General features: G+C 36.2%; 108 protein-coding genes and 15 tRNA genes (1 of these 123 running past the window's edge). 61 read left to right on the top strand and 62 right to left on the bottom strand.

The features are described from left to right. The 25 genes from AC59HC_RS02560 to AC59HC_RS02440 form a co-directional block, all read right to left on the bottom strand. Positions 1–403: the 5' portion of a ribonuclease H-like YkuK family protein gene (locus tag AC59HC_RS02560; RefSeq protein ID WP_062675669.1), read on the bottom strand. 83 nt of this gene lie to the left of the window's left edge; 403 of the gene's 486 nt are visible here — the first part of the coding sequence; the start codon lies at positions 401–403; the stop codon falls past the left edge of the window. A gap of 125 nt (positions 404–528) precedes the next feature. Then, a tRNA-Trp gene (locus AC59HC_RS02555) sits at positions 529–599 on the bottom strand. Between the two features lie 6 nt (positions 600–605). Next, positions 606–676 (bottom strand) — tRNA-Gln (locus AC59HC_RS02550). Positions 677–761: 85 nt separating this feature from the next. Next, positions 762–834: transfer RNA gene (locus tag AC59HC_RS02545), tRNA-Leu, on the bottom strand. 76 nt (positions 835–910) lie between these two features. Further along, positions 911–984 (bottom strand) — tRNA-Leu (locus AC59HC_RS02540). A 359-nt stretch (positions 985–1,343) separates the two neighbouring features. Continuing rightward, positions 1,344–1,415: transfer RNA gene (locus tag AC59HC_RS02535), tRNA-Glu, on the bottom strand. A gap of 77 nt (positions 1,416–1,492) precedes the next feature. After that, positions 1,493–1,579, bottom strand: a tRNA-Tyr gene (locus AC59HC_RS02530). Positions 1,580–1,785: 206 nt separating this feature from the next. Beyond that, a tRNA-Cys gene (locus AC59HC_RS02525) sits at positions 1,786–1,867 on the bottom strand. A gap of 217 nt (positions 1,868–2,084) precedes the next feature. Beyond that, positions 2,085–2,158: transfer RNA gene (locus tag AC59HC_RS02520), tRNA-Ile, on the bottom strand. 5 nt (positions 2,159–2,163) lie between these two features. Next, positions 2,164–2,235 (bottom strand) — tRNA-Glu (locus AC59HC_RS02515). Positions 2,236–2,241: 6 nt separating this feature from the next. Then, a tRNA-Pro gene (locus AC59HC_RS02510) sits at positions 2,242–2,313 on the bottom strand. A gap of 67 nt (positions 2,314–2,380) precedes the next feature. Further along, positions 2,381–2,454 (bottom strand) — tRNA-Arg (locus AC59HC_RS02505). Between the two features lie 7 nt (positions 2,455–2,461). Then, positions 2,462–2,535, bottom strand: a tRNA-Lys gene (locus AC59HC_RS02500). Positions 2,536–2,603: 68 nt separating this feature from the next. Then, positions 2,604–2,677, bottom strand: a tRNA-Arg gene (locus tag AC59HC_RS02495). An 8-nt stretch (positions 2,678–2,685) separates the two neighbouring features. After that, positions 2,686–2,753, bottom strand: a tRNA-His gene (locus tag AC59HC_RS02490). Positions 2,754–2,815: 62 nt separating this feature from the next. Continuing rightward, positions 2,816–2,941: a hypothetical protein gene (locus AC59HC_RS02485; protein ID WP_343643233.1), complete on the bottom strand. Its 126-nt coding sequence runs from the start codon at positions 2,939–2,941 to the stop codon at positions 2,816–2,818. Positions 2,942–3,328: 387 nt separating this feature from the next. Next, positions 3,329–3,457, bottom strand: a complete 129-nt coding sequence (locus AC59HC_RS02480) for a penicillin-binding protein (protein WP_120233400.1) — start codon at positions 3,455–3,457, stop codon at positions 3,329–3,331. Between the two features lie 160 nt (positions 3,458–3,617). Next, the gene (locus AC59HC_RS02475; protein WP_343643234.1) at positions 3,618–4,640 is read right to left on the bottom strand and encodes a soluble NSF attachment family protein; all 1,023 of its coding nucleotides are present in this window, start codon (positions 4,638–4,640) and stop codon (positions 3,618–3,620) included. Next, a complete protein-coding gene (locus tag AC59HC_RS02470; protein ID WP_343643235.1) occupies positions 4,633–6,330 on the bottom strand; it encodes an APC family permease in 1,698 nt (565 codons plus the stop codon). The genes AC59HC_RS02475 and AC59HC_RS02470 overlap by 8 nt, the downstream gene beginning before the upstream one ends. Next, positions 6,320–8,698 carry a hypothetical protein gene (locus tag AC59HC_RS02465; protein ID WP_496557945.1) on the bottom strand — a complete coding sequence of 793 codons (2,379 nt, stop codon included), beginning with the start codon at positions 8,696–8,698 and terminating at the stop codon, positions 6,320–6,322. Before AC59HC_RS02465 ends, AC59HC_RS02470 begins: the two co-directional genes overlap by 11 nt. Then, positions 8,689–9,432: a hypothetical protein gene (locus tag AC59HC_RS02460; protein ID WP_496557944.1), complete on the bottom strand. Its 744-nt coding sequence runs from the start codon at positions 9,430–9,432 to the stop codon at positions 8,689–8,691. The genes AC59HC_RS02465 and AC59HC_RS02460 overlap by 10 nt, the downstream gene beginning before the upstream one ends. Continuing rightward, positions 9,405–10,538 carry an AAA family ATPase gene (locus AC59HC_RS02455; RefSeq protein ID WP_496557943.1) on the bottom strand — a complete coding sequence of 378 codons (1,134 nt, stop codon included), beginning with the start codon at positions 10,536–10,538 and terminating at the stop codon, positions 9,405–9,407. Before AC59HC_RS02455 ends, AC59HC_RS02460 begins: the two co-directional genes overlap by 28 nt. Before the next feature lie 12 nt (positions 10,539–10,550). Beyond that, the gene (locus AC59HC_RS02450; protein ID WP_343643239.1) at positions 10,551–11,132 is read right to left on the bottom strand and encodes a DUF4919 domain-containing protein; all 582 of its coding nucleotides are present in this window, start codon (positions 11,130–11,132) and stop codon (positions 10,551–10,553) included. Next, positions 11,119–11,778 (bottom strand): conflict system bpX4 domain-containing protein, encoded by a 660-nt coding sequence (locus tag AC59HC_RS02445; protein ID WP_496558029.1) that lies wholly within the window; start codon positions 11,776–11,778, stop codon positions 11,119–11,121. Before AC59HC_RS02445 ends, AC59HC_RS02450 begins: the two co-directional genes overlap by 14 nt. Positions 11,779–12,017: 239 nt before the next feature. After that, positions 12,018–12,410, bottom strand: coding sequence for a VOC family protein (locus AC59HC_RS02440; protein WP_343643241.1), 393 nt, complete (start codon positions 12,408–12,410; stop codon positions 12,018–12,020). A gap of 262 nt (positions 12,411–12,672) precedes the next feature. Here AC59HC_RS02440 and deoD point away from each other — a divergent pair, with 262 nt between their 5' ends. Next, positions 12,673–13,383, top strand: coding sequence for a purine-nucleoside phosphorylase (gene deoD, locus AC59HC_RS02435; RefSeq protein WP_343643242.1), 711 nt, complete (start codon positions 12,673–12,675; stop codon positions 13,381–13,383). 51 nt (positions 13,384–13,434) lie between these two features. Here deoD and AC59HC_RS02430 read toward each other — a convergent pair whose 3' ends face one another. The 3 genes from AC59HC_RS02430 to AC59HC_RS02420 form a co-directional block, all read right to left on the bottom strand. Beyond that, positions 13,435–14,220, bottom strand: coding sequence for a TatD family hydrolase (locus AC59HC_RS02430; RefSeq protein ID WP_496557942.1), 786 nt, complete (start codon positions 14,218–14,220; stop codon positions 13,435–13,437). Positions 14,221–14,484: 264 nt separating this feature from the next. Then, positions 14,485–15,132 carry a tRNase toxin domain-containing protein gene (locus tag AC59HC_RS02425; RefSeq protein ID WP_202843639.1) on the bottom strand — a complete coding sequence of 216 codons (648 nt, stop codon included), beginning with the start codon at positions 15,130–15,132 and terminating at the stop codon, positions 14,485–14,487. A gap of 2 nt (positions 15,133–15,134) precedes the next feature. Beyond that, complete coding sequence (locus tag AC59HC_RS02420; protein WP_343643245.1) at positions 15,135–15,848, bottom strand: DUF434 domain-containing protein; 714 nt, start codon at positions 15,846–15,848, stop codon at positions 15,135–15,137. A 237-nt stretch (positions 15,849–16,085) separates the two neighbouring features. Here AC59HC_RS02420 and AC59HC_RS02415 point away from each other — a divergent pair, with 237 nt between their 5' ends. After that, on the top strand, positions 16,086–16,925 hold the full coding sequence (locus AC59HC_RS02415; protein WP_496557941.1) for a DUF4822 domain-containing protein: 840 nt from the start codon (positions 16,086–16,088) through the stop codon (positions 16,923–16,925). A gap of 91 nt (positions 16,926–17,016) precedes the next feature. Here AC59HC_RS02415 and AC59HC_RS02410 read toward each other — a convergent pair whose 3' ends face one another. From AC59HC_RS02410 to AC59HC_RS02365, 10 genes are all read right to left on the bottom strand, one after another. Next, on the bottom strand, positions 17,017–18,066 hold the full coding sequence (locus AC59HC_RS02410; RefSeq protein WP_496557940.1) for an MBL fold metallo-hydrolase: 1,050 nt from the start codon (positions 18,064–18,066) through the stop codon (positions 17,017–17,019). A 157-nt stretch (positions 18,067–18,223) separates the two neighbouring features. Next, positions 18,224–18,862 carry a hypothetical protein gene (locus AC59HC_RS02405; protein WP_343643248.1) on the bottom strand — a complete coding sequence of 213 codons (639 nt, stop codon included), beginning with the start codon at positions 18,860–18,862 and terminating at the stop codon, positions 18,224–18,226. Positions 18,863–19,014: 152 nt separating this feature from the next. Next, positions 19,015–20,766: an alkaline phosphatase D family protein gene (locus AC59HC_RS02400; RefSeq protein ID WP_496557939.1), complete on the bottom strand. Its 1,752-nt coding sequence runs from the start codon at positions 20,764–20,766 to the stop codon at positions 19,015–19,017. 227 nt (positions 20,767–20,993) lie between these two features. After that, positions 20,994–23,180, bottom strand: coding sequence for a peptidase domain-containing ABC transporter (locus AC59HC_RS02395; RefSeq protein WP_411414461.1), 2,187 nt, complete (start codon positions 23,178–23,180; stop codon positions 20,994–20,996). 9 nt (positions 23,181–23,189) lie between these two features. Next, on the bottom strand, positions 23,190–24,107 hold the full coding sequence (locus tag AC59HC_RS02390; RefSeq protein ID WP_482399737.1) for a hypothetical protein: 918 nt from the start codon (positions 24,105–24,107) through the stop codon (positions 23,190–23,192). A 10-nt stretch (positions 24,108–24,117) separates the two neighbouring features. Continuing rightward, positions 24,118–25,473: a radical SAM/SPASM domain-containing protein gene (locus AC59HC_RS02385; protein WP_002983497.1), complete on the bottom strand. Its 1,356-nt coding sequence runs from the start codon at positions 25,471–25,473 to the stop codon at positions 24,118–24,120. Between the two features lie 348 nt (positions 25,474–25,821). Further along, positions 25,822–26,022 carry a hypothetical protein gene (locus AC59HC_RS02380; RefSeq protein WP_002983500.1) on the bottom strand — a complete coding sequence of 67 codons (201 nt, stop codon included), beginning with the start codon at positions 26,020–26,022 and terminating at the stop codon, positions 25,822–25,824. Between the two features lie 329 nt (positions 26,023–26,351). Next, positions 26,352–26,558 carry an ecotin gene (locus tag AC59HC_RS02375; RefSeq protein WP_330745285.1) on the bottom strand — a complete coding sequence of 69 codons (207 nt, stop codon included), beginning with the start codon at positions 26,556–26,558 and terminating at the stop codon, positions 26,352–26,354. A gap of 56 nt (positions 26,559–26,614) precedes the next feature. Further along, a complete protein-coding gene (locus AC59HC_RS02370; protein WP_343643252.1) occupies positions 26,615–26,752 on the bottom strand; it encodes a hypothetical protein in 138 nt (45 codons plus the stop codon). A 121-nt stretch (positions 26,753–26,873) separates the two neighbouring features. Then, positions 26,874–29,000 (bottom strand): outer membrane beta-barrel family protein, encoded by a 2,127-nt coding sequence (locus AC59HC_RS02365; RefSeq protein ID WP_343643253.1) that lies wholly within the window; start codon positions 28,998–29,000, stop codon positions 26,874–26,876. Between the two features lie 210 nt (positions 29,001–29,210). Here AC59HC_RS02365 and AC59HC_RS02360 point away from each other — a divergent pair, with 210 nt between their 5' ends. The 6 genes from AC59HC_RS02360 to AC59HC_RS02335 all read left to right on the top strand — a co-directional run bounded on the left by AC59HC_RS02360 (position 29,211) and on the right by AC59HC_RS02335 (position 37,491). Next, a complete protein-coding gene (locus tag AC59HC_RS02360; protein WP_202843661.1) occupies positions 29,211–30,941 on the top strand; it encodes a helix-turn-helix domain-containing protein in 1,731 nt (576 codons plus the stop codon). Positions 30,942–31,089: 148 nt separating this feature from the next. Further along, positions 31,090–31,260, top strand: coding sequence for a hypothetical protein (locus AC59HC_RS02355; protein ID WP_171006273.1), 171 nt, complete (start codon positions 31,090–31,092; stop codon positions 31,258–31,260). Positions 31,261–31,317: 57 nt separating this feature from the next. Then, the gene (locus AC59HC_RS02350; protein WP_496557938.1) at positions 31,318–33,543 is read left to right on the top strand and encodes a CocE/NonD family hydrolase; all 2,226 of its coding nucleotides are present in this window, start codon (positions 31,318–31,320) and stop codon (positions 33,541–33,543) included. Further along, positions 33,543–35,738, top strand: a complete 2,196-nt coding sequence (locus tag AC59HC_RS02345) for a lantibiotic dehydratase family protein (RefSeq protein WP_496557937.1) — start codon at positions 33,543–33,545, stop codon at positions 35,736–35,738. The genes AC59HC_RS02350 and AC59HC_RS02345 overlap by 1 nt, the downstream gene beginning before the upstream one ends. A gap of 5 nt (positions 35,739–35,743) precedes the next feature. Then, on the top strand, positions 35,744–36,595 hold the full coding sequence (locus tag AC59HC_RS02340) for a thiopeptide-type bacteriocin biosynthesis protein (RefSeq protein WP_429816611.1): 852 nt from the start codon (positions 35,744–35,746) through the stop codon (positions 36,593–36,595). A 389-nt stretch (positions 36,596–36,984) separates the two neighbouring features. Further along, entirely contained in the window at positions 36,985–37,491 is a 507-nt protein-coding gene (locus tag AC59HC_RS02335; protein ID WP_343643257.1) for a hypothetical protein, read from the top strand. A 48-nt stretch (positions 37,492–37,539) separates the two neighbouring features. Here AC59HC_RS02335 and AC59HC_RS02330 read toward each other — a convergent pair. After that, positions 37,540–37,613, bottom strand: a tRNA-Ile gene (locus AC59HC_RS02330). 62 nt (positions 37,614–37,675) lie between these two features. After that, the gene (gene mce, locus AC59HC_RS02325) at positions 37,676–38,074 is read right to left on the bottom strand and encodes a methylmalonyl-CoA epimerase (protein WP_110009625.1); all 399 of its coding nucleotides are present in this window, start codon (positions 38,072–38,074) and stop codon (positions 37,676–37,678) included. A gap of 93 nt (positions 38,075–38,167) precedes the next feature. On the opposite strand from mce, the gene rbfA reads away from it, so the two are divergent. The 7 genes from rbfA (at position 38,168) to AC59HC_RS02290 (ending at position 46,075) form a co-directional block, all read left to right on the top strand. After that, entirely contained in the window at positions 38,168–38,527 is a 360-nt protein-coding gene (rbfA, locus tag AC59HC_RS02320; protein WP_002983518.1) for a 30S ribosome-binding factor RbfA, read from the top strand. 3 nt (positions 38,528–38,530) lie between these two features. Further along, entirely contained in the window at positions 38,531–39,736 is a 1,206-nt protein-coding gene (locus AC59HC_RS02315) for an ABC transporter permease (RefSeq protein WP_496557936.1), read from the top strand. Between the two features lie 79 nt (positions 39,737–39,815). Beyond that, positions 39,816–41,609: an endonuclease gene (locus AC59HC_RS02310; RefSeq protein ID WP_496557935.1), complete on the top strand. Its 1,794-nt coding sequence runs from the start codon at positions 39,816–39,818 to the stop codon at positions 41,607–41,609. A gap of 63 nt (positions 41,610–41,672) precedes the next feature. Next, positions 41,673–42,410, top strand: a complete 738-nt coding sequence (locus AC59HC_RS02305) for a shikimate dehydrogenase family protein (protein WP_496557934.1) — start codon at positions 41,673–41,675, stop codon at positions 42,408–42,410. Positions 42,411–42,484: 74 nt separating this feature from the next. After that, positions 42,485–44,284, top strand: coding sequence for a DUF349 domain-containing protein (locus tag AC59HC_RS02300; protein ID WP_227942368.1), 1,800 nt, complete (start codon positions 42,485–42,487; stop codon positions 44,282–44,284). A 64-nt stretch (positions 44,285–44,348) separates the two neighbouring features. Continuing rightward, complete coding sequence (gene ribD / locus AC59HC_RS02295) at positions 44,349–45,374, top strand: bifunctional diaminohydroxyphosphoribosylaminopyrimidine deaminase/5-amino-6-(5-phosphoribosylamino)uracil reductase RibD (protein ID WP_496557933.1); 1,026 nt, start codon at positions 44,349–44,351, stop codon at positions 45,372–45,374. A gap of 95 nt (positions 45,375–45,469) precedes the next feature. Then, complete coding sequence (locus AC59HC_RS02290) at positions 45,470–46,075, top strand: IMPACT family protein (protein WP_110009658.1); 606 nt, start codon at positions 45,470–45,472, stop codon at positions 46,073–46,075. On the opposite strand, the gene AC59HC_RS02285 is transcribed toward AC59HC_RS02290, so the two are convergent. Beyond that, positions 46,072–46,782 (bottom strand): zinc metallopeptidase, encoded by a 711-nt coding sequence (locus AC59HC_RS02285; protein WP_171006330.1) that lies wholly within the window; start codon positions 46,780–46,782, stop codon positions 46,072–46,074. The two genes, AC59HC_RS02290 and AC59HC_RS02285, sit on opposite strands and share 4 nt — an antisense overlap. Positions 46,783–46,886: 104 nt before the next feature. On the opposite strand from AC59HC_RS02285, the gene AC59HC_RS02280 reads away from it, so the two are divergent. From AC59HC_RS02280 to AC59HC_RS02175, 22 genes are all read left to right on the top strand, one after another. Beyond that, on the top strand, positions 46,887–48,014 hold the full coding sequence (locus AC59HC_RS02280) for a GNAT family N-acetyltransferase (RefSeq protein ID WP_496557932.1): 1,128 nt from the start codon (positions 46,887–46,889) through the stop codon (positions 48,012–48,014). A gap of 51 nt (positions 48,015–48,065) precedes the next feature. Further along, positions 48,066–48,242, top strand: a complete 177-nt coding sequence (locus AC59HC_RS02275; RefSeq protein WP_496557931.1) for a hypothetical protein — start codon at positions 48,066–48,068, stop codon at positions 48,240–48,242. 273 nt (positions 48,243–48,515) lie between these two features. After that, positions 48,516–48,887, top strand: a complete 372-nt coding sequence (locus AC59HC_RS02270) for an NADH-quinone oxidoreductase subunit A (RefSeq protein ID WP_034693436.1) — start codon at positions 48,516–48,518, stop codon at positions 48,885–48,887. Between the two features lie 94 nt (positions 48,888–48,981). Next, positions 48,982–49,542 (top strand): NADH-quinone oxidoreductase subunit B, encoded by a 561-nt coding sequence (locus tag AC59HC_RS02265; RefSeq protein ID WP_002983540.1) that lies wholly within the window; start codon positions 48,982–48,984, stop codon positions 49,540–49,542. Between the two features lie 6 nt (positions 49,543–49,548). Next, on the top strand, positions 49,549–50,043 hold the full coding sequence (locus AC59HC_RS02260; RefSeq protein ID WP_062675584.1) for an NADH-quinone oxidoreductase subunit C: 495 nt from the start codon (positions 49,549–49,551) through the stop codon (positions 50,041–50,043). A gap of 62 nt (positions 50,044–50,105) precedes the next feature. Further along, the gene (gene nuoD / locus AC59HC_RS02255) at positions 50,106–51,329 is read left to right on the top strand and encodes an NADH dehydrogenase (quinone) subunit D (RefSeq protein WP_002983543.1); all 1,224 of its coding nucleotides are present in this window, start codon (positions 50,106–50,108) and stop codon (positions 51,327–51,329) included. Positions 51,330–51,433: 104 nt separating this feature from the next. Next, positions 51,434–51,943 (top strand): NADH-quinone oxidoreductase subunit NuoE family protein, encoded by a 510-nt coding sequence (locus tag AC59HC_RS02250; protein ID WP_062675585.1) that lies wholly within the window; start codon positions 51,434–51,436, stop codon positions 51,941–51,943. A gap of 107 nt (positions 51,944–52,050) precedes the next feature. Beyond that, positions 52,051–53,409, top strand: coding sequence for an NADH-quinone oxidoreductase subunit NuoF (nuoF, locus tag AC59HC_RS02245; protein ID WP_089697000.1), 1,359 nt, complete (start codon positions 52,051–52,053; stop codon positions 53,407–53,409). A 7-nt stretch (positions 53,410–53,416) separates the two neighbouring features. Continuing rightward, complete coding sequence (locus AC59HC_RS02240; protein WP_117753116.1) at positions 53,417–54,328, top strand: hypothetical protein; 912 nt, start codon at positions 53,417–53,419, stop codon at positions 54,326–54,328. A gap of 41 nt (positions 54,329–54,369) precedes the next feature. Further along, positions 54,370–55,368, top strand: coding sequence for an NADH-quinone oxidoreductase subunit G (locus tag AC59HC_RS02235; protein WP_062675587.1), 999 nt, complete (start codon positions 54,370–54,372; stop codon positions 55,366–55,368). Positions 55,369–55,457: 89 nt separating this feature from the next. After that, entirely contained in the window at positions 55,458–56,522 is a 1,065-nt protein-coding gene (gene nuoH / locus AC59HC_RS02230; RefSeq protein WP_202843681.1) for an NADH-quinone oxidoreductase subunit NuoH, read from the top strand. 131 nt (positions 56,523–56,653) lie between these two features. Beyond that, positions 56,654–57,211: a NuoI/complex I 23 kDa subunit family protein gene (locus AC59HC_RS02225; RefSeq protein ID WP_002983553.1), complete on the top strand. Its 558-nt coding sequence runs from the start codon at positions 56,654–56,656 to the stop codon at positions 57,209–57,211. After that, positions 57,211–57,708 carry an NADH-quinone oxidoreductase subunit J family protein gene (locus tag AC59HC_RS02220; protein ID WP_202843683.1) on the top strand — a complete coding sequence of 166 codons (498 nt, stop codon included), beginning with the start codon at positions 57,211–57,213 and terminating at the stop codon, positions 57,706–57,708. The genes AC59HC_RS02225 and AC59HC_RS02220 overlap by 1 nt, the downstream gene beginning before the upstream one ends. Before the next feature lie 4 nt (positions 57,709–57,712). After that, positions 57,713–58,042 (top strand): NADH-quinone oxidoreductase subunit NuoK, encoded by a 330-nt coding sequence (nuoK, locus tag AC59HC_RS02215; protein WP_002983557.1) that lies wholly within the window; start codon positions 57,713–57,715, stop codon positions 58,040–58,042. 2 nt (positions 58,043–58,044) lie between these two features. Next, a complete protein-coding gene (nuoL, locus tag AC59HC_RS02210) occupies positions 58,045–59,958 on the top strand; it encodes an NADH-quinone oxidoreductase subunit L (protein WP_120233372.1) in 1,914 nt (637 codons plus the stop codon). Between the two features lie 2 nt (positions 59,959–59,960). Then, positions 59,961–61,454, top strand: a complete 1,494-nt coding sequence (locus AC59HC_RS02205; protein WP_062675590.1) for a complex I subunit 4 family protein — start codon at positions 59,961–59,963, stop codon at positions 61,452–61,454. A gap of 16 nt (positions 61,455–61,470) precedes the next feature. After that, positions 61,471–62,850 carry an NADH-quinone oxidoreductase subunit N gene (locus tag AC59HC_RS02200; RefSeq protein WP_105684347.1) on the top strand — a complete coding sequence of 460 codons (1,380 nt, stop codon included), beginning with the start codon at positions 61,471–61,473 and terminating at the stop codon, positions 62,848–62,850. A gap of 154 nt (positions 62,851–63,004) precedes the next feature. Further along, complete coding sequence (locus AC59HC_RS02195; RefSeq protein ID WP_496557930.1) at positions 63,005–64,033, top strand: LysM peptidoglycan-binding domain-containing protein; 1,029 nt, start codon at positions 63,005–63,007, stop codon at positions 64,031–64,033. Then, entirely contained in the window at positions 64,030–64,881 is an 852-nt protein-coding gene (locus tag AC59HC_RS02190; protein WP_496557929.1) for a DUF4280 and LysM peptidoglycan-binding domain-containing protein, read from the top strand. Before AC59HC_RS02195 ends, AC59HC_RS02190 begins: the two co-directional genes overlap by 4 nt. A gap of 12 nt (positions 64,882–64,893) precedes the next feature. Next, a complete protein-coding gene (locus AC59HC_RS02185) occupies positions 64,894–67,146 on the top strand; it encodes a hypothetical protein (protein WP_496557928.1) in 2,253 nt (750 codons plus the stop codon). An 87-nt stretch (positions 67,147–67,233) separates the two neighbouring features. Then, on the top strand, positions 67,234–68,292 hold the full coding sequence (locus AC59HC_RS02180) for an SH3 domain-containing protein (RefSeq protein WP_183037459.1): 1,059 nt from the start codon (positions 67,234–67,236) through the stop codon (positions 68,290–68,292). A 310-nt stretch (positions 68,293–68,602) separates the two neighbouring features. After that, positions 68,603–70,915, top strand: a complete 2,313-nt coding sequence (locus AC59HC_RS02175) for a GAF domain-containing protein (RefSeq protein WP_496557927.1) — start codon at positions 68,603–68,605, stop codon at positions 70,913–70,915. Positions 70,916–70,928: 13 nt separating this feature from the next. Here the strand turns inward: AC59HC_RS02175 and AC59HC_RS02170 are convergent, their stop codons facing one another. Together AC59HC_RS02170 and AC59HC_RS02165 are read right to left on the bottom strand one after the other, a co-directional pair. Then, a complete protein-coding gene (locus AC59HC_RS02170; RefSeq protein WP_496557926.1) occupies positions 70,929–71,852 on the bottom strand; it encodes a bestrophin family protein in 924 nt (307 codons plus the stop codon). A 19-nt stretch (positions 71,853–71,871) separates the two neighbouring features. Continuing rightward, positions 71,872–73,047, bottom strand: coding sequence for a Pycsar system effector family protein (locus tag AC59HC_RS02165; protein WP_343643554.1), 1,176 nt, complete (start codon positions 73,045–73,047; stop codon positions 71,872–71,874). 26 nt (positions 73,048–73,073) lie between these two features. Here AC59HC_RS02165 and AC59HC_RS02160 point away from each other — a divergent pair, with 26 nt between their 5' ends. The 3 genes from AC59HC_RS02160 (at position 73,074) to AC59HC_RS02150 (ending at position 78,751) form a co-directional block, all read left to right on the top strand. After that, on the top strand, positions 73,074–76,790 hold the full coding sequence (locus tag AC59HC_RS02160) for a metallophosphoesterase (RefSeq protein WP_411414445.1): 3,717 nt from the start codon (positions 73,074–73,076) through the stop codon (positions 76,788–76,790). 484 nt (positions 76,791–77,274) lie between these two features. Continuing rightward, positions 77,275–77,988, top strand: coding sequence for a hypothetical protein (locus tag AC59HC_RS02155; protein ID WP_202843695.1), 714 nt, complete (start codon positions 77,275–77,277; stop codon positions 77,986–77,988). Between the two features lie 49 nt (positions 77,989–78,037). After that, complete coding sequence (locus AC59HC_RS02150) at positions 78,038–78,751, top strand: hypothetical protein (protein WP_496557925.1); 714 nt, start codon at positions 78,038–78,040, stop codon at positions 78,749–78,751. 82 nt (positions 78,752–78,833) lie between these two features. Here the strand turns inward: AC59HC_RS02150 and AC59HC_RS02145 are convergent, their stop codons facing one another. The 6 genes from AC59HC_RS02145 to ruvX all read right to left on the bottom strand — a co-directional run bounded on the left by AC59HC_RS02145 (position 78,834) and on the right by ruvX (position 83,226). Then, the gene (locus AC59HC_RS02145) at positions 78,834–79,646 is read right to left on the bottom strand and encodes a hypothetical protein (protein WP_202843699.1); all 813 of its coding nucleotides are present in this window, start codon (positions 79,644–79,646) and stop codon (positions 78,834–78,836) included. A 29-nt stretch (positions 79,647–79,675) separates the two neighbouring features. After that, positions 79,676–80,548: an SdiA-regulated domain-containing protein gene (locus AC59HC_RS02140; RefSeq protein ID WP_343643544.1), complete on the bottom strand. Its 873-nt coding sequence runs from the start codon at positions 80,546–80,548 to the stop codon at positions 79,676–79,678. 57 nt (positions 80,549–80,605) lie between these two features. Then, positions 80,606–81,373, bottom strand: a complete 768-nt coding sequence (mazG, locus tag AC59HC_RS02135) for a nucleoside triphosphate pyrophosphohydrolase (RefSeq protein WP_343643542.1) — start codon at positions 81,371–81,373, stop codon at positions 80,606–80,608. A gap of 237 nt (positions 81,374–81,610) precedes the next feature. After that, positions 81,611–82,165 (bottom strand): DUF5606 family protein, encoded by a 555-nt coding sequence (locus tag AC59HC_RS02130; RefSeq protein ID WP_202843709.1) that lies wholly within the window; start codon positions 82,163–82,165, stop codon positions 81,611–81,613. Positions 82,166–82,240: 75 nt separating this feature from the next. Continuing rightward, positions 82,241–82,813 carry a peptide deformylase gene (gene def / locus AC59HC_RS02125; RefSeq protein ID WP_110009647.1) on the bottom strand — a complete coding sequence of 191 codons (573 nt, stop codon included), beginning with the start codon at positions 82,811–82,813 and terminating at the stop codon, positions 82,241–82,243. Beyond that, positions 82,810–83,226 (bottom strand): Holliday junction resolvase RuvX, encoded by a 417-nt coding sequence (gene ruvX, locus AC59HC_RS02120; RefSeq protein WP_202843711.1) that lies wholly within the window; start codon positions 83,224–83,226, stop codon positions 82,810–82,812. The genes def and ruvX overlap by 4 nt, the downstream gene beginning before the upstream one ends. Before the next feature lie 115 nt (positions 83,227–83,341). Here ruvX and AC59HC_RS02115 point away from each other — a divergent pair, with 115 nt between their 5' ends. Together AC59HC_RS02115 and AC59HC_RS02110 are read left to right on the top strand one after the other, a co-directional pair. Next, positions 83,342–83,818 (top strand): SixA phosphatase family protein, encoded by a 477-nt coding sequence (locus tag AC59HC_RS02115; RefSeq protein ID WP_110009649.1) that lies wholly within the window; start codon positions 83,342–83,344, stop codon positions 83,816–83,818. Then, positions 83,799–84,692: a Zn-dependent protease gene (locus AC59HC_RS02110; RefSeq protein WP_496557924.1), complete on the top strand. Its 894-nt coding sequence runs from the start codon at positions 83,799–83,801 to the stop codon at positions 84,690–84,692. Before AC59HC_RS02115 ends, AC59HC_RS02110 begins: the two co-directional genes overlap by 20 nt. A gap of 324 nt (positions 84,693–85,016) precedes the next feature. Here the strand turns inward: AC59HC_RS02110 and AC59HC_RS02105 are convergent, their stop codons facing one another. Continuing rightward, a complete protein-coding gene (locus tag AC59HC_RS02105) occupies positions 85,017–86,561 on the bottom strand; it encodes a serine hydrolase (RefSeq protein ID WP_496557923.1) in 1,545 nt (514 codons plus the stop codon). 88 nt (positions 86,562–86,649) lie between these two features. Between AC59HC_RS02105 and AC59HC_RS02100 the strand changes: the two genes are divergently transcribed. From AC59HC_RS02100 to AC59HC_RS02080, 5 genes are all read left to right on the top strand, one after another. Beyond that, positions 86,650–87,117, top strand: coding sequence for a hypothetical protein (locus AC59HC_RS02100; protein ID WP_496557922.1), 468 nt, complete (start codon positions 86,650–86,652; stop codon positions 87,115–87,117). Between the two features lie 58 nt (positions 87,118–87,175). After that, positions 87,176–87,673, top strand: coding sequence for a metallophosphoesterase family protein (locus AC59HC_RS02095; protein WP_429816655.1), 498 nt, complete (start codon positions 87,176–87,178; stop codon positions 87,671–87,673). 110 nt (positions 87,674–87,783) lie between these two features. Further along, positions 87,784–88,278 (top strand): DUF8465 domain-containing protein, encoded by a 495-nt coding sequence (locus AC59HC_RS02090; RefSeq protein WP_114820933.1) that lies wholly within the window; start codon positions 87,784–87,786, stop codon positions 88,276–88,278. Positions 88,279–88,296: 18 nt separating this feature from the next. Next, the gene (locus tag AC59HC_RS02085) at positions 88,297–89,013 is read left to right on the top strand and encodes a DUF3822 family protein (protein WP_110011729.1); all 717 of its coding nucleotides are present in this window, start codon (positions 88,297–88,299) and stop codon (positions 89,011–89,013) included. Between the two features lie 78 nt (positions 89,014–89,091). Then, positions 89,092–89,664, top strand: coding sequence for an RsmD family RNA methyltransferase (locus AC59HC_RS02080; RefSeq protein WP_496557921.1), 573 nt, complete (start codon positions 89,092–89,094; stop codon positions 89,662–89,664). On the opposite strand, the gene AC59HC_RS02075 is transcribed toward AC59HC_RS02080, so the two are convergent. Continuing rightward, on the bottom strand, positions 89,661–90,008 hold the full coding sequence (locus tag AC59HC_RS02075; protein WP_496557920.1) for a winged helix-turn-helix transcriptional regulator: 348 nt from the start codon (positions 90,006–90,008) through the stop codon (positions 89,661–89,663). The two genes, AC59HC_RS02080 and AC59HC_RS02075, sit on opposite strands and share 4 nt — an antisense overlap. 84 nt (positions 90,009–90,092) lie before the next feature. On the opposite strand from AC59HC_RS02075, the gene AC59HC_RS02070 reads away from it, so the two are divergent. Further along, positions 90,093–90,692: a nitroreductase family protein gene (locus tag AC59HC_RS02070; RefSeq protein WP_496557919.1), complete on the top strand. Its 600-nt coding sequence runs from the start codon at positions 90,093–90,095 to the stop codon at positions 90,690–90,692. 77 nt (positions 90,693–90,769) lie between these two features. On the opposite strand, the gene murI is transcribed toward AC59HC_RS02070, so the two are convergent. The 5 genes from murI to AC59HC_RS02045 form a co-directional block, all read right to left on the bottom strand. After that, positions 90,770–91,600, bottom strand: coding sequence for a glutamate racemase (gene murI, locus AC59HC_RS02065; RefSeq protein WP_137905466.1), 831 nt, complete (start codon positions 91,598–91,600; stop codon positions 90,770–90,772). A 60-nt stretch (positions 91,601–91,660) separates the two neighbouring features. Beyond that, positions 91,661–92,785 carry a radical SAM family heme chaperone HemW gene (gene hemW, locus AC59HC_RS02060; protein ID WP_202843729.1) on the bottom strand — a complete coding sequence of 375 codons (1,125 nt, stop codon included), beginning with the start codon at positions 92,783–92,785 and terminating at the stop codon, positions 91,661–91,663. A 51-nt stretch (positions 92,786–92,836) separates the two neighbouring features. Then, complete coding sequence (locus AC59HC_RS02055; protein ID WP_110011724.1) at positions 92,837–93,787, bottom strand: PorP/SprF family type IX secretion system membrane protein; 951 nt, start codon at positions 93,785–93,787, stop codon at positions 92,837–92,839. Between the two features lie 51 nt (positions 93,788–93,838). After that, positions 93,839–94,912: an RluA family pseudouridine synthase gene (locus AC59HC_RS02050; protein WP_171006329.1), complete on the bottom strand. Its 1,074-nt coding sequence runs from the start codon at positions 94,910–94,912 to the stop codon at positions 93,839–93,841. Positions 94,913–94,985: 73 nt separating this feature from the next. Then, positions 94,986–96,068 (bottom strand): PASTA domain-containing protein, encoded by a 1,083-nt coding sequence (locus tag AC59HC_RS02045; RefSeq protein WP_202843731.1) that lies wholly within the window; start codon positions 96,066–96,068, stop codon positions 94,986–94,988. Between the two features lie 156 nt (positions 96,069–96,224). On the opposite strand from AC59HC_RS02045, the gene AC59HC_RS02040 reads away from it, so the two are divergent. The 3 genes from AC59HC_RS02040 to AC59HC_RS02030 all read left to right on the top strand — a co-directional run bounded on the left by AC59HC_RS02040 (position 96,225) and on the right by AC59HC_RS02030 (position 98,506). Then, on the top strand, positions 96,225–97,208 hold the full coding sequence (locus AC59HC_RS02040) for a D-alanine--D-alanine ligase (RefSeq protein ID WP_496557918.1): 984 nt from the start codon (positions 96,225–96,227) through the stop codon (positions 97,206–97,208). 87 nt (positions 97,209–97,295) lie between these two features. Further along, the gene (gene coaD, locus AC59HC_RS02035; protein ID WP_047428484.1) at positions 97,296–97,760 is read left to right on the top strand and encodes a pantetheine-phosphate adenylyltransferase; all 465 of its coding nucleotides are present in this window, start codon (positions 97,296–97,298) and stop codon (positions 97,758–97,760) included. A gap of 110 nt (positions 97,761–97,870) precedes the next feature. After that, entirely contained in the window at positions 97,871–98,506 is a 636-nt protein-coding gene (locus AC59HC_RS02030; protein ID WP_047428487.1) for a trimeric intracellular cation channel family protein, read from the top strand. Positions 98,507–98,589: 83 nt separating this feature from the next. Here AC59HC_RS02030 and AC59HC_RS02025 read toward each other — a convergent pair whose 3' ends face one another. Together AC59HC_RS02025 and AC59HC_RS02020 are read right to left on the bottom strand one after the other, a co-directional pair. Beyond that, positions 98,590–99,159 (bottom strand): hypothetical protein, encoded by a 570-nt coding sequence (locus tag AC59HC_RS02025; protein WP_110011721.1) that lies wholly within the window; start codon positions 99,157–99,159, stop codon positions 98,590–98,592. A gap of 148 nt (positions 99,160–99,307) precedes the next feature. After that, on the bottom strand, positions 99,308–99,805 hold the full coding sequence (locus tag AC59HC_RS02020) for a dihydrofolate reductase (RefSeq protein ID WP_496557917.1): 498 nt from the start codon (positions 99,803–99,805) through the stop codon (positions 99,308–99,310). A gap of 73 nt (positions 99,806–99,878) precedes the next feature. Between AC59HC_RS02020 and AC59HC_RS02015 the strand changes: the two genes are divergently transcribed. The 5 genes from AC59HC_RS02015 (at position 99,879) to AC59HC_RS01995 (ending at position 104,317) form a co-directional block, all read left to right on the top strand. After that, on the top strand, positions 99,879–100,484 hold the full coding sequence (locus tag AC59HC_RS02015; protein WP_034693337.1) for a LemA family protein: 606 nt from the start codon (positions 99,879–99,881) through the stop codon (positions 100,482–100,484). Positions 100,485–100,486: 2 nt separating this feature from the next. Beyond that, on the top strand, positions 100,487–100,915 hold the full coding sequence (locus tag AC59HC_RS02010; RefSeq protein WP_227942397.1) for a TPM domain-containing protein: 429 nt from the start codon (positions 100,487–100,489) through the stop codon (positions 100,913–100,915). Further along, on the top strand, positions 100,896–101,708 hold the full coding sequence (locus AC59HC_RS02005) for a TPM domain-containing protein (RefSeq protein WP_062675618.1): 813 nt from the start codon (positions 100,896–100,898) through the stop codon (positions 101,706–101,708). Before AC59HC_RS02010 ends, AC59HC_RS02005 begins: the two co-directional genes overlap by 20 nt. Positions 101,709–101,902: 194 nt before the next feature. Further along, positions 101,903–102,424: an NAD(P)H-dependent oxidoreductase gene (locus tag AC59HC_RS02000; RefSeq protein WP_110011719.1), complete on the top strand. Its 522-nt coding sequence runs from the start codon at positions 101,903–101,905 to the stop codon at positions 102,422–102,424. Positions 102,425–102,427: 3 nt separating this feature from the next. Next, positions 102,428–104,317, top strand: a complete 1,890-nt coding sequence (locus AC59HC_RS01995) for a monovalent cation:proton antiporter-2 (CPA2) family protein (RefSeq protein WP_496557916.1) — start codon at positions 102,428–102,430, stop codon at positions 104,315–104,317. 1 nt (position 104,318) lies between these two features. Here AC59HC_RS01995 and AC59HC_RS01990 read toward each other — a convergent pair whose 3' ends face one another. Beyond that, on the bottom strand, positions 104,319–105,146 hold the full coding sequence (locus AC59HC_RS01990) for a GIN domain-containing protein (protein WP_343643041.1): 828 nt from the start codon (positions 105,144–105,146) through the stop codon (positions 104,319–104,321). A 185-nt stretch (positions 105,147–105,331) separates the two neighbouring features. On the opposite strand from AC59HC_RS01990, the gene AC59HC_RS01985 reads away from it, so the two are divergent. Then, complete coding sequence (locus tag AC59HC_RS01985; protein WP_496557915.1) at positions 105,332–107,473, top strand: M3 family metallopeptidase; 2,142 nt, start codon at positions 105,332–105,334, stop codon at positions 107,471–107,473. 243 nt (positions 107,474–107,716) lie between these two features. After that, positions 107,717–108,106, top strand: coding sequence for a YchJ family protein (locus tag AC59HC_RS01980; protein WP_482398759.1), 390 nt, complete (start codon positions 107,717–107,719; stop codon positions 108,104–108,106). Between the two features lie 200 nt (positions 108,107–108,306). Here the strand turns inward: AC59HC_RS01980 and AC59HC_RS01975 are convergent, their stop codons facing one another. Continuing rightward, positions 108,307–108,807 carry an FKBP-type peptidyl-prolyl cis-trans isomerase gene (locus tag AC59HC_RS01975; protein ID WP_062675624.1) on the bottom strand — a complete coding sequence of 167 codons (501 nt, stop codon included), beginning with the start codon at positions 108,805–108,807 and terminating at the stop codon, positions 108,307–108,309. 146 nt (positions 108,808–108,953) lie between these two features. Continuing rightward, positions 108,954–109,202 (bottom strand): VF530 family protein, encoded by a 249-nt coding sequence (locus AC59HC_RS01970; protein ID WP_114820949.1) that lies wholly within the window; start codon positions 109,200–109,202, stop codon positions 108,954–108,956. A 107-nt stretch (positions 109,203–109,309) separates the two neighbouring features. Between AC59HC_RS01970 and AC59HC_RS01965 the strand changes: the two genes are divergently transcribed. From AC59HC_RS01965 to AC59HC_RS01955, 3 genes are all read left to right on the top strand, one after another. Continuing rightward, positions 109,310–109,462: a hypothetical protein gene (locus AC59HC_RS01965; RefSeq protein WP_171006328.1), complete on the top strand. Its 153-nt coding sequence runs from the start codon at positions 109,310–109,312 to the stop codon at positions 109,460–109,462. Between the two features lie 145 nt (positions 109,463–109,607). After that, positions 109,608–110,813 carry a metallophosphoesterase family protein gene (locus AC59HC_RS01960; RefSeq protein ID WP_496557914.1) on the top strand — a complete coding sequence of 402 codons (1,206 nt, stop codon included), beginning with the start codon at positions 109,608–109,610 and terminating at the stop codon, positions 110,811–110,813. A 3-nt stretch (positions 110,814–110,816) separates the two neighbouring features. Further along, positions 110,817–113,852, top strand: a complete 3,036-nt coding sequence (locus AC59HC_RS01955) for an SbcC/MukB-like Walker B domain-containing protein (protein ID WP_496557913.1) — start codon at positions 110,817–110,819, stop codon at positions 113,850–113,852. Positions 113,853–113,926: 74 nt separating this feature from the next. Here the strand turns inward: AC59HC_RS01955 and AC59HC_RS01950 are convergent, their stop codons facing one another. Further along, a complete protein-coding gene (locus tag AC59HC_RS01950) occupies positions 113,927–114,952 on the bottom strand; it encodes an LLM class flavin-dependent oxidoreductase (protein WP_496557912.1) in 1,026 nt (341 codons plus the stop codon). Positions 114,953–115,343 lie beyond the last annotated feature (391 nt).

The raw sequence follows: 115,343 nt of genomic DNA, 5'->3' as shown, positions 1-115,343 counted from the left end.
CCATAGCATCTTTTAATGCTACATTGGATTTAAAATCCGGGTCTGTATTAATGTCTGCGTGTACCTCCATTTCCACACCATAAGCATCCAGCACAGAACAGATCGCGTATGCAATTTCAACGGATTTGTTGACTTCATTCAGCATTCGCTCCTTGATACTGATACTCTGTATTTCTCTTTCTTTTCTGATAAAGGTAAACGCTCCTTTTCCCTCACGAATAAACACTACTGCCGTAGCATAGTTGATGGCATCTCCGTATACATGAGAGTCTGATCCCACACATACTTTCAAACGGTGTCCGTTGGCCTGTTCGCGAATGATGGCTTCTTCTACCAGCTGTGTGATAGAGTGCTGGAAAATTTTTCCACTCATATTCTGCCATGTTTGTTGTTGCGTTTCCATTTTTTCTACATGTTTTAAATTTTGTTTTAAATTAATTTGTGAATTGTGAATCGTCAATTAGTTTTCACTGTCAATATTTTTAAATTCATTTGCAAAGCAAAATTCACTATTAACTATTCACTTTGCACTCCGAACCGGACTTGAACCGATACCATCAGTTTTGGAGACTGAGATGCTATCATTACACCATCAGAGTAAATTGTTGATTCATTAGGACTCGAACCTAAACTCCAAGAATCAAAATCTCGTGTGCTGCCATTACACTATGAATCAATTTTATAATTGATAAATGTTGATTGATAATTGATGAAGTGCTCAGCAATCATTGATCATTAATCTCTTATCATTTATGTTTTTGTACGGGAAGAGGGATTCGAACCCTCAAAAGCTTGATCCTAAATCAAGAGTGTCTGCCATTCCACCATTCCCGCAGGTTTTTATAAGTAATGAGTAATATTTTCTATTTTTATTATTACTCATTGCTCATTACTTATTATTCATATCCTGTACCTCTCCCCAGATTCGAACTGGGACTTTACGGGGTTTAAAGCCGTTTTCTCTGCCAATTGGAATAGAGAGGCGTTATTTTTATGAGTAATGAGTAATTGGTAATACTTTCTATTTTCATTATTACTCATTGCTCATTACTTATTACTCATATTATGTCTAGGTTTGAGAAAGCTCTGTCTGTTTATAAATTATGCCTGCTAGTATTTGTAAAGATCTTCTGCTCTCGACAAACCTTTCTCATTTCCTAATGTATTTTGTTTAAAAAAGTAAAAGGCTGTCTGTTTTTATTGACTAAAGATCTTCTGCGCTCGACAGTCCTTTTTTCTCTTTTCTTCTTTTTTGTGTGAATGATAACTGGCCAATTTTTAAAAACAATCTGAACTTTCATGGTATTAAATCAATTCAATATTGACCAGTTATTCACATCCAGTACTCTATAAGGGAATCGAACCCTTGTTTTCTGCTCGAAAGGCAGGCGTCCTCACCGTTAGACGAATAGAGCGTTAATCCACAAACCAGGAATCGAACCTGGACAACAAGAGTACATTTCCTGCATGCTGCCATTACATTATCTGTGGTTGGTGGAAGTAGTAGGATTCGAACCTACTCAGCAATGAAGCAACAGATTTACAGTCTGCCCCGACTCTCCAACTTCGGCGTACTTCCCTGTTTTATGAGCAATTAGTAATTCATAAGTAATTCCTCATTTTTCCTTTTTGAAAAGAAAAGGTCTGTCTTTATATTGAATGTTTGGTTAAAGATCTTCTGCGCTCGACAGCCTTTTTCTTTTATTAATAAAGGATATTCTTTGTTATAGATGATAAAAGATCATTGATAAATGATTCTTTATATCTCCTATAATTTTTACATTGAGATGGCTATGGGATTCAAACCCACTCAGTTGACACAACGGTTTTGCAGACCGCCCCGACTCTTCTACTTCGGCGAACCATCAGATTAAAAAATAAAGTCTGTCTTCATTTATTTGATAAAGAACTTCTGCGCCTGACAAACTTTATTTTACCTAAAAATTTATAAATGATATTCTTTAACTTTTAATTCATCCGGAGAGAAGAAAAGCCTGTCTGTATTTTTCGTGTTTGGCGTAAAGATCTTCTGCTCTCGACAAACTTTTACTTTTTCTCCTGAAACAATTAACAATTAGTTACTGTAATTCCGGAAGGACTCGAACCTTCAACCTCCGGTGTATCAGACCGACACTCTAACCACTTGAGCTACGAAATCATTTGTATTCCATAAGGGGATCGAACCCTTGTCGTCCGGTAGAAAGCCGGATGCACTTGCCACTATGCTAATGGAACAAATTGTCTGGAAAGCAAGATTCGAACTTGCGACCTCCCGCGTCCAAGACGGGTAAACAACCACCGTTATCTTTCCAGCTTTGGGGTTCACTTCTGTTTCTTTTCCGGGAGACAGCCGGATAGGAAATTTTCCATGAACCTTTTGTGATTCCGAGAGGACTCGAACCTCTAACCCTGGGTTTAGAAAACCCATGCTCTGTCCAGTTGAGCTACGGAACCATTTTTGTAACCCCAGAAAGATTTGAACTTTCAACCCCCGGTTTAAAAGACCGGTGCTCTAACCATTTGAGCTATGAGATTGTTTTAAAGTCGTGAATAGTCAATAATCAATTCGCTTCGCTTGTCAATTTTAAAATTCACATTCTTTGTAATCTCAGAAGGACTCGAACCTTCAACCTTCGGTGCCGTAAACCGACGCTCTATCCAATTGAGCCATGAGATTTTCTCCTTTGGGTATCTCCGGGGATCGAACCCTGTTCTCCGGTTCCACAGACCGGCGCTTTACCAAATAAGCTAAAGAAACCATAAAAAAAGCGCCTCTTTTCGGGAGGCGCTTCATATATTTAAACGTAAGAGATCATTAGCTGACCCACGTATATAAGCACCTTTTATCCACAATTCCACTATCAAGAATACATGCAACACCTGTCGGTTCCTGTCCGAATAGTCTTGAATATTGATTGAATATGTTGTGTAACTGTTTCATTTTATTTTTGTTTGTTTCTAAATTATTTTTAACTGAATCCTGAAAACCTGTTGCTTTCAATTTTCGGTTGCAAAGTAAATATGAATTTTTGGAATCCGCAAATAAATTTTCAAATTAAAATACTGATAATCAATTTATTACGTATTGTTTTTAGCATAGAGAATTTCTGTCCGCAATATTTTGCAGATATCTTAATTACCTAAATGACTGTCTCTCACCGGGTTGCTTATCACTCTATTTTATCGTATTAAAGTTTCATTGTTAATTAAAAATTTTACATGTTTATGGTTATTTTTTTTCATTCTAAATAATTTCTGACCTAAAAAACAAAAAACGCCTCGGTTTTCCGAGGCGTTTCTGTTGTATTTTGATTAATTTTTTACGGGTTTACAGTAAATAATTTCCAAAGTCAGCACATTTCGCCTCATTCCATATCACCTCATCATATCCGAATAATCCTTTGTTAGAAGGACTTTCGCATAGTTCTGCATTGATATGTGCTCTTTGTATTGTCATAATTTTCTGGTGCAAAGATAAATCTTTTTTAATATTATTTTATAATATTCACAACTTTGGGAAAGTTTTAGATACGCAAAGGGGTGTAAAGGAATCAATTAAAATTGATTTGATAAAGCTGAATTTTTCTTTAATTTTTAAATTCCTGAATCTTTAAAATTTAATTCCTGAACATTTTATTTCTTGCTGTTTTGAATCTCGAAATATCCTTTAGAATCACGTCATCACCGGGATTAAAATATTTCAGTTCATTGACAATTTCTGAGCGGGTATCTACTTTTTCCGCGATGATTTCATAGGCTATATTTCTGATTGCGGCCTGTAATTCCGGATCTTTCTTGAATTCATACTTCATGGCTTCCAGGTAAGTGATCTTTTTATGACCCGGAGTTTTCTCATACAAATTCTTTATTTCTGATTCCAGCTTTTTAACATCAAAAATATTGGCAAAATAGTTATTCAGACAGTTGAAGGCATCTTTATCCTCTTCCCAACCCTTCAATAATATTTTCTGCGCTTCCTCCGGCTTTTCCATTTTCTTACGGTATACCAAAGAAGCTTTCACCATCTGACTATTTCCTGTATAATCATCTGCAACGATCTGATAATAATAATGGGCATTTTTAAGATCATTTATTTCTTTGTAAAGATCGCCCACTTTTTCTTTCTGCTCCATTTCTTTATAAAGCTCAATAGCTTTTTTATGCTGTTTTGCTTTTTCATAGCAAACCGCAGCATCGGATTTATTATTCAGTTTTTTAAGATATACTACCGCTGCTTCATTATAAAGCCCTCCATTTTCAAGTGTTTTTGCACCTCTGTAATTATCCTGCAGCAGGTTCATATAGACTCTTGCTGCCTTTTTGTAATCTTTTTCGGCAATGTATTTTTCGGCAAGCTCCTCATATTTACTGCGAATCCTGTCGAAAAGTGAATTTTCCAGATAGAAACTGCCGCTTCTGCTTCCTTTTCTTCCTGCGGAATTTCTGTTGTTCTGCTCTTTATCTTTTAAAGAAGTGATCACCAGAAGAATGATGAAAGCAACCACCAGGAAAATGGCTAATGTACCCATCACACTCCAGAAGCTTTCATGGAATAACTGGGCAACAATTCCGACAACCTTAAACATCGCCAGCAGCACGAATGCTGCCATGAATTTGTCTATAAATTTCTGTCTATTCATAATCATCGGATTTTAAAATGGTTTTATCTTCCCTGAAAAGACGATAAAGGAGCAACAGCACACAAATTACCAGAACCCACACAAACCAGTTGTATCCAAACATCTTGACCAGCGGATAAAATAAGTACACAAGCATGGCTAAAAGGATAGCAATTAAAATAACCTTCACCCAGACAGGGACATTATCACCACCCACATTCAAAGATTTATTTTTAAACAGGAAAGAATACAATCCTACTCCCGCAATCATCAGAATCACCATATACAGGATGTCCGAGACAGGAGCCTTTTTTTCCAATGGTGTACCTTCCGTACCTATTGCCTTTACTTTAGCTTTGTCAATGGACGCCGAAGACGGATCCATCATATCTAACGTCCCGTAAAGTTTCCCTAATGAATCAGCCATTAACGCCTTTCTCTTTTTCAGAAGATATTTTACAACATCACCATTCACAGGCTTTCCTTTGGTGTATTGCTTTAAAGAATCTGAAATTTTACGTTTCAGGTTTTCTGTTTTCTGTTCTAAGTGTTTTGTAATTTTTTTGGTGTAAATGATTTTAAGAGAATCTCTGCTCTGTTTTTCTTTATTGACAAGCTTTTCAATATCCTTTCCTATTTCGCCGACCTCTCTGCCGCCAGCTTTTTTATAATTCTCCTTGTCTTTTTTTGTTTTGGATTCTATGATTCCGGCGTGAATAAGTTCCTGGGATAATCCTTTTCTCTCCCGATGATACATAGAATCTATCTTCAGATCAATCTCAGAGGTTCCGGACTGGAAAGCGATCATATCTGAAGGAGCTCTTACCGCATTGTTTTCAATAGTTCCTGATGAAGGACCTGTTTCTTCCTGTACTGAATCACTTTTATCAGAGGGCAAGGCAACCCTTAACACGATCGCTGCAATAATGAGTGCCCAGAATACCCTGCGGAAATTTTTTGTTCCTGCACTTTCATTTTTTCCATTGGCGCCCCGACCAAATAATACTTCCAGCCATGTAAATTTAGCAAAACCATCTCCCCGGGAAGTTCCCATAACATCAAGAGAAACGCCTAGTTCTACTGCGCGTTCGGGATACTTTTCAATATACTGTAAATATTTTTCTATTTCTTTTTTGTTCCCTGCCATTACTTTTTTAAGGTCAAACGGCAGATTGTTCATCCATTCTTCTTCGGTTTGTTTGGGCTGTAATGTTTCCATAACCTGTTCATCATCCACTTCAACCGTATAGCTTTCTATTTTTTGAGGAATTGAAACACCATTCAATGGTTTTCTAATGGTTTCTTTGATCATTTCCGGTTGTTGAATCAGAGAAAGCCAGTCAATTTCTTCAGACAGTTTTACCAGTCCGAATTCAGGATGCATAATCAGAAACCGGGAATCAAGCTGAGCCCAGTCTTCGGTGTTTATTTTAGGATAAAAGATGGTATTTTCCGGGAGGAAAAGTCTGTCGTCCACACTTTGAAAGTACGCGTTTCTGCCTATTTCCTGTGGAGCATGATCTTTAAAAACAAGAAAACACCCATACAGCACATTGGGACGATCAGCCGGAATCGCAAAAGACTGTACCTGATTTAAATGAATTCCCAGCGTTTCCATTTCCTGAAGCCACACCACAGGCGAAGAGCCTCTGATCAAAAGTCCTTTTTTAGGATAGCTGTTTTTCGGGAAAGGTTTTATTCTAAGCTCCATAATCCACAATCTGTTCTATAAACGGTTTTAAAAACCTGTCACACATATCATCCATTGTTCTTACTTTCAACAGGGCATGTTCCGGAAGATAATATTCTGATCCTCCAAATTCTGTATAGGTAGCCAGCGAGAGAAATCCTCCCAATGTAGAAGGAATGAAGAATTCTTCAATACTCTTGTTACTGCTTCGGAAAGTCAGCATTCCCCGTGAATCGGTAATAATTTCGCTTCCATCAGGAAATGTAAATTTATTTTTATTCTGCTCTGCAAAGATTCTGATGTCATATTTATTTTTGGAAAAGTTCAGTGTATTTTCAGAAGCACTGTATAATTCATTTCCGGAAACGACCAGATTTTCATGCTGATTAATTCCGATTTTATTGAAATTATTGATGATCTTCAATCCGCTTCCTTTAAGCTTGGCGACTTCGGCTTCGGCTTTTATATTATTTTTTTCAAATTCTTTCTCCTTTCCGGTAATAGGTTCTACGGAAATATTTCCATCAATATTAATTTTGTAATGGGTAACATTATCAGGATGATGGAGATAAAAATTCCGTCCGAAATAAATCAGCTGAAAATATTCCGGAATATTCAGTCCTGTAAGGTTTTGGTCGGAATACTCTCCTGTATTAAGATTTAGCTTTGAAATCAGTTTCTGATCAGACTGATACTGACATAAAATAAAGTGCTGCTGCCTGTTTTTTGACAAGGCAAACTGTCCTTTGGGTTTTATGGAAATTTTATCAAACAACACTTCACAGCCATGATGGGTTTTATAATAATCATAGGAATGTCTGTCATAATAGTTATCGGAAAGATAAGTCTTCAGCAATTGTTTTTTTGAACTCAGAATGAAAAACTCTCCATCATACAGAAACTTAGCAATTTTATTAACAGGTGTAGGGAACAAGATCGGATAGTTTTGCGGAAGATCTGTTTTCTTTCCGTTAAAGTTTTGAACGGATTGTTTTTGCTGTGGCGGATTGGCCCACAGTTCCTGCAATGGAAGTTTTATTTTCTGGATATGCTTTCTTGCTCCTTTGTGATGTTTGTAAAAATTGATTTCACCATCCGAGGCTGTCGTTACCAAAAACTTCAGCTGGTCCCTGTTCTGATGTACAACCCGCTGAATCTTCTCATCAGCCATGTTATCCTGATGCGTAATGAAGAAAACTTCAATATCCTTTTCTGAGTGGTTTTCATTAAAAAACTTCTCCAGTGCTTCTGAAACTTCCAGAACAGCACTTACCTGATTGAGGTTTTCCACTACTTCTTCCACTTTGTTCAGCGCAATGGGAGTAGCTGCCTGTCCTAAAGCGAAGATTTTACATTCAGAATGGGCTTTTGGGTGTTTGATAACCGCTATTGCCGAGGCATACGCCAATACTTTTGGAGTTCCCCAGTTTCTGAGAGAAGTGTCAATAAGGATAATTCTTTCAAAAATATTTTCTTCAGGCGGAATTTCTCTTTGCATATACAATGCCTCGTTATTCGCAACACGATTCATAAAGACATCATCTTCGTTGGCAAATTCGGAAAGAAGCATCCGGTGGAAATCACCTTTGTTGGTCATATCAGAAATTCCTCCGATAGGCTGTTCACCGGGAGAAAGATGGCGCATGGGAATTTTCAGCCCGCTCCATATTCTTTTGATCAGGCTTCCTATCTGAAAAGTCTTTGGTTCATCAGTTAATTCTTTGATAAAATCTTTATCCGTATCTGCTGTTGTCTCTTCTTGTACTACCTCATCATCCAGTTCCGGCTCATCAACCAAGCCTTTCATGGCATCAATGACAGACTGTACTGTAGGAAATTTTTCATTCAGATTCAAAGCACTCAGATCTTTGTTTAAAGCTATTGAACCTTCGTCTTGTTTTTCCGCACTGATCGCTAGTTCCTGAGGTCGTTTATAATAGATCTTTAAATAAATATCCGCATGAAGAGAGGCCACCCTGTTATGGCTATTGCTGAACAAAGTCTGGAGCAATACAATTCTGTTCTGTTTCTCTTTATAAACTTTGGGAAGTGATTTTATTTTTTCAAGGAATTCAATTTGCTTTTCCGCGTTGAACTCAAAATCTTCACCGCTATAAAACTCAGCTGTACGTCTTAACGGGCCAGCAAAGTCCGTATATCCATCCTGCATCGCATACAAAACCATAAGCAATGCCCCGAACGGAGGCCATCCCTGCGGCTGAAGCTCTTTCAGGATCTCCATTAGATAAGGCCTGTATGCAATGGCTCCTACTCCGGGAATGGAGAGGAGATTGTTTTCATGATAACCGGAATCACCGGGAACATCTTCATCTGTTTTCCATTCCCAGAAGTAATTTTCACAGGACTGGAAATAGGTCTTTAATTGCATTCTCTTGATTTTTCAGTAAGACGGAATGAGCTTAGGGACAACTGACGGAAATCTGTATCCTGTATGAAGAGATCATTTCCATCTTCATCCCACAGCAGCCATCCCTCCTGTTCTTCATTATATTTATGCTGTAACAGCGTACTCAAATTTTTAAATTCAAAATCCAGACCTGCAGGCAGTAAATGTCTGTCCTTTGTCCAGTATGTCTTTCCGGGAAAGCTCAATAATGGGGTTCCCATAAACAGGACTTTATCGCCCAGAACTGTCCATTTTATTTTTTCAAGCTTAAACTTCGGTAATGCAGCGATACTGTTTCTAATATCGGCAATATTACTCAGCAGAGCGATAACCGACTGTTCTTCATTGCTTTCTTTTAAGTTCACCTTAACCTGTTCGTGAATTCCAAAATAGTTTTGGTTTGAAGGTGGAAAACTAAGCTGCAATGCTTTGTCTATGGGAATCCAGAGCAAAGCTGTCCGCATTTTTTTGCTTGGAACCAAAGCATCTTTTCTGAATAAAAGCCCATCACGAAGTTCATACAGAATAAAGTCCGGCAATTGTTGTATTTCCGGAGCTGCCGCCTGTTCCTCGGTAAAGCCTTTCAGCCAGACCGTATCTCCATCCATGGCAATCAGAATATTTTTCCAGTCTCTGATCGAGCCCAGAAAATCTTCATCTGCCCGGGGAATTTCTGCCCGGAATTCTTTTAAACGCTTTGAAGAATCTTCTGCCATAAGCTTTCAATTTCCTGCTGAATATATTGTTTCTGTTCCGGATTTCTGATCCAGTCGCAACGGGTCTGCAGATATCTCAGTTTATCTTTAATCACATTTTGCTCTTCAAAGCTCAGCATTCCGCCATCCCATTTCTCCACCAGAATTTTTACGTCTTTCATGACTTCTTCAGCGTTGGGAGTTTTGTTCTGCATAGCCTGAGGATGAGAATCCGGATGATTATCTTTCTCAATCGTCCTGTTGATAATTCCCTCCAGAATTTCAATCTGTTCTTCTGTATCCCAGATATGTTTCAAAACCCATAGATCGGAAAGTACAGCTTCTTTTCTTCCGCAGATCAGTGCACTTGCAGCAATCAGATTCTGAAGTTTCACCGCTCTACGGTCGGAAATGGCAATACCTGTATTTCTAAGGTTCATAATGGTATTCAGATAGACTTCATAGATGGGTTTCAGATCTATTGTTTTGCACAGCTTCTGAAGTTGTCCGATCTCATCAGCATGAATTTCCGGAATTTCCGTTTCTTCTTCATTTTCCAGCTTTCTCCCTGCCAGAAGAACTTGCTGCAAAAGTTCAGGATTCACATAGTCTACACTGATTCTTACCAGAAAACGGTCAAATAATGCATTCAATGCTTCATCTTCCGGAAGAACGTTACTTGCTCCCACAAACATCAGTGCAGGTAAGTGCTTTGTTTCTTTTCCTCTTTTAAAAATCTTCTCATTGAGTGCCATCAAAAGGGAGTTCAGAATAGCAGAATTGGCATTGAAGATCTCATCCAGGAAAACCATGGAAGCCTCGGGCATCATTCCTTCCGTATTGGTAAGAAGTTCCCCTTCTTTCAGTTTTCTGATATCAAAAGGTCCGAAAATCTCGTTGGGTTCTGTAAAACGGGTTAATAAATATTCAAAGTTTTTCCCGTCTTTCACGGTTTTTGCCAGGGTTCTGACAATGGCTGATTTTGCAGTACCCGGAGGACCGTATAAAAAGGCATTTTCTCTTGCTAAAAGGCAGATCCCCAACAGATCTACGACATCATTTTTGCCTACAAAAGTTTCTTTTACGTAGTTTAGAACTGTATTAAGCTGATTTATATTCTGGTTCATTGACTTAAAAAATTAAAATTTCCACCATTTTTTCTTTTGGGGTTTCTGTTCTTCTTTGCTTTCTGCCTGTTCATTTCTTTTGCTGAATGAAAAGGCCATTCTCTGATAAGGATCTTTGATATCAAAGTACAATTGAGATCCATCATCAAGAGTAAGTGCATCCATGATCTTATTTCCATCCCTGACCAGACTTTGTGAAACATCCTGTTTATTGAAATGATGTCTGATCAGATCTCTTTCATCGGAAATTCTTGTAATAATATAGGGTGAATCCCTGGTTCCATCTCCTGTTTTTTCAAGGCATTCAAAAATAAGCTGTGCTATTGTCATTTCAATACTTCGTCCTTTATCTTCGCCCAGTTCTTTGTACGCAAAATATTTATAAATATGGGCTCTCGGACTCAGCAAAATATTGACGTTTACATATTGTATAACCTCTTCAAACTTTCCTTCATTGAGTAGATCCTGCATGTTTTCAATATCTTCCGAATAGGGATCATATTCAGGATCATTGATTACCAGCTCACGGCATTTCAGGAACGTTTCTTTGGTGGGGTCCGCTAAAAATTCAAATACTTTCTCATACGTTTTCATTATTATCTTCGGTTATAGTTTTTAATTCTCGCCAGAATGCGTCTTTGTGCATTCCGAATTCGGCAATCAGTTGTTTATTGATAAACGGAATTTCTGCCAGTTTATCATCTTTTTTTTCAACAATTCTTTCCAGATATAGCTTTCTGTAGGTACTGTCTTTCAGTTCTTCAGGCCAATTTACGTTTTTCAGATCAAGATCATATCCTATTCCGGAATAGTGAAACTGTGTCAGAATATTTTCCAGCATGGGGATTAAAGCATCTTCGGGATCCACAGTATGTAAAGCAGTCATTACCTGTGGCAAAAATCTGAGTGACATATCTGCGGATAAGATGGAAGGAATATCCCGTGTTCCTTTGAATCCGGGAATAAGATTTTCAATATCCTTTTCGGTATTTTCTCTGATGAGATAAAGCTGTGCGCTGTGATAGAGAATCTTGGCGGCCCATACGGCTGTCTGTTTGTTACAGATTAAACGGTCTGATAAAAATTCAAGTCTTTCTTTTTCGAATTCTGTTTCAAAATAATCTCCTGCTTCCGCCTCTTCCTGAGGGGAGATTTGCTGTAAGCTTGAAAAAAGAGTGATACATTCTTCCTTACGAAGCAAAAAGATCGTGTCTAAAAACGGTGACTTGGTTTCCATGATCTAACAAAAATAAAATTATTTCGTTGAGAATAAAATTTTTGTGGGAAAGATTCTTGTTAAATATGGAATTAAAGTGTTGGAAAACGCAAAGATGCAAAGGTTATAAGCATTATGCCGTTTTTAAGGTGCAAGAAAATCTTACAATCTAAACCTTATAGGTTTTAAAAACCTATAAGGTTTGAAATTACGTATTCATTACTACTAAAGATTGCTTCGGCGCTAAAGCTCCTCGCAATGACTTACTGTGATACAATTTCAATGATATTATTTTCCGGATCAAGGATCACGCTTTCGTAATATCCGTCTCCAGTGGTACGTGGTTCTCCGGCAACGGTGTATCCGTCTTTTCTCAGCATTTCTGTAAGCTCGTCTACTTTATCTTTGCTACCAACAGAAAATGCAAGATGGATAATCCCATACTGTTGAGATTCGTAAGAGTTTTCAGTTTCTCTGATATCCGGTCTGGTCATAATTTCAAGGCGACAGCCGTTCTCAAAACTTAAAAAATAGGATTGAAAATTTTTAACAGGATTGTGATACTTTTCATTGGAAACGGCTCCGAAATATTTCTGATAAAACGCTCTGGATATTTCCAGATCTTTCACCCAAACAGCGATATGTTCAATTGTCATAGTTTCAATTTTTACGGTTTGACTGTTGCAAAAGTAGCCGCTGGCCTTTAACGATACCCGCTCCACATTATTCTTTTATTGTTCTGTATTTACCAGGTGACATTTTGAATTATACAAAAGACTTTAATTAAAATCTTATTTAAAGCATTTATTGATAAGATCTTATACTGTCTGTAAATGAGAGAAGGCTTCATTGTTTCCATTTTCGTAATGGCTGAAACAAACTAAAAGTTATTATCTTTGTCCCATTCAAAATAACATTATGAGTATTCACATCAGTGCAAAAAAAGGAGAAATTGCCAAAGTAGTATTGCAGCCGGGGGATCCGCTTCGTGCACAGTATATTGCTGAAAATTATTTAGAAAATGCTAAACTGGTAAGCAAAACCAGAGGAATTTTTTATTATACAGGTCTTTATAAAGGGAAGGAAATCACTGTAGGAGCAAGTGGAATGGGTTTTCCAAGTATCGGAATCTATTCTTTTGAACTGTTCACAGAGTATGAAGTAGACACGATCATTAGAATCGGGACTTGTGGTGCTTACAATACAGATCTTCAACTTTTTGATATTTTAAATATTGACAAAGCTGCCAGCGAAAGTACGTACGCCAAATATGCATGGGGAATTGAAGATGAAATCCTTTCTCACCAGGGGAATATCTTTAATACCATCAACGAAACGGCTAAAGATTTATCATTGAATGCTAAAGCCATCAATATCCACAGTAGTGATATTTTCTACAGAAAAGATCCTGCTACTCCTGAAATTGCTACCAAATATAACTGCCCTGCAGTAGAAATGGAAGCTTTCGGTTTGTTTGCCAATGCTCAGTACTTAGGAAAAAATGCTGCGACTATTCTTACGGTAACGGATATTATTCCTACCCACGAAAAAATCTCTGCTGATGAAAGAGAAACAGCTTTGAATCCAATGATGGAGCTGGCTTTGGAATCGGCGATAAAGAGTTTATAAGAGCCAATACATTATAAGAAAAGAGCTTTACTTCATCAGTAGAGCTCTTTTTTATAGTCTGAAAAAATTTCTGGCCGTTTCTGTGATCTCGTCTGCGACTTCGGAAATGCTGATCTTCTTCAGGTGGGCAATCGTTTGTGCTACATAAGGTAAAAACGAAGGTTCATTTCTTCTGTTCTGCATTCCGGGCATATTTTTCGGAAGCATAAAGGGAGCATCGGTTTCAATCATCATTCTATCAAGAGGTACATATTTTATGACGTCTTCCAGATGTTTAAATCTTTTGTCATCACTTATGGCTCCGGTAAATCCTAAATAAAATCCTTTATCCAGATATGTTTTTGCTTCCTCCAATGTTCCGGTAAAGCAATGTACAACGGCTTCGGGTAATCGGGTAAGGTATTCATCCGTGATGTCATTAAACTTTTTAAATGCAGCTCTTTCATGAAGGAAAAGTGGTTTATTAACTTCTATCGCAAGCTCCAGCTGTGCTTTATAACATTTTTCCTGGATCGTTCTCGGAGAGAAATCACGGTCAAAATCCAGCCCGCATTCGCCTACTGAAACCACATGATCCTGCTTTAATAGTTTTCTGAGCTCATCAATACTTTGTCCATTAAAAGATTTGGCATCATGGGGATGAATTCCGGCTGTTGAAAATAAAATTTCGGGATATTCTTCGGCAATTTCAGAAGATTCTTTACTTCCTCTTACGCTGGTTCCGGTGAGAATCATATGCTCAACTCCGTGATCCAAGGCACGGTTAATAATTTCTTCGTGTTCATTATAGAACTGTTTATTGGTCAGATTAATGCCAATATCAATATAAGTGTTCATATATTTTTTACTTTTTATTCGATGTTAATTTCTAAATATAAAATGGAAACTGGTAGAATTCTGTTAGAAAAACTTTTGTTCTCATTGATTCGTAGCTTATGTTTTATATCTACAAAACTAGAAGTATGGTACGCAATGTTTTTACGCAGTTAAAAAGAAGAAAAGTAAAAAGACAAAATACTTTACGATTAAAAAATCTGCTTGTCTGCGGGAGTTTTTATTTTCCCACCGATTTCACAGATGGTGCAGATGTTTGTGGATACTCTATTCGTTGATAAATTTTTCGAGAAAGCCGATCAGTTTTATTCCGCCGTGGCTCCAGCGGATTCCGTGACCTTCTTTTTCCCGGACTTCAAAGACCAGCTCATGTTTATAATGAAAGAAGACATTCCACCAGGTTTTATTGTCAAGAATTTCATAGATTTTTGCCATGACCTTCTCCTGTTTCTGCTGATTGTTCCCTTTTATTTCGCCCCAGAAATCATCCATTCTTCCAATGTGTTTTTCCCAGGCTCTTTGTGCAATGGTAATTTCGTTATTGAAAGGTTCCTGACAGGCATTGAGCAGCATGGTTTTCAACGGTGGAATGCCATTTTCATCGCGGATGCTTGCAGAGGTTAATCTTTGTCCTAAAATATTCAGCCAGTGTTCAAAAGGAATTGCTTCCAGCGATGCTGCTTTTACCTCATCAGAATCGTTACTTTCCAGAATGGGAATGAATTTTCCAAAGCTTTCCTGCCTGTCAATAATTATTTCTTCATTAAAATAAGGCAGCTGCAATTCTAAAGTATTCTGCTTAAACCTATGAATATTTTCCTCCAGAGTTTCCAGGTGTTCTTCTGCTAAAAGGGCTTTGTATTTACCCTTCCATACTTCTGAAAACAGTGGAATATAAGGTTCAAACATATTCATACTTACTTTGTTTTGATAAGATTAACAGAAAGATTTTCTTCACTGATCAGATAACCAATAAGATTGAACCATTCTTTGCAGTGATCGAGAATCCAGGCATCAGAAGAAATAATGATTCCCGAACTTTCTGCCAGAAATTTATCAGGATTAAACTGAAGATCAGCTTCCCAGTTGAGTCGATTCTGCTCAGCATATTCAAGAACAAGCTGTTTGATTCTTCCACTGTTGGAAACCGGTTGATCAAAAATCCATACAAGTTTCTGAATATGATTTTTCCGGTAAAAAGAAGCAATCAATTCAACTGCTCTTAAGGTTTGATTAACTCTTTTATAAGTTCCATGCACTCCTGAAAGGTCACGGATACAGCCATCCAATCCTTCAAAAACATAAGCTTCAGAAAGCAGACTTTCCAATAAAATAATAACATTGAAACCATCAAGATATATTGTTTTCTCTTTTAAATCTGAAATATCAACATGCTTCAACTGTCTGTTATGAAGCTGTACATCGGATGCCGACATTCCTCTCAAAGCTTGTATCTGACGGGTTTTCAGACGGTACCTGTTACCAACGAGATCCGAAGCCGCTTTTTCCGGGTAATCTCTGCTCAGAAGGTACTGCATGTCTTCAACGGCCAGTTTTAGCTTACTGACCTGTTTCTCTGAACCGAATAAAGTATCATCGCCGGTATTTTTTCCACGGTTTCTGTTATTCATATTCAAAAATAAAGTTTTTGGTGGATGTTAGAAACCACCCCGTCAAAAATTCTTTGAATTTTTGACACCCCTCCAAAGGATGGGAATTTCACACCTTTGATTGTTAAATTTGTCAATGATATCATTTTTCTCATTTTGAATTGGGATCTGTTATGTTTTTTACAACAAAAGAGATATTTTGTACAACGCCGTGATATTTATTAGAAATAAGTTTGCAAAGACTTAAAAAATACTTTTATGAATACACTGAAAAAATTATGTTATCTGTCTGCAGCGGTGCTGTTATCAGCGTCTTTCGTTTCATGCTCGAGTGATGACAATGAAATCATTATTGAACAGCAGACTCCCTCACAAGTACTGTCTTCTACGCCATGGGAAACTACCGGAGCTAAAGATAAAAACGGAAATAATGTTGCCCTTACTGATGCCAGTGTAGCCGGATATGTAGGGTTTGCTTATTTCAAGACAGACGGAATGTTTGCAATCTACAGCCTTACAGATGTATTGAGATCTATGGGAACATGGTCTGTAGATGCTCAGGGTAAAACAAGAACTATTGCTGCCTTAAACCCGGACGGAACCACTATTTTCACCCGCGATGTTGAAATTCTTGTGTTGAACAGAAATGAATTCACCTACAGAATCCGTCCTAATTCCAGTGATCCGTCTGTGTATTATGACATTATCCATACGAAAACTTCTCACGCTGAGCCAGCTAACGGGCAGCTTACTTTGGCTTCTACTCCATGGGAAACAACAGGTGCCAGAGATAAAAGCGGAAATAATGTTGCTCTTACTGATGCCAGTGTAGCCGGATATGTAGGATATTCTTACTTCAAAGCTAACGGAACTTTTAAAATTTTCGGTTTAAATGATATACTGCGATCTGAAGGAACATGGTCTATTTCTCCTGATGGAAAGAAGAGAACGCTTACGACTCCAACTTTTACGCGTGTTGTGGATATTCTACTTTTGAACGAAACAACATTTACTTACAGAATTACCCCAGATGCGGCTAACCCAGCTGTATTTTACGATATTATCCATACAAAGGTCAACCATAAGGAACCTTTGTAATGATTATTTTTTTTATAATAAGGAAGAACCTGCTCAGTAACGGGCAGGTTTTTATATGTTTTAATTAAAGGAATGTTCCGTTAGTAACTTATCATTTGTATTCTTCCCACCATTTTTTCCAGTTTACTTTTCCCAGCTGATCCAGATTTACTTTTTCCCCGATCATCGGAAGGGTAACCGGGATATTGTTTTCTTCAGCATGTTTTGAAGCCAGCTCTAAAGGTTCGTACCAGATATGCTGTGCAAGCTTGAATTTGGAATTGTGTACCGGGATAAAGTTTTGGGCTTTTAATTCTTTTATTTCTTTCATCAGCTGGTCCGGCAATGTATGGATATAAGGCCACTTTTCGTTATACTGCCCATTTTCCATTACTGCCAGATCAAATGGCCCGAATTTCTCTCCGATTTCTGTAAAATGATTCCCATAGCCGCTGTCACCGCCTAAAAACAGATTTTTGGAAGGCGTTTTTAAAACGAAGGAGGTCCAGAGCGAGATATTACGGTTCAGTAATCTTCCTGAAAAGTGTCTTGCCGGAGTAAGCGTGATTCTGAAGCCTTCTGCAATATCTATACTTTCCCACCAGTTCTTTTCAATGATTGTATCAAATGTCCAGCCCCAATATTCAAAATGCTGTCCGGTTCCCAGTCCGCAAATGACTTTTCCTACTTTATCCTTTAATTGCTGAACGGTTTTATAATCCAGATGATCCCAATGATCATGCGAAATAAGAAGGAAGTCAATCTCAGGCATATGTTCCGGTTTGTAATAATCGGATCCCTGAAAAGCTTTTATTGAACCCGGCATGGGAGAAGCATTTCCACTGAAAACTGGATCTATTAAGAATGTCTTTCCATCAACTTGTATGAAATAAGAACTATGCCCAAACCATATCAGCACATTTTCATCCGGTTGAAGATTTTTAAGATCAGTCTCTACAAAAGGGAGCGCTGTTTTGGGTGATGTGTTTTCTATTTTGCATAGGCTTTGAAGGAGTAATTTAGTCATACTCTCTCCTTCTAACAATGCCGGGGTTGTCAATATATTCTGAAACCGGCCGTTCAGATAATTGGGCAGTGTACTGAAATATTCTTTTCTTTTTTCATCGGGAAACTGTCCCAGCTGCTTTTTTAAACTTTTCATTTATTTTATTTTAAATCCATCCCGGTTTCTAAAGGTATGCTCTTTATCTTATTGGGTGTGAAATTTTACTATAAAATAAATATAAGCATAAGATTTTGAGATGTGAAAATAAAGGATGTTGAAATTTTAATTCTTTATGATTTAATGAAAACTATTCTTAAAAAATCCATTTAACCAGTCCAAGTACAAAGATTCCTAACACTATGCAACCTATTATCATTAAAGCAAAAGTCTGCGCAAATTCTGTCCAATACTTTTTTTTATCGAAAGTAAAATCACTGGGGTTGATATAATAGACGTCATATACCAAAGGATCTATGCGCAAATCCGGCCGAAAATGTACAATTCCCTGGATATATCTTCTTCGTAGAGCTTTTAAATTTCCGATATAGTAGCTGTAACCGGCATCAGTTCCGTCAAAATCTACATCTGCTGCCGAACCATTGTGCTTTACATTCAATACATAAATCTTGTTTCGTGGGCTGATACTTACATCATATACATCCGGAAGGTTATATTTTTCCAGATCATGATAAAGAATTTGATCTATTGTTCCATCGGCTCTTTCGTAATGAATTCCTTTATCATCAACCTGTATCTTTCGGACTACTCTTTTTCTGATTCTCTTCTGATACCTGAAGAAACGGTATAAACCGAAAGCAAGAGCCGGATAGTATAATATTGCCACAATAATAAATATGAACAATTTATCACTCACCACAACGGGTAATCCCAATACCAGCAGAAATGCCGTCAACAATAAAAGCACTCCAAAAGTCCTGGTTATCCAGGTCATGAAGCACCATGTTTCGGATGTTAATGGCAAAAAATCTTTTCTTGAATCCTCTTGCATCTGTTTAATATACGAAAAAAGTAAATAATACAAAAGAGCCACAGCAGCACCATGACTCTTTTTACCAAATTGAAAATAAGATATGATTATTGAAACTATGAAATCGTATAGGTCTTTTCTGTAGTGGTATTGTAGGTATCGGAAATCACATTGTCTACAAACCTCCACTCTGCAGTAGAACTTCCGGTGGTAAATTTCACATGCAGATATCCTCTTTTATAAAGATTGGCATATTCCAGGTCATCAATCAATAATGAAAATGCCTGAGCCAGTTCTATTGCTTTTGCAGGATCCGAAGTGATTCCCAGATATCCTTCAAGACCGGGAGAAGAAACGGAACTGCAGGCAAGCTCTGTCCCGATAAATTTACCCTGTGCATCGGTAAGCTTTCCTAACCATGCATTGTGGGTGTCTCCGGCCAGTACCACTACATTTTTTCCTGCAAGAACAGAGTAAAGCTGTTCTCTTTCCATGAAATATCCATCCCATGCATCCAGATTGTATGGTAAAGTCGTTGTGATTCTTGCAATTTCCTGCGGTGTCAATGTAGGATCCTGTTGTTGATGTCTTGTTTTAAGAATAATCAACTGAGTGATGGTATTCTGAAACACCTGCATAGTAGCCGGCTGTGCACTTCCATACTGTTTAATTTCCGCAAGAATCTGATTCAGCAGCATCAAAAGCTCTGCAGGAACCATCATTTTCGTCATTAAAATCTGTTGTCCAAGCACTTTCCATTTGGCTGTATCACCATTGATCTGGGCATTCAGCCATGACATCTGCTCGTTTCCGATCAGTTTTCTGCTGGTGCTTAAGAAATCTGTTTTAAACTGTGTCTGATTAAAACTTCCTGTATTATCAAGATAATCCGAATATTCCATTTGTTTATCCCTTGCAATCACCCTTGTATCCATCATGTAAAGGGAAACGATATTCCCGAAGCTGAAACTTCTGTAAATTCTCATATCTTTCCCTGTTTTAAGAGGAATGTATTCGCTGTATGCCTGAAATGCAGCCATTTTTCTTGCCTGAAAATCTCCTTCGTTCGGCTGATGGTTTTCTGCTCCTGCTTTATAGGTATCATTGGCAAACTCATGATCGTCCCAGACGCAGATGAAAGGCTTTTTCTGGTGAAGAAGCTGAAGGTTTTTATCTCCTCTGTACTGCCTGTATCGTTCCCTGTAATCATTGAGGGTAAGGATTTCCTTTGCCGGCTGATGCGCTCTTCCCAACTGATTGGTGTAAGGGTTTGTTCCGTATTGTCCGGGAGCATATTCATAAATATAGTCTCCAAGGTGTACGACAACATCTGCTTCAGATTTTGCAATCGCACCATACACATTGAAAAGTCCTGCAGGAAAGTTGGAACAAGATACGACAGCCATTTTTACTTCACTTACAGCATCAGATTTTGAAGGTAAAGTAAGGGTTTCTCCTGTTACGCTGACTTCCTTAGTTGTATTGTTATAGAATCTGTAATAATATTTTGTATTGGAAGAGATATTCTGTACATCTACCGCTATAGTAAAATCATTTACCAGTGCAGCATTTGCCTGACCTCTTCTTACTACTTCTGAAAAATTGCTGTTTTTACTGATTTCCCATGTAATCTCTGCATCTGTTCCTTTTGAATACCGGGTCCAGATAATAATTCCTGTTGCGCTGGGATCAAAACTTGCTACCCCGGATTCAAAACCTCCGTTTTGGAGATTATCGGGGGCATTTCCATTTTCAGTAAAATCGTCGCTACAGCTTTCAATTAAAGGAGCTAAGAAAATTCCTCCGGCTGCCAATAGTGAATTTTTAAGAAACCTTCTTCTGTTGAGTGGATTGTTGTTTTCCATCATTACTTTTTTTGCAAAGCAACGGTATCCGGAGAAGACGGCTGTTAACTGTGTTTTAAATATATTTTATGATTTTTTAAACAAATGTTTAATGTTATGCATAAGAAATTAAATCATGACACATATTGCTGTAATGGGCAAACACAAAAGGAAACCTCTCCGGCTTCCTTTTTTAACAAGTTCCATAGAAGAAGCTTGTTTTCATCAAATATATTATTTAAGGTCTTCTTTTATTCTCCTAATTCCAGCTGGTTTCTGACCAAATTAAAATATTCTCCTTTTTTGGATACTAATTCCTGGTGGTTACCCTGCTCTACAACTTCGCCCTTTTTCAAAACAATAATATTGTCTGCACTTTTTACTGTGGATAAACGGTGTGCAATGATAACAACAGTTCTTCCCTTAAAAAACTCCTGTAAATTATCATGTATAATTTTTTCATTTTCTGCATCCAGTGCAGAAGTAGCTTCATCAAAGAAAATAAAATCCGGATTTTTATATACAGCCCTTGCAATAAGAATACGTTGTTTCTGTCCTCCGCTTAAATCATCTCCTGCGGCTCCTATTTTGGTATCAAATCCTAAAGGAAGACTTTGAATCATTTCGTATATATTGGCTAATTTACAGGCACTGATCAATAATTTTTCATCTGCGTCTTCCTGCATGGCAATATTCTCCCTTATGGTTCCGCTGAATATGTATGAGTCCTGAAGAACAACTCCACAATTGCTTCTCCACCAATCATGATTGATCTGAAACAGCTCTTCCTGCCCGATGTTCAGATCTCCTTCTGAAGAAGGATAAAATCCCAGAAGAAGTTTGGATAATGTGGTTTTCCCACTTCCACTTTCTCCAACAATGGCAAGAACTTTCCCGTTAGGAATTTTAAAATTGATATTTTTTAAAACATAGGGCTGATGTCCCCCCGGATATTTGAACCATACATTATTTAAACTAATATCCTTACTCAGCAGAGCCTGATTTCCCTCTTTTAAATTAAGGTTTTCATCGGTTTGCTGTAGAATTTCCTGAACTCTTTTATACACTAAACTTGAATCCTGAAATGAGCGGAAAAACGCGACCAGATTTTCTATGGGTGCGGAAGCAATACCTATAATATATCCTATACTCAGCATCTCACCAACCGTCATTTTCCCAAGTGATACCCAATACACGCAAAAAAAGGTAGTTGAAAATATAAATAACTGTTTAATAATGCTGGTAACATTGGTTTGATAAATATCCAGGATAAGACTTTTTACTTTGGTCTTATATATCTTTTTCTGCAGCTCTTCCCACTTTGATATTCTTGAAATATGAGCATTACTAATTTTAACGGAAACCATCCCGGTAATCATCTCAACAAGATGATTTTTGCTTTCTGAATTTAATTTAAAGGCATAATAATCTATAATCCTTCTTTTATTATGAAACAAGTAAATCCATACAGTGGAAAAAACGGCAATTCCCAGAAACCCTAATGCTATATACCGGTTATATATTAAAAGCCTTATTACTAGTACAATCAGTAAAAAAACTGATAAAATATTCGATAGCAATTGCCTGGTTAATAACTGTTCTATTTTTGACTGTTCTTCTATTTTCTGTAATAGGTCTGTATATAATCTGTTTTCAAAAAAAGAGACGGGAAGTCTGACTGTTTTCTGCAGCAAGTCATTCAGCATTTTAATGCTTACCTGTGAGCTAAAGTGTACTCCTACAAAATTCTGAAGGATATTGATGAGTATCTGCCCTCCATACAAAAGCATCTGAAATCCAAAAATTCCAATGATCACTTTTCCTTCTTTCGACTTCATTCCTTCGTCAAACATCTTCTGAATCAGCTGAGGAAAGATATAGGAAATAACGGAACTTATCGTAATTAAAAAAATCAGCAGTCCAATTTTGAAATTTTGTTTTTCTAAAACTGAACGAATATAGCTTTTGAAAATTTTTAAATCCTGCTGTTCAAAAGGAGGTTTAAACTCAACAAACTCTTCTTTCGGGATTAATTGTAATCCAATCCCTTCGTTATCTGCGGACGAAATCCAAAGCTTTACAAACTGCTCTTTTTTAAGCTTTAGCCTGCCATATTTGGGATCTGAGATATAATAAAAATTATTTTTGATTTTATAGAGTACAACAAAATGCTCCTGCTCCCAATGTAAAATGCAGGGTAAATGAACATCCTCGTTCAGTGTAGACAAAGGAACCTTAAAGGGAGTTGTATGAAAATACAGCTTTTTACCGGCATCATTAATATCTGCCAGAGTAACCCCGGATCGGGTAACTTCAGTAAGGTTTCTCAGATATACCAGATCACAATCTTTGCCGTAATATTTTAGAATAATCTTAAGGCAAACCGGACCGCAATCCATCTGTTCTATTTGGGAATAAAAGGGAAATTTGTTGAACACAATAATAAGTTAAATTGTTATGCCTAGTGTTTTTAGCTTTTTAGTAAATTCTTCATCGTTTACTAATTGCTGGTTATTGGATATTTTATCTAAATAATTTTCTATTATAATTTTCACTAATTTTTGCGGAGAACTTTTGATATGAGAAAAATTCTCGTTCAGATAATCTAAAAAATCTTCATCTTCAATTTTGTCGATACAGCGCATGGCTATCAGTAAATTTTCCTGATCGCCTGAAAATTCATTTTGCTTTAGCAGAGCATTAAAGATCTGCTGAAATATCAGTCTTGTTTTTTTCTCATCCTGCGAAGATTTAAGAATGGCGATATAAGAGTTGTTAATAATATGTTTTAACATCCCCTGCTTATCAATAAGGGGAAGGTCTTCAGCCAGATTTTTGCAGCTCTCATTTTCATGTTGGTTAAACATGAAAAAAGCCAATATCTTCATGACTTCTGTCTTGTACCGCTCTTCATTTTGAGTACGTGCAAAAATTCTGATTTTATTAAGTGATTGTTCTCCAATAATTATGGCAAAATAAGGAAACGTGTTACTCTGAACTAAAGCACTTTCAATAGCCCTGTCAATATTTTCCTCTGCCAGTACAAAATCATTTTCCACGTAATTTTTATATGCAAGCAAAGCATAGTCTAAGCTTATCATCCCCTGATGAATAGGTTCTATGAAATAGGTATTCATACTTTGCATTTTTGAATAAAGGTAATTTCCTAAGGTAGTATTCCCTGTACGAAAAGCAGAAAGTGATTTTTCAGACAGGTTCATATAGTAAAACAATCCTGCCTGGATATCTTCCGGAATATCTTTTCTAAATTCTTCAATCAGATTTTCGAAAATATGTCTTGGTTTTTTCACCTCATATTCCCTGAATTCTACTGTTTTTATTTTGTCTAAAATTATTGTTTCCATACATCATCTATTAAGAAAGCACAGCTTGTTCATTAATATATCTTTGAAGAAGAATTCTGTCGTCAATATTAAATTTGAAGGAAGGACACGCCGGGATATTATCATACCAGTTTTTCGGACATGCTCCACCACACAGAGGAAGGAATTTACAGCTTTTGCACCATGAGTTGTTGTCCGGTATTTCATTAAACCAGTTTCTCATGACAACATTTTTGCTGTCTACATCTTTATCTTTCACAATGTTTCCGGCATAAAACTCAGAGTTATCATATTTTGGAGTGTACGGAATTTCCCAACATGTGGAGACATTTCCAAAAGCGTCAAATACTTCTGAGGTCTGGCTTACTACCATACAAGGTTTAGTAACTCTTTCAGGAATAATCTGTGTTTTAAATTTCGCTTTTGATTGCAGAAGCTTCATATAAACTTCTATTTCAAGCTCAGCAAATTCTTCTTTTGACACGCCTTTAATAGTAGCTTTGTTATCACCCCAGTCGTGGATAGGAGCAAGATAGAAACTTACGTGCTGAAGGATTCCTTCTGCTTCCAGATAATCAATAAAATCTATCACATTGTAACTGTTCTCTTTATCCACATTACATCTGATATTGAAACTTGCTTCTTTTTGATATAATTCTGAATTAACAATTTCTTTGATATTTTTAATGATAATATCAAAACTGTTAGAACCATTTTTCAGATATCTTCTCTTATCATGGAATTCCTGAGTTCCGTCAATGGTGATCTGATATTCTGTAACCCTGTAATTTTTTACCAGTTTTTCAAAAAGAGAATATTTAAGGCTTAAAGCATTTGTAATAATTCTTGAAGAATATTTTAAATTTTTCTCTTCACAAAGGCTGATTAAACGGGTAGATAAATTAGAGATAGCCGAAAGACCTGTTAACGGCTCTCCTCCATACCATGTAATACTCAAGTGTTCCAGATCGTTTGACAGACTTTCCATTTTAGTAATGATTCTGTCGTATGTAAGATCTAAAACTTCTTTTGACATACTTTTGTTAGTATGCAGCTGGCCACAATAGTGACATCCCAGCTGGCAGTTTCCTGAAGGCTGAATCACATAAGAAAGTGTTTTCAGATCCTGATGATCTACCGACATGATGTTGTCTGAAAGGATTTCTCTTAACTCATCTTCAAACTCAGGTACATAAAATTCATTTTTTATCAGGTTGATAAAAATTTCTTCGGGAATCTGAGTGGTTTCAAGATTACATATTTTTTCATATAACCCTTTTTTCACTTCAATGGATGTTCCGGAACGGGTAGAAAAAAGAATGACATGATCATCTAAAATTTCCTCGTTTTCTATGGTATGGATATATCTTGATAATTTGTATTTCATAATTATTTTATTTTAATATTAAATAGAGTAGCACGAATGCTACTCTACTTTTTACTTTAGTTGTAACTCCAACATTCGTTACCACTGCAAGTTTGTGTACCTCCGAATCCCCAGCAGTCATTCTGACTTGTGCACGTTGCCGCTAGTTCTAAAGGTAACTTACCTCCTTTGATTGTCTTTACTGAACTTTCGCTCATTCCCTGTAGCTTATTTTCAGTGATTTTTTTAGACAGTTCAAACAATTTTTTGTTTTTCATCACAATAAATCTTAGGTTAATTTTTTCTCTTGTAAAGTTTTAATTCCACACAAGACCCTGCAGAACATAAATTTGTGGAATCAGAGTTCTATTAGTTATAACTCCAGCAGCTGTTACCACTGCAAGTAGCTGTACCTCCGAATCCCCAGCAGCTGTTCTGACTTGTACAGTCTGCTGCTAATTCCAAAGGAAGTCTACCTCCTTTGATTGTCTTTACTGAATTTTCGCTCATTCCCTGTAGCTTGTTTTCAGTAATTTTCTTAGACAATTCAAACAATTTTTTGTTTTTCATGACAATAAATTTTCATGGTTAATAATTCCCCTGAACAGTTTTAATTCCACACAGGGCTATACAGAACACAAATTTCTTTATGAAAAGCTCCAGCAATTAGGATCTACGTGCAGATCCGGCCTGCACCAACTACAGGTACATTGGCTACAATGGTAAGCGAGTAAGCCACCGGTAATAAATACAAGGCCCTCTTTTTGCAGTTTTTTCATTTTGACATTTGTGATTTCCTGAGAAATCGTTTTAAGCTTTTTGTTTTTCATAGAAGTAAGTTTTTTATGTTTATTACGAATCTTAACTCTATAAAAATTAATCAAGCCTATGTAGACGAATTATTGGTCAAAATAAGCCCAACAACTGTTTAATGCACATGGGCTGGTTCCATAACCCCAACATGCATTTGCACCGAAACATGCACAGTCTGATATAATCTCTTTTTGTATTCCCCCCTTAATAACTTCAACTGATTCTCTTTTCATTCCTGGGATTTTGTTCTCAGTAATTTTTTTAGACAATTCAAACAGTTTTTTGTTTTTCATCACAATAAATTTTCATGGTTAATAGTTTGCTGAAAAGTTCAGGCTTCAGAGAAGGCTCAATAAAAGTCTTTATGAAAAGCTCCAGCAATTGGGGGTATTCGTTGAGCAGATTCCGCAATAGGAATTACAATCGGGATGTCTAATGCAATCATCGACAGTAAAGTCTTTCCCTGCGTAGATAGTGAGAACTTCATGTTTGTGTAGTTTTTTGAGCTTACCCTGAGTTATCTTTTTGGATAACTCTTCAAGTTTTTTGTTTTTCATGGTTATTAGTTTTATCCTTTAGTGTATTAGTTTTGTAGTAAAAGAACAGGATTACAGCCGGGGGTTTTCATTTTGAGTTCTCCCCTTGTCTATATCTCCGGTATTCACCTTTTTTACTTTGTTGTTTCCAAATGTTTTGGATATGCTGAGTGATATGGATCTTAAATTTGATTGCGAAAGAGTTTCAATATATCCGTCATTATTATATAGTGTATTACGGGAGTTTGAAAGATTCAGCATATCTTTTACAGAAAGCTTGAATTTAAAATCTTTATAACTCTTTGAAACCTCAAGCTGATTATTGATAAAATAACCGTTTTTCTTATTAACTAATGTATATGGAGAGGTGTAACCAAAGTTATAGCTTATGTTCCAGCCTTTATTCCAAAGATTATTTCCACTAATTGTAACGGAAGAGTTATTATACCAAGAACTAGGATGAACATCATAGATATCTGCATTATTGATGTAATACATTCCTGTTGAAAGATTAAACATCCATTTGTTTTCAAACAATGGTTTGTTATAGTTCAATCCCACATAAAGACGCTTTACATTACCTTCAAAGTTTTTGGGCCTTGTAACAGAAACATTATCTACAACCTCTGTATAAGGAAGAATAGGATTTTTTACAATACCGAAATTACTTACAAACACCCAGGTTCTTTTTATGCTGTAGCTCGCATTAAATAAATACATCTTTGCCACATTAAGATCAGGATTTCCGGTTTCCCACCAGGTTTCATTATTCTTATAAATAAATGGGTTCAAATCATCTACATAAGGTCTCCATAATGCAGTTCTATATCCCAGAGAAACTCTGTTGTTCTTATTGATCATATAAGAAAGGTTGATGCTGGGTACAATATTGTTGTAACTTCTGGAAAAGTTCTCGCTAACCGTATTTTGTTTTGCGTTGATGTTTGTGTTTTCATAACGAAGCCCCAGGTTTACATCCAATGCCGAAAACAGTTTTTTCTTAACATTGGTATATAAGGCGTTGATATTTTCATGATACGTAAAATTATTAGAAAATAGGGTATTTAATGTACCGTCTGCATTATAATAGGTATAAGGATTATCCGTAGAAAGCCAATTAAGTTTTCCTCCTGCTTCGAAACTAAGTTTTAATTTTTCGAAAGTCTTGGAATAATCTACTCTTACCGTATAATTGTCCTTCTTATAATCATTATATATTAAGTTTGAATATGGGCTGGTCAAATTGAAAAACTCTGTCGTATTATCTCTGTGATGGGTGTAATAATCAAAGTTGATATCCAATCGCTTGGATTTTTTATCATCATTAAAGCTGTAATAAACATTTCCTCCGAAAAGGTTCAGCTTATCATTTTGTGTATTTACCGTTCTGTTTTCAAAAATTCCTCCTGTAGTATCATAGTATATATTCCTGTTTTCAAGTGAAGATTCAGGTGTTTTGTGATAATATTCCAGAATACCTCCTATGCTGCTTCTTTCATTAAGCTCGTAATCAAAACCTGTATTTCCTCCAAAGTTGGTTTCTTTAATCAGCGTACTTCCTATAATCTGATTTCTGCTGAATTTTGAGCTATAGTTATCAATACTGTTTCTTTGCAGGTCATTATTATTTTCAAAAAACAGCATGGTATTATTTGAAAATCTGTTTTTATGATAATTTAAAGCAATATTCGCCTGCTGGCTGTTTTTTCTGTTTTGTTTATCTGTAATGGTAAAACTTCCTTTCAGTCCATCTGTTTCCAGTTTCTTCAGCTTCAGATTAATAATCATTGCATCCTCCAGATCATATTTTGAGGAAGGATTGGTAATCAGCTCTATCTTTACCAGATTAGAAGCCGGCATAGCATTAAGATATTGTATTAAATCTTTGCCTTTAAGAATTGATTTTCTGTCATTGATGTAAACAGAGGCGTTTGTTCCCAGAAGAGTTATTTTATTATCATCTACTTTTAACAATGGTGTTTGAGAGAGAACTTCGGATATGTGATTTCCTACAACCAAATCGCTATTTTCAACATTAAAAACAAAACGGTCATCCTTTTGTTCAAAAAAAGGTTTTTTACCATTCACTTTTATTTCTGCAATTTGTTTTTCTATAACTGTTTTAATGGAATCTTTCTTCTCTTGAGAGAAACCCAACAAGGGAAGCACAACACTTACACATATTAATATTTTCCTCATTTACTTTCAATATTTCTGATGCAAACATCATGATTATACTCAAAGTCTACAAGATTAGTAATCCAAAATTGATCAATACCGGTATATCCTTTTCCAAAAATTTACAAATTCCCGACTCATAGAGACCAATATATGACTGATAAACAAATACTTATATTTCATTGATAAAAATCCGATGATAATTCATAAATTTGCAGTGTATTTAGAAATATGAAGAAGTTTCATTTAATTATTTTAACTGTTTTCCCTGTTTTTTTCTTTTCTCAAAGCATAAAGGGACTAAAAATTCCAGACTCGTTAAAGAATAAAAGTTATAAGTATATTAATGATGCTTACAATAAAGTATTCCAGGTTGACAACGATAAAGCTGAGCTTTTAGCCAATTACATTCTATTAAAAGGAAAGAAAGAAAATAATAGGGACATCCTGTTTGATGGATATTATAATATAGCACGGGTAAAAAATCTGAAGAATGAAAACGGGCATCCCTTTGCAGATTCACTCATCTCTGCCTCAAAAAACGTTAATAACTACGATTACCCGGCAAAATCTTATATATTAAAGGGTATTTTATTCAACAATGAAGGGAAATACAAAGAGGCTTTAGATGAATATACTATAGCTATTAATCACAACAAAGCTGAAAATAAAGAACAGTTTTTTTATATAAACAAGCTCATTGCTATCCTAAAAACAGCCACAGAAGAATATCAGGAAGCACTTCCTCTCTTTTTGAAATACTATAAGTATGAAAAAGATAAAATAAAAGACAACAATGTAGATGCTAAAAACTATATTGCTTCTATTTTTTCTTTAGCTAATATTTATACCAAATGTAAGGACTATAAAAAAGGTATTGAATTTGCAGATCTGGGGCTTACAGAATGTAAGAAATACAATAATTATTCTTATTACAGCTATCTGCTTATGATAAAAGGGATTAGCCTCTTTTATGTAAAAGATTATTCGCTGTCTTATAAAATCCTGCTGGAAGTACAAAAAGGATTGATAACAAATAAAGATTATAGTAATCTAGGAGTTTTATATTACTATCTGGGAAAAATAAAATATGCAACCCGCAGTGAAAACGAAGCTATAGAATTTTTTAAAAAGGCAGATTCAATTTCTTTTACTTTCAACAGTTTTGAACCTATAAAAAGAGAGGGATATGAAATTCTGATAGACTTTTATAAAAAGAAAGGCGATTTAAAAAAACAACTAAAATACATTGACAACCTGATGTATAGTGACAGTATAATAGCTGTGAACCGAAAAAATCTTTCAAAAGAAATTCTGAAAAAATATGACACCCCTTTGCTTATGAAAGAAAAGGTAAGTGTAATTGAAAGACTGAACCATCAGAATGCCTGGCTGATAGCGTGTTTGCTTATGATTACTTTAGCTTTCATATTCGTAATCAGGAAAAACAGGAAGAAAATAAAAGAATACGAAAAGCAGGCAAAAGTATTATCAGAAAAACCTTTGAGCACCCCTGTGCTGGAAAAAGAGCAAAAGAATGAAACTCCCATTACAAATGATCCTTCCATTATCATTGAAAGAAAGGAAAAAGCTACGAAAAGTGACCTTTCTTCTAATCCAAAATTTAAAATACTCATTGATAAAATAGAACAGTTTGAAAAGACTAATAGTTTTCTCAATAAAAATATTACTTTAGATTCTCTGTCAAAAGAATTTGATACAAACAGAGATTATCTCTCAAAGCTAGTCAATGAATTAAAGGGTAAAAACTTTTCCCAATATCTGAACGAGCTTAGGATCAACTATATTGTTGAAGAATTAAAATCTAACGAAAAAATAAGAAAGCATACCATTGCTGCTATTGCTGATGATATTGGCTACAACAATGCTGAGTCTTTCACGAATGCCTTCAAAAAAATAACAGGAACACTTCCTTCTTATTATATAAAAGCTCTCAATTAAAACAAAATTATAAACTGCTAAAAATTAATATTTTACATGTAAATCTCACCGAAATTTATCAATTTCGGTATATATAAATTCTTTATTTACAGGAATAGAATTTCCTTTGTACTTCAATTTATTTAAAAATCTTAAAATTACTTCAGCAGTGAAAAAAATTAAAAAAACAGAAAAAAGATTATCCCTAAACAAAGTTCAAATGTCTAAAATAAAAGGAGGGATTAGCTCCGGAGGAGGTGATCAAATGCTTTTGAATGGTGGTAATGATACGGTCTTAGACAAAACATTAGATACTCTAGATGTGACAGTAAAAAATTAATGACAATTTTAACATTTTATCAGTAATTTTGAGAAAAATTACTGATTTTTTATTTTTATGAAGTACCTGTTAGCCCTATCTTTTTTCATTACATTCAATATTTCTTTTTCTCAGAAAATAAGTATTAAACATTTTAATGAATACAATATTGAAAAACTGCAGCCTTTAATTTCTTATTTAAATTCTGAAATACAAAAGAATTATAAAGAAAAAGACAAGGCGGTAAAGTATGATAATCTTTTCAGAGTAAGTATGGCAGCACAAAACTATGATACTGCTTTAAGTCAGCTAGATTCAGTACGCAGTGTTTACAGAAAAAGTAATCCCATTATTTCTTACGCCATGGGAACACAGTATGAAATTTACATAAATGCTCAAAAAAATAAAAATTCGAACAAAAATTTTCAGGAAAAATATAAAGAAGAATTTCTCAAAAAATATGAAAGTCTGCCTATAAAAACACAGATCATACTTCCCCGCTATTTCAATGGTGATACCGAGAAAACAAAAAAGGAAATTCTGGCTACTCTTAAAAATGATTTTGAGAACAAAGACAGCGTAGATCTGAAAAAAGCTTTACAACTATGCAGAAGTTATAACTCATATATAACAGGACCTACATTTGATATTGCTAAAAATTATTTAAAAGAACTCGACTCCAGGAACTTTGAGGTAAAAGACAGTTTATTAATCAATAATGAAATTAGTATAAGGGTTGTTTTAAATAAAAAAATAGCTAGTCCGGAATCTACCATCCTGGTCAATTCCATCTATCCTGATGCAGAAGATGCGAATGATCAAAAAGTACAGGCAAGCTATGGTTATCATTCTGTTTACATATATCCCAGAGGAAAATATACGAGTAACGCTGCCATAGAACCTTTTGAGCATGAGCAGGAAGATATTAATAAGGTCATTGACTGGATTACAAAACAGCCCTGGAGCAATGGCAAAGTAGGAATGATCGGAGGCAGTTATCTGGGATTCAGCCAATGGGCAGCAGCTAAAAATGTTCATCCGGCTCTAAAAACTATTATTCCACAGGCCTCTGTAGGAATTGGCGTAGTAGATTTCCCCATGAATAATAACATCTTTGCCTCTTATTCTCTTCGTTGGATTAACTATGTTACCAATAATAAAATGCTTGATGCGGGATTCAAAGATGAAGATCATTGGAATTCTGTTTTTAAAAAATGGTATGAAGGTGGTGAGGCATTTAAAAAGTTAGATTCTATTGCCGGTAAAAAAAATATCATATTTCAGCGCTGGTTAAAGCATCCGGCATTCGACAGCTATTGGCAGAAAATGATTCCTTACAAAAAGGAATATTCTAATATCAGCATCCCGGTTTTAACCATTACGGGATATTATGATTCTGATCAGCTGGGAGCGTTATACTATTTCAGAAATCACTATAAATACAACAAAAACGCTAATCATTATTTGATTATCGGGCCCTATGATCATTCGGGAGCTCAGGGTTATATCAAAAATAATCTAAAAGGATATACTATTGATTCTGAAGCCAATATGGATATTGCAAATATAACAATGGAATGGTTTGATTATATTCTGAAGGGTAAATTAAAACCAGCTTTCTTAAAAGATAAAATTAATTATCAGGTAATGGGAACCAATGAATGGAGAAGTACCTCAAGCATTGATAATTTTGATAAAAATAAATTAAAATTCTATATCACAAGCCAACATCAGCTTTCTTCAGCAAAAGATAGAGATAAAGACTTCACACCGCTTACGGTAGATTTAAAAGATCGTACCAATGCAGATGAGCTTTTTAAGCAAAAAGATAACGTGCTGGATAGTAAAATTTACAGTCCAGACGCCGTTGTATTTTCATCAGAGCCATTTGAAAAACCGGTGGAATTTACAGGAAATTTTGTGGGTAATCTGAAATTATCTGTTAATAAAAAGGATGTTGATGTATATATGAAACTTTATGAAAAGACCAAAGAAGGTAAATATTTTCTGTTATCCACCTATTATGGAAGAGCAAGCTATGCTAAAAGCTCAGAGAAAAGAAAATTGCTGCGTGAGAACAAAGAAACAAGTATAACTGTTACCAACAATGAATTTGTAAGTAAAAAAATGGAAAAAGGAAGTAAACTGGTTTTAGTATTAGGAGCTATAAAAAATCCGCTTATGCAGATAAATTATGGAACAGGAAAAGATGTAAGCGAAGAAACCATCAAGGATGCTGCAGTTCCTATGGAAATAAAATTTTACAATAACAGCTTTATAGAAATCCCTATTTCACTTAATTAATGCCACGTTTTCCATTTCAGTTTTTTGATACATTTGTTGTCAGATCACCTCTTTTTTCATACAAAGAATTTCAGGATAATTTCTCTGGTGAAAACATAGCCAAGGGATCTTTAGAAAAATATTGCAACCATACAATTTTTAGAGAAGCTATTTATTTAGCTTCTCTTTCCTTATATGATGAGATAGAGAAATTGATGGATCGTGAACATACAACGTCTAATTTTCCAAATGAAAAAACAAAGACTTCATTATTAAAATATTATAACCGCTCAAGTACCCGCTGTACCCCATTTGGTTTATTTTCAGGAGTAAGTACTGGAAAATTTGAAAAAGAGACTCTATTTCCGATATTCTCAGAGCCTACAAAAGTAAGAGATACAAAGCTGGATATGCATTTTTTAGTAGCGCTATCAGAGCAGCTTCTTTTAATTCCGTCCATTAAAAATAGTATCTCTTTTTTTCCTAACAACAGTATTCATAGGGTTGGAAATAAAATTCGCTTTGTAGAATATGAAAATACAGGAGGAAAAAGAGATTACATCATTTCTTCCGCTCCCATTTCCAAAGAGTTAGAACTTATACTACAGTTTTCAGAAACGGGTAAAACAATTGACCAGCTTGCCACCTCTCTTGTTCATGAAGATATATCCTTTGAAGAAGCCCGGGAATTTATTGATGAGCTTATCGGAAATCAGGTTTTAATAAGTGAAATTAATCCAACAGTTTCGGGAGGAGATTTTCTGGAACGATTAATTTATATGCTAAACAAAATTGGCAGGCATCAGGAAAAAGATATTTTGGTGGCTATTAAAAACAAGATCAGTGAACTTGATTTACATTTTGGAAATACGGCAGAAGCATATTCTGAAATTGAGGAACTCATCAAAAAGCTGAATGTACAATATGAAAAGAAATATCTTTTTCAGACAGATCTTTATTTTGAAGATGAAACAAATTTATCCTATCAATGGAAAAAAGAACTGAAGAAAGGAATCTCTTTTCTGAATAAAATTGCTATTCCTTACAAAGAATCTGCCTTAGAAAAATTCAAAAAAGCCTTTTATGAAAGATTTGATAATGAAGAAGTTCCATTATCTTATGCTTTAGATCCGGAAATAGGAATTGGCTATTTACAAGATATTCCGGCCAAAGGAGTTCATCCTTATATTGAAGATTTAATCCTGCCCTATTCTAATCAGAAACAAGAAATTCAGGTAAATCTTAATCCAGTACAAATTATTCTCAATCGTAAATTACAAAAAGCTTATTGGAATAAAGATCATGTAATACATTTAACTGATGATGATTTTAATGGTTTTGAGGAACAGTGGAATCAACTGCCAGATACATTGTCCGTTATGGCCGAAATCATTTCAGAAAATCAGCAGGAAAAATTATTTTTAAAATCTGCCGGTGGAAATGCCGGAAAATTATTGGGCAGATTCTGTTCAGAAAAATCATCTATAAAAGATTTGGTGAAAGCCATTGCTGAAAAAGAACAGGAACTTAATCCGGACAAAATTTTAGCAGAAATTGTACACTTACCCGAATCCAGAATTGGAAATGTGATCAGAAGACCTTCTATAAGGGAATATGAAATTCCTTATCTGGCGAGCTCTGCATTAGAAAAAGACAATCAAATTTTTGTGGAAGACTTGTACCTGTCCATAAAGAATAACCAGTTATTCCTAAGGTCAAAGAGGCACAATAAAGAAATTATTCCTCATCTTACGAATGCCCATAATTATTTAAACAACTCTTTACCTGTTTACCATTTTTTATGCGATTATAATAATCAGAATGTAAAACCTTATTTATCATTTAGTTGGGGTGGTTTATCACAAATCTATGATTTCCTGCCAAGAGTTGAATATCAAAATATCATTTTGTCTAAAGCACAGTGGAAAATTGATCCTGAACAAATTCATTATTTTGATTCCATTCTTCAATCTGGTAAAAGAGAGCTTCTGTTTCAAAATATTGAAGAGTGGAGAAAATTAAAACAAATTCCACAATGGATACAGTGGGTAAAAGGAGATAATACACTGGCGGTCAATATGAAAAATTATGATTTAATTCAAATGTTCTTATCATCAGTAAAAAATGAGAAACTAATTTTTATTGAGGAGTTCCTGTATAATGATCAGTCAGATTATGTTCATCAATTCGCTTTCTCTCTTTATAAAGATCTATAAATAAGATGATAACCAGAAAATTTCATCCGGGAAGTGAATGGCTTTATTTTAAAGTTTACACCGGCATCAAAACTTCAGATACTATTTTACAGGAAGTTATAGAACCATTAGTTGAACAATTACAAATTCAAAACCTTATTGATCAGTGGTTTTTTATACGATATAACGATCCTAAACCCCACCTGAGAATAAGATTAAACCTTAAAAATATAACTGCCTATAGTATTATCCTGGGCATGATCAATTCCTTATTTAAGGACTATCTGGAATCGGGAGAAGTCGCTTCTATCATTATGGATACCTACTCAAGAGAACTTGAACGTTACGGTGAAAACACGATAGAATACGCGGAAGACTTCTTTTTTAAAAGCAGTCAATTGATTTTAAACTTTCTGGAATACAGTGATGAAGAAAAGATCATTACTTCTTTATTTTATATAGATCAAATTTTATCAGCATTCAACCTACCTCCTGAAAAGAAAATAGAGTTTGCGAAGCGTTCTGAAAATGCTTTCAAATCAGAATTCAATGCAGATAAGAACTTAAATAATCAGTTAAAGAAAAAGTATAATGAGTTTTATCCTCATTACTTTGAATTTATTACCTCTGAGGAATATGAAGAAATCAGAAATTTAATAAAAAGTAATATCACTGAAATTGCATTAAAGCCTGAAGAACTTTCAAAATTAGAAAATGACAATGTATTAAAAATAAAACCAAAAGATTTCTTCAAAAGTATTTTTCATATGCATATTAACCGATTGTTTATTTCCCATCAAAGATTATTTGAGATGGTGGTTTATGATCACTTATTCCGTCTTTATAAAACAAACAGAACCCATTCTCTGAAAAAATAAATTTGAATTTATGAAAAATAAAAAACCGCTTACATGATGTAAGCGGTTGATTTTCTGTGGTCCCACCTGGGCTCGAACCAGATTATTGATATGTAATATCTTACATATTTTTCTTAATAAGGGTATGCCGAAAAGTATACCTTTCACTCTATAAGTATACTCAAATATGAAAATGTATTAGAGAAGTAAATCAGCCTAATTTCTCTACTAGCAGGAAAATAGATGTTCTGCTAAATTACCTTTCTACTAGTAAACTTGTTCTCGGATCTATTTTCTCAGCTGCCTGTTTTTATTGTATAAATATAGTTTACGCAATCCTCTTCAATAACTAAGAAAAAATATTCTGTTTTTTTATTATATTCACAAGACTGATAATTATGGTAAACTACATGACTAAAAAAATTATTCTTTCGCTATTACTTTTAATTCTGGGATACTTTATTTATACCCCACTAATACTATCACCGGCAACTATAGAAGATCCTAAACCCATTAACTTTAAACCTGATCAAATATTTAAATTAAAAGATATTCCGGAACTAAAGAGTTCTCAAAATATGGTTGTATATATTACTTTGACTCCGGAAGACCGAAAAAATTTAAGTCCAACAATCCCCAAATGGAAAGTTTTAAAGTCTGACAATACAGCTCTGATACATGATCTTCTTAATTGTGACTTCAGATATAACAATTCAGATGTTTCAACAATACAGAGTATGATGTATATATATTCAAACAATACATTAGTTTTTGAAAGCGAAATTTCCTTAGATAAAAATAGTTTGGGACTTCAAAACAGATTAACAAGCTGGGCAACCCCGTTAGATAATAATCGTTTACTTACTATTATAAGCCAGTTTGACAGGTATAAACTACCAGTTTTGATTCTTAAATGAATATTTAATAAAAAACCGCTCACGGTAACGTAAGCGGTTGTTTTTCTGTGGTCCCACCTGGGCTCGAACCAGGGACCACCTGATTATGAGTCAGGTGCTCTAACCAACTGAGCTATAGGACCTCAAAACTTGGTTAAATTTTGTGTTTGCAAAAATAGTAAAATTTCTTTCACTACAAAATTTTTTATTGCTTTTCTTGGCAAAGTTCTACCAGCACGCCGTTGGTAGACTTCGGATGAAGGAATACAACTAATTTGTTATCAGCACCTTCTTTCGGTTCTTCGGAGATAAACTGAAATCCTTCTTTTTTTAACCTTTTTACTTCCTCAAGAATATTTTCAACCCCAAATGCGAGATGATGGATGCCTTCTCCCTTTTTATCAATAAATTTAGAGATCGGACTTTCAGGATTACTGGCTTCCAGAAGTTCAATTTTACTTTCTCCTGTTTCGTAAAAAGAAGTCACCACACCTTCTCTTTCCACCGTTTCTTTTTTATAGGATTCTTTTCCTAATAGTTTTGCAAAAAGTTCATCAGAAACGCCTAAAGATTTTACGGCAATACCAATATGTTCTAGCTTCATAAATAGTAATCAATATAATTAAATCGTAAATTTGACACTACAGTTGAATTTCAAAGTATCAATTCAAACAAAAGTACTAAATTTGCAGAAATTATGGAAAGTAACAGACAAAGAAAAGTAGCACAGATCATTCAGGAAGACTTCGCGGAGCTTTTCCGCAAACAGGCTGCAGAAAGCAAACAGAGCATATTGGTATCTGTTTCAGATGTAAAAGTAACTGCCGACTTAGGAATTGCCAAAATTTATTTAAGCATTTTTCCACAGGAGTTCCGTACCGCTGTGATGAAGGAGATTGAAGAAAACAAACCTCAATACAGAAATTTCATTGGCCAGAAAATGGCAAAGCAGGTGCGTATTATTCCACAACTTAACTTTTACCTGGATACCGCTCTTGATGATGTTGAAAGACTGGAAAGAGAATTAAGAGGCGAAGGCGACAATCCTGTTTTATAGATCTTGAAGAATATTGCATTTTACATAGCATCCAGATACCTTTTGGCTAAAAAAGGAAGTACTGCCGTTACGTTCATTACGTGGCTGGCCGTAGGTGCCATGACGGTTGCTGTGGCTGCAATGTTCGTCATTATTTCAGTATTTTCAGGACTTGAAGACCTGAATAAAGACCTTATTTCCAATCTTCATGCTGATCTTACTTTAAAAAGCACTTCCGGAAAAACAATTAAAAATCTGGATAATGTAACAAAAACTCTCACCAGTAATAAAGAAATCAGCAGTTTCTCCCGTGTTATTGAAGAAAAAGTATACATCAGCTTCAACGGAAAGGGTGACATTGCTTATTTAAGGGGTGTAGATTCTGCCTATGTGAAGGTAAATCCTATCAATAAAGAAGTATTCTACGGAACGTATCCAAGTTTCAGATACTCGAATGAGGTATTGATGGAGAACAGTCTGGATAACAGACTATCAATTCCTGTAGATTCTTCCAATCATTATGCAACAGTCTTCATGCCCAAACCGGGAACAGGGATTATCACCAAGGAAGAAGACATCTATAATAAAAGAGATATTCTGGTAACGGGTGTTTTCCCCGGAAAAGACCAGCTGGACAATTATATCGTTTCTCCAATTGAGCTTACGGAAGAATTACTTAGTCTTCCTAAAAATTCGGCTTACCAGATTGTTATTAAATTGAAAAATCCGGAAAATGCAGATGCAGTAAAACAAAGTCTGCTTTCTTCACTCGGAAAAAATATTGAGATCAAAACCAAGGAAGAAGAAAATGCTGCTTTCTGGAAAATGATCAACACTGAAAAGCTTTTTATTTACCTGATCTTTGCATTGGTTATCTTTATTACCACCTTTAATCTTGCCGGAGCAATTATTATCCTTCAGCTTGATAAAAAAGAGCAGGCAAAATCATTGATATCACTCGGCTTCCCTTTAAGCCATTTAAGAATGACCTATTTCTACACCGGACTACTGATTGTTATTTCCGGAGTAATTACCGGATTAATTTTTGGAACAGCACTTTGCTATTTCCAGCTTTACACAGAATTCTTCAGAGCCAATGAGGTTCTGCCATTCCCGGTAAAAATTGTTGGAAAGAACTATCTTATTGTAGCCCTTACGGCTTCCTTATTTGGAATCACTATTTCATGGTTCTTTTCAAAAATCAGCAAAGAATATATTACTAAAAGCTAATATTTTAAGTTTATATATTACACACAATTAATATACTTGGGTTCCATTTTTTCGTACCTTTACGCCCCAATTTTAAAAAATGAAACAACTTTTATCTTTTTTTCTTTTAAGCGTTGCATTTATGAGCGCTTTGGCACAGGCTCCGGCAGGATATTATAACCAATCGCCAACCTTAACAGGTGCAGCTCTGAAAACAGCTCTGAAAACCATTATCAGCAACGGACATATAGACAATGGCTATGGAGGTTTATGGACTGGCTATGCCACTACTGACCGTGATTATTTTTATGAAAATGACGGAACAATTCTGGATATTTATTCTGAAAACCCCAATGGAGCGGATCAGTATAATTTCACCCTGGGAACCAGTCAGTGCGGATCTGCCGGATATTCTAATGAAGGTGACTGCTACAACAGAGAGCACGTTGTTCCTCAAAGTTTGTTCAACAATGCTTCCCCAATGGTCGCTGACATTCATTTTATCCGAGCTACCGATGGAAAAGTAAACGGAATGAGATCCAACTATCCTTTCGGAATTGTAGGAACCCCTTCTTTCACCTCTAAAAACGGATCAAAACTAGGCACATCTGTATCTGCAGGATATGCAGGTACCGTATTTGAACCCATTGATGCTTTCAAAGGAGATATCGCAAGAATGATTCTTTATTTTGTAACAAGATATGAGGATAAACTTCCTAACTTCACTTCCGGTGATATGCTTGGCAACACAGCATTTCCGGGATTACAGCCATGGGCACTTAATCAGTATTTAGCGTGGAATGCAATGGATCCGGTATCGCCGGAAGAAATTGCCAGAAATAATGCTTCTTATACTTACCAGGGAAACAGAAACCCTTTCATTGATCACCCTGAATATGTTACCCAGATCTGGGGAGCTCCGGTTATTGACAGCCAGGCCCCTACAGCAGCAACCAACCTTGTTGCCAGCAATCCAACTTCAAACTCTATTGCTTTAAGCTGGACAGCTGCAACAGATAATGTGGGAGTAACATCTTACCAGATTTACGCCAACGGAACATTAAAAGCTACTGTTTCAGGGACAACTACATCTACTATTGTTTCAGGATTATCTCCGCTTACTCAATATACATTCTATATCATTGCTAAAGATGCTTTCTCAAACTCTTCTCCACAAAGCACAACCGCTACAGAAACCACTCTTGACACACCTGCCGGAGGAGGAAGCTGCGGAACTGAAAATTTTGAAATGATCACCGGCCCTGTAAATACATACATGACAGTAAACTGGACCAACAATGGAATTTCATGGACTGCTACAGACGCAAGAGTTGACCAGACCATCAATAATAAAGCTATTACCATAAAAAATGGAACTTTAACAAGTTCAACTTTCTCAGGTGGAGTTCAGAGTTTAACATTAACAACTCAATTGAAATTCTCCGGAAGCGCAGGATACTTCAATGTTCTTGTAAACGACGTCAATGTAGGAACTATTCCTTACAGTAATGTTGTTACTACAACTACCATTAATAATATAAATGTAAGCGGAAATGCTGTCATTAAACTGACCAATTCTTCTCTTACCAACAGAGTGGCTCTGGATGATCTTAGCTGGACATGTTTCGGAACTACGTTAGCTACCACTGAAAACCAAAAGGACAAATCAGACTTCACTATCTACCCTAACCCGGTAAGAAATAATGAATTATTTGTAAAAGGAGAAAACCTTAGCAAAATTTCAAAAGCTGATATCTATGATCTTTCCGGAAAATTAATTGAAACGATCGCCAACCCTTTCAGACATTCAAATAAGATCAACCTTAAAGGTTTGCTTAAAGGAACTTACATTCTGAAAACAGAAAATTTCTCTACTAAATTTATCGTAGATTAATTATTAAAAAATATTTCAAATTAAAAGACTGGATTTATCCGGTCTTTTTTTTACTTTTGATAGATGGATTCCAATAAAAAATTAGGATTGATAGGACGAAACATTTCCTATTCTTTTTCTAAAAAATTCTTCGAAAACAAGTTCCAAAAGCTCATGCTGAAGAACTTCTCCTATGATATTTTTGATCTGAACGAAATTAATGAAGTAGAAAAACTTTTTGCTTCTCCGGACCTTTTAGGTTTCAATGTAACGATTCCTTACAAAGAAAAAATAATGAATTATCTGGATGAATTAAGTGATGAAGCGGAGAAAATAGGCGCCGTAAACTGCGTTCTTATTCAGGATGGTAAAAAAACCGGCTATAATACAGATGCATTCGGTTTTGAAAAAACGCTTCTTTTGCACAGAAAACCTTCACAGGATAAAGCCTTGATTTTAGGAAACGGAGGAGCTGCAAAAGCCGTCAAATATGCTTTGGACAAGCATAATATTCCTTCAGCCACCATTTCCAGAAGTACGGAAATCAATTTTGACAATCTTGATCAGGAAACTGTTGCCGACCATAAAATTATCATTCAGTGTACGCCGGTAGGTACTTTCCCGAACGTGAAAGACTGTCTTAATTTTCCTTTTGACGGGCTTTCTTCAGATCATCTGGTTATCGACCTGATTTACAATCCCAACTACACCCAATTCATCATCAATGCCTCTGAAAAAGGAGCAAAAACCGTGAATGGCTACTATATGCTTGAACAGCAAGCAGAAAAAGCCTGGGAAATTTGGAATTTTCAAAAAAAATAACATAAATTAGTACTTTAATTGGCCTTACAGCTATATTTAAAGGATATTAACGCCACTCACATAAAAGATTTGCTATGACTACAGAAAACAATCTTTCTGAAAACGAAGAAAAGAAAAATCCTAACGAAGTATCTCAGGACACATCAGAAAACACGGTTTCTCATGATGCAAACCACCATGACGATGATACAGAACACCTGGATGAACATGAAGAAGAAATTTCCCTTGCCGATGCTTTAAAGGAAATGGAAAAAATCATCAACACTCCCAACGCCGGTGAGAATTTCAAAAGATTCAATCAGCTGAAGGAAAAAGCAAGTCATTATATCCATGATGAAGTGGAAGATAAAAAGCATGAATATGTAGAAGCCGGAAATCCTGCTGAAAACTTCAGCTATGAACATCCATCTCAGGCAAAATATTCTGCATTGGTTAATATCTTCAAGGAAAAACATGATGACTACCAGAAAGGACAGGAAGAAGAACAAAAGAAGAATCTGGACCACCGCCAAAGTATTATCGAAAGACTTAAAAATCTATACACAAGCTCTGAACCGGGAATCAATCTTTTCAAATCTATTCGCGAGATTAAAGAAGACTGGTCAAAAGCCGGACAGGTTGCCAAGTCTGAATTCAAAATTCTTAATAATAATTATTTCCACCATCTGAATCAGTTTTATCAGATGCTGGATCTGAATAAAGAATTTCTGGAACAGGAATACAGCCACAACCTGGAAAAGAGAGAGCATATCATTGCCCGTGCCAAAGAGCTTGAAAATGAGCCTGTAATTCAGAAAGCGTTAAACGAGCTTCAATATCTTCATAAACTTTGGAAAGAAGAAGCAGAGCCTGTTGCAGAAGAATTCCGTGAAAAAACATGGGAGGAATTCAAAGAAATTTCCAACAAAATTCACGAAAGGAAGTCTGAACTTTCCGCATCCATTGAAAAAGAACAGACTGTAAACCTTGAAAAGAAGAATGAGATCATCGCTGAGATCAAGAAACTGTCTGAACCTTCGGAAACGCCCAACCACAACTACTGGCAGAATGCCATCAAAAGAGTGGAAGATCTGCGTTCTGAATTCTTAAAAACAGGAAGCGTTCCAAGAAAACTTTCCAATCAAAACTGGAATGATTTCAAAACGACACTAAGAGGCTTTAATACAACGAAAAATAATTACTACAAATCGTTGAAAGGTTCTCAACAGGCGAATCTTGAAGAAAAATTAAAACTGATCCAGACTGCACAGGACAATATGAATAACGAGGAATGGGATATCGCCGTTCCGTTATTCAAAAAACTTCAGGAAGACTGGAAAAAAATCGGCCACGTTCCAAAGAGCATGACCAATAAGATATGGGATGAATTCCGTGACGCCTGTAATGCATTCTTCAACAATTACAGAGAGAAGAGCAATACTTCTACCGACAACTGGAAGGAAAACTATAAAAACAAAAAAGCCCTTCTTGATGAACTGAAAGAAGTTTCCAATGAAGAAGGAAGCATCGAAAGAATTGAGCAGATCAAAACTTCATGGAATAACATCGGAAAAGTTCCGAGAGACAAAATTTCAATCAACTCTGAATTCAACAAAACATTAAGAGAGAAATTGAAAATAAACAAGATCAATGAGCTTGAACTGAAAGAAGAAGGTCTATCTGAAAACCAGCTTACCGACAAAGCAAGAAAGATCAAAAATCAAATCTCTGACCTTGAGGCAGAAATCGTTAAACTGGAAAACAACCTTTCTTTCTTCAACAAACCGTCGAGAGAAAACCCTCTGTTGAAAGATACTTACAACACGATTGATGAGAAAAAGGCTCATCTTGAAACATTAAAACAAAATCTTCACAGCATTATCAGCGGAGAATAATACATAACAGAATTAATAAAGGCGGAGCAAAGCAATTTGTCTTCGCTTTTTCTTTTTATAAAACATGAACAACGACGAATTTTATATTAAAAGATGTATCGAGCTGGCTCGTAAAGCTCTTGGAAACACCTATCCCAACCCTCTTGTAGGAAGCGTTATAGTACACAATGGAGAGATCATTGGCGAAGGATACCATCACAAAGCCGGAGAAAACCACGCAGAAATCAATGCCATCAATTCCGTTAAAAATAAAGATCTGATCCCGGAATCAACGATCTATGTATCTCTGGAACCATGTGCCCACTATGGAAAAACTCCGCCTTGTGCTTTAAAGATTAAAGAACTGGGATTTAAAAAAGTGGTCATTGGTGCTATGGATTCCCATGACAAAGTGAACGGCAAGGGAAAAAAAATCATTCAGGATGCTGGAATTGAAGCCGTATCAGGAATTCTTGAAAAAGAATGCATTGAACTGAACAAAAGGTTTTTCACTTATCATGAAAAGAAAAGGCCGTATATCATTTTAAAATGGGCAGAATCCGGTGATGGCTTTTTGGATAAAGATTTTACACCGACAGCCGTTTCCAATACATTAGTAAACCAGTTTGTTCATCAGTTAAGAGCTGACGAGCATGCTATTTTAGTAGGAACTCAAACTGCATTAAATGACAATCCAAGCCTTACCGTAAGAAATGCAGAAGGAGTAAACCCTGTCCGGATTTTAATTGATTTTGATCTAAAAGTTCCTGCCAGCTTCAATATTTATAACAATGAAGCAAGAACATTGGTTTTAAATTCTGTGAAAGAAGGTTCTGAAGGACATATTCAATTCATTAAAATCAACAAGGCTGATTTTCTGGCTGAACTCACCGAGGTATTGTATAAAGAACAGATACAGTCAGTTATTATCGAGGGCGGCCGTTTTACGCTGCAGGAATTTATTAATGCAGGTCTCTGGGATGAAGCAATAGTGATAAAAAATAAAAATCTTATCCTTGAAAATGGTACAAAAGCCCCCGAATTCAATTATACACCTACTAAAGTTGAAAACTTCAGAGATAATACGATCTCATTTTTCAAACAAAAATAAAAGAAAAGCCGTCTAAACTGACGGCTTAATTTATGATCATGGTGCAGAATCGTAAAGCATTTAATATTTTTGCATCAACAAAGCAGGAACCTCCAATGACGTTTGAATATAAAACCATAGAAAAACCCATAGAAAATACTCTTTTAAAAGAAAAAGGGAGCAAATTCATCGGATTTGCTTTCCCGGTAACCAATGAAAAAGAATTAAAGAGTGCGCTGGAAAAGATCAGAGAAGAACATCCGAAAGCTACTCATCACTGCTATGCCTTCAGAATGGGATTAAATGGTGAAAATTACCGTGCCAATGATGATGGTGAGCCTTCCGGAAGTGCAGGTTTGCCAATTTACAACCAGCTTCTGGCTAATGAAATCACGAATGTGCTTGTCATTGTTGTCCGTTATTACGGGGGAACCAAATTAGGGGTTTCAGGATTGGTAAAAACCTATAAAGAATCGGCAAAGATCACATTGGAAGAAGCCAGCATCATTACCAGAGAACTGGAAATAGAAGTAGAGATCAGGTTCAACTTCAATCAGCAGAATACGATTTTCACCTTGCTTTCAAAATTTGATGCTAAAGTTTTGAACTTCGATGCGAATGAAAACTGTATTCTTACCGCTTCACTGAAACTGGCACAAAAAGAAAGCATCTCAGAAAAGCTTTCCGAGATGCAATATGTTTCATTTGAATTTAATGATTAATCCCTTCTTCCTCCAAGAAGCAAAGATGCCCAGTAAAGAAGCTGTGCCAGAGAGCCTAAGGCTGCCACCACGTAAGTTCTTGCTGCCCATTTCAAACTATCCTGTACTCCAACAAATTCTTCTGCAGTTACAGTTCCCGTGTCTTTAAGCCACTTCATTGCCCTGTTACTCGCATCGTATTCTACAGGAAGCGTTACAAAAGCAAAAAGAGTGGTCATCGCAAACATTGCTACTCCGATGGCAAGAACAGTCGTATTTCCATTTGGGTTTTCAATTGTTCTTGATGCCGCCATTACTGCGATACCCGCAATAAGAACAAACTGCATCAGATTAGAACTAATATTTACAATCGGAACCAGTTTTGAACGTAAATTCAGCATAGAATATCCTACCGCATGCTGCACTGCATGTCCGCACTCGTGAGCTGCTACTGCCGCTGCCGCTGCATTTCTCTGCATATAAACTCCTTCCGAAAGGTTCACTGTTTTATCTGCCGGATTATAGTGGTCCGTCAACTGCCCGGGTACTGATATTACCTGAACATCATTTATCCCGTTATCTCTCAACATCTTTTCCGCTACTTCTTTGCCTGAAAGGCCATTTCGAAGGTGTACATTGGAATAATATTCAAATTTCGATTTCAATCTGGACGAAACCCACCAGCTCACCAACATTGAAATACCAATAATGATATAATAACCCACCATTTTATATAAATTTTGTGTTTAATTTTACCCATAATCATATAAAAACTGTGCCAAAGTATACGATATTATTATTTATATTTGTCCTTTAATTCCTCTCAAAAAACATGTCTACAGTTTCAATTATTGAAGTAAAAACAGCGGGTCAGCTCAAGCAATTCGTAAAGTTTCCGATGGATTTGTATAAAAACAATCCCTACTATGTTCCGTCTTTTATCAATGACGAAATCAACATCTGGAATGCTGATGAAAATCCTGCGCTTCAATATTCTGAGGCAAAACAGTATCTTGCCTATAAGAATGACAGGATTGTAGGAAGAATTGCCGTTCTGATCAATCATAAGGAAGAGAGAGAATTAGGAATTAAAAAAGTTCGTTTCGGATGGATTGACTTTATTGATGATGCTGAAGTTTCAAAGGCATTAATTCAAAAAGCAGTTGATTACGCTAAAGAAAAAAGTATTGACAAAATTGAAGGGCCTATGGGCTTCACCAATCTTGATAAAGCTGGAATGCTGGTAAAAGGTTTCGACCAGCTTGCAACCATGATTGGAATTTACAACCATGCTTATTATCCTCAGCATCTTGAAAACCTGGGGTTAATCAAAGAAAAAGAATGGGTGGAGTTTGAAATCATTTTCCCTGAAACCTTGCCTGAAAAAATCCACAAGTTCAATCAGCTTATTTCTGAAAAGTACAAACTGAGAGTTTTAAAATTCAAAACGAAAGAAGAGATTATTCAGTATGTGGACCCTATGTTTGATCTTTTGGATGAAACTTATAAACACCTTTCCACGTACACCCCTATTTCGGACGAGCAGCGTAAAACCTACAAAGAGAAATATTTCAAACTCATCGATAAAGATTTTATTGTATGTATCGCTGATGAAAACAACAATCTGATCTCATTCGCCATTACAATGCCTTCTTATTCCAAAGCGCTGCAAAAATCCGGAGGAAAACTGCTTCCATTCGGCTGGTGGCATTTCTTACAGGCAGGAAAGAAAAATGACAGAGCCAATTTTTACCTGATCGGAATTCACCCTGATTATCAGAGAAGAGGAGTCACTTCTATTATTTTCAAAGAAATCTGGGATATATTCAGAAAAAAGGGAGTAAAATACCTTGAAACCAATCCGGAACTGGAAGAAAACAAAAGCATTCAGCTGCTATGGCAGGATTACGATCCGGTGAATCATAAAAGAAGAAGAACGTATTCAATGGAAATCAAATAATTGATACCGTATTTTGTACGATGTAAATTTATCACCTAAACTTTGAATTTTATGAAACCACAGCTTATCATATTTGCCATTTTAATTGCCGGATTTATCGGTTATAACATTTTTTTTCAGTCGCCCGATGACAAAACCAATACGGTAATCAATATTCTTTTTGCCAGTATTCTTTTTGGATATATTTCCTTTATGGCCTACACTTTTTTGAAAAAAATGAAAAAATAAGCCATAACCATAGCCCAATAGGTCATTTAATCACTTGTTTTTATTCCTCAATAAATAAATTCAAAATATCCACGATATACATGATGGGATGCAATTTTTCCAGAGTTACTACAAAAAAAGGGGAAAAACACCACAAAAAAATAATCACAAAAAGCTAATTTTTATTGATTCTAAATTACCGGTTTAGCTCATTTTCATCCGACTTTTAAGCTGATAAATTTCATGCTTTCTTGTTTATTCGCTAAATTTGCAAATTGAGATAATAATGCAAAAATGAATTTACCTGAAAGTTATATTCCAATCCTTATCCAGGCTGGTGTAGCAGTAGGATTTGTAGCGGTTTCTTTGCTTGGAGCACATTTCTTAGGTCCACAGCAGAAAAAAGGAAACTCTGTAAAAAACCAAAGCTGGGAATGTGGGGTTCCTGTAGAAGGAAACGCCAGAACACCGTTTTCTATCAAGTACTTCCTGACTGCGGTATTGTTCGTACTATTCGATATTGAAATCGTATTCTTTTATCCTTACGCTGTAAACTTCAGAGAATTCGGTATGGAAGGTTTCCTTGCCGTGCTTACATTCGTTGCGATCTTCTTCGTAGCGTTTTTCTATGTCTGGAAACGAGGCGCACTGGATTGGGATAAATAAATTTTAACATTAAAAGATTGAATAATTTAATCATTTAAAAACAGAGATGATTAAATTTATAAAAGTTTTAATCTTTAAATATCAACAAAAGAAAATGTCAGATAAAAAACCAGTAATAAGAACAGATGCACCTGCTCCCGAAGGCTATGAAGGAGAAGGGTTTTTCGCAACAAAACTGAGCAGTGTAATCGGGATGGCAAGAAAGTTTTCACTTTGGCCGTTACCCTTTGCAACCTCTTGTTGTGGTATCGAGTTTATGGCTACCCTGAACCCGACATATGATGCTTCAAGATTTGGTATGGAAAGAAACTCTTTCTCTCCAAGACAGGCAGATATGCTGATGGTTTGCGGAACTATATCAAAGAAATTAGGACCTGTCCTGAAAGAAGTGTACACTCAGATGGCTGAGCCGAAATGGGTGGTAGCAGTTGGAGCTTGTGCTTCCAGCGGTGGTATTTTTGATACGTATTCTGTACTTCAGGGAATTGACAAGATTATTCCGGTAGACGTTTACGTTCCCGGATGTCCTCCAAGACCTGAACAGATCATTGAAGGTGTAATGCAGGTACAGGCTCTTGCAGAAAGCGAAAGCATCAGAAGAAGAGACATGCCTGAATATCAGAAATTATTAGATTCTTACAACATAAGCAACTAAACGGAAATGACAAACGAATTTGTATTAGAAGCAATCACAAGAGAATTTCCGGAATCTGTCATTTCAAGCTCAGAACCTTATGGAATGTTGACTATTGAAGTGAAGAAAGAAGATATTAAGAAAATCATTCACTATCTGAAAGATTCATCACTGGAATTTAATTTCCTTACGGATATCTGTGGTATTCATTATCCTGAATTCCCTGAAAAGGAAATTGGTGTTGTATACCATTTGCACAATATGATGGCCAATTTCAGATTACGTCTGAAAATCTTTATGTCCAGAGAAAATATTGAAGTAGACTCTCTTGTAGAGCTATTTGCAGGAGCTAACTGGATGGAAAGAGAAACGTATGATTTCTATGGGATTAAATTTAAAGGACACCCGGATCTCAGACCTATTTTAAATATGGAAGATCTTGGATACCACCCAATGTTGAAGGAATATCGCCTTGAAGACGGTACAAGAACCGACAAGAACGATAGCATGTTCGGAAGATAAAAAAGCGAATGGCCAATGGCAGCTAGCCAATAGCCAGAAGCAAATAGCTAAAAGCAATCATTATGAAAGATAACTCATTATCTAATATACTAAACCAGTACGAAAGTAAGGAACAGATTGACGGACAATTATACACCCTGAATCTGGGACCTACCCACCCTGCTACTCACGGGATTTTCCAGAATATCTTAACGATGGACGGAGAAAGAATCCTTCACGCAGAGCAAACCGTAGGATATATCCACAGAGCATTTGAGAAAATTTCTGAAAGAAGAAACTATTCTCAGATCACTACCCTTACGGACCGTATGAATTACTGTTCTGCACCCATCAATAACTTAGGCTGGCACATGACAGTAGAAAAACTGATTGGCGTAGAAGTTCCAAAACGCGTAGACTATATGCGCGTTATCCTGATGGAGCTTGCCAGAATCGGTGACCACCTGATCTGTAACGGGGTAACCGGAATGGACTCAGGAGCTATTACAGGTCTTACTTATATGTTCATCGAAAGAGAACGTATTTATGATATGTATGAGCAAATCTGCGGAGCCAGAATGACAACCAATATGGGAAGAATCGGAGGTTTTGAAAGAGATTTCACTCCTAAATTCCATGAGCTGATCAAGGATTTCTTAAAAACTTTCCCACCAAGATTCAAAGAATTCTGTACTTTATTAGAAAGAAACAGAATTTTCATGGACAGAACCATCGGTACAGGAGCTATTTCTGCCGAAAGAGCTTTAAGCTACGGTTTCACAGGTCCTAACTTACGTGCAGCAGGGGTAGATTACGATGTACGAGTTGCGCAGCCTTATTCTTCATATCAGGATTTCGACTTCATTATTCCGGTAGGAACTTCAGGAGATACTTACGACCGTTTCATGGTTCGTCAACAGGAAGTCTGGGAATCAATCAAAATTATCAAACAAGCATACGAAAATCTTCCGGAAGGGCCATTCCATGCGGATGTCCCTGATTTCTATCTTCCTGAAAAGGCAGATGTATACCAGAAAATGGAAGCATTGATCTACCATTTCAAAATCGTAATGGGAGAAACCGATGTACCGAAAGGAGAAGTTTATCATGCTGTAGAAGGTGGAAACGGAGAATTAGGTTTCTATCTTGTGAGTGACGGAGGAAGAAGTCCTTACAGACTTCACTTCAGAAGACCATGCTTCATCTACTATCAGGCATACCCTGAAATGATTACAGGTTCTGTAATTTCAGATGCCATTGTAACGATGTGTAGTATGAATATTATTGCGGGAGAATTAGACGCATAAAAAGAAGATGTCAGACATCAGATTTCAGATGTTAGACTCTTCGCTTTATATATAAATTTAAAATCTGATGTCTGAAATCTGGCATCTGAAATCTTAGATAAAAAATGAGCGAAACAATAGCTTTTAAACCGGAAAGTTTAGCACAGGTACACAAAATTATCGCAAGATATCCTGAAGGAAGACAAAAATCTGCTCTTCTTCCTGTACTTCACTTGGCACAGAAAGAATTCGGAGGATGGTTAGATGTTCCTGTGATGGATTATGTTGCCGGACTATTAAGTATCCAACCGATCGAAGTATATGAAGTGGCTACTTTCTATACGATGTTCAATATGAAGCCGGTAGGTAAATATGTACTGGAAGTTTGCAGAACAGGACCTTGTATGGTTTGTGGAAGCGAAAAAATTCTGGATCATATCAGAACCAAACTGAACATTAAGGATGGAGAAACTACTGAAGATGGTATGTTTACTTTAAAACCAGCTGAATGTCTTGGAGCATGCGGATACGCACCCATGATGCAGCTAGGGAAATTCTTTCATGAAAATTTAACGATAGAAAAAGTAGATGAAATCCTTGATCTTTGCAGACAGGGACAAGTTGCTTTAGACTAATAGAAATTTTAAATTCTACATTTTAGATTTTAAATTATTCAGTTATTTTCTTTAATAATTATAAAAAGCTAGAAGCCAATGGCCAATAGCGAAAAGCATAATAAACAATGAGTAAAAAACTTTTACTTAAAGACGCACATATAGAAGGTATCCGCTACTTTGAGACTTACCGTAAACAGGGAGGTTATACAGCAGCTGAAAAAGCCTTGAAGATGACTCCGGACGAAATTCTTGAAGAAGTAAAAGCTTCAGGACTGAGAGGTCGTGGTGGAGCTGGATTCCCAACAGGAATGAAATGGAGCTTTCTGGCCAAACCTGAAGGTGTTCCAAGACACCTTGTTGTGAATGCGGATGAATCTGAACCTGGAACATTCAAGGACAGATATCTGATGGAGTTCCTTCCTCATTTATTGATTGAGGGAATGCTAATTTCTTCTTACTGTTTAGGATCCAATACTTCTTATATCTACATCCGTGGAGAATATTCGTGGATTCCGGATATCCTTGAAGAAGCTATTGAAGAAGCTAAAGCAGCAGGATTTTTAGGTAAAAATATTTTAGGAACCGGTTTCGATCTTGAAATCTATGTACAGAGAGGTGGTGGAGCATACATCTGCGGTGAAGAAACGGCATTGCTTGAGTCCCTTGAAGGAAAAAGAGGTAACCCGAGATTAAAACCACCATTCCCGGCTGTAAAAGGTCTTTGGGAAAGACCAACAGTGGTAAACAACGTTGAATCCATTGCGGCAGTAGTTCCGATCATTGATATTACAGGTGCTGAGTATGCTAAAATCGGAGTGGGAAGATCTACAGGTACGAAATTGATTTCTGCTTGTGGGAACATCAACAAACCGGGTGTATACGAAATCGATATGACGATCACTGTAGAGGAATTCATTTATTCTGATGAATATTGCGGTGGTATTAAGGATGGTAAAAAATTAAAGGCTTGTATTCCTGGAGGAAGTTCTGTTCCGATTGTTCCAGCAAATCTATTGCTAAGAACCGTGAACGGAGAGCCAAGATATATGAATTATGAATCATTGGCAGATGGTGGTTTTGCTACCGGAACCATGATGGGTTCAGGAGGTTTCATCGTTTTGGATGAAGACCAGTGTATTGTAGAACACACCATGACATTGGCGAGATTCTACAATCACGAAAGCTGCGGACAATGTACACCTTGCCGTGAAGGAACAGGATGGATGTACAAGATTTTAAAGAAAATCGAGAAAGGAGAAGGAAAAATGGAAGATATCGATCTGCTTTGGGATATCCAGAGAAAAATCGAAGGAAATACGATTTGTCCGTTGGGTGATGCAGCAGCTTGGCCGGTTGCAGCAGCGATCCGTCACTTCAGAGATGAATTTGAGTGGCACGTGAAAAACCCAGAGTTGTCTCAGACACAAAATTATGGATTGGCACATTATGCTGACCCTATCCCGGCTGTTGAAAAGAACGCATAAGTAAAAGATGAAAAAATTATTGGTGGTCGGCTTAATGATGTCGAATTTTGTATTTGCACAAAATAAGAAAACTGATACTGCAAATTATAACAGATCTGTTGAAGAGGATTTGTCATATTTAGTGAGTGAGAAAGAGCAGATTAAAGCTGAGAGAAAGGAAAAACCTTTACCATTGAGCAAAAAAGGTCAGGTTTTCGTATTTTACGGTTGGAACAGAGCCGCTTACAGCAATTCTGACATCCACTTTACCGGAAACGGATACGATTTTCAACTGAATAATGTAAAGGCACAGGACAGACCTACAAAATTTGGAATTGTCTATTTTGATCCGAGCTGGTTTACTGTAACACAGTATAATTTCAGAATAGGATATTTTATTAAAGACAATTTAGCATTGGTACTTGGGATAGACCACATGAAATATGTAATGGATCAGAACCAGACTGTAGGTTTCAAAGGTCATATTTCAGATCCTGAGTATGCAGCAATGGTTCAGAACGGGCAGGTTAATCTTGCAGATGAGAAGTTCCTTACTTTCGAACATACAGACGGGCTTAATTATGAAAACTTAGGTCTAGAGAAATACAAAAATCTTGTTCATAAGAAAAATATAGATTTAGTATGGTCTTATGGAGCCGGAATCGGATTTATGTTTCCGAAAAGTAATGTAAAACTTTTTGGTAACGAAAGAAGTGACCGTTTCCACGTTGCAGGGATGGGAACCGATATCAGATCCAGTCTTAACCTTGTATTCTGGAAAAACTGGATGCTGAGATTAGAAGGAAAAGCCGGTTATATCAATATGTGGGATATTAAAACTACATTAAATAACAAACCGGACAAAGCACGTCAGGATTTTGTTTTCGGACAGGTTCTTGGAGGAATTGGATATACATTTAATACAAAGAAATATAAATAACAAAGCCTATTGCTTAACGCATAAAGCTTAAAGCATATCATATGAGCGAAGAAGTTAAAAAATTCAAAATAACTATAGACGGACAGACTACCGAAGTTTTGCCTGGTACTTCTATTCTGGAAGCTGCAAGACAAATTGGTGGTAAATCTGTGCCTCCTGCAATGTGCTACTACAGCAAGTTGGAAACCAGTGGAGGGAGATGTAGAACTTGTCTGGTAGAAGTTTCTAAAGGATCTGAAGCAGATCCTCGTCCTATGCCAAAATTAGTAGCAAGCTGCAGAACTAATGTAATGGACGGTATGGAAGTAAAAAATCTTACTTCTGAGAAAGCTCAGGAAGGAAGAAAAGCCGTTACCGAATTCCTATTGGTAAACCACCCGCTGGACTGCCCTATCTGTGACCAGGCAGGAGAATGTCATCTTCAGGACTTAGGATATGAGCATGGTGTTGAAAATACAAGAACAGAATTCGAAAGAAATACTTACGAAGCTGATGATCTTGGACCGAACATCAAATTAAATATGAACCGTTGTATTCTTTGCGCAAGATGTGTACTGACAGCCAACCAGCTTACAGAAACAAGAGAACACGGTATCCTTTTCAGAGGAGATCACGCTGAAATTTCAACGTATTTAAATAAAGCTTTAGACAATGACTTCATCGGAAACGTTATCGATGTTTGTCCTGTAGGAGCATTAACAGACAGAACAGCCCGTTTTGCCAGCAGAGTTTGGTTTACAAAACCAATGAACGCTTCTTGTAAATGTGATAAGTGTTCAGGAAAAGCTGTAGTATGGATGAAAGGTGACGAAATTGTAAGAGTTACTGCCAGAAAAGACCAGTGGGGAGAAGTGGAAGAATTCATCTGCGATACATGCCGTTTCGAAAGAAAATCTTTATCAGACTGGAATATCGAAGGTCCTAGACATATCGACAGACATTCTGTAATTTCATTGAACCACTACGAAAAGCCAAAAGACGAACTAAGAGTTTTAGACAATCCGATGGCTAAAGAAATCAGTGAAAAAGACGAAAAATAATTAATAAGACATCAGATTTCAGATACCAGACTTCAGACAGCAAATTAAATCTGACATCTAGCATCTGACATCTTAATATCTAAATAAAAATGGATTTACTTACATTTAAACTTATACTTGTACTAGCACTTTTTCTGCTGTCACTTACGATTGCAGCCTACTCTACCTGGGCAGAAAGAAAAGTTGCCTCTATTATGCAGGATAGAATTGGTCCCAACAGAGCCGGACCTTTCGGATTGCTGCAGCCTCTTGCTGACGGTGGAAAGTTTTTCTTCAAAGAAGACTTTACACCTGCCAATGCAGAAAAATTCCTTTTCGTATTAGGACCAGCGCTGGTAATGTTTATTTCATTGATTACAGGAGCTGTTATTCCTTGGGGTAAAAGTTTAAATATTGCAGGTACTTCTTTTGATCTTCAGGTAGCAAACATCGATGTTGGTGTACTTTTCATCATCGGTATGGCTTCCATCGGGGTTTACGGAATTATGATCGGAGGTTGGGCTTCGAACAACAAATATTCATTACTAGGTGCTATCCGTGCTTCTTCTCAGATGATTTCTTATGAATTGGCGATGGGATTAGCACTTCTTTCTATCATTATGATGTCTGGAAGTTTGGATTTAAAAGAAATCACTGAAAGTCAGACTACAGGAAAATTATGGGGAGTTATTCCATGGGTTTCAGGATTGAACTGGAACATTTTCTACCAGCCGATTGCATTCCTTGTTTTCTTTGTAGCTGCTTTGGCAGAAACCAACAGACACCCGTTCGATTTACCTGAGTGTGAATCTGAATTGGTAACAGGATACTCTACAGAGTACTCTTCCATGAAGTTAGGTTTATATATGTTCGGAGAATATGTGAACATGTTTATTTCCAATGCGTTCATGGTAGTTCTTTTCTTCGGAGGATATAACTATCCTGGTATTGAATGGGTAACTCAGAACTGGGGTGAAAATGCTGCAGGAATCTTAAGTATCGTAGCATTCCTTACGAAAACAGTAATCGGAATTCTGATCTTCATGTGGATCAGATGGACACTTCCAAGATTCAGATATGACCAGCTAATGCACTTAGGATGGAAAACACTAATCCCTATGGCATTGGTAAACCTATTAATTACAGGAGCTGTAATTTTAGCGTTTGGAAATTAAATTATCTAAACCTAACAGGTTTTTGAAACCTGTTAGGTTTGTGTGAATATTGAATATTGAATATTAAAAATTAAGATAACAGACAAGATTAGTCTAAAATCTGGTGTCTAACATCTAATATCTATAATTAAATGAAACTTACAAACAGATCAAAAGTTGTTTCCAATAAAGAAATGACCCTTGCTGAAAAAATCTACCTTCCTGCGATCTTTACAGGAATGGGGATTACATTTAAGCATGCTGTAAGAACCGTGATAAAGGGTGCTCCCGCAGTATATTCGTATCCGGAAGTACAGAAGCCAAGAACCACCATCTGGAGAGGCCAGCACGTTTTGAAAAGAGACGAAGAAGGCAGAGAAAGATGTACAGCTTGCGGACTTTGTGCGGTAGCTTGTCCTGCAGAAGCCATTACAATGACTGCTGCTGAAAGAACTAAAGAGGAAAAACATCTTTACAGAGAAGAGAAATACGCTTCAGTATATGAAATCAATATGCTAAGATGTATTTTCTGCGGTATGTGTGAAGAAGCTTGTCCTAAATCTGCCATCTATCTTACCGACAGGTTGGTAGACGTAGAAACCAACAGAGGTTCTTTCATTTACGGAAAAGATAAATTAGTTGAAAAAATAAATGAAAGGATTGATATCACCACAAGACAATCCGAGAAACAAAAAAATGCGGTAAAATAATGGATCAGTTTTTATTTTTCTTGGTGGCGTTTTTAGCTGTGGCAAGTGCAGTTTATTTTGTATTTGCAAGAAATCCTCTATATGCTATTTTGTCATTAATTGTTACGATGTTTTCAATTGCCGGAATGTACATTCTTCTCAATGCACAGTTCCTGGCAATCATCCAGATTATTGTTTACGCAGGTGCCATCATGGTACTTTTCCTTTACATCTTAATGATGCTTAACCTTAATAAACAAGACGAAAGTAAGAAGAACAATACTTTAAAATTTGTTGGAGTTTTTACTGCATGTCTTTTATTAATTGGAGTTTTAGGGGTATTCAGAGGAATTCAGGACCACCACATTGTTGTTGAAAATGTAGACAGAGGGGTAGGTCTTACGAAAAATCTGGGTAGACTTTTGTTTAATGAATATGTTTTACCGTTTGAGCTTGCTTCCATCCTAATTCTGGCAGGTATTGTAGGCGCGGTATTAATCGGTAAAAAAGATTTATAAAATTATGGGAGAAGTAAATACATTTATACAAAGCATCCCTTTGGACTACTTCATCATTCTTTCATCAGTATTATTCTGTTTGGGAGTAATGGGAGTATTGCTTAGAAAAAATGCTATTGTGATTCTGGGCTGTGTAGAGCTTATGCTGAATTCTGTAAACCTTTTATTGGCAGCTTTTTCAGCGTATAAAGGCAACGGCGACGGACAACTTTTAGTTTTCTTCATTATGGTGGTAGCAGCGGCTGAAGTAGCAGTAGGTCTGGCAATTATTGCAATGCTATATAGAAACACCCGTTCTGTAGATGTGAGTATATTTAATAAATTAAGAGGATAAGAATGGAGAATCTAGTATATGCAATAGTACTTTTACCACTTTTAGGGTTTCTTATTAACGGGCTGTTCGGAAAAAATCTTCCAAAAATATTGGTAGGATCTCTGGCTACTGCTGTAGTTTTCGGATCTTTCTGTATTGCAGTAAGCCTTTTCATGAATTTCAATTCTGAAAGCCAGCCTGTCATTGTAAAAGCTTTTGAATGGTTTAGAGTCAACGGAGTTCAGATTAATTTTGGATTTCAGATTGATCAGCTTTCTTTAATGATGGTAATGATCATTACGGGTATCGGTTCACTGATCCACTTATACTCTATCGGATATATGAGTCATGATAAAGGATTCTACAAGTTTTTTACTTACCTGAATCTTTTCATCTTCTCGATGTTACTTTTAGTAATGGGAAGCAACTACCTTATCCTGTTCATTGGATGGGAAGGTGTAGGTCTTTGTTCTTACCTGTTGATCGGATTCTGGTATACCAACGAAGAATATGGTAAAGCAGCAAGAAAAGCTTTCATCATGAACAGAATTGGTGACCTTGCGTTATTGATCGGTATCTTCATGATCGCTTCTCAAACCAATGCTGTAGATTATCTTTCTGTAGCAGAAAACGCTTCAAAATTTGAATTAGACGGAACAGTGATTATCTTTATCACAGCGAGTTTATTCATCGGTGCTACCGGTAAATCTGCTCAGGTTCCATTATATACATGGTTACCGGATGCGATGGCGGGACCAACTCCTGTATCAGCGTTGATCCACGCGGCAACGATGGTAACAGCAGGTATCTATTTGGTAGTAAGATCCAACTTCTTATTTACTTTAGCACCAACTGTACAGGGAGGAATTTTATTCATCGGGTTCTTAACTGCTGCTTTGGCAGGGTTCTATGCACTACGTCAAAACGATATCAAAAAAGTGTTGGCTTATTCTACAGTTTCACAGCTTGGATTTATGTTCATCGCTTTAGGTCTTGGTGCCTATACAACAGCAATGTTCCACGTAATGACACACGCATTCTTTAAAGCGTTATTATTCTTAGGTGCAGGTTCTGTAATCCATGCTATGAGCAACGAACAGGATATGCGTTTCATGGGAGGTCTTAAAAAATACATTCCTCTTACCCACGCTACATTCCTTATCGGAACATTAGCCATCTCAGGTTTTCCTTTATTATCAGGGATGATCTCCAAAGACGAAATTTTAGTAGCAGCTTTCGCTAAAAACCCTGTTTACTGGGTAATCTTATTTGTTTTAGCGGCAATGACTGCAACGTATATGTTCAGACTATACTACCTGACATTCCACGGAGAATTCAGAGGTACTGAAGAACAGAAACACCACTTACATGAAAGCCCGTCAAATATGACATTACCATTGATCGTATTGGCTATTCTTTCTGTAATCGGAGGTTTTATCAACCTGCCACACTTTATCGGTCACGGGCATTATGCCAAACTGATGGAATGGTTAAAGCCGGTTCTTACAGAACAAAGCTACAGCCAGATGGAAGCTACTCTTTCAGGAGTACCTTTCAATACTGAAATGATCTTATTAGCAGCTACAGTCTTGATGTTCTTCACTGTATGGTTCATTGTTAGAAATACTTATGTAAGTAAGAAAAAGATGGCTGTTGCAGAGGAAAACTATACCGGATGGGAAAAGCTTTCTGCTAAGAAATTATACGTTGACGAACTTTACAACGCATTGATTGTAAAAACTGTTGAAGGATTAGGACGCGGAGGAAAAATGTTTGATAAGGGTATCTTAGACCGTTTTGTAAACTTTGTAGGTGATGGTGCTGAAGACAGCGGAAAAGCTATGAAGCGTGTACAGAACGGAAATGTAGAGACATATATCCTTATCATGTCTTTAGCGGTGGGAATTATATTAATTGTTAACTTTTTATTACAATAATAATGTCTTGTTTGTTATTAACATTATTACTATTACCTCTAGTAGGTTCGGGATTAGTTTTTGCCTGGAAGAATAATTCCAGCAAATATTTGGCGCTTGGAATTGCATTGGTACAAATGCTCCTTACGTTTTACGTACTTTCGGATTTTGATTTTACTCCGACAGTAGACAGCGTATTGCAGCATGAGATCAATTATCCATGGTCACAATTTATGAAGAGCTCTCTTCACTTCGGTATCGATGGAATGAGCATGCTTCTTTTATTACTGACCAATATTCTGGCTCCAATCATTATTTTATCATCTTTCAACGAAAATGTAAACTATAGAAATACATTCTACGGACTGATTCTATTGATGCAGTTTGGTCTTGTAGGGGTATTCACTTCTTTAGACGGATTGTTATTCTACATTTTCTGGGAGGTAACTTTGATTCCAATTTGGTTCATTGCCGGACTTTGGGGACAAGAGAATAAAAGGTTTGAATTCACTACGAAATTCTTCGTATATACTTTCGTGGGATCATTATTTATGTTAGCCGGATTGATTTATGTGTACAACCACTCTGCATCATTCGCTTTAACAGATTTATATAATGCTCAGCTGAATGAAGTACAGCAGACTGTGGTATTCTGGTTTATTTTCTTTGCTTTTGCAGTGAAATTACCGGTATTCCCTTTCCATACATGGCAGCCTGACACGTATACCTACTCTCCTACTCAGGGATCTATGTTATTATCAGGGATCATGCTGAAGATGGCAGTATATGGTGTAATGCGATACTTACTTCCAATCACTCCGCTTCCGATTGCCGGAATTTCAGGACAGATTGTAATTATTCTTGCCATCGTGGGAATTGTTCATGGTGCATTGATTGCGATCATCCAGACGGATATGAAGAGAATCATTGCGTATTCATCTTTCTCTCACGTAGGATTGATGGTAGCGGGAATCTTCGCTTCAGCAGTAGTTACTTTAAGAGGAACTTTCAATGTAGAAGGAGCTGAAGGAGCTTTGGTACAGACATTTGCTCACGGTATCAACGTGGTAGGATTATTCTACTGTTGTGATATTTTATACAAGAGATTTAAATCAAGAGACATCAGACAAATGGGTGGTTTAGCTAAAGTAGCACCTAAGTTTGCGGTGTTATTCCTGATCATTATATTAGGTTCAATGGGAGTTCCATTAACCAATGGATTCATCGGGGAATTTATTTTGTTGAAATCAGTTTATGATTTCAATGGAACAGCAGCAGTAATTGCTGGTCTTACGGTAATTCTTTGTGCGGTGTATTTATTAAGATTCTACGGAAAAGCAATGTTTGGAGAAGGAGATGAAGCCGTTTTAAGTACAGCAAAAGATTTATCAGGCGTAGAATTTTCTGTATTGGCAAGTTTAGCGGTTTTTGTGATTTTACTAGGTATTTTCCCACAACCGGTAATCGATATGGTGAGTAGTTCGGTGAAGTTTATCTACCAATCAATGGTAAGTTAATTTGATATTTTAAGAAATGAGTGTTTTAATTATTGTTTTCCTAACGGCAGTTATTGCGTTATTTTCAGGAGTTTTTGAACAAGGAAAATTCGCAAGATACATTGGGATTTTGGGATTAATCATCGCATTGTACGTAAGTTTTATGCCGGAATGTTCGTTTTTCGACCATTACAAGCATATGTATGAGTACAGTGACAATACCGCATTATTCACTAAAATATCAATCGTAACAACATTATTGTTATTCTTCCTGGGCGGTTTTGCTTTCAGCAACCACAGAAGCCACCAGTCAGAATTATATGCATTGATGCTATTTGCATTATGTGGAGGGATCATCCTTTTCGGATATCAGAACCTTGTGACCATGTTCCTGGGAGTTGAGATCCTTTCTATTCCGTTATATGTAATGGCGGGAGCTAACAAAACTGATCTGAGATCCAACGAAGCTTCTATTAAATATTTCCTTATGGGTGCATTCGCAACAGGTTTCTTACTGTTTGGGATTGCGTTCATCTATGGAAGTGCAGGAAGTTTTGATCTGTACAAAATCCACGACTTTGGAGTAGCAAATGCTGGAAATGTAATGTTTATCTTAGGAGTATTACTAATTCTTTGCGCATTGGCATTCAAGGTAGCTTTAGCACCTTTCCATATGTGGAGCCCTGATGTATATGCAGGTTCTCCTTCATTAATCACAGCTTTCATGGCGAGTGTAGTAAAGATCTCAGGATTCTTTGCGCTGTTCAGATTGATGACGCTTGGTTTCGCTGGGGTTACTCACGAATGGATTAATGTTTTAGGGGTATTCTTAATCATTACATTACTTTTGGCAAACGTTATGGGTCTTGCTCAGACGAATGCAAAAAGAATGCTGGCATACTCTTCAGTATCTCACGCAGGATATATCGGATTGGTATTCTTCGGAATGACAAGCCTTTCTACTTATAACCTTGCCTTCTATCTGTTTGCTTATTCTTTATCTACAGTAGGAGTTTTCATGTGTCTGATCTGGGTAGAGAAATTAAAAAGAGAAACTTCTTTCGGAGCTTTCAAAGGATTGGCAAAAACAGAACCTTTATTGGCAACAGCAGCAACGATCTCAATGCTTTCAATGGCAGGAGTTCCGTTAACAGCTGGTTTCATGGGGAAATTTGCTTTATTCTCCCAAGCGATGAACGGTGCTGCATTCTTAGTACTGGTAGCTGTGTTAGGTTCTGCCCTATCCATTGCTTACTATCTAAGACTGATCATTGCAATGTTCTTCTTTAAAGAATCAACATTCAAATCATCAGAAAAAGTAACCCTTACTTACAACATTATTGCAGTAGTGGTTATTGCCCTGATTATCATCCTAGGAGTTTTCCCGGATCTATTTGCAAGAATGTTTGGATTGTAAAACGACCTTATTATAAATGATATTAAAACCTTCCATTTAATGGGAGGTTTTTTTGTTGATATAATTACTTTAAAATTTATTTATCACTTATCGTAGAATTACTACAGTTTATCTTTTTAAAATTTTATAGATTTACATTATTTGAAAAAAATTGATGATGAAAAAAGATTTTATCAAATATAAAGTGAAGCCAGATGATAGCCTCAACTCTATTGCATTTCGTATGAATATGAACAAACACGACCTAAAAGAGTTTCATAATCAAAACTGCGGGAAGATGGATAAGTTGTGGTTTGAAAGCCTGAGGGGAGTCGATTTTATTTTGATACCTATAGCCTATGTTTCTAAAGAAGAATATGAAGACCTATTACAAAAAAGACTTCCTTCAGCCCAGGATTTAGCTTCGCTTCACGCTGATGAATATAATATCACAGAAAATATACAGCAATTCAATAAAAATGAACTAACATTTAATTATAAAGTTAATATTGAAATAGATCAGAAGGCAACCCAGATTATTGCAAAAAAGAGACAAAAAAATTTCAAAAAAAACAACTGCACACCAGATGACAAAGTAAGTTCCCTTGCGCTAGCTTGTATGGAAACAGTCTCTCCCATTCCATTTATTATATCACCTGATGGAAAAATTTCTTCATTTGCCGATCATAAAACTTTAGTACAAAAATTTAAAGATAATCAAACAGCTATCAGAGATTTTTTTACAGGTGCGCCTTCAAAAGCCTATATTGATTTATTCTATGAAAATATCTCAAATGAAAAATATTTTCTAAAACAGATAAGCTCTACCTTATTAAATAAAGTATTATTTCCTGATATAAATTGGTTTAGCAAAAAATCAAGCTGGGTAGAACGTTTCAAAATATACCCCAATTCTTTTCCCTTGAAATTTGATTTTAATGCCGAATATTTTCATGAAAATATAGAATATGTTGAAACAGTTATTAAAGGAATAATTGCAGAGAATTGCAGTCTTCAGGAATTAATAAAAGGATCTCGTTTTGAAAACGAAAAACAGGAAGATAGTATAAACGCCAGCATAGAAATACATTATTTCACAAATAAATTTACTAAACAATTAGCGGAAGCAAGTGCCACAATATGTATTTGTCATAGGAATGAGCTATTTTATAAACACCACTTAAATCTAAAAACACAAAAATGAAAATTTATATCACAAAGAACAATGATACTTTTGCCGATATTGCCCAAAAGTTCAATATAAAAGATGAGAACTACTTAAAAACTTTTCATAATCTTTCATGCCCCCAAAATGATATTATACATGGAGAGTTAAAGGCAGGGAAACAAATTTGTATTCCTGAAGACCAAGAGTTTTTAGCTAATGATAAAAGCATCAGACCGAACGAAGATAAAAATTCTGATATGCAGAAAAGCAATACTAAAACTCATCCTGATAATAATGAAAGTTCAAACGAAGATTCATCTGCGGGAGAGTTAGGCAATACTTCTTCAAAAAATCAAAAAGAGACTAAGAAGACTGAAGAGGAAAATAAGGACTCCAACGAACATGATGGAAAATATTTCGTTATTCAAAAAGGTATATGCCAATGTAATCAGGGGTTCAAATTTCCAAGATTTAAAGTGACAAGTCATCAAAAACATTACTGGAATAATGCAGAAGGTCAAGATGATTATTTGGCTGTAACAGAAGATGATTTACAATTTGATCCATCTGTGCAACCTTTCGGTCAATGTAAACTAAAGCCGAGTTCTGGAGGATATCTACCTTGTACCTATGCTCCCGCAGGAAAATGGCAGAAAACCTATGAAAAAGTGAAGGTAATGGGGAAAAGTTGTCTAACAGAAATTTCTGAATTGATGTGCACTACCGGCGGAAAAATTATGGTCCTGAAGCATGGGCAACAAAACGGAATCAGCAAAACACAGATTGCCAATGCTGATTCTCAGGAACAGAATATTTATAATCCCATAGTGAACATTGATGAGCTGAAAGAAGAGATTGATAATGAAAATAGTTATGCACATTAAAATTATAAGGCAATGTCAAAAAAAGGTGTAGCAAAAATAACAGGTCCCACAAATCCACAAATTGGTGCTTCGGCATCCTATTCAGTTACAGAATGGTATAAGGAAACTCCTGCCAGCCAAAGAAATGGGAATAATGTCACTTGGGAACTCTTCAGAAAAAGAAATAATGGAAGTTATACTTCTACCAATATTAAAAAGAAAGGGGCAACGGGGACATTTACTTTTGAAGAAAAAGCTCTTGGACAGGAATTCTTTGTAGAGGGGTATCTGAATTCTCCTGAAAAAAAAGGCAATACCATTATTTACATAAGACCCACGAAAGGAGCACCTAAAATTATATCATTAACGCTCCTTGACAGCAATAAAAAAAAGATTACAATAAAACCTAAATATGGTCAGACCATAGTTGCGGAAATAAAAACGCAGAATATGTTTAAAGAAAAGCTGATTTTACAGGTTTGGGAACGAGACACAACAGAAGACACCGGACACAACAAAGACGAAAATACACTACTTTATGAAAAAGAAATTGCAGTTAATGCTAATGGAGTAAATGATGAAAATATAGTCCTTACTGAATTGATGATGAAAAAAGCTCAGGGAAGTGGAATATCTTTTATGATAGATGGAGGAGAACATGAATACTATTTGGTAGTTAAACATAATAATATTTCCACCTTCAGCCCACAAACAGTTCAGGTTCTGAATCAGATCATTGCGGTAAAAGGAAATGGCATCAATCCTCCACCGGAAAACCCCGAGACCGCCAGCAATGTGGGACAGGATCCTAATCAGCAAGGTTCTGAAGGGAAATGCCCGAGGTGTGAAAAAGATTTCACTTGGGATGAGATAAAAGAAATATTTGGGGAAAGTGACAAAACTTTCAGAATGGATTGTGTCAAATGGATTAATAAATATAAATTAGATTTTGGAATAAATACATGTGCAAAAAAAGCTCATTTTCTAGCTCAAATTGCAGCAGAAACCCATTTTAGAGAAAAAGAAATGGCAGAAGGAAATGTAAAATATATTCCAAGAAATATTCGCAGTGGTACTTTTGGGGATCGCGGTAAACTATTGGATAAAAGAGGACAGATTGAAGAATTCTGTAATGAAAGACCCGATCAAAAAAAGTTATTCAGTTTTTTATATGCGGCTGAAAACGGATTTGGTAACGGCAATGGAAATGAAGCCAGCGGAGATGGCTTTAACTTCCGGGGAAAAGGCTTGATTCAATTAACGGGCAAAGGTAATTACAAATCTGCAATGGGCTTGATTAAAGAATATGTTCCCGCAAAAATCTACAGCGAATTAATATCTTCGGAAAAAAGGATAAAGCATTTTGATAAATTTGAATTTGAAGAAAACAGAAAACAAAAAACTATAAAAGATGTAGATCTATTTGATTTTATTACTTACTATGACATGCCCACAGAGCCAAAATATGCTGTTCTCAGTGCATTGGCAGACTGGAAAGGTAAAGGGCTGAGTAATTCTACATTAATGGTTAATGATGTAAAAAATGTAAGACCTGTTAGAAAAAAAATAAATGTAGGCTTAAAAAATCTGGATGTAGCAACTGATTTCTTTAAAAAAAGTGTGTCTCATTTAAAAGTAAATGAATGTACATTAGGAAAGAACAAATCAACTTCCACTGAAAAAGGGACAGTAATTTTAGTGTCTGGAACCGATAAGAGAAGTGAAAAAGATCCAGCGCAAAATATATATTGGATCATGTACAAGACAACAGTCTACAAAGATATTACGTTAGCAACATTCAAAAAACTTAAAGGAGAAAATAAACTACCTAACCCTGACTATACAACATACTTAAGTAGAGATACACATCAAACTTATTCCAAATCTTCTAATGAAACATTTAAACATTCGGATAAAAGATTTGGAAAATACAATGAAATTCCTCCTGGTGAATACTTCCTAGTTCCAGGCTTAGATAGTCAAAAATATTTAATTTATGTAATTGATTCTGAATCAAAATCTGCAGGTGATGAAAATGGAATAAATGGACCTGATGGGGCAAGAGGAGGGGTTGCCCTGCATCATTATTGCCCACGCTTTTCAGTAGGTTGTTTCACATTCAATTCTGGAAAAGATACAACACCTGTTAAAAACTTTGTTAAAGAAATATCCGATTTAAATTTAGGCGATAATAGACCTGTACATTTTATTGTTGAGCCGCGTCAAGTAAAAGAATCACAATGGGATAACCCAGCATATGGAACTACAAAATGGACAGGAATTTAAAATAAATTAGTAATGAATAAGAATCTGCCACAAATAGTATTATTAATATTCACATTATCATGTGGACAAAATAAAACGAACAAACAAATGAATTCACAAAATAAAGCTCCCTATAACCTGATTGAAGAAGGTGATAACACTAAGTTCAATTATGATAATCTTTCACCAGATATTATCAATTACGGAGCTAAATCCTTAGAAAACTTCAATTATAAATTTCCTGATTCTGAATTGTTTTCCAAAAGAATATCAGAAGTTTACGGGGTAAATATTGATGAATATACCAATAGGATTGTCTCCCTGAGAATATCGGATTTTCCGGAAGTTGCTATAAAAAGTAAAGCATATATATTAGTACAGGATAGCGATTCTGATGCTAAATATTCTATCACGCCAGATATTTTATATCAGTATAATAAATTTATTATTTATAAAGATAAAACGGCGTTAAAAATCCTGAAAATGAGAGATCCTTATCTTACAAAAGATCTGGTTTTATATTATGGATATAATGAAGATAAAGATCTTGTAAGTTTTGCTTTCAAAGATTTCGATTTTTCAAACACAACATCTTTTCATGAATTAATCTTCGGAAGAAAAAATAAAAATCAACAATTTGTGCTTAGAAGCGGTATAGTGAATGACATTGAACAGATTGTTTATAAAGGCAAAACAAAAGAGATACTTTCTGAAGCAAAGGAAGGAAACGGATATGATTCATTGGGAGAAATTCTCAATATGATGTATAAAAATCAACTCGACTATGCAGAATGTGATAAAAGTATTGCTTTTTTATGTGAAAAGTCATTAAATGTAGGTGATATTGGAGATGTTCAGAGTTTTATCAATAAAAACAAAGGCTTTATTAAAAAGTTAGAACACAACAGTTATTATGGTAATGAAAGATTAAAAGTCTTTTGTGAAAACTTAGAAATATTCAATGGTCCGGACGACAATAAAATAATTAATGACCCTGACGGGTATACCAATTTAAGAAAAGATAAAAATACCACTTCAGAAGTTTTACAAAAAATAAAATCTGGTGAACAGGTAAAAGTTTTAGATGACAGTGGAGATTGGTGGCTTGTGGAAACAAAAGATGGCAAAAAAGGTTATATTCATAAAAGTAGAATAAAGAATGAGTAATACGTAATAAAATATATTTCGGTTAGTAACATTTAGACGATTTTTCCTTCTTTTTCGCCATTGTCAACATTTTTAACTATAAAGCTTTTCTATAGTCAATGGAAGCTTTTATTTTATTAAAAATGTATTACCATATAAAAAAGCTCAGATATTTTTATAAAAAGAAACAGAGATTCACTAAATTTAATATTCTTGTTAATAATTTCACTATAAAACAAAAATAAAGTGATAGAAAAGGCTATTTTCAACAATTAATAACAAATTTATAAATAGTGATTTTTTCATAACTTTACTTTAAATTTTTCAGCTCTTGGCTAATCTCTATAAAAAAGACTCTCCCTTTCAGGTTTATATATCATTCAAAAAATATTTGGATGTTCTGGAACATATCCGGTATAATGACAGACTGGAATACAGGGTCAATTATGCAGAGTCATTACTAGAGAGCACCCGAAATTTTAAAGACCTTAGAGAAGGCTTTCAGGATACAGCCCTTCTTGAAAAATATGAAGACCTCATCAGACTGCTTCTTGCAGACCTTTTCCCGACAGGCCTCACCAGAAACGAAATAAAAGCGGCAAGTATTCCGCTCTCCAACATTACCTTTAACTATACCGAAAGGTTTAAAGATATTCTGAAAGATGCAGGAAAAGATTTCGAAATAGAACTCAGGAATATTTCAGATAACGAATTCTATGTATTTTGCTGCTGTCTGATTCTTCAGAGCTACTTCAAAAAAGATATTAAAAGTACACTTCCGTTTTATTATGATATTCCCAACAAACAGGGAATCATGAAGCATTATAAAATTACGGTCAATTCAGATTTTACGGAAATTACTCCTACAGAAGATGCCAAAATTCCATCTGATGATATTCTGGATATGCTTTTGGAAAATCTTGATGATTTTAAACTCTGGAAAAAGTATTTCCCTTCACAATCGTGGATACTGAAAGGATTTACCATCATTTCACTGGTAGACTGTACCTCTGAAGTGGCCCTTTCCGATCTGAAATCAAGCATGATTGAAATTGATCCGGAAAATATGAATCCCAATGAAAATCTGACTGAAATTTTCAAATCCTATTTTGATGTTCCGGAACTCAACTTCGGGTTGATGACGTTCAACAAAAAGGAACAGAAACTTGATAAACTTCCGATTTACGAAAGTCTTCTCACAAATCACATCCTTGATTTCTGGATCAATGCATTTGATGAAGAAACCCGTAAGAGTACCTTCAATAATTTAAATCATAATTCAAAGCCTGTAGTTGTTTCCAATGTAAACAACCTGGAAGAGAATGTCAAGCTGCTTCCTTCCTTCAGTATTTTAAAAGACAATAATGTCAACAGTTTCATGGTAATTCCTATCATGAAAGATGGAGAACTCCTTGCGATCATGGAATTCACCTCTCCGATTGCCGGAAGTTTCAATGGCTTAAAACTTAAAAAACTGGAGTTTTTCACTGATATGGTTCTCTTCTCTCTGAACAGGTTTTACTTTGAGAAAAACTATCAGATAGAAGCCATTATTCAGCGTGAGTATACAACCATCCACGACAGTGTGGTCTGGAAGTTCAGAAATGAAGCTGAGAAATATTTTACGGCATCGCTCGGAAAAAAAATATATACTTTAAAACAGATTGCATTCAAAAATCTTACCCCGTTGTTTGGGGTTTCGGATATCCGTTCTTCTTCTGAAAAGCGTTTTAATCTGATGCTGCAGGATCTCAACCAGCAGATTGAATGGCTGAACGAAATTCTGACACTCACCAACTCGGATTCCGAAAAATTTATACTGGCACTGGATGTTTTTGAAAATGAGATCAACAATGAGATCAAAGCGGATACGGAACAACGTTTTCAGAGATTATTAAGGGAAGAAATTCATCCTTTTTTACAGGGAAAACTGGAAGTAAGAACCTCCAGAGAAATAAAAACAAAAATCAAAGACTACTTTTCACATATCTTTACTTCTACGGATCTGTTTTATCACCACAGAAAAAACCTTGATGATTCTATTACGCTTGTTAACCGGAAACTGGCAGATATGCTGGATGAAAGCCAGGTAAAAGCACAGGAAATTTTTCCGCATTATTATGAAAGGTTTAAATCTGACGGTGTGGAACATAATCTGTATATTGGTTCTACCATCGCTCCTGAGCTGCACTATACTTCAAAAGTAGTCCACAAACTGAGATACTGGCAATTGAAAACCATCTGTAAAATGGAACTTGAATTTCAGTCGTTCAAAAAGTATCTTCCGGTACCACTTGATATTGCTTCACTGATTTTCGTCTATAATGAAAAAATAGACATCCGTTTCAGAATGGATGAAAAACGTTTTGATGTAGACGGAGCCTACAATTCCTATTACGAGATTATTAAAAAACGTCTGGATAAAGCCCATGTGAAAGATTCTTCCGAGCGTATCACCGCTCCCGGAAAAATCACCATTGTCTATTTCGGAATGGAAAATCAGAAGGAATATTTAGATTATATTTCGAAACTCCAGAAAAAAGAGGTTTTGCAGCATGACGTAGAATTTTTAAGAGTAGAGGATCTTCAGGGAATCACTGGATTGCTGGCGTTAAGGGTTTCTTTTACACTTCCGCAGGAATAAAAATGATGCTTCTTTAATCCACAAAATAAGTATCCGGCTTCTTCAATTCCCCTTGAGGAATTCCTGCCTGCTCAAAAATAGAAAACTCAATCGTACGGCAGATGCTGTTTAAAGCAAGATCATTTTCCTCTTCACCAAAAGGTTCACCAATCTCCTGAATAATAGCATCAAGAGCAATAAAGGTATAACTGATCAGCAGAACGATCAATGGCATCATCCATCCCAACGTATCTACCAGCCCGAAAGGAAGCCAGAAACAATATAAATAAACGGTACGATGCAGCAAAACACTGTAAGCAAAGGGTAATGGTGTATTGTAAATCCTTTCACACCCACCGGAAATAGTAGAAAACTGGTTCAGCTGATGATCCATAGAAGTCATGACAATGGTATCAATGTTTCCTTTTTTATTCTGTTCGTTGAGCCAGTCTGCAATAAAACCAAGAATAATATTGGGAATAAATTTCTTGTTCTTCACCTGTTCCAATTGTTCTGGTGAAAGCAGTCTCGCAAGATGTTCTGTACCAGATTTATCTCTCAGCTGAAAGTTCAGTGACCATGCAAATGCAGAGATCAGCTTGATGATTTTCTCTTTTTCCTCTTTAGCTTCAGGCGAAGAATCCTTTACCAGCGATAGGATCTGTCTTGTGAGAGATCTGGTTTCAATGACCAGTAATCCCCAGAGTTTCCGCCCTTCCCAGAAACGGTCATAGCTTGCAGAATTACAGAATCCCATAAAAATGGCAAGTGCCAGTCCTATCAATGTAAAAATGGTAGGATTAAGATGCACTTTATAGTCAAAAATTTTTCCTTTGAAAAAGTAAATAGCCAGGGAAAACAGCGTGATAATGGTAAGCTGAACAACAATTTTCTTTAATACGGATCCTCTCCATATAAATAACATTTTCAGCCAATTCGTACGCTGTCTGACGATCATTTGTGTGGATGTTTATTAATTAAAGACTAAGAAAAGCCACCCCGAAAGATAAAACGGAAATAATAATTCCAGCCATAAAAATCTTGTAGGTAATGGATAAAAGTTTGTACTTCCTGTTAAGAACTTTCCCGAGATAATACAGATCCTTCACCATTGAGTCATAAATATAATCCCTGTCTTTAATAAGGTCTTTCATGGCGTTGTTATAGTCGTCAAACAACATCTGCTGAAAGTTTCCAAAGAACAGCAGGTTTACTTTTCTGTTGGCAATATCCTGAGAAGTAAATGTTGATTTGGTTACATTCGGTTTTGTAGACAGAATCGCAAATATGATCGTCAGTACACTTGACAGCAATAGTATGAAACTTGGAAGAATCAGATGTGAATTTTTAGGAGCATCCAGCTTCGGCACAAGCACGGAAAGACACACTGAAATAATAATGGCATTTACCGATAAAAGAATATTGGCTTTGCTGTCTGCAATGTCACTTAGTCTCGTATGATTGTTCAGTGTCACCCTGAATAAGGTATCAACACTTCTGTCCGATTTTTCTTTTTCTTTTTTACCTTCCGAAGCCTCCTTTTTGTTTTCTTTTTTCTCTTCTTCTTTTTCCAGCTTCTTTTCGATTTTTTTAATATTTTTCTTTTTCAGGGGTTCCCAGTTTTCTTTAGCATAATCCGTATAAAAAGTATGCTTATTTTTTAACATATCCAGATTTCCAGCATTCCATTCTTCATTGGAAAAACATCTTACATTCGTTAGTTCCCATTCTTTTCTCAAAGCATCAGAAATATCACTATAATCATGACCTGCAAAATGGCTGAAGTCAGCATCTTTTACAATTTTTTCCAGTAAATTCTGGGGTTCGTAATGAATTTTCGTAGCCAGAATAAGTTTTTCAACATCTGCAATATAGTTTTCAGGATAATTTTCCTGATGTAAAAAGGCTTTCATCACCTCCACACTTCTTTCTTCATGGTTCAGGGCACATTCTATATACCCTGTATCATGAAACCATAATGCAACAAGAACCTTTTCCTGATCCTCTTCAGAAACAGGGGTATTTTTCATGATTTCCTCAGCCTTATTAACGGTATAGGCAGTATGGATAAAATTATGATAAAAATATACTGAAGATAACTTATCTTTGAATAAGATTTCAACATAATTTTTAGCTTTTTGTAAAATGCTCATCCCTGAAATTTTGTTAATGTAAATTTATGAATTTATCCTTTAAAACTCATCTAAAAAATACTTCTATTGTTCTTCGAACGGTAATGTCCGCAGGAGCTCTTTATTCCTGTGCTACATATAACGTACAAAAGGGCAAAAACTTATTTGAAGTAAAAGATTCCGAAATAAAATCTGAAAGTGATTTTAAACTTTTTCTGATTGGAGATGCAGGAAATGCAGATGAACCTCAGGCACAAAAAACACTGAATTTACTGAAAAGTAAGCTGGATTCTGCCGACAGCAATTCTATGCTGATCTTTTTGGGCGATAATATCTACCCTAATGGTATGCCCAAAGAAACAGATAAAGATTATGCCCTGGCAAAACAAAAACTGGAAAATCAGCTAGCTATCACCAAAAATTTCAAGGGAAAAACATTAGTAATTCCCGGGAATCATGACTGGTACAATGGACTGGAAGGATTGAATACCCAGGAAGGACTGGTTAAAAAATATCTTGATGATAAAAAAGCTTTCCTTCCGAAAAATGGCTGCCCTATTGATGATATCAATGTTTCTAAAGATATAAAGCTTATTGCCATTGATACAAAATGGGTGATAGCAAACTGGGATAATTATCCTGGAATCAACAAAAACTGTAACATCAAAACCCGTGAAGATTTTTTCACCGAGTTTAAAGACCTGATCATTAAAAATCAGGGCAAAAAAATAATTGTTGCTTTACACCATCCTATCATCAGCAGCGGAACACATGCAGGTTTTAATTCTGCAAGATCTCATCTTTTTCCTTTAAAGAGTAAAATTCCTGTACCTGTAGTGGCCAGTGTCATCAATATATTAAGGAGTTCCTCAGGAGCCAGCCCCGAAGATATCAATAATCAACATTATGCAGATCTGGCCAACCGACTGAAAAGTATTGTTCAGGATAAGGAAAACATTATTTTCGTATCCGGTCATGATCATAATCTGCAATATCACGAAGATGGAAATTTAAGACAGATTATTAGTGGCGCAGGCTCTAAAACAGACCCGTCTACCATTGTAGAAAAAACAGACTTTTCCTACGGAGGAAGTGGTTTTGCGGTTTTAAATTTCAGAAAAGATGAAAGTACAGATGTTGAGTATTTTTCAACCAAAGATGCCCAACTTCAAAAGCTCACTCATATTTCCGTGATTTCCAAACCGGATGTATTCGTCAATAATTTCCCTAATTCTTTTCCTGCCACATTTTCTTCCACCATTTACCCGGTACAGCTAACTGAAAAAAGAAAGTTTTACCGCTGGCTTTGGGGCGATCATTACAGAAGATACTACGGAATTCCTATTGAAGCACCAACCGCCAATCTTTCGGAATTGAACGGAGGGTATATTCCTTTCAGGGAAGGTGGAGGAAATCAATCCAACAGTTTACGACTGAAGTCTGCAGATGGACAGGAGTTTGTAATGCGCGGTGTGAAAAAAAGTGCGATCCGCTTTCTTAACAATATGGCTTTTCAGAAAAGTACATTAGGAGAAGAACTTGCAGATACATTTCCTGAGAAATTCCTGCTGGATTTTTACACAACCAATCATCCGTTTACCCCTTTTACGATTGGAAACATGTCGGAAAAGCTGGGTATTTTCCATAGTAATCCAAAGCTGTATTACATTCCTAAGCAGCAAGCTTTGGGAAGGTATAATGAAAACTACGGGGACGAAATGTACATGATTGAAGAGCGTTTTTCTTCAGATCCTAAAACATTGGCTTATCTGGATCATGCAAAAGATATCGTTTCTACAGATGATGTACTAAAAAATCTTAACAAAAGCGATAAATATTCTGTTGACAGAGAATCTTATATCAGAGCAAGGTTGTTTGATATGCTTATTGGTGACTGGGACAGACATTCGGACCAGTGGAAATGGGCAGAATATGAAGCGGGTGATAAAGTAATCTATAAACCTATTCCTAAAGACAGGGATCAGGCATTCAGTAAATATGATGGTGCAGCCTTCAGAATCATTATGAATGTTCCTGCCATTCGTCACATGAAAACCTTTACAGAAGATATCAGCAGTGTAAAATGGCTCGCTATGGAACCTTATCCGATGGATCTTGTGTTCTTAAAAGGGGCAGACCAGAATGAATGGGAAACCCAGGCAAAATATATTCAGGAGCATCTGACTGATGCGGATATTGATGAAGCTTTCCACAATCTTCCGAAAGAAGTGCAGGATGAAACCATCGATGAAATTCAGAGAAAACTGAAAATAAGAAAGACAAAACTACAGAGCTATGCCGCTCAGTATTATGATGTACTGCAGAAAAAAGTTCCTTTGGCAGGAACGGTAAATCCTGATAAGTTTGTCATCACCAAAAACGGACATTCCGTCCTTGTGCAGCAATATAAGCTGGGTAAGAATAAAGATCAGAATGAACTTGTTTTTGAAAAAACCTATCATGATTCAAAAACAAAGGAATTATGGATTTACGGACTGGAAGATGATGATACCTATGTAGTAACCGGAAGCGGAAATCCTAAAATGACGATCCGGCTGATTGGTGGATATAATCATGATACCTATAACGTTGCTGATGGAAGAAAAGTGAAGATTTATGATTTTAAATCTCAGAAAAACACCTATAATGCCGGTAATGCAACCAAGAATATTACAGATGATTATGACATTAACAGCTATAATTATAAGCATCCTAAATATAATTCCGTTGCAGGATATCCAAACCTGGATTACAACCCGGATGACGGTGTGATCGTAGGCGTCCTGGCCAATTACACAGTAAATAATTTTATCCGCGACCCATTTACTCAGAGGCACAGTTTAAAAGCTAATTTTTATACAGCTACAGCAGGATTTAGCCTTACCTACAAAGGAGTATTTAAAAAAGCCATCTCAGGCTGGGATATTAACCTTGATGCATTTTATACGACTCCAAGGTTCTCTCAAAACTTCTTTGGACTTTCCAATGAAAGTGAGTATGATAAGGAAGAAACAGAAAGAGAATATAACAGAGCCAGAATTTCCAAGTTCAACTTTGCTCCATCCATCTCTCAAAAGAGCTGGATGAATCTCAGCCACCAGTTTCAATTGACTTTTGAAGATAATAAAGTACAAAGAAAAGCCGGCCGTTTCATCAACCAGTCTCCGGATGTGAGACCTGGAGTATTCAACAGCCAGCAGTTTGTTGGAGCCAATTATACTTTTGGTTATAAAAATGCTGATAATACGGCCTTCCCTACTCTGGGACTGGAATTTATGCTGAATGCAGACTGGAAAGCAACTCTTTCTGATTTCAATAAGAATTTCGTAACGGTAAAAGGAAAACTGGCCATTGACCACAGGATTGATAAAAAAGGAAAATTTGTATTCGCCAATTCCAGCAATGTAATGTGGATCAATAACAATAATTTTGAATTTTATCAGGCAGCGGCTATCGGAGGTAATAATGGAATGAGAGCCTTCAGAAACGAAAGATTCTCAGGAAGATCCTATTTTACCAATAACTCAGAAATCCGATGGGATTTTGGAAGGGTAAGAAATAATATTGCTCCTGCCAACATGGGTATTCTTATCGGATATGATATCGGCCGTGTATGGAATGACCATGAAAATTCCAGAAAATGGCATCAGTCTGCCGGAGCTGGAGTATGGCTGAGTATTGTAGAAATGATGTCTGCCAGATTAAATTATTTCTATGGTTCAGATGGTGGAAGGATTTCTGCCGGAGTAGGAATGAAATTTTAAGTTTTACACATGAAATAGTTAATGATGAGCTTTATAGCCTCAAATCAGTTTTAATAAAATTTAATCATTCAAATTTTGACTCATATTTTTTACCGATAAAACAAATATGGCTTTTATTGAAAAGCCATATTTTTCATTTATATAGGTACTATTTACATTTCTTATTCTCCTGAAAACTTCATACTGATACATTAAATGTATAAGAGTTTCTAGGTAATATAATTTGATGATTTTAACATTGATTAAAAAAAGGAATAGATACCAATCTGTTTATAATTGCAAATTGGGTAGATAAATATCTACAAAAAAATATAAAAATCACAAAATAGTGATATTTAAAAAAAATAATTAAGTTGCATAATTATTTCAAGCCTTTTTGATACATGTAAATCATCCTATCACTCAATTCTATTCACTTCTTTGCAAATCACGGATTATAAAAAAAAAATAATTTTGTTCTCTATAATCACAAAATATACATCCGATGATCAAAAGATTATTTCTTACATTGTTTCTAATCACAGCATTTTCTGCCAATGCACAGATCGGGATCTTGACATCTACTCCACAGAGAACACTGCATGTCAACGGTTCGTTACAGCTGGTAAAAGAATTAAATGTAGGAGGTTCTGAAAATGTACAGGGTACTGCAGGAAAGGAGGGAGAGTTTTTAAGTTCTAATGGAGCCGGTACATCACCAACCTGGCGAACGATAGAATCCCAAAGTTTTTTAAAGATTGTTTTTACGGGGCAAAAAACAAATATCTCACCTGGTACCGGTAGTTATACAGGAAGCAGCAGCGCAACAAACTATGAAGCACCATCCAGGAACTATATCTATAATATCGTCAATAAAATAGATAATAATTATATATCGTATGATGCCAATACAGGGATATTTACTGTTAGCAGAGCCGGATATTATAACATTTCAACTTATTTATCATATAACCTGAGTTTAAACGGAACCAATCAGACAGCAGGAACGGCAATATCCAGACTTGAGAGAAGTTCAGATACGAGTGATTATATTTCAGCAATGTCGACAGGACATGGAGAAAGAACAGAAAGTATATATCATCAACTGACAGGTATCAAGTTTCTTAATTCCGGAGAAACCTTTTCTCTCAGATGTGTTTATACCCAGAACTTCAGATTAGCATCAGGAAATATCAGCATTTCTTATCTGCTGCCTTAAAATTGAAAACACAAATATTTAGCACTACCAACAACAAATACTCAATCCAATGAAAAAAAATTTATTACTGACATTGTTTTTAGTCATGTCATTTTTAGCCAATGCACAAGTTGGGATATTAACACCAACTCCCCAGAGAACATTGCATGTCAACGGCTCACTGCAGCTGGTAAAAGAATTGAACGTAGGAGGCTCTGAAAATATACAGGGTACCGCAGGTAGAGAAGGCGAATTTTTAAGTTCCAATGGGTCAGGAACAGCTCCTACCTGGCGAACTATAGAATCTCAGAATTTTTTAAAAGTAGTCTTTGTAGCCAATAAGGACGATATATCACCAAATACAGGAAGCTATGCAGGAAGCCATTTAACCGGAACCTTTGAAAACTTTGCTCAAAATTTTATTTATAATATCGTTAACAAAATAGATAATAATTTTATTGCCTACGATGCAAACACCGGGATATTTACTGTCAAGAAAGCAGGTTTCTACAATGTAGCAACCTATTTTACATATGATTTAAACCTCAACGGAACTAATCAGACAGCAGGAACTGCAACGTCACAACTACAGAGAGAGGCTGATACCCAAAACTTAGTTTCAGCAGTATCAACAGGACATGGAGAGAGGACAACACAAGTATATCATCAGCTTGCGGGCATACAGCCTTTTGCTGCCGGAGAAACTTTCAGGCTAAGATGTAAATATACCCAGGATTTTAGATTATCAAAAGGTAATATCAGTATCTCCTATCTTACTCAGTAAACAATAGAACATCAATTACTTCCATAACATTCATTTATTTTAAAAACCCTTCAGATTTCTCTGTAGGGTTTTACTTGGTGTGTTATGGAAACGGAAAGTATAATAATACCTGGCCATTCTGATCATAATTATAAGTCCATTTTGATTTGGATATTTCCGGCTGCGGAGGTATACCGGTATCAGGATAATCAGCATATTCAGTCACTGATTCCTTAGCTCTAAAATTATTTTTTGATAAACTCTTTTCATAAAAATCATCATTAATCAAAAATAATTTTTTAAATGGATTTTTAGCATTGTCAAAATCTGAATATACAGTAGTTGTGAACTGTTTATCCTTACCAGTATCCTTTTCTAATGTTTCACTTTTAGAAAGATTACTATTTCCATCAAAATAATATGTTGTAAAAAACTCCTGATAACCACGCTTAGTATATACACTTATTGTATTGGATCCATACGTATAGGTCCTTGTCATCTCCAGTTCGGCAAAACTTCCATTCTTATAATACTTTTCAGCCTTAACAGGTCTGTTATTTTCCGTCAGATAAGAAGTTGTTCTATACCCGGAAGTCGTTTCCGATTCAAAATAATCTACCTGTATCTTATTGTTTGTATAAGTTAACTGAGTAACTATATCAGGATAAAAAACTTGGGTATTTGCTGTTACAAAATAGTTCCTTCCGCGCATTTTCTGTAAACGTCCGTTTTCATAGAAAAACTGATAATATTTTTCCGGACTGCGTAGTGTTGTGCGCTGATCCATCTCAAAAATGTATCCTTTATCAGGTTGTAAATCTTCAGTTTGATTTTCATTTACAGTTATAGATTCATCATTAGTACTACTGCAAGAGGAAAAACCAAGTACCAACAGGATATACAATATTTTTTTCATAGTTATTTAATCGGCTGTAAAGATAAGGCTTATAATGAAAAACTGTACACATTTCCTCCTTCATCTTTCCCTTTCTCATCTGCGATCATTAATGTTTTATCATCAAAGAATACAATAGCTTCCTTCTGGGAATTATGGTTCAAAGGAATTTTTTGAATTTTAGCAGAATTAAAATCGTTAGCAGTAAATCCGGTAAGAACGTGAACATTTTTATGGGTAAGCAAGACAATTTTATCTTTTGTACTGTTGATACTGGCAGAGGTAATAGCTGCATCATTATATCCTCCATCAAGCTTTAATTTTCCTATTAGCTTAGCTTCAAAATCCCCCTCTTTGTTAGGTACCTGGAATATAAGAAAGGTTCCATCAAAACCTTTGCTTCTGTTTTTGGTGAATAAGTAAAAATTCCCGTCCATTTCAACAAAACCTTCACAGTCGTACAACAGGTTCGACTTTTTCGGAGGAAATTCTGTCTGCCCCTGATAATGAAATTTTGTAGTCTGAACAACTTTGGTAACAATTTGTTTGCTGTCTTTCAAATCTGTTTTTAAGATCGCCAGATCCTGTCGGTTATTATCATTATTACCAAAATCTCCGATATAAATATTTCCCTGAGAATCGGATATGATGTCTTCCCAGTCGGTATTTTCAGCATTTTCCACCGGTATTTTTGCCAGCATGTCACCTTTATCACTCAGACCATATATTGCATTTTTATTTCCTTTGTCTTCTATCGCCCAGATGGTTTTCTTATCTTTTGACAAAGTAATTCCGGAAACTTCCTTCAACTTTTTAGGTAAGGTAAACTGGACTTTCAGTTCATCTTCCTTAGTAGGGGAATTCTGAGCTTTTGGATTGCAGCTCAATAAAAGCAAGGCAGGTAAAATAAGGAAACGTAACATATTTATTTTTTATTTTTTTAACTGAATATAAGAAGCATTAATTGTTCCAATCGGCAACTATGAAAGTTTTTTTGCTTTTTCCCAGAGAACATCCATTTCTTCCAGTGACAGGTCCGCCAGTTTCAGATCCTGTTCTTCAGCAAGACCTTCCATCTTTTGAAATCTTGAAATAAATTTTAGATTGGTTCTTTCCAATGCAGAATCCGGATTGATTCCTGAAATTCTGGCATAGTTGATCAGAGAGAAGAAAACATCACCCAGCTCCTGTTCTTTCTTATCCAAATCTGTTTCAGCATGAAATTCCTGAATTTCCTCATCTACTTTTTTCCATGCATCTTCTGCATCATGAAATTCAAAACCGATTCCTTTTACCTTATCCTGAATTCTGTAGGCTTTTACCAAACTCGGCAGACTTTTCGGAACTCCACCCAGGATAGATTTATTTCCTTCTTTTAATTTTAATTTTTCCCAGTTCTGCTTCACCTCTTCTTCATCCTTCACTTCAGTATCTCCATAAATATGAGGATGACGGAAGATCAACTTTTCATTCAGGGAATTGATAACATCTGCAATGTCAAAACTTCCTTTTTCAGAACCTATTTTAGCATAAAAAACAAGGTGAAGCAGGACATCGCCCAGCTCTTTCTTTATTTCCTGTAAATCATTTTGCAAAATAGCATCTGAAAGTTCATACGTCTCTTCAAGGGTAAGATGACGAAGGGATTCTAACGTCTGTTTCTGATCCCATGGACATTTTTCACGCAAATCATCCATAATATCCAGTAATCTTCCGAAGGCCTCCAGTTTCTCTTGTTTCGTATTCATAAATAATGGGAAATTCAATCTTATACAAATGTAAGGGTTATTCGGGCATCATTACAAACGTTGGAAGTAAAAGTTGCGGAGTGCAGAATTTAGGATAGATTTGATATGTAAACCTAACAGGTTTTTGAAACCTCTTAGGTTTGGAATATTAGCACGCAATGATCTGCTGTTTGAAAAAACAAAAAACCTTGTCCGGAATTTCCAGACAAGGTTTTATATTTTTAATTCAGAAATGAATTATCCTTGTTTTCTGTGGGTGCTCTTTGGAGCTGATTTTGCTGCTGAAGTCGCTTTAACTTTCGGAGCAGCAGGTTTCTCTGCTTTTGGAGCTTTTTTAGCTTCTTTTTCAATGCTTACTTCTTCAGCAGGTTCTCCGTCTAAAGTTTCAGGTTCTGCTTTTACAAAGCTCTCAGGCGTAATATATCCTGCTTTTTGAAGGATGTTGTACCACTGAGCCAATTTCTTGATATCAGAAGAATATACTCTTTCTGTGTCATAGTTTGGAAGAGAAGCCAGCATAAAATCTTTCAGATCTGCATCAGAAGATTTGTGAGAGATAGTTTCCTTATAATCGTTGTTTTTAGCAATATTTTCAAATACTTCAAACAAAGGAACTTCTTTCTCAAATGTAAACATGGCGATATTGTCCAATAAACTTACCTGGCTTGAGTTTCCAATGCTTACTTTTTTCTTTGAGGTAACATCTTCAATGATGAATCCGTTTCTTAATTGAGAAACTAATTTGAAAAGTCCTGGTTTTCCAGAAATTGAAATTATTTTTTCTAACAGCATAATTTTATTTTTTGTAAATTCTGCAATCAGCACTAGCTTTTTGCTTTTTATTATTTCTTTTTAATCCTTGTTTAATTATTTTGGAAATCTCATTTTGTAACCGATGTTTACGTCACCCTGAGAGATTTTCGTCAGCTTACCTTTTACCAGTTTCTTCTTCAGAGCACTCAGGTGGTCGGTAAATAAAATCCCTTCAATGTGGTCATATTCATGCTGAATTACGCGGGCTCTAATATCGGAAAAAGTTTCTGTATGTTTCACAAAATTTTCGTCATAATATTCAATAACGATTGTTCCTTTTCTTTTCACATCTTCTCTTACATCCGGAATAGAAAGGCAGCCCTCATTGAACTTCCATTCTTCACCTGATTCTTCAAGAATCTGAGCGTTGATAAATACTTTTTTGAACTCTGCCAACTCATCTTTAATATCTTCATAATCCTCATCTTCTGCAAGAGGCGTCACATCTATTACAAACAGACGGATGTCCAAACCAATCTGTGGCGCTGCAAGACCTATGCCATTTGCGCTGTACATGGTTTCGAACATGTTATCTATCAGTTCCTGTAATTCGGGATAGTCTTTGTCTATATCTTTTCCTACTTTTCTCAAAACAGGATCCCCAAAAGCTCTTATCGGTAATATCATCTTAATCTTTGTTCTAAAAAATTCTGCAATATAATTGTTGCGCTTACTTTATCTATTAATCCTTTTTCCTGCCTCTTTTTCTTGTTTTTTCCACTTTGGGAAATAAAAAAAGAAGCCATTTTGGATGTAAATCTTTCATCGAAACGGTGAACTGCAATATCCGAAAATTCTTTTTTAAACTCTTCTATAAATTTTAAAATATCGGTTTCCACTTCCGAAACATTTCCTTTCAAATCTATGGGAAGTCCAATCACTACTTCATCTACCTTATTTTCACTGAAGTATTTTTTCAAAAATTCCATTAAAAAGCGATTCTCCACAGTCTCCAGCCCACTGGCTATAATCTGCATATCATCGGTTGCAGCGATACCACAACGAGCCTTTCCGTAGTCTATTGCAAGGATTTGTCCCATAAGTCTGCAAATTTAGTAAAATTTACTGATTTTATTCATAACGCAGTTTTTTTATATAAATCATGTTTTATTCCATTATTTTTTTTATAATTTTAATCTTCCAAAAAACAATTATATGAAGAAACTCATCCTCGTAAGACATGCGAAAAGCGACTGGCCGGAGGAAACGGAGGACTTTGACAGACCTTTGGCAGACAAAGGTTTGGAGGATGCTATGCACATGTCCAGATTCCTGAAAAGCAATAATATTTCCATTGATCATTTTGTGTCCAGCCCTGCGGTACGTGCACTGAATACCTGTAAGATTTTCAATCAGGCCTATCAACTGAACTGTGCTACTGATGAAAAATTGTATAATCCTTCTGAAAGAAGCTTTGAATCTGTAATTTATGATCTGGATGACAACCTGAATTCGGTTGCATTCTTCTCTCACAATAATGGAATTTCCAATTTTGCCAATTCTATTTCTGAGGATATTTTCCATTTTCCCACCTGCGGAGTGGCGGGTTTTGAGGTAGACTGTGATTCCTGGTCAGAGTTCGACGGTGCCAAAAAGAAACTGCTATTCTTTTATGAGCCCGGGAAAATATAACTTTACTTCTTTACTTTTTTATGTCTCAATATTGATCCTTCTTTTCTCATGTCAGAAACAGAAGAAAACCTACTATGAATCTATTGCACTGAATGATATAAAACTTTCCTCTTCTCCAAAACCCGGAAGCTGGCGGTATAATCATGAGGAACATTTCCAGACATTTGCAGATTTTCAGAAATTAAAAAAGATAAAACCTGCACCTGGAAAGAACACCATTTATCTTCAGCCCATCGGGAAGTTTGATGAACTTCAGAAAAAAGAAATAGCACTTACCCAACACTATTTAAAAATCTATTTTCAGCTGGAAACAAAGGTTCTTCCTGTTTTGCCCAATACTATTTTCCCTGAAAAAGTTAAAAGAATTTCAAAGGAAGGACATGAACAGGTTCTTGCAGGATATGTACTGGACAGTATTCTGATCAAAAGAAAACCTAAAGATGCTATTGTATTAATGGGTATTACGGAGAAAGACCTTTTTCCATTACCGGAATGGAATTACGTATTCGGACTGGCTTCATATGAGGATGGTGTAGGAGTAACCTCTATATACCGATTTGCAGACGGACAATTAACAGATTCTAATTTTAATAAAAGTCTTTTAAGATTAATAAAAATCAGTTCGCACGAGATCGGGCATATGTTTGGAATCAGCCATTGCCTGAATGCCAATTGTGTGATGAACGGAACCAATTCATTAACGGAAACGGATTATCATCTTGCCAGAGCATGCTCACTCTGCCAGAGAAAACTCAATTCAAGTATCCATTATGACAACAAAAAAAGACTTCTTGAGTTAAAAAATTTCTTTGAAAAGCAACATCTTAATACAGAAATTACGTTAGCAAATCAGGATCTGAATCTTGTACAATAAACCAACATTCCTATTACCGACTGCCTATTCCCCTCCACCGGAGGGGTGGCGAAAATTCAAAGAATTTTTGACGGGGTGGTCCTTCCGCTAAAGCCATTATCGTTGTAAACATGAAAAACGGGCTTCCTTCTTGAACTGGTGTTCGTAACCTTTCAGCTTATGCTCAGGATGATAGCCCTTTCCTATTGAATCATTTCAGTTCTCATTTTCAATAATCATTAAAATGAGTGCTATCTGTGAATAAATTAGTTGCATTCGTGGTTAACAAACAAAAAAAGAACGGACCCAGGCCCGTTCTCTATAGAATATTTTATTATCTCTATTTTATTTCTTCTTCAAATCCAGATCATCAAAATCAAAACTGAAATCTGTTACATCAGAAATCGCCTTCAATTTTGCAGATTCTGCTTTTCCGTTTTCATCATAGCTGAAAATAATATAGGCATCCGCATCATAGCTTCTGTCGTCCCATTTGATAATGAAAGAATTATTGGAATAAGGAAGCAGCTCTCCTTTTAATCTTGGAGAGTTTTTGCACGAAATTCTGTAGGTATTTCCCTGTTGTGTAATTTCTACATCACCAAACCATACATCATTGTAAGTTCCTGTAAACTGTTCTGCTTTTGGCTGTAGAGATTTTTCTTTTTTGAAGGCTTCAGATTTTGCAAAAGCATCTTTCTTTTGTTTGCTGAATTCGGCTTCCATTTTAGACATTCTTTCACTATAGGTTTTCAGCCAGTTTCTGTCTGCTACCCCAAGATAAGAATCTTTCACGGTATTGGTAATTGTGTTGAAAGCGGCTCCCGACTGCTGATTTGTTAATACTACAATTCCCAGTTTCATATCCGGAATTAATGTAAACTGTGTTACCGTTCCGATCAATCCACCGGTATGTTGTACCTGTTTATGTCCTTTCACATCACTCAGAAACCATCCTAAACCGTATCCATAGAAACTTGTATCATAAGGATTTTTCGCAGCCACCCTATCCGGAATCTGAAGGCTCCAAAGTTGTTGAACATTCTTATCCGAAACCAGTTTTTTACCATCTTTTGTGGTGAAATTATTTAGGAGACATTCCGCCCACGTGGTCATGTCTTTAATGTTACTCATAATTCCGCCTGCAGCATTGCCCGTTTCGTTCCAGTCGTGGGGAACAGCAATTGCTTTTCCGTCTACCGGAGCATGTGCATCAATTTTATTGGCAACAGCCTTTGCTCTGCTGTAGCTTCCGAAACTTGAAGTCATTCCTACAGGTTTCATAATTCGCTGTTCAATAAATTCCGCCCAGCTTAATCCGGAAATTTTGTGGATAACTTCTCCGGCTACAATAAACATGATATTGTTATAATCCAGTTTTGTTCTGAAAGGATTTTCCGGTTTCAGATACCTCACATTATGCACAATATCATTAACGGTTAAATTTCCTCCTTCCGGAAAAAACATAAGATCTCCCTGTCCAAGTCCTAATCCGGCTCTGTGGGTAACAAGATCCTTGATCGTTACATTTTGAGAAACATAAGGATCATACATTTGAAACTCAGGAATATATTTTGAAACTTTATCATCCCAGTTCAGTTTTCCTTCATCTGCTAAGATGGCTAATGCTGTACAGGTAAAGCCTTTTGAGTTGGAAGCAATCCCTACCAGCGTATTGTCATCCATTGGCTGCTTTGTTGTAAGAGAACGTACCCCAAACCCTTTGGAATAGATCATTTTGCCATCTTTCACAATGCCTACCGACATTCCCGGTACATCAAAGGTTTTCAGGGTATTTTGGATCAGTTCGTCCAGTTTTTTTTCTTCAACCTGCGCATTGGCTAATCCTACGGTTAAAAGAAAAATGAAAAAAGAAAGTTTCTGTTTCATTGTTTATTTTAATTTTCCCAAATTTACTAAATATTAAGAGATGCTAATTTTAGCGTTGTTAAAACTTTACAATAAATCAGTTGTATTCATGAAAAAGCCTATTTGTATCTGTATTTTCTCTCTTTTCACAGTCAGCGGTATCAAAGCCCAGGACAGAACTGCCAATCCTTTGCTTTTGCAAACCTGGAATCTCAGTAAAATGGATACTTATATTTATACTTATGAAAAACAGGATGGTTTTGAATCGAGAAGAGAAGGAATCAGATTTCAGAAAAACGGAAAAATTACAGGAAATCTGATTAAATCAACCTTAAGATATGATACGCTGGAAGAGCCTGTTACCAAAAAAAATGAAAAGCCGGACCGTTACATCGGAAGCTGGAAAAAAGCTTCAGACTCTACAGTAACGTTAGTTTTTCCTTCTAATACTAATATGACCGGCACTTTTGTTATTTCAAAGCTTACGGAGAATCAACTGAAACTGAAAAAGGTTTTCAGTGCGGATATAGAAAAGAAACTGGATTCCATCAGGAAAACAAGAAATATTACCGATTAGGATCTCCTATAAATTGATAAAAGCTTCTTTATATTTGCACTCTTAAAAATGGCAGTACATGACAAAAATTCTTCTTCTTTCCGATTCCCATTCTTATATTGATGACCGTATCCTGGAATATGCTTCTCAGGCTGACGAAGTATGGCATTGCGGAGATTTCGGAAGTCTGGATGTCATTGAACAGCTGGAAAAAATAAAACCTCTGAAGGGCGTTTACGGAAACATTGATAATACCAAAATCCAGGCTGAATTTCCAGAGGTAAACCGTTTCTTTTGTGAAAAGCTGGAAGTTCTGATGATTCACATCGGAGGGTATCCGGGAAAATATACACCACTTACTAAAAAAGAAATGGCAGAAAAGGCTCCGAAATTATTTATTTCCGGTCATTCTCATATTTTGAAAGCGATGTATGATGAGAAAAACAATCTCCTCCATCTGAATCCCGGAGCCTGTGGTAAACAGGGCTGGCATAAAGTGAGAACAATGATGCGCTTTGTGGTGGATGGTGAAGAAATCAGAGATCTTGAAGTAATTGAACTGGGACCGAGAGTGTGACAGGCGAAAGGGTTTGAGGGTTTGAGGGTTTAAAGGTAAAGGAGTTTGTGTTCATCCATTTTACTTTCTACCTTTGCACAAATATTGGTTCATACAAACCTTTAAAAATTATGAAGATCGGCGATAAGGTTTCGGTAGTAGATGAGGATTTAAGCGGGGTAATTACTTCCGTGAAGGGAAATATTGTTGTTTTTAAAGATGAATATGGATTTACCCATCAATATCCCAAAGAAAAACTGGTTCCTAAAGATGCTGATCTCTATGAAAATATCAGAGTTGTAAGAAAAGCAGAACCTAAAAAAATCATTTCCAAGAAACATCAGAAAAATCATTTGGTTTTAGACCTGCATTTTCATAATTTGGTAAAGAATCCCAATGACTATGACAGCTTTGAAAGATTGTTTATACAAAAGGAAAAACTGATTGAAGTGATTGAGTTTTGCAGAAAAAACAACCTGAAGAGACTGGAAATTGTTCACGGTATTGGTGACGGTACTTTACAGAGGATGGTTCGGGACGTATTGGAAAGCCAGGTCAATATTGATTTTTATAATAAGGAAATACTTCACCATCAATCGGGTGCGGTAATGGTAGAATTTCACTAAATTTGCAGGAATTGAAATATGAACGTACTTAATTTACTTTTTACCAAAGACGGATTGATCTGCCAGATTGTTAAAAACAAAAACATTCTGGAGGAAAAGTCTTATTTCGTTACTGAAGAGACACCAGCCAATCTTATTGACCAAAAGCTGGACGAAGTTCTTATTAAGCAGCGCTACGACGAGATCCATGTGATTTCAGCATTGAATCATTTTACCCTGATGCCGGAAGGTTTTTCTGAGCATGAAGCAGGATTTGATCTGATTGCTTTCAACGCTCCGACTGACAGAGAAAAAGAAGAGCTGATGCTTTCGATCAACAAAAAATTCAATATTCAGTTTTATTATACTTTCCCGAAAAACTATTATAAGAAAATAAAAGAGCTGGCCTTACCGGTTCATTTTAACTTCTCCGGGGAAAAGTTTCTAAGTTCGATCAATAATAAAACCAGTAAGGAAATTCATATTAATCTGTACCATAACCAGTGTGAATTTTTTGCGATCGATAATAAGAAAATCATTCTTTATAATAACCTGGATGTCAACTCAGAAGTTGATTTTCTTTACTTTATTATGTTTACATTAAGCAAGATAGGTTTCGGAATCAATGAAACCAGCTTTTATGCTTACGGAGAAACTACGGAAAATGAAACGTTTATTTCCGAACTTCAGAAATTTGTTAAAAACCTGAAAATTGTTTTTGACAATATTCCCAACAAAAATTTTATACTTAATTAGGTTACAGGCTGCAGGTAACAGCAATTAAAACACATTCACCTGCCTCCTATAATCTACTACCTAAACCCTAACAACAATATGTTCAGAATCATATCAGGCAAATGGAAAGCCAAGAAAATTGCCGCTCCTAAAAACTTTGAAGTAAGGCCTACTACCGATTTTGCGAAAGAGGCTTTATTCAGTATTCTGGAAAACAAATACGATATGCAGTCGATTTCCGTGCTTGATCTTTTTGCAGGAATTGGCTCTATTACCCTGGAATTTGCTTCCAGAGGATGCCAGAATATAACTTCCGTGGAAATGAACCCAAAGCATACGGCATTTATCAACAGTACGGCTTCTGAGCTTGATATGGCGCTTCAGATTAATGTACAAAGAGGAGATGTCTTCGATTGGCTTAAGAAATTCAGAAATAAAAAATCATTTGAGATTGTTTTTTCTGATGCTCCTTTCGAAATGGAAGAGAAAAAGTATCAAGAACTGATTTCTTTAGTTTTAAACAATAAATATCTGAAAGAAAACGGAGTTCTTATTGTAGAACACCAAAGCCGTATGAAATTTGATCACCCGAATTTAACAGATACCCGAAAATACGGAAACGTAAGTTTCAGTTTTTTTGAACCCAATAAAGAAGATAATCAGGAACTTTAATTCCTGATTATTTTTTTAGAGATGACCGGGGCTTCTTCGCCCCATTTTGTTATCGCTTCCAGAACAGGCAATAAAGTTCTTCCAAAGTCTGTTAATTCATATTCCACCACTAAAGGAGGTTTTTCTGTAAAAACTTTTCTGTCAACAATTCCGTCTTCCTCCAATTGCTTTAGCTGCAAACTCAATGTTCTTTCCGTAATAGTAGGAATGGATTTTCTTATTTCATTATAACGCTTCGCTCCTCCAATAAGGTGGTGTAAAATTACTGCTTTCCATTTCCCTCCGATAAATTTCATCGTAACGCTGGTACAGCAGGGATAGGATTTATTATCTATTGTATACATTTTTATACTATCATTTTTTACCGTTATTGCAAAGTTAGGAAACTTAAATTAATTTTGTAACTATAAAAATGATAGTATAAAATTATGAACTTTTTAGACCAAATGAAAAACAGGTATACTGTAAAAAAGTATAATCCACAGGGAAAAATCAGTGAAGAACAAATTGCAATGCTTCAGGAGATTTTAAACTTAAGTCCTTCCTCCATTAACAGCCAGCCATGGAATTTTATTTTCGTTAATGATCCGCAACTGAAAAAGGAATTGAGTGACAAGTCTTATTTTAATAAACAAAAAGTACTGGATAGTAGTCATGTAATTGTTTTTCAAGTGATCAGAAATATAGAAAACTTTGAAAAGCAAATTGAAGAAAACCTTCCTGAAGGTTCTGTTAATTATTACCGAACGATGGTAAAACCTAAGGGAGAAGAAGCAATAAAATCATGGCTTGGTCATCAGGTATATTTATCATTAGGAGTTCTTTTGTCTGCATGCGCAGCAATGGGAATAGATTCTACTCCAATGGAAGGAATTGAACCGGAGGGTTATGATGCTGTTCTGAATAATGAAAAATATGAAACCTTATTTGCCGTAGCCATCGGACAGAGAGATGAAGCAGATGCTAATCAGCCGAAATTCAATCCGAAGAAAAGGCTGAATGCTGAAAAAGTAATTATAGAGGCGTAACATAAACACAAATTTCACAATCTCTTTCACAAAGGCCTAATAAAAAAGTCTGCTTCAATATGAGGCAGACTTTTTATTTATAATACTTTCAATTCTAAGTCAATGGATTTTCCGAAGAACTTCTTTGAAATTTTCTCAAAATTCTTGGTAATATCCGAAAGATAGAAATGATAATTAGGCTTTGAGTTATGATCATGTAAAAGATTATACTTATCAAGAATGATCTTCAGATGATTGGCTACAATATTCGGAGAGTCAATAACACGGACTCTGTTTCCATAATACTGTTTAATCTCATCAATTAAAAGAGGATAATGCGTACAGCCAAGAATCAGAGTTTCAATATTTTTTAATTTATTATTACTTAAATAATTATAAATAATAGCATGGGTGATGGGATGGTTTTTAAACCCTTCTTCAATAGCAGGAACCAATAATGGTGTTGCCAGTTCGTCTACTTTGATCCATTTATTATGCTTTCGGATACTCTTTTTGTAGAGCCCTGAATTTACGGTTGCTTTGGTAGCAATTACGCCTACATTATTATGGATTTCATATGATACTTTTTCGGCCACAGGATTAATAACGTCTATGACAGGAACTCTTCCTGCAACGGACTGCATCACTTCATTCAAAGCATTTGCCGTTGCCGTATTACAGGCAATTACAATCGCTTTACAGTTCTGCTCAAGCAGGAAATTGGTGATCTTTGTAGAATATTCAATAATCGCATCTTTGGATTTTTCTCCATAAGGAAGGTGCTTTGTATCTCCAAAATAGATCAGATCTTCGTTAGGAAGAAGTCTCTTGATTTCTTTGGCAACGGTAAGACCTCCTACTCCGCTGTCGAAAATTCCGATAGGCTGGTTGGGTGAAAGATGTGAATAATCTTGTTTTTTTGTTTTCAAATGAGTTGAAATTTTATACAAAAATAGTGAATTTTATGGCATGCTGTATACATACAAACATTATACAATAAACAAATCCGAAGCAATTCCGTCTGCCATAAACCAATGTTTTTCAGGAATTTTTAAATGTTCATTCTCAATGATTAAAATACCTTCCTCCATTTTAGCTTTGATTTCTCTATGAAAATGTTCTAACAATCTCTCTGAAAATTTATTTTTTAAACTTTCCAGATCTACACCCCAGATGGTTCGTAAGCCTATCATAATCATTTCATTAAACTGATCTTCCTGGGAAAGAATTTCTTCTTCTTTGGCAAGAAGTTTATCATTCAGTTTTTTGATGTACTGCTGATTATTGGCGACATTCCAGCTTCGGACATCAAATCCGTTATAGGAATGTGCTGACGGTCCTATTCCAAGATATTCATTGTATTTCCAGTAAGCAGAATTGTGGCGTGAGTAAAAGCCAGGTTTGGCAAAATTGGAAACTTCATAATGTTCAAAACCATGATCTTTTAAAAAGTCGGATAGATAATAGAATTCCCTGTTTTGCTCTTCTTCCCGGGGACTTTTTATTTTCCCTTTGGAGATCCAGTTTTCTAAAGCTGTTTTAGGCTCAACAGTTAATGCATAAGATGAAATATGAGGAACTTCTAAAGCAATTGTCTTATTCAGGTTTTCTTTCCAGATTTCAAGATTGGATGTGGGTGAACCATAGATCAGATCAATACTCAGATTTTCAAAGCCGGAATCCTGTGCCCGCTTGATGGAACTTTCTGCTTCAGAAGCACTGTGAGCTCTGTTCATCAGTTTCAGATCTTCTTCAAAAAAGCTTTGTGTGCCAATGGACAATCTGTTTACAGGTGTTCCGGCAAGCTGTTTTAAAAAGGTTTTATCCAGATCATCGGGATTAGCTTCCAGAGTAACTTCTATATCTTTTTCAAAACTGAAGTACTTCAGAACATCATCTATTAAAGAACTGATCTCATCCACAGAAAGAATAGAAGGAGTTCCTCCTCCGAAATACAGGGATTTCAGGTTTTTGTTCTGCAATTCATCTTTTCTCAGCAGTATTTCAGTTTTCATGGCACGAAGCATTTCATCCTTGAAATTCAGGGATGTTGAAAAATGAAAGTTACAATAGCTGCATTTTTGTTTACAGAACGGAATGTGAATATATATCATAAAAAAAGCTCTGAAAAATTTCAGAGCTCAAATTTATTTAAATTAAATTAATTAGTATCTAAATCCTCTAGCATTAATAAAGTTGTCGAAGTTATATCCAAGACCGATCATGAAGCTGTTTCCTCCATAGCTCTGGATATCAGATAATCCAAGGTTATAAGTAGCTCCGATCATGAATTTGTTGAATCTTACCTTTACAATTGGAGAGATACTCAGGTCCTGATTGTCAAATCTGTTCTGAACCGTTCTGTAGCTTACCCCAAAAGAGAATGCGTTGATATCGTTAGAGAATGTCGCCATCAGGTTCCAGTCGATCATTCTTGTTGAATTTGTGTTAAGGTTGATCAATGCTGACGGTGCAATGGTAATATTATCAGCAATGTTCCAGTTGTATCCTAAATTTAAGAAGAATTTAATTGGAGAAGGCTCGTAGTTGTTTACGATAGAGGCATCATTACTTAATGCGATATCATTTACGGAAACACCCCCGAATAATCCTCTGTAGGTAGCGGCCAAACCGAAGTTGGCATACACCATGAAGATGTTACTTTCTTCACCTCTCAATAATGGGTCTCCTCCTTCTTCAGTATTGATTTTTGAATAATCAAAATTCATGTTATAGAAGTTAACACTTGTACCGAAAGAGAACTGGTCTTTTCTGTCTCCTTCACTACTTAGCGGAATAAAATATGAAGCACCAGCCGTGATACCACCCGCAGAGATCGGTCCGTTACTGTCTCTGAACACGGAAATACCAGCACCTACTCTATCAAAGATATTCGCATTGATCCCGATTGACTGCACATTCGGAGAATTACTGAATTTTGAAAATTGTTGTTGATAATTGGCGTTGAGCTGTACGTAATCTGTTTTTCCGTATTGAGCTGGGTTGAACAGGAACTCACCATCCAAAAGATATTGCTGATAGTATGGTAGTGATTCTTGTGCTTTGTATGCATTTGACAAAAGAGCTAAACATACGATAGCATATAGTTTTCTCATAACAAATCTTGATTTCAATTCAACAAATATAAAAAAAATCTCAATATATTTTTAGTTTTCCAAATAATTTCTCCATTTTTTTACAGCATCCGCCATATCTTTGGGCATTGGGCTCTCAAAATACAATTCCTTCTTTGTTGTTGGGTGTATAAATCCAAGGGTATGGGCATGAAGGGCATGTCTTGGCAAAATTTCAAAAACATTTTTAATAAATTGCTTGTATTTGGGAAGATTTACCCCTCTCAAAGGTGTATGTCCCTCATATCTTTCATCATTAAACAAAGTATGGCCAATATGTCTGAAATGCGCTCTGATCTGATGGGTTCTCCCCGTTTCCAGCTTACATTCTACCCAAGTCATATATTTGAATCTCTCAAGGACTTTATAATGGGTCACAGCGTGTTTCCCCTGGCTGCCGTCTTCATAAACGGACATCTGCATTCTGTTTTTAGGATGTCTTCCGATGTGGCCTCTGATGGTCCCCTCATCATCCTGCATATTTCCCCACACAAAAGCCCAGTACAGTCTCTTTGTAGTTCTGTTAAAGAACTGTTTGGCAAGGAAGCTCAATGCATATTCATTCTTGGCAATCACCAACAGTCCTGATGTATCTTTATCAATCCTGTGTACAAGCCCTACTCTGTCAAGATCGGATTTCTCTCCGTTCTTTTCAAAATGGAAAGCAAGCGCATTCACCAATGTTCCGTCCCAGTTTCCGAATCCGGGGTGTACTACCATTCCTGCTTCTTTATCTACTACTACAAGATCATCATCTTCATAAACAATATTCACCGGAATATCCTGTGGAATAATGACATTTTCTCTTGGAGGGTGCGTAAGCAAAACTGAAATCTGATCTCCCGGTTTCACACGGTAATTCTGTTTCACCGCAGTTCCGTTCACGATAACATTTCCGGCTCTGCAGGTCTGTGAAATTTTATTCCTTGAAGAATTCTGTCTGTATATTAAAAGGAACTTATCAATTCTTAATGGTTCCTGTTTACTGTCAACAGTGATATTAAGATGTTCATATAAACCTTTATTTTCCTCATCAATATCGATGTTTTCGATACTGTTGGAATCTAATAATTCTTCATCTAAAAAATCTTCGTTATCTTCTGACATTGTTTTATATTTTTTACACAAAAGGCCTCAACATTTTGCAGTTGAAGCCTGTATTTTTGATATTAATCTGATTTTATTCTACGACAACCTTCTTAGCTTTTGGCTTTTGAGCAGGCTGTTGTGTTGTTGTTGCAGCCGGCTTGGCTGTACTTCCTGCTGCAGAGGTAGTGGTGGAAGTTTTAGGCTTCTCTGTACTTTGGGCTGCAGGTTTAGAAGTGGTAGTCTGAGGTTTTGGAGTCTCAGTTTTCGGTACTTCAGGTTTTGGAGTTTCTCTTCTAGGAGCTGGTACTACCGGAGCTTCATAATTTGGCTCACTATGTACTTCTTCATATCGTACCGGAGGAAGTGAAGTATCTACTTTCATACGATAGATAGAATTCAGCTGCTCTACTTTAGCTCTTAATTCGGCAGGAGTCCTCTTACTTGCCCAAAGATCGATCTGCATTCCCTGATCACGAACATCACCGGAAGCAGGATCCTGATAATAGATAATATCAGACTCATCTTTACCTCCATCTTCATGCTCTACCAATCCTACTTCAAACATACTTTTGGTAATGACAGCTCTTGCTTCTTTTACTGTAAGTCCTACAACATTAGGAATCGAGATATTTCTCATCGGCCCGGATCCTACTACCACATCAATAGTAGAGAATCTTGGTAAACGGGTACCCGGATTTACCGCATTTCCTTTATATAATATTCTTAAAAGAGCATCTTTCTGAATACTAGGCTCATAAATCGTATCTCCGATTTTAAGGCCTACCTGATCCAATCTCTGGAATGCCAGTCCTGAATATTTATTGATCACATTCGGCACCGCAATAGGAGCCCATGTTCTCGGATTTACTTTTAGCGTTACCGTTCTTCCGTCTTTTACACGGGAACCTGGCGCAGGATATACCTGCAATACCTGGAATGGTCTGTATTTAGGATCATAATTGGCACTGTCTACTTCATATTCCAGCCCCGTATCATCTAATATTTTAACGGCATCATGCACCGATTTATTTACAACATTGGGAACAGGAATTTCCTGACCGTGATTAGTATGGTACTCCAACCAGCGAAATGTAAGCCATACAAGCCCCACGAAAACACCGATGGCTACTACTAAATTCAGTAAAACTTTCCAATTGAAAAGTGATTTAAGCATACTTAAAAATACTTTAATTATAACCGCAAATATAGCTAATAATTTTAGAATGGACTTTTTATTTAACACAATTCATTTTTGATTTTAAAATTTGCCGATTTCCCATATTGCATTGCATAAAATGATTAAATTTGCCTTAATTGATACTATATGGTTATGAATAAAAAAAGTGTTGCCGTAGTAATGGGAGGCTATTCCGATGAATATGTTGTTTCCTTAAAAAGCGGACAATTGATTTATGATTCTCTGGACGGAAATCTCTATGATGTATATAAGGTAGTAGTCCTTAAAGATGAATGGTATTTTTTAGGGGAAAATGACACAAAATATGCCATCAACAGAGGAGATTTTTCTGTGACTTTAGATAATGGTGAAAACTTAAAATTTGATGTTTGTTTCAATATCATCCACGGAACCCCGGGAGAAAACGGAATTCTTCAGGCATATTGGGATGCTATTGGACAAAAATATACAGGCTGCGATTTTTATCAGAGTGCTCTTACTTTCAATAAAAAAGACACTCTTGCCGTATTATCAAAATACGGAATTCCTTCTGCTAAAAGTATTTATTTAAGAAAAGGGGAAGACATCAATGTGGATAAAATTGTAGCAGAATTGAATCTCCCACTATTTGTAAAACCTAACCAGTCCGGTTCTTCTCTGGGAATTTCAAAAGTAAAAGAAAAATCAGAACTTATTGCTGCCACTGAAATTGCATTCAAGGAAGATGACGAAATCCTGATCGAAAGTTTCCTGGATGGAATGGAAGTCTCCGTAGGCGTTATTGATTTTAAAGGAGAAACCATTGTTTTGGGAATCACAGAAATTGTTCCTACCAATGAGTTTTTTGATTACGAGGCAAAATATGAAGGTGCTTCTGAAGAAATTACACCGGCAAGAATTGACGAGGAAACCACAAAAAGAGTGGAAGAAATCGCTAAAAGAGCTTATAATTCATTAGGAATGAGTGGTTTTTCGAGAAGTGAATACATTCTGATGAACGGAATTCCTTATATGCTTGAAATGAATACCAACCCAGGATTCTCTCCTGCAAGTATTCTCCCTCAACAGGCAAGACATTATGGAATTTCCATCATGGATCTTTGTGGAAATGAAGTTGAAAAAGCACTTAATAAATAAATAGAAGTTAGAAATTAGAGGTTAGAAGTTAGAGATTGAATACACTTTTAACAAATAATCACTACTCAAAATCATAACTCGTACAACATGAAAATTGCTGTTTTCCCTGGGTCTTTTGACCCGATTACACTAGGACATTACGACATTATAGAAAGAGCGGCACCACTATTTGATAAATTAATCATTGCTATAGGGCAAAACTCTCAGAAAAAATATATGTTCCCTCTTGAAAAAAGAATGGAATTTATCCAGAACTCTGTAGCAGAATTCCCCAATGTGGAAGTAGATTATTTTGAAGGACTTACCGTTGATTACTGTTTTGAAAAAAACGCACAATACATTATCAGAGGTCTGAGAAACCCGGCTGATTTCGAGTTTGAAAAAGCAATTGCCCATACCAACAGAACTTTAGCCCACAAAAAACTGGAAACAGTATTCTTACTGACCTCTTCAGGAAAATCTTTCATCAGCAGCAGTATTGTAAGAGAGATCCTTAACCATGGAGGGGAATACGAACTATTGGTTCCTGAATCCGTGAGAGTAGAGCGATAAAAAAATATAATTGATGAGCGATAAATGATAATTGATATAATGGCCAAGAATTTGCTTAAGCAGAAATCATTCATCAATTATCATTTATCAACAATCATTTATAATTATATATGCACGAACAGTTCAATTTTGCAATAGAAGTCCTTGGGACCATTGCCTTTTCCATGTCCGGAAGTTTTGCAGCAATGCAGAAACGGCTGGATCCGTTCGGGGTGCTTATTATTGCATTTGTAACTTCTGTAGGAGGAGGAACTGTGAGAGACCTGCTGCTTGATATCCCTGTTTTCTGGATGCATGATATTCTGATGTGTACCCTGATTCTGGTGACCAGTATTTTTTCAATGATCTTCAAATCTCTTGAGAAAAACTTTAAAGTCACTTTATTTATCTTCGACAGCTTCGGGCTCGGATTATTTACCATAATTGGTGTACAAAAAGGTTTAAATGCAGGAATTCACCCCATGATCTGTATTGCATTAGGAACCATAACCGGCTGTTTTGGCGGTATCATCCGGGATATATTGCTCAACAGGATTCCTTTGATTTTCAGAAAGGAAATTTATGCTACAGCATGTATTGTGGGAGGAGCTGTATTTCTGTTGATGACCAAATATTCTGTACTTTCCTATACTTTTGTACAGATTCTCACCATTCTCCTTATTGTTGCCATACGGACACTTGCTGTAAAATACCACTGGCAGATGCCTAAATTTTACGGCTATGATCATAATAATTCGGAAATGTAATTTAAAAAGACACTTTTTATCTCCACTATAAAAAACAAAAAGTCCTGAAAAATTCAGGACTTTTATAGTATATGTTAGGATGACTAGAAGAATTTTCCTCTGTTTCTCATATTCGGGTTATGCATATGCTTCTGCATGGTTGGCATTTTCAACTGTTCTTTCATCATTTTGATCTGATCGGTCATCATTCCAGCACTGTCTAATCTCTTTGCTTCTTCCAACAGCTTCTGCCCTTCCTGTTTTCTTCCTTTAGAAATAGCTGCTGCCGCCAGATTCAAAGTAGCCATTGCTCTGTCGTGTTTCATATTCAAACCATATTCCAAAGCTTTCTTCATGAAAGGTTCTACTTTTGCAGGATGATCCTGAGCTTGTGTCAACCCTGATAAATAGTGGAAATATCCGTATTGAGTCTTATGAAGCTGTGTTTTATAGTCTGTAATTTTTGATAACCATTCTCCGGCTTTCTCCATATTCTGCTTTCTTAATTGCCAGAATGCCAAAAGGATATATTCATTTTTAAAGAATAGCAAGATGGGAAATGCAGCCAAAAGAAAAACAACAATACCCCATCCCAGATTTCTTGTGAAAATCATCATATAAAGTCCTAACAGGATAAGAAGTGCTGCTACTGCAATTTTTATGTATTTATTCATTATTAAATTTTAGAAGTGCAAAGATAATAAATTTAAGGCTTAAAGTTCAAAAAGTCAATGGTGAATGGTCAATTCGCTGTGCCTGTTAATTTTTATAGCTGTGAGAAATTCACGTTTCACTTTGCAAAGCAAAAATTGACTATTGGCTCTACGCTTCGCTTTTTATTTTTTCAAACGTCTGGAAACAGAAATCATAACCGTTCTTTTCATCTTTCTCATGGCAGATTTCGTTGGTAATTTTCCAGATTTTCGGATCTATTTTCGGAAAGAATGTATCAGCCTGAAGGTCTGCTTTCACCAAAGTAACTTCAAGTTTGTCCACTACATCCATAGTCTGCTCATAGATATTTCCGCCACCAATAACAAAAACTTCTTCATCAATCTTCCTGGCAAATTTCAATGCTTCTTTGATGCTTCCTACAATAAGAATTCCTTCCTCAAACCAATCTTTCTTTCTTGACACAACAATGTTGGTACGGTTCGGAAGAGCTTTTCCAATACTTTCATAGGTCTTTCTCCCCATAATAACCGGATGTCCGGAAGTAATATCTTTAAAATGTTTCAAATCTTTAGGAAGATGCCAAAGCAACTGGTTTTCAAAACCAATTTCATTTTTCTCTCCCATTGCCACCACTATTGTTGTCATTCAAATAATTTTTTACAAAATTAGCACATAATTTGTATATTTGGTTAGCACAAAAAATTTAAAAAAATAAACTATGAAAAATAAAGGATGTCTGGGTGCAGGAACCATTGGTATTGCCCTTCTTATTATTGTTGCAATTCTATTCTTCTGGGGAAAAAGCGGATATAACAGCTTTGTCAACAAAGAACAGACTGTGAACGCAAAATGGTCTAATGTAGAGACTGTTTATCAGAAAAGAGCCAACCTTATTCCTAACCTGGAAAGAACCGTAAAATCGTATTCAAAATTTGAGCAGGAAACTTTAACACAAGTTGTGGAAGCCCGTTCCAAAGCTACTTCCATCAATATTGATCCTACGAATATGACCGAAGCTGATCTGGCTAAATTCCAGGCAGCACAAGGAGAATTATCGGGGGCATTAAGCAGATTGATGGCCGTGGTGGAATCTTATCCTAACCTGAAAGCAGACCAGCAGTATATCAACTTCCAGAGAGAATACACTGCTATTGAAAATAGTATCAGAACTGAAACGGTTTACTATAATGATGCTGCAAAGGATTATAATACTTCCATCAAGACTTTCCCGAATAATATTCTGGCGAATTTCACCAACTTCAAAGAAAAACCTTATTTCAAAGCTGACGCAGGCGCTCAAAAAGCTCCTGAAGTATTCAAATAATAATGGGTAATTTCCTAACAAATCAACAGATCGCTTCCCTTGTGGAAGCGATTCAGTCTGCGGAAGATCATTCTACGGGAGAGATCAGAGTGCATATTGATTCCAATACGGAAAACCGCGATGCCAAGACTGCATTTGAAGTTTTCAAAAAACTGGCTATGGATAAAACAGCAGACAGAAATGCAGTACTCTTCCATGTCAATTTTGAACAGAAATATCTTACCATCATTGGAGATACCGGCATTCATGAAAAAGTAAAACAGTCTTACTGGGATCATCTTCACGATTATATCACCGCAGAATTTGCCAAAGGAAATTATTATCAGGCTCTGAAAAGTGCCATCCTGGAAACAGGACTTGAACTCAAAAAACATTTTCCTGTAGAAGGAGAAAACCCAAACCAACTTCCAAATGAAATTACGTTCTCTTAAAATAGTATTTTCATTTTTACTGCTCTGCTTTTACACTTTTGTATCAGCACAATATACCATTCCTGAAAAGCCAGCAGTGCTTTATCCTGTTTTTGATGAAGCCGGATTACTTTCCCAGCAGGAAAAAGATGCACTTAATCATAAACTGATCAAGTTTGCAGATTCTACCTCAACGGAAATTGAAGTTGTCATCATCCGTTCTACCAAAGGAGAAGATGTAAATTTTCTGGCCACCATGTTTGGTGAAAAATGGAAAATCGGAAAAAAAGGAGTAGACAACGGAGTGGTTTTCCTTATCGCAACAGAAGACAGAACGATGTCTATCCAACAGGGGCGTGCCGTAGAGCAATACCTTACCGCTTCAGTAGCTGGACAGATCTTAGATTACATCGTCACCCCAAATTTCAAAAAAGGACTTTGGTATGAAGGGATCAATGGTGGAACCTCAGCGATTATGGAGGCTGTTGAGGGAAAATTCAAACCTGTAGCTACAACGGCTCCTTCCGGTAATGGAAGTGCCTTTAAAGTTCTTATCATTGCTTTTATTATTTTCATCATCATTGCTATCCTTTTTGGAAACAGAGGTGGTGGACGTGGCGGAAATAATGACGACGATGATGATGTGATCATCACCAGAAGAGGACGCAGAAATTATCCTGGCGGTTTCTTCCCATTCCCTGGCAGCTTCGGAGGAGGTGGCTTTGGCGGTGGAAGTTCAGGTGGCGGAGGCGGATTCGGAGGCTTCGGCGGCGGTGGAAGTTTCGGAGGAGGCGGTGCATCCGGTGGATGGTAATCAAGAAATATTCAAAAATGATATAGAATCAGATCATCACGATCTGATTTTTTTTATTTAAAAAACAAAATAATACTGATTTATTAACTTTTATTAATGTTAAATTGATATTTAGCTGTTAAAAAGTTAATAAAACATCATAAAAACCACCTTTTATTCAATATTTTTTCACTATATTTACGGAAAACAGGATTATGAAGAAGACGCTGGTAGTATTTGCACACCCTTATCTGGAGCACTCCAATTCGAATGTAGAGCTCATCAATTTCTACGTTCGCCACCAGCATTATACCCTGAGAGATCTTTACGAAGAATATCCTGACTTTCATATCGCAGCTTTCCGGGAAAGGAAACGCCTTAAAAACTATGAACGTTTTATCTTCCAGTTTCCCCTGATATGGTTCGGAATGCCTCCTCTTCTCAGATTATGGATTGATGAAGTTTTCGACAGAGACTGGCTGAAAGAGGGCGAACATAATCCGCTCGAAGGAAAAGAAGTCTATATTCTGGTAACCACAGGCGGAAAAGAAAGGTCTTTCAGCAAAACCGGCACTTATCAATATACCATAGATGAACTCATCAGCGGGCTTATTGTTTCATTAAAAGTTTTCAAAGCAGATATTAAGCATATCAAAATCGTATACGAAGCCAATAAGCTCTCTAAAAAAGAAATTATTTTACATAAAAAAGAATTTACAGAACTACTCAATCAATAGCATATGGAATCCAGCTTAGCGATGAACACATTAATTTTCCTCGGTGTAGCCATTATTATGGTTCCATTAGCCAGGAAATTAGGGTTGAGTTCTGTCATCGGTTATATTTTAGGAGGAATTATCATAGGCCCTTACGTCCTTAAACTTACAGGAAACAATGTCAATGACATTATGCATGCCAGCGAGTTTGGAGTGATCATGCTTTTGTTTTTGGTAGGTCTGGAACTGGAGCCCCGGAAGTTCTGGGAAATGCGAAAGAAAATAATGGGTCTTGGACTTTCTCAGATGGCCCTTACCATTCTTCTGCTTTTCCTGGTATTCACAAGCGTAGGCTGGAGAGTAGACAAAGCCATTGCTATTGCCATGTGTTTTGCCCTATCTTCTACAGCTATTGTTCTGCAGACTTTACAAGAAAAAAACAACCTCAAGACTACCGCTGGAGAAGCTTCATTTTCTACCCTGCTGTTTCAGGATATTTCGGTAATTCCTATTCTGGCCATATTGCCTATTCTGGCCAATTATAAAGCCAAGCATCATGACAATGAAATTCAGATTCTGATCCAGAAACTCCCGGAATGGCTTCAGGCCGGGACGGTTATTTTCGGAGTAGCATTGCTTATTTTATTGGGGCGATATGTATTTGTTCCTTTTCTGCGCTATGTTTCAAAATCGGGAATGTCAGAGCTATTGACTGCTTCTTCATTATTTCTGGTTATTGGGGTTTCGGAGCTGATGGTGGTGATCGGCCTTTCACCTGCTTTAGGTGCTTTCCTGGCAGGAGTAATGCTTGCCAACAGTGAATTCCGTCATGAGCTGGAAGCACAGATTGATCCGTTCAAAGGCTTGCTTTTAGCTGTTTTCTTTGTGAGTGTAGGGTCTACCATTAATTTTAATATTATCCAGCAAGATCCCTTATTTATCTTCAGTACTGTTTTTGCCGTGCTGGCTGTAAAATTCGTTGTTTTATACACCATTGGAAAATTTTTCAGGATAGATACTCCCCAAAGTCTTTTTTATGCCTTTGCCCTTTCTCAGGTTGGAGAATTTGCATTTGTACTGCTTAATTATGCATCAGATCTTTATCTTTTAGGGCCGGAGATGAATGCACAGATGATGGCTGTTACGGCAATTACCATGTGTATCACTCCTATACTGCTTATTATTAATGATAAATTTATCACTCCGAAATTCATTAAAGAAATTCCAGAGGAAGAACATGATTATAATATTCTCGACAGCGATGTTGCTCAAAAGAAAATTATTATTGTTGGTTTCGGGCATTTTGGAAGTACCGTGGGACGTCTTTTAAAAGCCAATAAAATATCAGCTACCGTTTTGGACCGGGATTCTGACCGTGTGAAACTGCTTAGAAGTTATGGTTTCAAAGTATATTATGGTGACGCAACGAGGATTCCTATTTTAAGAGCGGCAGGAATTGAAGATGCTGAAATTCTCGTTTTATGTCTGGATGATCCGGATGATAATAAGTTTATTGCAGAACTTGTCCGTGAACATTATCCCAATGTGAAAATTTTTGTAAGGGCAAAAAACAGAATTGATGCTTATGATTATCTGAACAGCGGAGTCAATCACATTTACCGTGAAACATTAGGAACTGCAGTGGATATGGCTGTGGATGTACTTCATGAAACGGGAATGAGAAAATACGCAGCAAGACGTCTCGGGCAAAGATTTATGGCTATTGATAAAGCGTCAATCCGGAAGCTGGCAAAAATGAAGGAAAATGATGAAGACATTACCCTGTTTACTACAAAAGAAATCCTCCAGCGTGAGGAGGATTTATTGGCTTATGATAATCTTAATTTTGATAATAAAAACTGGGAAGGTTCCTCATCCGCTGATGAAGAAGATGAAGAGGAAACCCAGGATTAATTTATTGGATGTTTACGCTTCCACCGCTGCTTTCGTCTTTTATCACGCTCTTAAGCTCTCCTTTTTTCGAGATATCTACACTTCCACCAGATGATGCCCCAGCATTTACACTGGAAACAGCACTTATATGAATACTTGCTCCACTGGAAGCATCTGCTTCCACGTCATCAGCAATAACATTTTTAGCAGAAACACTGCTTCCCGAAGAAGCACTCACATCTACCTTTTTTGCCTTTCCGGAAAGATCAAGGGTTGATCCTGATGAAGATTCAATATCAAGATTTACTGCCCATATTTTCCCATCGAAGCTACTGCTGCTGCTTACATTGATATCCATATCATTAGCTTCAAGGTCTCCAGAAATACTTCCAGCACTTGATGCTTCAATATCTGTTTTTTCCTGGGTAAATTTATCTTTTACAATAATTCTTGCTGCTGAATCGGCAAGGAGTTTTTTAAAGTCTTTGGCATAAATCTTCGCTGTCACTTTACTGATATTCATCACTCTGATCCCTGGCTTATAATGAATGTGCAGTTTCCCGCCATCATTATCCACCAGAATTTCATCAATGATACTTTGAGGGGCTGAGATTTCAACTTTCTCAGTTTCAGATTTTATAATTTCTGCTTCAATGGCCTGTGAAACCTGAATTTCATCAAAATCACCATTAAATTCCTTATGCTGTATCGGGCCGCTTTCTTTGCTCACTACTTTCTCTACCCAATTACTTTTGTCTCCTTCCCGGTCTCTGTTTCTGTTCTCATGTTTATCATTACATGAGGCTAAAGCCACTAAGGCTGAAAAAATAAATAAAGTACTTGTTTTCATGCTTATTCCTTTTGTTAATTTTTTTATTGATTTCTTTATTTAAATAACAACTAATTTATAAAAAATATTACATTACATTTGAAAATACTGTAAATACCACAAAGGGCTTAAAGAAATACATCCGCCGAAATATGTTCTATGATACAAGTTTTTAATATCTTTATGCTTTAATAACAACTATATTTATGAAGAATATTTCATCGGTATTATTAATTTCTGCCTTGGCGTTCAATCAATCTTGTACTACAATGAAACAGACCGATATTCAACAGGAGCTTCCTGCACCTGATCCCTCTTTAGCTTCCAATCCTTTTATGAAGAAGAGCAAGCTTCAATACGAAGCTCCGGAGTTTGACAAAATCAAAAACGAACACTTCAAACCTGCTTTTAACTATGGTTTAAAGCAACATGAAGCTGAAATTATAAAAATTGCCAACAATCCGGCTGCCCCTACTTTTGAAAATACCATCGTTGCATTGGAAAAAAGTGGTGAAGTACTGAGAAGAGCACAAATTGTGTTTTCAAATCTTACCAGTGCAAATACCAACCCTACTTTGCAGGCTCTGGATGAAGAATATGCCCCTATTTTTGCTGCCCATTCTGACAAACTGTACCTGAATGAAAATCTTTTCAAAAGAATACAATCCATCAAAGAAGATGGTCTGGATTCTGAAAGCAAAAGACTGGTACAATATTATAAGCAGAATTTTGAAATTGCAGGAGCTAACCTTTCTGCAGCGGATAAAGAAAAATTAAAGCAGCTCAATCAGGAACTGGCCTCTCTTTCTACACAATATGCCAACAAATTACTGGAAGCAAGAAAGCAAGGTGGAGTTTTCTTCTCAGACGCCAAAGAACTGGACGGACTTTCTGCTGATGAAATTGCAGCGGCAGCAGCTGATGCCAAAACTGCAGGACAACCGGGAAAATATCTTCTGGCTTTACAAAATACAACACAGCAGCCTCTTTTACAAAATTTAAAAAACAGAGCAACCAGAGAAAAGCTATTTAAAGCTTCATGGACAAGAGCTGAGAAAGGAGATGCTAATGATACAAGATCAACGATAGAGCAGCTTGCCAAACTAAGATTGAAGAAAGCACAGATTTTAGGCAAGAAAAACTTTGCAGAATGGAAACTTCAGGATCAGATGGCAAAAACACCTGAAGCGGCTACTAAACTGATGAACCAGATTGCTACTCCGGCAGTAGAAACGGCAAGACGTGAAGCAAAAGATATCCAGGATCTTATTGATCAGCAGAAAGGAGGCTTCAAAGTAGAACCCTGGGACTGGAATTTCTATGCTGAACAGGTAAGAAAAGCTAAGTTTGACCTTGATGAAAGTGAAATTAAACCTTATTTTGAAATTACAACCGTTCTTGAAAAAGGAGTTTTCTTTGCTGCTGAAAAATTCTACGGACTTACATTCAAAAAGAGAACAGATCTTCCGGTTTATCATCCGGACGTAGTAACATATGAAGTTTTCGATCATGATGGAAAATCTATTGCCATTTACTATCTGGATTTCTATACAAGGGATTCTAAAAACGGTGGTGCATGGATGAGTAATTTTGTTGAGCAGTCTTATTTACTGGGAACAAAACCTGTAATCGTGAACTGCTACAATTATCAGAAACCTGCTCCGGGAAAACCTTCCTTAATCAGTTATGATGATGTTTCAACCATCTTCCATGAATTTGGCCACTCTATTCACGGAATGTTTGCCAGCCAAAAATATCCTTCACTTTCAGGAACGAATGTACCGAGAGACTTTGTGGAATTCCCATCCCAGATTAATGAGCACTGGGCTTTAGATCCTGTTGTTCTGAAGAATTATGCTGTACATTATGAAACAAAACAACCTATTCCACAGGCTTTGGTAGATAAGATCAAAAAGGCATCTACTTTCAACCAGGGGTATATGACTACTGAGTTGGTTTCTGCTGCTGAACTCGATATGGATTGGCATACAGTAAGCAATGAAAATCAGTTTATTCCTGTTTTAGATTTTGAAAAGCAGTCTTTAGCCAGCCATGGATTTAATCTGACCACAGTTCCGCCAAGATATCACACGCCTTATTTTGCACACATCTGGGGAGGTGGATATTCTGCAGGATACTATGCTTATTTATGGTCTGAAACATTGGATAACGATGCATGGGAATGGATCAGTAAAAATGGCGGATTGACCAGAGAAAATGGTGACCGTTTCAGAAAATATATTCTTTCAGTTGGAAATTCTGTAGATCTGAACCAGGCATTCAGAGACTTCACAGGACACGATCCGGATATCAAACCTTTATTGAGAAACAGAGGGTTTATTAAATAAATCAAGGGAAGCATTCTTTAATCAGAGTGCTTCTTTTTTATACCTATCTGTGATAAATAAAATTTTCTATGTTTCGGCTAAAGCCGGTGGATTTTTGTTTATTTATTTTGAACGGGCTAAAGCCCGTTTCTATTGAATATAGAACAATTCAACATATTAATTCCATTATAAAATTCAAATAGGCAGAACTCCTTTCTAATGAGATTCATTATTTTTGCAGTTCAAAATTTAAAATACAATATAATGGACTGTCCGTGCTGTTCAGGAAAATCATATGAAGAATGCTGCAAGCCTTATCATACCGGAGAAAAACATGCTCCTACGGCTGAAGCTCTGATGCGCTCAAGATTTTCTGCTTTTGCCATTCCGAATGGTGAATACCTGATGGAGACTACCCTTCCGGGAAAAAGAAAATACCACAATAAGAAAGATCTTCAGGAATGGGGAGAAATCAACCAATGGACAAAACTGGAAATCATCAGAACTCCGGCTTTAAACCATGTAGAATTTAAGGCTTATTATACCGATCAGGACGGCCATCCGCAAGTTCATCATGAGTTTTCTGTTTTTCAGAAGATGCACGAACGTTGGTATTATGTTTCCGGGGAGTTTTTGGATGAGGAAACGGATTGAGAAAATATAATGTAGTGATGCTTTGCGAATAGAACCACCCCGTCAAAAATTCTTTGAATTTTCGTCGCTCCTCCGGTGAAGGGAAATACCAAGCATTCAATACCTATTATAACTTTATAAATAAAATGAGCCACAGATAATTCTGTGACTCATTTTTTATCTCTAAAAATATCCGAAATAACCGGACATTTTTTTATTTTCTAGTGAGCTTCGTTTCCGTCAATTCCGTGAGCATGACCATGCGCCAGCTCTTCTTCAGTTGCCGGACGAGTGCTTAAAACTTCCACGTCGAAATCTAATACTTTTCCAGCCATCGGGTGGTTAAGATCTGCTACTACAACTTCCGGAGTAATTTCTACTACAAAAGCCTGGAAGTTATTCCCCTGATTATCTGATAAAGGTAAAATAGCTCCTACAGGCGGAAGTCCTGATTCTTTAAACATTTCCACTGGTAACTGTGCAATAGCATCCGGCTGTCTTTCACCGTAAGCTTCTTCAGGCTGAATTACAAAAGCCGCTTTATCCCCAGCTTTTAAACCTAAGATATTTTGTTCAAATTTTGGAATCATCATTCCCACACCATACAAAAATGTAAGTGGATTTTCTGTTGTTGTCTCTTCTACAAGAATCTTACTTCCATCTGGTTCGATCGTATGAAGTATATACTTTACAGCTACAACGTGATTGTTTTCGATTGTCATATTTTTTCTTTTTTTCGTGATTTCGTCTCACGATTAATCATACAAATATACTCTTTTTGAAATGATTCAATGAGCCTGGAGGCTGGAGGTTGGAAGAAGGAAGCTATGAAAGGCATAAAGAAATGGAGATTTTCTTTTTACAGCCTTTATTTTTTTCTACTTTCGTCTCTCTTTTTTTGTCTTAGCATAAAGAGATACAGGCTCTCCACTTTTGTTCTGGCCCATGGTGTTTTCCGTAGAAATTTCAGGGAAGAACTTATGCTGGGGTTATCTGTAAAACATTTTATATTGATCTGTTCGCCCAGCCTTTCAAAACCTTGATAATATTCTACCAGTTCTTCCAGGATAGCATCAAGTCTTTTTCCGTGTAAAGGATCTTTGGACTGCTGTTCCATCTTTTTTTTGCAAAATTAATTGATTATAAGTTTATATGGAAATCTACACCTCTTCTTCCCTTTTTGTTTCTTATTTTTGAAGAAGCTATTTCTTACCCATAAAAAACATGAGCAAAAACAACGAAGCGAACAGGAAGAAAAATAAAAAGAAAATTGATCAGAAAAAACGTAAAATACAAAATGCAGAAGCTGAAAGAAAAGCAAGGTTAAAACAAATCCGGGAAGATTTCAAAGCAAGAGAAGCTGACAATAAGCTATAATTGTCTTGATCAGAAGTAAGGGAAACCTTATTTTTTTAAATTAAGTATTCTCTATCTTTACATTGTAATAGCTGTAAAATAATTCTCTGCGAAACAACTTGAAAATTACGCTGCATATACTCTTTTTAATTCTCAAATTTACATTATGAAAATCCTCCACACTGCCGACTGGCATTTGGGTAAGCGTCTCGACCGTTTTTCAAGACTTGAAGAACAGGTTTTGGTTATGAATGAAATTGTTCAGATTGCTGATGAACAAAACGTTGATATGGTTTTAATTGCCGGTGATCTTTTCGATAATTTCAATCCAGGTGTTGAGGCTGCTGAACTTTTTTATAAAACATTAAAACGTTTATCCCTGAACGGAAAACGTCCTGTAATTGCTATTTCCGGTAATCATGATTCTCCCAGCTTAATCAATGCTCCCGATCCTCTGGCAAGAGAGTGCGGAATTATTTTAATCGGTCATCCCAAAGCGGAAATTGTACCTTTCGGTACGGAACATTTTAGTATCATCAACTCGAAAGAAGGTTTTATCGAGCTGAAAATTGACAGCATACCGTTTCCGGTAAGAATTCTTCACACACCTTTTGCAAATGAAATCCGGTTAAAGGAATACTTTGGTGAAAATAAAGAAGAAGAAATTAACAAAGTTCTTGCACAGGAATGGAAAAATCTTGCGGATCAGTTCTGTGATGTTACCGGAGTCAATCTTCTGACAGCTCATTTATACATGAATAAAAGAGGTGCGGCAATTCTCGAGGAACCGGAAGGAGAAAAGCCGATTAAGATAGGAAATGCAGACCTTATTTTTTCGGACAGTATTCCTGAGCAGATTCAATATACGGCATTAGGTCACCTTCATGGCTTTCAGAATATCGGAACGAAGGAAAAGCCTGTGATTTATTCATCCTCTCCTCTGTGCTACAGTTTCAGTGAAGCCGGACAGACCAAATATGTTTCCATTATTGATGCAGAACCTGGAAAAACAGTTTCCTACGAAAAGAAACTGTTGAAAAGCGGCAGAGCTTTAGTCCGAAAAACATTTAGTTCCATTGAGGATGCTGTTCAATGGCTGGGTGAAAATCCCAATACATTTATTGAACTTACGCTGGAAAGCGAAACTTTTTTAACGGCTGACGAAAGAAGAATCATTTATCAGTCCCATAATGGAATTGTACACCTTATCCCTAAAATAAAAAATCTGGAATTGGCAGAAAATCAAAACCAGGAGATCAATTTAAGTCAGGATATTGATATTTTATTCAAGGATTATTTTAAATCCAAAAACGGCGGGCAGGAAGCCAATGAAGAACTGATGAATTTGTTTAACGAAATTTTAAATGCATAAGCCATGATCCCTGTTCAATTAACTATCGAAGGACTTTACTCGTACCGGGAACGCCAAACCATTGATTTCAGAAATCTCACTGAGGCGGGTCTGTTTGGGATTTTCGGAGCTGTGGGTTCCGGAAAATCATCAGTTCTTGAGGCCATTTCGTTTGCTTTATACGGTGAAACGGAACGTCTGAATATGCGCGATAAAAGGGCTTATAACATGATGAATTTAAAATCAAACAGTTCTTATATAGAATTTGATTTTGTAAATTATGAGAATAAATTGTTCCGTGCTTCCCGTGATTTTAAGCGAAATTCAAAGAAATTCGAAGAGGTAAAACCTAATGCCGTTACTTTTTATGAGAACATCAATGGCAAATGGATTCCTTTGGATCATTCGAATGCAGAAGCTATTATTGGCTTAAGCTATTCCAACTTCAAAAGAACCATCATTATTCCGCAGGGACAGTTCAAAGAATTCCTTGAATTGGGTGCTGCAGAAAGAACGAATATGATGAAGGAGATCTTCAATCTTCAAAAATTTGACCTCCAGAACAATGTTTCTGTACTCAATGTAAAAAACAGATCTGAACTGGATCAGCTGGAAGGACAGTTAAAAGGTTTCGAAGAAATCAATGAAGAGAAAATCCGGATTCAGAAAGAGCTGCTTGCAGAGGAACAAAAAAAACTCTCCGAATCCAATGAAAAACTGGAAAAGGTTTCCAAGGCCTATCAACAGCTTAAAAACCTGAAAAGTGACTTTGACAGTTTACAGCAAAACAAAGAAAAATTCAGTAAACTCTCAGAAGAAAAGCCTCAGATGGATGCTCTGGAAATACAGGCAGAATTATACGACAGGATTTTCAGAATTTTCAACCCTTTGATTATTGAGAAAAATAAACTCTCAAAAGAAATTGCTTCAAAACGAAACGAAAAGGAACAACAAATCAAAGACTGGCAGGAAACTGAAAAGGTTTTTAATACTGTAAAAGAACAGCTCATGGTCCTTGAACCACAGTTTAAAGCCTTAGAGCAATCCAGAATTCAGGAAAATGATCTGAACCTTATCATCCAGATCCTGAAATTTTCTGAAGAAATCAAGATCCTGAACGAAAGAACCCGAAAAGGTTCTGAAAAAGTAAAAGAAGTAGATCTTCATAAAGAAAAAATTCAAAAGACCATTGATGAGCTTTCCGTACAGATTAAAACCTTAAAAGAACAAAAACTGGATTCTGCCCTGCTTTCTGAAGTGGGCAACTGGTTTATTCAGCAAAAGAATTTAAAAAAATCGCTTCAGGAACAAGCTGAAAAGATCGGGAAACATCAAAAGCAGATCGGAGAAATTACAGAAGAATTAAAGCCTTTTGCTTATACCAAAAATTATAAAGAAGATTTCAGAATCAGAAAAGAAACCTTAGAGACTCAAAAAAAGGAACTTTCCCAGAAACTGGATCATCTCAAAATACAAAAAGAACTTTCCCGTTTTGCCAGTGAACTTCATGACGGAGAAAACTGCCCGCTCTGTGGTTCTAAAGAACATCCGCATATTGTGGAATTTCATGATGTAAATACTGAACTACAGGAAATTCAGGAGAAAATAGCATCGCTTGAACAGGAAGGAACAGGACTTCAAAAGCAGGAGGCTGAAATTGACAAGATTCTGGACCGTAAAAAGATCTTTGAGGAACAGCTTCTTTCGGAACAAAAGATACTTCTGCAGATTCAGAAGGATATTGAAAATCATCTGCTGAATTTCACCTGGAAACAATTTGCTTCCAACCAGGAAGAGGAATTTGAGAAAAAACGCTCAGACTCGTTTACGCTGGAGAAAAAGATTGAAGAAACGGAACGGAATATCGCTTTAGCCAGGGAAAATTTTGACAGAGAATCCAAAACACTGGAAAAATATAAGAGTGCTCTGGAAGCTTTCCGTCTGGAAGAAGTTTCGAAGCAGGAGCAAATTAATATCAGCCGTTCCGGTCTTAAAATTCTCGAATGGGATCTGTATGCTCAAAAGGAAATAAAAGAAATTGAAGAATCGTATCAGAAGCTTGCTTATTCTAATAAAGAGATTGAAGAAAATTACCTGAAAACTGTAGAACAGGAAAAAATTCTTTCTCCGAAACTGGCAGAGCAAAAGGCTATTGTAAGCCAATCTGAAAAGCAGATTACAGAGCTGGAGAAGGAAATTTCAGGGAATGAAGAGGCAGTTATCAAAGCATTGGCTGATCAAAATTTCACAGAATTTAAAGACGTTGAGAATATTTTACTTCAGGAAATTGATGTTCAGCTGGTGAGGACTAAAGTTCAGTTTTTCAAAGTTGAATTTGAAGCTTTAAAGAAATTCATCGGAGAGCTGGAGTTAAAACTGAAAGGCCTTTCGTTCAATAACGAACAGTTTTCTATCGCTGAACAGCAGTTCACCGAAGCACAAACCGAACAAAAGCAGATTAGTGATTCTGTAGTCACAAAAACTGCTGAAATAGATCGTCTGGAAAAGGAATTTGTAAAAAAAGAGGAACTTCTGAAAGAACTTGCACAACTTCAAAAACGCTCAGAAAATTTAAAAATCATGATGAATCTTTTTAAAGGTGCGGGTTTTGTACAATATGTTTCATCTATTTATCTGAGACAGCTTTGTGATCATGCTAATGTGCGTTTTCACCGGATGACCAGAAATCAGCTGAGCCTCCAGCTGAATGAGAATAACGATTTTGAAATTATTGATTACCTCAACGAAGGAAAAAGCAGAAGTGTCAAAACACTTTCCGGAGGCCAGGCATTTCAGGTATCTTTAAGTCTGGCTCTGGCTCTTGCAGAAAGTGTTCAGGCCAATGCGCAGGCCGATAAAAATTTCTTCTTTATTGATGAAGGTTTCGGAACTCAGGATACGGAATCTGTGAATATCGTTTTTGAAACGCTCACCAATCTGATGAAAGAAAACAGGATTGTAGGAATTATTTCGCACGTTGAAGAGCTGAAAGAGAAAATCCCAACGGCGCTCAACATTATTAAAGACGAAGAAAGAGGAAGTCTGATTGAGATTGTTTAATACTATATTTAAAACGACAAAAGCCACAAAAGAAACAGATCTTTCGTGGCTTTCACACCTCACAAACTTTCCTGTTACAGTCCTTTTATAACAGGCTTCACTTCATTACCAAACAATTCTATAGATTTCATCATCACATCATGAGCAGGATCTCCTACATCCATGTGTCCGATAAACCTTGTAATTCCGAAAATCTCTTTCATATAAGCAATCTTATCTGCTACTTCTGCCGGACTTCCGATAAATAATGCACCGTCTTTACTTCTTCCGCCATCATACTGCGCTTTTGTGTAAGGAGCCCAACCTCTGGAAGCTCCAATTCTGTCCATCTGGGATTTATAATTATGGAAATAACCATCTACTACTTTTTGATCATCACTTACAAAAGTATGGGAATGGATTGCGATCTGCATTTTTGAAACATCATGTCCCGCTTTTTGGTATTCCTGCTTATAAAACTCGATCAGATTTCTGAAATGGACAGGCATTCCTCCAATAATAGCTACCACTAAAGGCATTCCAAGCTGTGCTGCACTCAAAACAGACTGCGGAGTTCCTCCAACGGCTCTCCAGATGGAAAGTTTTCCGTCATTTTTTGCTCTTGGGTATACCGTCTGATTCTGCATCGGTGCACGAAGTTTTCCCGACCAGCTTACGTTTTCCTCAGCATTGATTTTTAATAATAATTCTAATTTTTCATCAAATAGCTGTTCATAATCATTCAGTGAATAGCCATACAAAGGAAATGACTCGATGAAACTTCCACGTCCGACAAAGATCTCTGCTCTTCCGTCTGAAATTAAATCCAGCGTTGAAAAATCCTCATACACTTTTACAGGCTCCGAAGAACTCAAAACAGTAACTCCACTGGCCAGTTTTATATTTTTTGTAATGCTTGCTGCTGCTGCCAAAACAATCTCCGGAGAGGAAACAGCATAATCCGGACGGTGATGTTCTCCCATAGCAAAAACATCAATTCCTACCTCATCCATCAATTTTACCTGATCCAGTATTTCACGGATCTTAATTCCTGCATCTCTATATTTCCCGGTTGACTGGTCAAAAGCCAGATCACCGAACATTCCTATTCCTAATTCCATATTGTTGATTTTAGTGATACAAAGTTACCACTATGGAAAATCAAAAACATTGATGTTTGTTAAGATCGGAAGGGCTGTTGAATACTGATGATTCTTTTGTTGGAAAACGCAAAGGCGCAAGGAATTTTTATTTTTATGATTTTTTAAGGCGCAAGAAAATCGAAGATTTTCAACAAAGATTAGTTCTTATAGTATTAGGGATTATAAAATTTTATCGCAGATAAAATCTTTGTGCCCTACGACATAATCCATTAATAATCTTGTGCCTTTGCGTTTTCCAAAAGATTAGCAAAAACAAAAAATCCAGCCGTTCCTGGACTGCCCCCAAAAAGTTAGACACTTTTTAGGGGCATTTTTTTATGTATAGAAAGGAAAAATTTAGCGTTGCTTT

It is taken from the genome of Chryseobacterium sp. DZ-32, assembly GCF_059587025.1.
This window is presented reverse-complemented; position numbering and strand designations above follow the sequence as displayed.

Coding starts and splice junctions, on each gene's coding strand:
- AC59HC_RS02485 (WP_343643233.1), bottom strand. CDS start 2,941: ATGAAACAGTTACACAACATATTCAATCAATATTCAAGACTATTCGGA.
- AC59HC_RS02480 (WP_120233400.1), bottom strand. CDS start 3,457: ATGACAATACAAAGAGCACATATCAATGCAGAACTATGCGAAAGTCCT.
- AC59HC_RS02475 (WP_343643234.1), bottom strand. CDS start 4,640: ATGAATAGACAGAAATTTATAGACAAATTCATGGCAGCATTCGTGCTG.
- AC59HC_RS02470 (WP_343643235.1), bottom strand. CDS start 6,330: ATGGAGCTTAGAATAAAACCTTTCCCGAAAAACAGCTATCCTAAAAAA.
- AC59HC_RS02465 (WP_496557945.1), bottom strand. CDS start 8,698: ATGCAATTAAAGACCTATTTCCAGTCCTGTGAAAATTACTTCTGGGAA.
- AC59HC_RS02460 (WP_496557944.1), bottom strand. CDS start 9,432: ATGGCAGAAGATTCTTCAAAGCGTTTAAAAGAATTCCGGGCAGAAATT.
- AC59HC_RS02455 (WP_496557943.1), bottom strand. CDS start 10,538: ATGAACCAGAATATAAATCAGCTTAATACAGTTCTAAACTACGTAAAA.
- AC59HC_RS02450 (WP_343643239.1), bottom strand. CDS start 11,132: ATGAAAACGTATGAGAAAGTATTTGAATTTTTAGCGGACCCCACCAAA.
- AC59HC_RS02440 (WP_343643241.1), bottom strand. CDS start 12,410: ATGACAATTGAACATATCGCTGTTTGGGTGAAAGATCTGGAAATATCC.
- deoD (WP_343643242.1), top strand. CDS start 12,673: ATGAGTATTCACATCAGTGCAAAAAAAGGAGAAATTGCCAAAGTAGTA.
- AC59HC_RS02430 (WP_496557942.1), bottom strand. CDS start 14,220: ATGAACACTTATATTGATATTGGCATTAATCTGACCAATAAACAGTTC.
- AC59HC_RS02425 (WP_202843639.1), bottom strand. CDS start 15,132: ATGAATATGTTTGAACCTTATATTCCACTGTTTTCAGAAGTATGGAAG.
- AC59HC_RS02420 (WP_343643245.1), bottom strand. CDS start 15,848: ATGAATAACAGAAACCGTGGAAAAAATACCGGCGATGATACTTTATTC.
- AC59HC_RS02415 (WP_496557941.1), top strand. CDS start 16,086: ATGAATACACTGAAAAAATTATGTTATCTGTCTGCAGCGGTGCTGTTA.
- AC59HC_RS02410 (WP_496557940.1), bottom strand. CDS start 18,066: ATGAAAAGTTTAAAAAAGCAGCTGGGACAGTTTCCCGATGAAAAAAGA.
- AC59HC_RS02405 (WP_343643248.1), bottom strand. CDS start 18,862: ATGACCTGGATAACCAGGACTTTTGGAGTGCTTTTATTGTTGACGGCA.
- AC59HC_RS02400 (WP_496557939.1), bottom strand. CDS start 20,766: ATGATGGAAAACAACAATCCACTCAACAGAAGAAGGTTTCTTAAAAAT.
- AC59HC_RS02390 (WP_482399737.1), bottom strand. CDS start 24,107: ATGGAAACAATAATTTTAGACAAAATAAAAACAGTAGAATTCAGGGAA.
- AC59HC_RS02385 (WP_002983497.1), bottom strand. CDS start 25,473: ATGAAATACAAATTATCAAGATATATCCATACCATAGAAAACGAGGAA.
- AC59HC_RS02380 (WP_002983500.1), bottom strand. CDS start 26,022: ATGAAAAACAAAAAATTGTTTGAATTGTCTAAGAAAATTACTGAAAAC.
- AC59HC_RS02375 (WP_330745285.1), bottom strand. CDS start 26,558: ATGAAAAACAAAAAACTGTTTGAATTGTCTAAAAAAATTACTGAGAAC.
- AC59HC_RS02370 (WP_343643252.1), bottom strand. CDS start 26,752: ATGAAGTTCTCACTATCTACGCAGGGAAAGACTTTACTGTCGATGATT.
- AC59HC_RS02365 (WP_343643253.1), bottom strand. CDS start 29,000: ATGAGGAAAATATTAATATGTGTAAGTGTTGTGCTTCCCTTGTTGGGT.
- AC59HC_RS02360 (WP_202843661.1), top strand. CDS start 29,211: ATGAAGAAGTTTCATTTAATTATTTTAACTGTTTTCCCTGTTTTTTTC.
- AC59HC_RS02350 (WP_496557938.1), top strand. CDS start 31,318: ATGAAGTACCTGTTAGCCCTATCTTTTTTCATTACATTCAATATTTCT.
- AC59HC_RS02345 (WP_496557937.1), top strand. CDS start 33,543: ATGCCACGTTTTCCATTTCAGTTTTTTGATACATTTGTTGTCAGATCA.
- AC59HC_RS02340 (WP_429816611.1), top strand. CDS start 35,744: ATGATAACCAGAAAATTTCATCCGGGAAGTGAATGGCTTTATTTTAAA.
- AC59HC_RS02335 (WP_343643257.1), top strand. CDS start 36,985: ATGACTAAAAAAATTATTCTTTCGCTATTACTTTTAATTCTGGGATAC.
- mce (WP_110009625.1), bottom strand. CDS start 38,074: ATGAAGCTAGAACATATTGGTATTGCCGTAAAATCTTTAGGCGTTTCT.
- rbfA (WP_002983518.1), top strand. CDS start 38,168: ATGGAAAGTAACAGACAAAGAAAAGTAGCACAGATCATTCAGGAAGAC.
- AC59HC_RS02310 (WP_496557935.1), top strand. CDS start 39,816: ATGAAACAACTTTTATCTTTTTTTCTTTTAAGCGTTGCATTTATGAGC.
- AC59HC_RS02305 (WP_496557934.1), top strand. CDS start 41,673: ATGGATTCCAATAAAAAATTAGGATTGATAGGACGAAACATTTCCTAT.
- AC59HC_RS02300 (WP_227942368.1), top strand. CDS start 42,485: ATGACTACAGAAAACAATCTTTCTGAAAACGAAGAAAAGAAAAATCCT.
- ribD (WP_496557933.1), top strand. CDS start 44,349: ATGAACAACGACGAATTTTATATTAAAAGATGTATCGAGCTGGCTCGT.
- AC59HC_RS02290 (WP_110009658.1), top strand. CDS start 45,470: ATGACGTTTGAATATAAAACCATAGAAAAACCCATAGAAAATACTCTT.
- AC59HC_RS02285 (WP_171006330.1), bottom strand. CDS start 46,782: ATGGTGGGTTATTATATCATTATTGGTATTTCAATGTTGGTGAGCTGG.
- AC59HC_RS02280 (WP_496557932.1), top strand. CDS start 46,887: ATGTCTACAGTTTCAATTATTGAAGTAAAAACAGCGGGTCAGCTCAAG.
- AC59HC_RS02275 (WP_496557931.1), top strand. CDS start 48,066: ATGAAACCACAGCTTATCATATTTGCCATTTTAATTGCCGGATTTATC.
- AC59HC_RS02270 (WP_034693436.1), top strand. CDS start 48,516: ATGAATTTACCTGAAAGTTATATTCCAATCCTTATCCAGGCTGGTGTA.
- AC59HC_RS02265 (WP_002983540.1), top strand. CDS start 48,982: ATGTCAGATAAAAAACCAGTAATAAGAACAGATGCACCTGCTCCCGAA.
- AC59HC_RS02260 (WP_062675584.1), top strand. CDS start 49,549: ATGACAAACGAATTTGTATTAGAAGCAATCACAAGAGAATTTCCGGAA.
- nuoD (WP_002983543.1), top strand. CDS start 50,106: ATGAAAGATAACTCATTATCTAATATACTAAACCAGTACGAAAGTAAG.
- AC59HC_RS02250 (WP_062675585.1), top strand. CDS start 51,434: ATGAGCGAAACAATAGCTTTTAAACCGGAAAGTTTAGCACAGGTACAC.
- nuoF (WP_089697000.1), top strand. CDS start 52,051: ATGAGTAAAAAACTTTTACTTAAAGACGCACATATAGAAGGTATCCGC.
- AC59HC_RS02240 (WP_117753116.1), top strand. CDS start 53,417: ATGAAAAAATTATTGGTGGTCGGCTTAATGATGTCGAATTTTGTATTT.
- AC59HC_RS02235 (WP_062675587.1), top strand. CDS start 54,370: ATGAGCGAAGAAGTTAAAAAATTCAAAATAACTATAGACGGACAGACT.
- nuoH (WP_202843681.1), top strand. CDS start 55,458: ATGGATTTACTTACATTTAAACTTATACTTGTACTAGCACTTTTTCTG.
- AC59HC_RS02225 (WP_002983553.1), top strand. CDS start 56,654: ATGAAACTTACAAACAGATCAAAAGTTGTTTCCAATAAAGAAATGACC.
- AC59HC_RS02220 (WP_202843683.1), top strand. CDS start 57,211: ATGGATCAGTTTTTATTTTTCTTGGTGGCGTTTTTAGCTGTGGCAAGT.
- nuoK (WP_002983557.1), top strand. CDS start 57,713: ATGGGAGAAGTAAATACATTTATACAAAGCATCCCTTTGGACTACTTC.
- nuoL (WP_120233372.1), top strand. CDS start 58,045: ATGGAGAATCTAGTATATGCAATAGTACTTTTACCACTTTTAGGGTTT.
- AC59HC_RS02205 (WP_062675590.1), top strand. CDS start 59,961: ATGTCTTGTTTGTTATTAACATTATTACTATTACCTCTAGTAGGTTCG.
- AC59HC_RS02200 (WP_105684347.1), top strand. CDS start 61,471: ATGAGTGTTTTAATTATTGTTTTCCTAACGGCAGTTATTGCGTTATTT.
- AC59HC_RS02195 (WP_496557930.1), top strand. CDS start 63,005: ATGATGAAAAAAGATTTTATCAAATATAAAGTGAAGCCAGATGATAGC.
- AC59HC_RS02190 (WP_496557929.1), top strand. CDS start 64,030: ATGAAAATTTATATCACAAAGAACAATGATACTTTTGCCGATATTGCC.
- AC59HC_RS02185 (WP_496557928.1), top strand. CDS start 64,894: ATGTCAAAAAAAGGTGTAGCAAAAATAACAGGTCCCACAAATCCACAA.
- AC59HC_RS02180 (WP_183037459.1), top strand. CDS start 67,234: ATGAATTCACAAAATAAAGCTCCCTATAACCTGATTGAAGAAGGTGAT.
- AC59HC_RS02170 (WP_496557926.1), bottom strand. CDS start 71,852: ATGATCGTCAGACAGCGTACGAATTGGCTGAAAATGTTATTTATATGG.
- AC59HC_RS02165 (WP_343643554.1), bottom strand. CDS start 73,047: ATGAGCATTTTACAAAAAGCTAAAAATTATGTTGAAATCTTATTCAAA.
- AC59HC_RS02160 (WP_411414445.1), top strand. CDS start 73,074: ATGAATTTATCCTTTAAAACTCATCTAAAAAATACTTCTATTGTTCTT.
- AC59HC_RS02155 (WP_202843695.1), top strand. CDS start 77,275: ATGATCAAAAGATTATTTCTTACATTGTTTCTAATCACAGCATTTTCT.
- AC59HC_RS02150 (WP_496557925.1), top strand. CDS start 78,038: ATGAAAAAAAATTTATTACTGACATTGTTTTTAGTCATGTCATTTTTA.
- AC59HC_RS02145 (WP_202843699.1), bottom strand. CDS start 79,646: ATGAAAAAAATATTGTATATCCTGTTGGTACTTGGTTTTTCCTCTTGC.
- AC59HC_RS02140 (WP_343643544.1), bottom strand. CDS start 80,548: ATGTTACGTTTCCTTATTTTACCTGCCTTGCTTTTATTGAGCTGCAAT.
- mazG (WP_343643542.1), bottom strand. CDS start 81,373: ATGAATACGAAACAAGAGAAACTGGAGGCCTTCGGAAGATTACTGGAT.
- AC59HC_RS02130 (WP_202843709.1), bottom strand. CDS start 82,165: ATGCTGTTAGAAAAAATAATTTCAATTTCTGGAAAACCAGGACTTTTC.
- def (WP_110009647.1), bottom strand. CDS start 82,813: ATGATATTACCGATAAGAGCTTTTGGGGATCCTGTTTTGAGAAAAGTA.
- ruvX (WP_202843711.1), bottom strand. CDS start 83,226: ATGGGACAAATCCTTGCAATAGACTACGGAAAGGCTCGTTGTGGTATC.
- AC59HC_RS02115 (WP_110009649.1), top strand. CDS start 83,342: ATGAAGAAACTCATCCTCGTAAGACATGCGAAAAGCGACTGGCCGGAG.
- AC59HC_RS02110 (WP_496557924.1), top strand. CDS start 83,799: ATGAGCCCGGGAAAATATAACTTTACTTCTTTACTTTTTTATGTCTCA.
- AC59HC_RS02105 (WP_496557923.1), bottom strand. CDS start 86,561: ATGAAACAGAAACTTTCTTTTTTCATTTTTCTTTTAACCGTAGGATTA.
- AC59HC_RS02100 (WP_496557922.1), top strand. CDS start 86,650: ATGAAAAAGCCTATTTGTATCTGTATTTTCTCTCTTTTCACAGTCAGC.
- AC59HC_RS02095 (WP_429816655.1), top strand. CDS start 87,176: ATGACAAAAATTCTTCTTCTTTCCGATTCCCATTCTTATATTGATGAC.
- AC59HC_RS02090 (WP_114820933.1), top strand. CDS start 87,784: ATGAAGATCGGCGATAAGGTTTCGGTAGTAGATGAGGATTTAAGCGGG.
- AC59HC_RS02085 (WP_110011729.1), top strand. CDS start 88,297: ATGAACGTACTTAATTTACTTTTTACCAAAGACGGATTGATCTGCCAG.
- AC59HC_RS02080 (WP_496557921.1), top strand. CDS start 89,092: ATGTTCAGAATCATATCAGGCAAATGGAAAGCCAAGAAAATTGCCGCT.
- AC59HC_RS02075 (WP_496557920.1), bottom strand. CDS start 90,008: ATGTATACAATAGATAATAAATCCTATCCCTGCTGTACCAGCGTTACG.
- AC59HC_RS02070 (WP_496557919.1), top strand. CDS start 90,093: ATGAACTTTTTAGACCAAATGAAAAACAGGTATACTGTAAAAAAGTAT.
- hemW (WP_202843729.1), bottom strand. CDS start 92,785: ATGATATATATTCACATTCCGTTCTGTAAACAAAAATGCAGCTATTGT.
- AC59HC_RS02055 (WP_110011724.1), bottom strand. CDS start 93,787: ATGAGAAAACTATATGCTATCGTATGTTTAGCTCTTTTGTCAAATGCA.
- AC59HC_RS02050 (WP_171006329.1), bottom strand. CDS start 94,912: ATGTCAGAAGATAACGAAGATTTTTTAGATGAAGAATTATTAGATTCC.
- AC59HC_RS02045 (WP_202843731.1), bottom strand. CDS start 96,068: ATGCTTAAATCACTTTTCAATTGGAAAGTTTTACTGAATTTAGTAGTA.
- AC59HC_RS02040 (WP_496557918.1), top strand. CDS start 96,225: ATGAATAAAAAAAGTGTTGCCGTAGTAATGGGAGGCTATTCCGATGAA.
- coaD (WP_047428484.1), top strand. CDS start 97,296: ATGAAAATTGCTGTTTTCCCTGGGTCTTTTGACCCGATTACACTAGGA.
- AC59HC_RS02030 (WP_047428487.1), top strand. CDS start 97,871: ATGCACGAACAGTTCAATTTTGCAATAGAAGTCCTTGGGACCATTGCC.
- AC59HC_RS02025 (WP_110011721.1), bottom strand. CDS start 99,159: ATGAATAAATACATAAAAATTGCAGTAGCAGCACTTCTTATCCTGTTA.
- AC59HC_RS02020 (WP_496557917.1), bottom strand. CDS start 99,805: ATGACAACAATAGTGGTGGCAATGGGAGAGAAAAATGAAATTGGTTTT.
- AC59HC_RS02015 (WP_034693337.1), top strand. CDS start 99,879: ATGAAAAATAAAGGATGTCTGGGTGCAGGAACCATTGGTATTGCCCTT.
- AC59HC_RS02010 (WP_227942397.1), top strand. CDS start 100,487: ATGGGTAATTTCCTAACAAATCAACAGATCGCTTCCCTTGTGGAAGCG.
- AC59HC_RS02005 (WP_062675618.1), top strand. CDS start 100,896: ATGAAATTACGTTCTCTTAAAATAGTATTTTCATTTTTACTGCTCTGC.
- AC59HC_RS02000 (WP_110011719.1), top strand. CDS start 101,903: ATGAAGAAGACGCTGGTAGTATTTGCACACCCTTATCTGGAGCACTCC.
- AC59HC_RS01995 (WP_496557916.1), top strand. CDS start 102,428: ATGGAATCCAGCTTAGCGATGAACACATTAATTTTCCTCGGTGTAGCC.
- AC59HC_RS01990 (WP_343643041.1), bottom strand. CDS start 105,146: ATGAAAACAAGTACTTTATTTATTTTTTCAGCCTTAGTGGCTTTAGCC.
- AC59HC_RS01985 (WP_496557915.1), top strand. CDS start 105,332: ATGAAGAATATTTCATCGGTATTATTAATTTCTGCCTTGGCGTTCAAT.
- AC59HC_RS01980 (WP_482398759.1), top strand. CDS start 107,717: ATGGACTGTCCGTGCTGTTCAGGAAAATCATATGAAGAATGCTGCAAG.
- AC59HC_RS01975 (WP_062675624.1), bottom strand. CDS start 108,807: ATGACAATCGAAAACAATCACGTTGTAGCTGTAAAGTATATACTTCAT.
- AC59HC_RS01970 (WP_114820949.1), bottom strand. CDS start 109,202: ATGGAACAGCAGTCCAAAGATCCTTTACACGGAAAAAGACTTGATGCT.
- AC59HC_RS01965 (WP_171006328.1), top strand. CDS start 109,310: ATGAGCAAAAACAACGAAGCGAACAGGAAGAAAAATAAAAAGAAAATT.
- AC59HC_RS01960 (WP_496557914.1), top strand. CDS start 109,608: ATGAAAATCCTCCACACTGCCGACTGGCATTTGGGTAAGCGTCTCGAC.
- AC59HC_RS01955 (WP_496557913.1), top strand. CDS start 110,817: ATGATCCCTGTTCAATTAACTATCGAAGGACTTTACTCGTACCGGGAA.
- AC59HC_RS01950 (WP_496557912.1), bottom strand. CDS start 114,952: ATGGAATTAGGAATAGGAATGTTCGGTGATCTGGCTTTTGACCAGTCA.